General features: G+C 46.3%; 103 protein-coding genes, 1 tRNA gene and 1 pseudogene (1 of these 105 running past the window's edge). 62 read left to right on the top strand and 43 right to left on the bottom strand.

What is annotated here, in order from left to right; all coding sequences use genetic code 11:
- The 10 genes from IT233_09080 to IT233_09035 all read left to right on the top strand — a co-directional run.
- Window positions 1–295 carry the 3' portion of a hypothetical protein gene (locus IT233_09080; GenBank protein MCC7302782.1) on the top strand. It extends 587 nt beyond the left edge of the window, so the window shows 295 of its 882 coding nt (coding positions 588–882); its start codon lies off the left edge, out of view; its stop codon occupies window positions 293–295.
- Window positions 292–726: an N-acetylmuramoyl-L-alanine amidase gene (locus IT233_09075; GenBank protein ID MCC7302781.1), complete on the top strand. Its 435-nt coding sequence runs from the start codon at window positions 292–294 to the stop codon at window positions 724–726. Before IT233_09080 ends, IT233_09075 begins: the two co-directional genes overlap by 4 nt.
- Window positions 726–1,394: a hypothetical protein gene (locus IT233_09070; GenBank protein MCC7302780.1), complete on the top strand. Its 669-nt coding sequence runs from the start codon at window positions 726–728 to the stop codon at window positions 1,392–1,394. Before IT233_09075 ends, IT233_09070 begins: the two co-directional genes overlap by 1 nt.
- Before the next feature lie 16 nt (window positions 1,395–1,410).
- Window positions 1,411–1,629 carry a hypothetical protein gene (locus IT233_09065; protein ID MCC7302779.1) on the top strand — a complete coding sequence of 73 codons (219 nt, stop codon included), beginning with the start codon at window positions 1,411–1,413 and terminating at the stop codon, window positions 1,627–1,629.
- Complete coding sequence (locus IT233_09060) at window positions 1,626–2,324, top strand: hypothetical protein (GenBank protein MCC7302778.1); 699 nt, start codon at window positions 1,626–1,628, stop codon at window positions 2,322–2,324. The genes IT233_09065 and IT233_09060 overlap by 4 nt, the downstream gene beginning before the upstream one ends.
- A complete protein-coding gene (locus tag IT233_09055; protein MCC7302777.1) occupies window positions 2,321–2,527 on the top strand; it encodes a hypothetical protein in 207 nt (68 codons plus the stop codon). The genes IT233_09060 and IT233_09055 overlap by 4 nt, the downstream gene beginning before the upstream one ends.
- A gap of 1 nt (window position 2,528) precedes the next feature.
- Window positions 2,529–3,059, top strand: a complete 531-nt coding sequence (locus IT233_09050; GenBank protein ID MCC7302776.1) for a hypothetical protein — start codon at window positions 2,529–2,531, stop codon at window positions 3,057–3,059.
- A 41-nt stretch (window positions 3,060–3,100) separates the two neighbouring features.
- A complete protein-coding gene (locus IT233_09045; protein MCC7302775.1) occupies window positions 3,101–9,460 on the top strand; it encodes a strawberry notch family protein in 6,360 nt (2,119 codons plus the stop codon).
- 14 nt (window positions 9,461–9,474) lie between these two features.
- Window positions 9,475–11,235, top strand: coding sequence for a hypothetical protein (locus tag IT233_09040; GenBank protein ID MCC7302774.1), 1,761 nt, complete (start codon window positions 9,475–9,477; stop codon window positions 11,233–11,235).
- Window positions 11,236–11,347: 112 nt separating this feature from the next.
- Entirely contained in the window at window positions 11,348–11,587 is a 240-nt protein-coding gene (locus IT233_09035) for a hypothetical protein (GenBank protein MCC7302773.1), read from the top strand.
- A gap of 347 nt (window positions 11,588–11,934) precedes the next feature.
- Here the strand turns inward: IT233_09035 and IT233_09030 are convergent, their stop codons facing one another.
- A complete protein-coding gene (locus IT233_09030; protein MCC7302772.1) occupies window positions 11,935–12,087 on the bottom strand; it encodes a hypothetical protein in 153 nt (50 codons plus the stop codon).
- Here IT233_09030 and IT233_09025 point away from each other — a divergent pair.
- Window positions 12,034–12,429, top strand: a pseudogene (locus IT233_09025) (recombinase family protein). The gene IT233_09030 and the pseudogene IT233_09025 sit on opposite strands and share 54 nt — an antisense overlap.
- 736 nt (window positions 12,430–13,165) lie before the next feature.
- Here the strand turns inward: IT233_09025 and IT233_09020 are convergent.
- Window positions 13,166–13,254, bottom strand: a tRNA-Ser gene (locus IT233_09020).
- Window positions 13,255–13,569: 315 nt separating this feature from the next.
- Between IT233_09020 and IT233_09015 the strand changes: the two genes are divergently transcribed.
- Window positions 13,570–15,837, top strand: a complete 2,268-nt coding sequence (locus IT233_09015; GenBank protein ID MCC7302771.1) for an MMPL family transporter — start codon at window positions 13,570–13,572, stop codon at window positions 15,835–15,837.
- Here IT233_09015 and aroE read toward each other — a convergent pair.
- Genes aroE through IT233_08990 form a run of 5 tightly spaced genes read right to left on the bottom strand, consistent with a single transcriptional unit; the run spans window position 15,834 to window position 19,814 of the window.
- Window positions 15,834–16,601 (bottom strand): shikimate dehydrogenase, encoded by a 768-nt coding sequence (aroE, locus tag IT233_09010; GenBank protein ID MCC7302770.1) that lies wholly within the window; start codon window positions 16,599–16,601, stop codon window positions 15,834–15,836. The two genes, IT233_09015 and aroE, sit on opposite strands and share 4 nt — an antisense overlap.
- On the bottom strand, window positions 16,598–17,245 hold the full coding sequence (locus IT233_09005; GenBank protein ID MCC7302769.1) for a DedA family protein: 648 nt from the start codon (window positions 17,243–17,245) through the stop codon (window positions 16,598–16,600). The genes aroE and IT233_09005 overlap by 4 nt, the downstream gene beginning before the upstream one ends.
- Before the next feature lie 11 nt (window positions 17,246–17,256).
- The gene (locus IT233_09000) at window positions 17,257–17,574 is read right to left on the bottom strand and encodes a rhodanese-like domain-containing protein (protein MCC7302768.1); all 318 of its coding nucleotides are present in this window, start codon (window positions 17,572–17,574) and stop codon (window positions 17,257–17,259) included.
- A 52-nt stretch (window positions 17,575–17,626) separates the two neighbouring features.
- Window positions 17,627–18,406 carry a phosphosulfolactate synthase gene (locus tag IT233_08995; protein MCC7302767.1) on the bottom strand — a complete coding sequence of 260 codons (780 nt, stop codon included), beginning with the start codon at window positions 18,404–18,406 and terminating at the stop codon, window positions 17,627–17,629.
- A gap of 4 nt (window positions 18,407–18,410) precedes the next feature.
- Entirely contained in the window at window positions 18,411–19,814 is a 1,404-nt protein-coding gene (locus tag IT233_08990) for a tetratricopeptide repeat protein (protein ID MCC7302766.1), read from the bottom strand.
- Between the two features lie 143 nt (window positions 19,815–19,957).
- On the opposite strand from IT233_08990, the gene glmM reads away from it, so the two are divergent.
- Both glmM and IT233_08980 read left to right on the top strand, forming a co-directional pair.
- The gene (gene glmM / locus IT233_08985; protein MCC7302765.1) at window positions 19,958–21,367 is read left to right on the top strand and encodes a phosphoglucosamine mutase; all 1,410 of its coding nucleotides are present in this window, start codon (window positions 19,958–19,960) and stop codon (window positions 21,365–21,367) included.
- A gap of 39 nt (window positions 21,368–21,406) precedes the next feature.
- Window positions 21,407–22,195, top strand: a complete 789-nt coding sequence (locus IT233_08980) for a diaminopimelate epimerase (protein MCC7302764.1) — start codon at window positions 21,407–21,409, stop codon at window positions 22,193–22,195.
- 5 nt (window positions 22,196–22,200) lie between these two features.
- Here IT233_08980 and IT233_08975 read toward each other — a convergent pair whose 3' ends face one another.
- Genes IT233_08975 through IT233_08950 form a run of 6 tightly spaced genes read right to left on the bottom strand, consistent with a single transcriptional unit; the run spans window position 22,201 to window position 30,332 of the window.
- The gene (locus IT233_08975; protein ID MCC7302763.1) at window positions 22,201–22,647 is read right to left on the bottom strand and encodes a hypothetical protein; all 447 of its coding nucleotides are present in this window, start codon (window positions 22,645–22,647) and stop codon (window positions 22,201–22,203) included.
- A complete protein-coding gene (locus tag IT233_08970) occupies window positions 22,648–24,207 on the bottom strand; it encodes a peptide MFS transporter (GenBank protein MCC7302762.1) in 1,560 nt (519 codons plus the stop codon). It abuts the gene before it with no gap.
- 31 nt (window positions 24,208–24,238) lie between these two features.
- Window positions 24,239–27,136 (bottom strand): glycosyl hydrolase, encoded by a 2,898-nt coding sequence (locus IT233_08965; protein ID MCC7302761.1) that lies wholly within the window; start codon window positions 27,134–27,136, stop codon window positions 24,239–24,241.
- A gap of 10 nt (window positions 27,137–27,146) precedes the next feature.
- Window positions 27,147–28,016, bottom strand: coding sequence for a diacylglycerol kinase family lipid kinase (locus IT233_08960; protein MCC7302760.1), 870 nt, complete (start codon window positions 28,014–28,016; stop codon window positions 27,147–27,149).
- Window positions 28,013–29,896, bottom strand: a complete 1,884-nt coding sequence (locus IT233_08955; protein MCC7302759.1) for a sulfatase-like hydrolase/transferase — start codon at window positions 29,894–29,896, stop codon at window positions 28,013–28,015. The genes IT233_08960 and IT233_08955 overlap by 4 nt, the downstream gene beginning before the upstream one ends.
- Before the next feature lie 28 nt (window positions 29,897–29,924).
- Entirely contained in the window at window positions 29,925–30,332 is a 408-nt protein-coding gene (locus IT233_08950) for a hypothetical protein (GenBank protein ID MCC7302758.1), read from the bottom strand.
- A gap of 109 nt (window positions 30,333–30,441) precedes the next feature.
- Between IT233_08950 and fahA the strand changes: the two genes are divergently transcribed.
- Entirely contained in the window at window positions 30,442–31,722 is a 1,281-nt protein-coding gene (fahA, locus tag IT233_08945) for a fumarylacetoacetase (protein MCC7302757.1), read from the top strand.
- Here fahA and IT233_08940 read toward each other — a convergent pair whose 3' ends face one another.
- Entirely contained in the window at window positions 31,723–33,342 is a 1,620-nt protein-coding gene (locus tag IT233_08940; GenBank protein MCC7302756.1) for a hypothetical protein, read from the bottom strand.
- A complete protein-coding gene (locus IT233_08935) occupies window positions 33,339–33,761 on the bottom strand; it encodes a hypothetical protein (protein ID MCC7302755.1) in 423 nt (140 codons plus the stop codon). The genes IT233_08940 and IT233_08935 overlap by 4 nt, the downstream gene beginning before the upstream one ends.
- A 205-nt stretch (window positions 33,762–33,966) precedes the next feature.
- Here IT233_08935 and IT233_08930 point away from each other — a divergent pair, with 205 nt between their 5' ends.
- The 9 genes from IT233_08930 (at window position 33,967) to ftsY (ending at window position 41,820) form a co-directional block, all read left to right on the top strand.
- Window positions 33,967–34,590 carry an RNA polymerase sigma factor gene (locus IT233_08930; GenBank protein ID MCC7302754.1) on the top strand — a complete coding sequence of 208 codons (624 nt, stop codon included), beginning with the start codon at window positions 33,967–33,969 and terminating at the stop codon, window positions 34,588–34,590.
- The gene (locus IT233_08925; protein ID MCC7302753.1) at window positions 34,587–36,335 is read left to right on the top strand and encodes a hypothetical protein; all 1,749 of its coding nucleotides are present in this window, start codon (window positions 34,587–34,589) and stop codon (window positions 36,333–36,335) included. Before IT233_08930 ends, IT233_08925 begins: the two co-directional genes overlap by 4 nt.
- A complete protein-coding gene (locus IT233_08920) occupies window positions 36,328–36,999 on the top strand; it encodes a hypothetical protein (GenBank protein MCC7302752.1) in 672 nt (223 codons plus the stop codon). Before IT233_08925 ends, IT233_08920 begins: the two co-directional genes overlap by 8 nt.
- 28 nt (window positions 37,000–37,027) lie before the next feature.
- The gene (locus tag IT233_08915) at window positions 37,028–38,557 is read left to right on the top strand and encodes a fused MFS/spermidine synthase (protein MCC7302751.1); all 1,530 of its coding nucleotides are present in this window, start codon (window positions 37,028–37,030) and stop codon (window positions 38,555–38,557) included.
- Window positions 38,558–38,637: 80 nt separating this feature from the next.
- Window positions 38,638–38,883 (top strand): 50S ribosomal protein L28, encoded by a 246-nt coding sequence (locus IT233_08910; protein ID MCC7302750.1) that lies wholly within the window; start codon window positions 38,638–38,640, stop codon window positions 38,881–38,883.
- Window positions 38,884–38,946: 63 nt separating this feature from the next.
- On the top strand, window positions 38,947–40,359 hold the full coding sequence (locus tag IT233_08905) for an aminopeptidase P N-terminal domain-containing protein (GenBank protein MCC7302749.1): 1,413 nt from the start codon (window positions 38,947–38,949) through the stop codon (window positions 40,357–40,359).
- 97 nt (window positions 40,360–40,456) lie between these two features.
- On the top strand, window positions 40,457–40,639 hold the full coding sequence (rpmG, locus tag IT233_08900; GenBank protein ID MCC7302748.1) for a 50S ribosomal protein L33: 183 nt from the start codon (window positions 40,457–40,459) through the stop codon (window positions 40,637–40,639).
- A gap of 8 nt (window positions 40,640–40,647) precedes the next feature.
- The gene (locus IT233_08895) at window positions 40,648–40,803 is read left to right on the top strand and encodes a DUF4295 domain-containing protein (GenBank protein MCC7302747.1); all 156 of its coding nucleotides are present in this window, start codon (window positions 40,648–40,650) and stop codon (window positions 40,801–40,803) included.
- 60 nt (window positions 40,804–40,863) lie between these two features.
- On the top strand, window positions 40,864–41,820 hold the full coding sequence (gene ftsY / locus IT233_08890; protein ID MCC7302746.1) for a signal recognition particle-docking protein FtsY: 957 nt from the start codon (window positions 40,864–40,866) through the stop codon (window positions 41,818–41,820).
- Here ftsY and IT233_08885 read toward each other — a convergent pair.
- Window positions 41,817–42,077: a hypothetical protein gene (locus tag IT233_08885; protein ID MCC7302745.1), complete on the bottom strand. Its 261-nt coding sequence runs from the start codon at window positions 42,075–42,077 to the stop codon at window positions 41,817–41,819. The genes ftsY and IT233_08885 overlap by 4 nt on opposite strands.
- A gap of 152 nt (window positions 42,078–42,229) precedes the next feature.
- Here IT233_08885 and eno point away from each other — a divergent pair, with 152 nt between their 5' ends.
- Together eno and IT233_08875 are read left to right on the top strand one after the other, a co-directional pair.
- Window positions 42,230–43,516, top strand: a complete 1,287-nt coding sequence (gene eno / locus IT233_08880) for a phosphopyruvate hydratase (GenBank protein ID MCC7302744.1) — start codon at window positions 42,230–42,232, stop codon at window positions 43,514–43,516.
- A 64-nt stretch (window positions 43,517–43,580) separates the two neighbouring features.
- Window positions 43,581–44,912, top strand: coding sequence for a citrate (Si)-synthase (locus tag IT233_08875; GenBank protein ID MCC7302743.1), 1,332 nt, complete (start codon window positions 43,581–43,583; stop codon window positions 44,910–44,912).
- A gap of 69 nt (window positions 44,913–44,981) precedes the next feature.
- Here the strand turns inward: IT233_08875 and IT233_08870 are convergent, their stop codons facing one another.
- Entirely contained in the window at window positions 44,982–45,509 is a 528-nt protein-coding gene (locus IT233_08870) for a DinB family protein (GenBank protein ID MCC7302742.1), read from the bottom strand.
- Window positions 45,510–45,619: 110 nt separating this feature from the next.
- Here IT233_08870 and bshA point away from each other — a divergent pair, with 110 nt between their 5' ends.
- Window positions 45,620–46,747: an N-acetyl-alpha-D-glucosaminyl L-malate synthase BshA gene (gene bshA / locus IT233_08865; GenBank protein ID MCC7302741.1), complete on the top strand. Its 1,128-nt coding sequence runs from the start codon at window positions 45,620–45,622 to the stop codon at window positions 46,745–46,747.
- Between the two features lie 13 nt (window positions 46,748–46,760).
- Here bshA and IT233_08860 read toward each other — a convergent pair whose 3' ends face one another.
- The 4 genes from IT233_08860 to IT233_08845 are packed head-to-tail and all read right to left on the bottom strand — an operon-like array spanning window position 46,761 to window position 52,875.
- Entirely contained in the window at window positions 46,761–47,138 is a 378-nt protein-coding gene (locus IT233_08860) for a RidA family protein (GenBank protein MCC7302740.1), read from the bottom strand.
- Window positions 47,135–49,030, bottom strand: a complete 1,896-nt coding sequence (locus IT233_08855; GenBank protein MCC7302739.1) for a hypothetical protein — start codon at window positions 49,028–49,030, stop codon at window positions 47,135–47,137. Before IT233_08855 ends, IT233_08860 begins: the two co-directional genes overlap by 4 nt.
- The gene (locus tag IT233_08850) at window positions 49,020–50,390 is read right to left on the bottom strand and encodes a M20/M25/M40 family metallo-hydrolase (protein MCC7302738.1); all 1,371 of its coding nucleotides are present in this window, start codon (window positions 50,388–50,390) and stop codon (window positions 49,020–49,022) included. Before IT233_08850 ends, IT233_08855 begins: the two co-directional genes overlap by 11 nt.
- 34 nt (window positions 50,391–50,424) lie before the next feature.
- Window positions 50,425–52,875 (bottom strand): LPS-assembly protein LptD, encoded by a 2,451-nt coding sequence (locus tag IT233_08845; GenBank protein MCC7302737.1) that lies wholly within the window; start codon window positions 52,873–52,875, stop codon window positions 50,425–50,427.
- Between the two features lie 152 nt (window positions 52,876–53,027).
- Between IT233_08845 and IT233_08840 the strand changes: the two genes are divergently transcribed.
- From IT233_08840 to IT233_08815, 6 genes are read left to right on the top strand one after another with little or no spacing between them, the layout of a single operon-like run.
- A complete protein-coding gene (locus IT233_08840; protein MCC7302736.1) occupies window positions 53,028–54,284 on the top strand; it encodes an N-acetylmuramoyl-L-alanine amidase in 1,257 nt (418 codons plus the stop codon).
- 13 nt (window positions 54,285–54,297) lie between these two features.
- The gene (locus tag IT233_08835) at window positions 54,298–55,275 is read left to right on the top strand and encodes an MCE family protein (GenBank protein ID MCC7302735.1); all 978 of its coding nucleotides are present in this window, start codon (window positions 54,298–54,300) and stop codon (window positions 55,273–55,275) included.
- Window positions 55,276–55,334: 59 nt separating this feature from the next.
- Complete coding sequence (locus tag IT233_08830) at window positions 55,335–56,648, top strand: (Fe-S)-binding protein (protein MCC7302734.1); 1,314 nt, start codon at window positions 55,335–55,337, stop codon at window positions 56,646–56,648.
- A gap of 27 nt (window positions 56,649–56,675) precedes the next feature.
- Entirely contained in the window at window positions 56,676–57,095 is a 420-nt protein-coding gene (locus IT233_08825) for a phosphoheptose isomerase (GenBank protein MCC7302733.1), read from the top strand.
- Window positions 57,096–57,118: 23 nt separating this feature from the next.
- On the top strand, window positions 57,119–57,898 hold the full coding sequence (locus IT233_08820; protein ID MCC7302732.1) for a (Fe-S)-binding protein: 780 nt from the start codon (window positions 57,119–57,121) through the stop codon (window positions 57,896–57,898).
- A 54-nt stretch (window positions 57,899–57,952) separates the two neighbouring features.
- On the top strand, window positions 57,953–58,420 hold the full coding sequence (locus tag IT233_08815) for an ABC transporter ATPase (protein MCC7302731.1): 468 nt from the start codon (window positions 57,953–57,955) through the stop codon (window positions 58,418–58,420).
- Here IT233_08815 and IT233_08810 read toward each other — a convergent pair.
- Window positions 58,410–59,942 carry an FAD-binding protein gene (locus IT233_08810; protein ID MCC7302730.1) on the bottom strand — a complete coding sequence of 511 codons (1,533 nt, stop codon included), beginning with the start codon at window positions 59,940–59,942 and terminating at the stop codon, window positions 58,410–58,412. The two genes, IT233_08815 and IT233_08810, sit on opposite strands and share 11 nt — an antisense overlap.
- A 100-nt stretch (window positions 59,943–60,042) precedes the next feature.
- Between IT233_08810 and IT233_08805 the strand changes: the two genes are divergently transcribed.
- The 4 genes from IT233_08805 to IT233_08790 all read left to right on the top strand — a co-directional run bounded on the left by IT233_08805 (window position 60,043) and on the right by IT233_08790 (window position 62,644).
- Window positions 60,043–60,645, top strand: a complete 603-nt coding sequence (locus IT233_08805) for a DUF2238 domain-containing protein (protein MCC7302729.1) — start codon at window positions 60,043–60,045, stop codon at window positions 60,643–60,645.
- Window positions 60,646–60,751: 106 nt separating this feature from the next.
- The gene (locus IT233_08800; protein MCC7302728.1) at window positions 60,752–61,084 is read left to right on the top strand and encodes a winged helix-turn-helix transcriptional regulator; all 333 of its coding nucleotides are present in this window, start codon (window positions 60,752–60,754) and stop codon (window positions 61,082–61,084) included.
- Window positions 61,085–61,124: 40 nt separating this feature from the next.
- The gene (locus IT233_08795; GenBank protein ID MCC7302727.1) at window positions 61,125–61,961 is read left to right on the top strand and encodes an arsenite methyltransferase; all 837 of its coding nucleotides are present in this window, start codon (window positions 61,125–61,127) and stop codon (window positions 61,959–61,961) included.
- Between the two features lie 20 nt (window positions 61,962–61,981).
- A complete protein-coding gene (locus IT233_08790; GenBank protein MCC7302726.1) occupies window positions 61,982–62,644 on the top strand; it encodes an aquaporin in 663 nt (220 codons plus the stop codon).
- 2 nt (window positions 62,645–62,646) lie between these two features.
- On the opposite strand, the gene IT233_08785 is transcribed toward IT233_08790, so the two are convergent.
- From IT233_08785 to trmD, 12 genes are all read right to left on the bottom strand, one after another.
- Window positions 62,647–63,369 (bottom strand): PorT family protein, encoded by a 723-nt coding sequence (locus tag IT233_08785; protein ID MCC7302725.1) that lies wholly within the window; start codon window positions 63,367–63,369, stop codon window positions 62,647–62,649.
- Between the two features lie 27 nt (window positions 63,370–63,396).
- Window positions 63,397–64,116, bottom strand: a complete 720-nt coding sequence (gene ubiE, locus IT233_08780) for a bifunctional demethylmenaquinone methyltransferase/2-methoxy-6-polyprenyl-1,4-benzoquinol methylase UbiE (protein ID MCC7302724.1) — start codon at window positions 64,114–64,116, stop codon at window positions 63,397–63,399.
- A 1-nt stretch (window position 64,117) separates the two neighbouring features.
- Entirely contained in the window at window positions 64,118–66,982 is a 2,865-nt protein-coding gene (gene uvrA / locus IT233_08775; protein ID MCC7302723.1) for an excinuclease ABC subunit UvrA, read from the bottom strand.
- Window positions 66,975–68,030 (bottom strand): lytic transglycosylase domain-containing protein, encoded by a 1,056-nt coding sequence (locus IT233_08770; GenBank protein MCC7302722.1) that lies wholly within the window; start codon window positions 68,028–68,030, stop codon window positions 66,975–66,977. Before IT233_08770 ends, uvrA begins: the two co-directional genes overlap by 8 nt.
- Window positions 68,027–69,118, bottom strand: coding sequence for an undecaprenyl/decaprenyl-phosphate alpha-N-acetylglucosaminyl 1-phosphate transferase (locus tag IT233_08765; protein MCC7302721.1), 1,092 nt, complete (start codon window positions 69,116–69,118; stop codon window positions 68,027–68,029). The genes IT233_08770 and IT233_08765 overlap by 4 nt, the downstream gene beginning before the upstream one ends.
- Before the next feature lie 7 nt (window positions 69,119–69,125).
- On the bottom strand, window positions 69,126–69,656 hold the full coding sequence (rfbC, locus tag IT233_08760) for a dTDP-4-dehydrorhamnose 3,5-epimerase (GenBank protein MCC7302720.1): 531 nt from the start codon (window positions 69,654–69,656) through the stop codon (window positions 69,126–69,128).
- Entirely contained in the window at window positions 69,637–72,069 is a 2,433-nt protein-coding gene (locus IT233_08755) for a polysaccharide biosynthesis tyrosine autokinase (GenBank protein MCC7302719.1), read from the bottom strand. The genes rfbC and IT233_08755 overlap by 20 nt, the downstream gene beginning before the upstream one ends.
- Before the next feature lie 8 nt (window positions 72,070–72,077).
- Entirely contained in the window at window positions 72,078–72,830 is a 753-nt protein-coding gene (locus IT233_08750) for a polysaccharide biosynthesis/export family protein (GenBank protein ID MCC7302718.1), read from the bottom strand.
- A 44-nt stretch (window positions 72,831–72,874) separates the two neighbouring features.
- Window positions 72,875–74,038: a glycosyltransferase gene (locus tag IT233_08745; protein MCC7302717.1), complete on the bottom strand. Its 1,164-nt coding sequence runs from the start codon at window positions 74,036–74,038 to the stop codon at window positions 72,875–72,877.
- Window positions 74,038–75,891, bottom strand: a complete 1,854-nt coding sequence (gene asnB, locus IT233_08740; protein MCC7302716.1) for an asparagine synthase (glutamine-hydrolyzing) — start codon at window positions 75,889–75,891, stop codon at window positions 74,038–74,040. Before asnB ends, IT233_08745 begins: the two co-directional genes overlap by 1 nt.
- A 70-nt stretch (window positions 75,892–75,961) precedes the next feature.
- Window positions 75,962–76,351 (bottom strand): 50S ribosomal protein L19, encoded by a 390-nt coding sequence (rplS, locus tag IT233_08735; GenBank protein MCC7302715.1) that lies wholly within the window; start codon window positions 76,349–76,351, stop codon window positions 75,962–75,964.
- A gap of 101 nt (window positions 76,352–76,452) precedes the next feature.
- Entirely contained in the window at window positions 76,453–77,091 is a 639-nt protein-coding gene (gene trmD / locus IT233_08730; protein MCC7302714.1) for a tRNA (guanosine(37)-N1)-methyltransferase TrmD, read from the bottom strand.
- Between the two features lie 364 nt (window positions 77,092–77,455).
- On the opposite strand from trmD, the gene IT233_08725 reads away from it, so the two are divergent.
- From IT233_08725 to IT233_08705, 5 genes are all read left to right on the top strand, one after another.
- Entirely contained in the window at window positions 77,456–78,076 is a 621-nt protein-coding gene (locus IT233_08725) for a sigma-70 family RNA polymerase sigma factor (GenBank protein MCC7302713.1), read from the top strand.
- Window positions 78,077–78,140: 64 nt separating this feature from the next.
- On the top strand, window positions 78,141–78,332 hold the full coding sequence (locus IT233_08720; protein MCC7302712.1) for a hypothetical protein: 192 nt from the start codon (window positions 78,141–78,143) through the stop codon (window positions 78,330–78,332).
- Window positions 78,333–78,366: 34 nt separating this feature from the next.
- Window positions 78,367–79,011: an endonuclease III gene (nth, locus tag IT233_08715; GenBank protein MCC7302711.1), complete on the top strand. Its 645-nt coding sequence runs from the start codon at window positions 78,367–78,369 to the stop codon at window positions 79,009–79,011.
- A 196-nt stretch (window positions 79,012–79,207) separates the two neighbouring features.
- Window positions 79,208–80,266 carry a recombinase RecA gene (gene recA, locus IT233_08710; protein ID MCC7302710.1) on the top strand — a complete coding sequence of 353 codons (1,059 nt, stop codon included), beginning with the start codon at window positions 79,208–79,210 and terminating at the stop codon, window positions 80,264–80,266.
- Window positions 80,267–80,415: 149 nt separating this feature from the next.
- On the top strand, window positions 80,416–81,120 hold the full coding sequence (locus tag IT233_08705) for a hypothetical protein (protein ID MCC7302709.1): 705 nt from the start codon (window positions 80,416–80,418) through the stop codon (window positions 81,118–81,120).
- Here IT233_08705 and IT233_08700 read toward each other — a convergent pair whose 3' ends face one another.
- On the bottom strand, window positions 81,121–81,639 hold the full coding sequence (locus tag IT233_08700; protein MCC7302708.1) for a heme-binding domain-containing protein: 519 nt from the start codon (window positions 81,637–81,639) through the stop codon (window positions 81,121–81,123). It lies immediately after the preceding gene.
- Window positions 81,640–81,652: 13 nt separating this feature from the next.
- On the opposite strand from IT233_08700, the gene IT233_08695 reads away from it, so the two are divergent.
- The gene (locus IT233_08695; GenBank protein ID MCC7302707.1) at window positions 81,653–82,648 is read left to right on the top strand and encodes a tetratricopeptide repeat protein; all 996 of its coding nucleotides are present in this window, start codon (window positions 81,653–81,655) and stop codon (window positions 82,646–82,648) included.
- Here IT233_08695 and IT233_08690 read toward each other — a convergent pair whose 3' ends face one another.
- Together IT233_08690 and IT233_08685 are read right to left on the bottom strand one after the other, a co-directional pair.
- Window positions 82,649–83,815: a hypothetical protein gene (locus IT233_08690; GenBank protein ID MCC7302706.1), complete on the bottom strand. Its 1,167-nt coding sequence runs from the start codon at window positions 83,813–83,815 to the stop codon at window positions 82,649–82,651.
- Between the two features lie 64 nt (window positions 83,816–83,879).
- Window positions 83,880–84,782, bottom strand: coding sequence for a prolyl oligopeptidase family serine peptidase (locus tag IT233_08685; protein MCC7302705.1), 903 nt, complete (start codon window positions 84,780–84,782; stop codon window positions 83,880–83,882).
- Between the two features lie 122 nt (window positions 84,783–84,904).
- Between IT233_08685 and IT233_08680 the strand changes: the two genes are divergently transcribed.
- The gene (locus IT233_08680) at window positions 84,905–85,663 is read left to right on the top strand and encodes a hypothetical protein (protein MCC7302704.1); all 759 of its coding nucleotides are present in this window, start codon (window positions 84,905–84,907) and stop codon (window positions 85,661–85,663) included.
- Window positions 85,664–85,717: 54 nt separating this feature from the next.
- On the opposite strand, the gene IT233_08675 is transcribed toward IT233_08680, so the two are convergent.
- Window positions 85,718–86,674 (bottom strand): hypothetical protein, encoded by a 957-nt coding sequence (locus IT233_08675; GenBank protein ID MCC7302703.1) that lies wholly within the window; start codon window positions 86,672–86,674, stop codon window positions 85,718–85,720.
- 282 nt (window positions 86,675–86,956) lie between these two features.
- Between IT233_08675 and IT233_08670 the strand changes: the two genes are divergently transcribed.
- Genes IT233_08670 through IT233_08585 form a run of 18 tightly spaced genes read left to right on the top strand, consistent with a single transcriptional unit; the run spans window position 86,957 to window position 110,000 of the window.
- On the top strand, window positions 86,957–89,068 hold the full coding sequence (locus IT233_08670) for a hydantoinase/oxoprolinase family protein (protein MCC7302702.1): 2,112 nt from the start codon (window positions 86,957–86,959) through the stop codon (window positions 89,066–89,068).
- A gap of 2 nt (window positions 89,069–89,070) precedes the next feature.
- Complete coding sequence (locus IT233_08665; protein MCC7302701.1) at window positions 89,071–90,747, top strand: hydantoinase B/oxoprolinase family protein; 1,677 nt, start codon at window positions 89,071–89,073, stop codon at window positions 90,745–90,747.
- Between the two features lie 2 nt (window positions 90,748–90,749).
- Window positions 90,750–91,148, top strand: a complete 399-nt coding sequence (locus tag IT233_08660) for a RidA family protein (protein ID MCC7302700.1) — start codon at window positions 90,750–90,752, stop codon at window positions 91,146–91,148.
- 20 nt (window positions 91,149–91,168) lie between these two features.
- Complete coding sequence (locus tag IT233_08655) at window positions 91,169–92,296, top strand: acyl-CoA dehydrogenase family protein (protein ID MCC7302699.1); 1,128 nt, start codon at window positions 91,169–91,171, stop codon at window positions 92,294–92,296.
- Window positions 92,297–92,298: 2 nt separating this feature from the next.
- A complete protein-coding gene (locus IT233_08650) occupies window positions 92,299–92,682 on the top strand; it encodes a cobalamin B12-binding domain-containing protein (GenBank protein MCC7302698.1) in 384 nt (127 codons plus the stop codon).
- Window positions 92,679–93,872: a thiolase family protein gene (locus IT233_08645; protein MCC7302697.1), complete on the top strand. Its 1,194-nt coding sequence runs from the start codon at window positions 92,679–92,681 to the stop codon at window positions 93,870–93,872. Before IT233_08650 ends, IT233_08645 begins: the two co-directional genes overlap by 4 nt.
- Window positions 93,873–93,884: 12 nt before the next feature.
- Entirely contained in the window at window positions 93,885–95,969 is a 2,085-nt protein-coding gene (locus IT233_08640) for a hypothetical protein (GenBank protein ID MCC7302696.1), read from the top strand.
- A gap of 10 nt (window positions 95,970–95,979) precedes the next feature.
- On the top strand, window positions 95,980–97,602 hold the full coding sequence (locus tag IT233_08635; GenBank protein MCC7302695.1) for a methylmalonyl-CoA mutase: 1,623 nt from the start codon (window positions 95,980–95,982) through the stop codon (window positions 97,600–97,602).
- A 2-nt stretch (window positions 97,603–97,604) separates the two neighbouring features.
- Window positions 97,605–98,822, top strand: coding sequence for a CoA transferase (locus tag IT233_08630; protein ID MCC7302694.1), 1,218 nt, complete (start codon window positions 97,605–97,607; stop codon window positions 98,820–98,822).
- Complete coding sequence (locus tag IT233_08625; protein ID MCC7302693.1) at window positions 98,822–102,235, top strand: FAD-dependent oxidoreductase; 3,414 nt, start codon at window positions 98,822–98,824, stop codon at window positions 102,233–102,235. The genes IT233_08630 and IT233_08625 overlap by 1 nt, the downstream gene beginning before the upstream one ends.
- On the top strand, window positions 102,213–102,626 hold the full coding sequence (locus tag IT233_08620) for a hypothetical protein (protein MCC7302692.1): 414 nt from the start codon (window positions 102,213–102,215) through the stop codon (window positions 102,624–102,626). Before IT233_08625 ends, IT233_08620 begins: the two co-directional genes overlap by 23 nt.
- Window positions 102,623–103,243, top strand: a complete 621-nt coding sequence (locus IT233_08615) for a 2-oxoacid:acceptor oxidoreductase family protein (GenBank protein ID MCC7302691.1) — start codon at window positions 102,623–102,625, stop codon at window positions 103,241–103,243. Before IT233_08620 ends, IT233_08615 begins: the two co-directional genes overlap by 4 nt.
- Complete coding sequence (locus IT233_08610; protein MCC7302690.1) at window positions 103,243–103,782, top strand: (2Fe-2S)-binding protein; 540 nt, start codon at window positions 103,243–103,245, stop codon at window positions 103,780–103,782. Before IT233_08615 ends, IT233_08610 begins: the two co-directional genes overlap by 1 nt.
- Window positions 103,779–106,079, top strand: coding sequence for a xanthine dehydrogenase family protein (locus IT233_08605; protein MCC7302689.1), 2,301 nt, complete (start codon window positions 103,779–103,781; stop codon window positions 106,077–106,079). The genes IT233_08610 and IT233_08605 overlap by 4 nt, the downstream gene beginning before the upstream one ends.
- 32 nt (window positions 106,080–106,111) lie before the next feature.
- Window positions 106,112–106,990 carry an FAD binding domain-containing protein gene (locus IT233_08600; GenBank protein MCC7302688.1) on the top strand — a complete coding sequence of 293 codons (879 nt, stop codon included), beginning with the start codon at window positions 106,112–106,114 and terminating at the stop codon, window positions 106,988–106,990.
- Complete coding sequence (gene hisC / locus IT233_08595; GenBank protein MCC7302687.1) at window positions 106,987–107,988, top strand: histidinol-phosphate transaminase; 1,002 nt, start codon at window positions 106,987–106,989, stop codon at window positions 107,986–107,988. Before IT233_08600 ends, hisC begins: the two co-directional genes overlap by 4 nt.
- 36 nt (window positions 107,989–108,024) lie before the next feature.
- Entirely contained in the window at window positions 108,025–109,266 is a 1,242-nt protein-coding gene (locus IT233_08590; GenBank protein MCC7302686.1) for a peptidase C1, read from the top strand.
- A 14-nt stretch (window positions 109,267–109,280) separates the two neighbouring features.
- Entirely contained in the window at window positions 109,281–110,000 is a 720-nt protein-coding gene (locus tag IT233_08585; GenBank protein MCC7302685.1) for a molecular chaperone DjiA, read from the top strand.
- Here the strand turns inward: IT233_08585 and IT233_08580 are convergent.
- The 5 genes from IT233_08580 to IT233_08560 all read right to left on the bottom strand — a co-directional run.
- Window positions 109,993–110,703, bottom strand: coding sequence for a macrocin O-methyltransferase (locus IT233_08580; protein MCC7302684.1), 711 nt, complete (start codon window positions 110,701–110,703; stop codon window positions 109,993–109,995). The two genes, IT233_08585 and IT233_08580, sit on opposite strands and share 8 nt — an antisense overlap.
- Window positions 110,704–110,828: 125 nt before the next feature.
- Entirely contained in the window at window positions 110,829–110,972 is a 144-nt protein-coding gene (locus IT233_08575) for a hypothetical protein (GenBank protein MCC7302683.1), read from the bottom strand.
- A 92-nt stretch (window positions 110,973–111,064) separates the two neighbouring features.
- On the bottom strand, window positions 111,065–113,701 hold the full coding sequence (gene clpB / locus IT233_08570) for an ATP-dependent chaperone ClpB (GenBank protein MCC7302682.1): 2,637 nt from the start codon (window positions 113,699–113,701) through the stop codon (window positions 111,065–111,067).
- A gap of 174 nt (window positions 113,702–113,875) precedes the next feature.
- Window positions 113,876–114,841, bottom strand: coding sequence for a T9SS type A sorting domain-containing protein (locus IT233_08565; protein MCC7302681.1), 966 nt, complete (start codon window positions 114,839–114,841; stop codon window positions 113,876–113,878).
- Window positions 114,842–114,904: 63 nt separating this feature from the next.
- A partial coding sequence (locus IT233_08560) for a GTP cyclohydrolase II (GenBank protein MCC7302680.1) occupies window positions 114,905–115,343 on the bottom strand: 439 nt, incomplete at its 5' end.

Below are 115,343 nucleotides of genomic sequence, written 5' to 3'. Positions count from 1 at the left end.
TGTGAACGGATTGCTCGGCAGTTTTTCAGAAGAAAGTCAGAAGCAACAGATACGCCTTGAGTTCTCCCGAATGGGATTGAAATACGATGGAACTAAATGGTCATTATCAGGAGTGGATGGCTTCAAAGTAATGACTACAACGCCCACAACTGTTTGGAGGACCCCGAGTGAAGGAGCAAAAGTCCCTGCGAACATGATTCTCGGAACTGAAATAGCCACCAATAACGGGTTTACCCTTTTTGAAAGCAACGGAAGAAAATTCATAGTTAAAACATCAACAATTAAATATTTATGAGAAAGATAAAATACATCGTGGTGCATTGCACCGCAACAGAGCCAACCGCCACAGTTGAGGCTATAAAAAAATACTGGAAGGAAATACGCAAATGGGACAAGCCCGGTTATCACTACCTGATACTGCGCGATGGAGAAATTGTTCTGCTACTTGATGAGAAGGAAGTTTCTTATGGAGCTTACGGACACAATCAGGATTCCCTGCACATCTCTTACATCGGAGGCATTGACAAGGAAGGAAAGCCGATTGATAACCGCTCAACGCTTCAGAAGCACGCCATGTTCGACAAGCTGATTGAACTGAGCGAAAAATATCCGCAGGCTCAGATACTCGGACACCGTGATTTCCCCGGAGTGAAAAAAGCCTGCCCTTCATTCGATGTAAAGGAATGGCTTCGCAATTACGAACCTGATTTCAAAAAAGCAGCGTAATGATTCTGCCGAGAGTAAAATCCATACTGCGGAGCAAAGGATATGTACTTCATACGCGCCCCTACGAGTTGAACATCGTAGGTGTGCGTACCCGAAGCACCGTTCCGAATCGTTTTGACGATGAGATTCATGTATTCTACAAATCCAAACCATTGAAATGGGAATACCACATCTTCAAAGCCACGACAGATCCCGGAACCTACTGGCTTCAAAATCCTATGCAACCGCAGGGAACAGCCATACTCTCTCAGGGACAGTATGTAAATGCCTATCAAATAGGGATGCACTTGGGAAAGTACAAGGCACTTGTTCAGATTGCACCTGTTACCATACTGCGCGACTATGACCGAAATGCAAAGCTCGATTTCTTCAATGGACGAAAAGACACAGGGTTGTTTGGAATAAACATTCACCGCGCCATGTCCAAAGGGACTACCAAGTTCATTGATAAGTTTTCGGCAGGATGCCAGGTCTTTCAACGAGCAGAGGACTTTCAGCATTTCATGGAACTCTGCGAGAAGCACCGCTCGCTTTACGGAAACCGATTCACATATACGCTCTTGGATTTCCGTGCCATGCGAAGGGAATCCATCAAACGGATAGTAGTCGGCACTCTCACTCTCGGAATAGGATTAATCGGATATATCAACTACGACACCAATGAATGATTTCTTGAAACAACTGATGAAAGACAAGGAAGGAAATTACAGCCTTCGGGAAGCAGTAACACTCGTGTTCGTTGCAGCCACGCTTATTAGCTGGATTGCACAACAATTTTTTCATATAGCCATTCCTGAATTTATGTTTTACTCTTTTGTAAGTATTGTCGGTGCAGGATGTTTCGGGTACTCATTGGAGAAAAAAAGCAAATCAACCATTAACGACAAAAACCAAGAACAATGAAAAACGAAGTATTCGCAAATACCATAAATCAGATAAACAGGGCGATGAGCAAAAGAGCAATTATCATAACATTTTTATTGGGCATACTGTCAGCCCTCTCCACTTACCTGCTTTTCGATTCAATGGAAGGATTCAAAAAAGAGATAAAGGAATCCAAAATTGTTATTAAGGAAATGAAAGCACAGGTGAGCCTGATTGAATCCAATTACCAGTCAGAAGTCCGTTACTGGGTAAACAAAAACATTGCGTTGCAGAGCCGTATTCAGGAAACCGATTACGCTCTTGAAAAATCAAGGATGAAAGAAAAATCCATGCAGGGAAAAATACTTTCATTGATTTCAGAAAGCAAAACCATTACGGACACTTCAGAATTTATTTCCAACTGTGATTCGATTAAAGAAAGAGTAACGGAGTTTATTGCAGAGACAAACATTAAAGACAGCTTATGCAATTCGGAAATAACCGACCTGAAGGAAGTGATACAAAATCAGGATTCGGCAATGACGGTTTGCCAAAACAGTTTCTCCATGCTAAAGCAGGTAACAGATTCATCCTTTGCATTTCAAAATAAGCTCGCGGATGAACTGAGCTTGGCAAACAAAAAACTGAAACGAGAAAGGATTAAATCCAAATTCCTATCCGCAGGGGTTATGATTCTGTCCGGAGCAACTACTTTCTTTCTATTACAAAAATGAACGAAGCAATGAAGGAGAAAGCGATAGTATCATCTTTTACGCTGATTACTTCCCTCACAGGGTACTTCTATGCAAAGAGCGCGGATAAGGATGTAGTGCCTTACATGATGGTAACAGGCTTCATCGGGGCGATACTCGGTGAAGCTATTGCCCACACTTTTTGCAAGGATAACAACGATAAAAACAAACCTAAAAAGAAATAATATGTCAGCAACTACACAAATCATCAATAACGGAGCATCGCTGAAAATAATCACAGTTGATGGAACGAGAAATATTCTCAAGCAGCAAATCCGCGAAGTAAGCCCCTTAGCAGATGGGGTAATAAAAATTGACATCGGCTTAGGCTCACTCAGTAATATTTTCATCACACACGCTGATGTGTGCAATCCTGTTACGGCTTCGCCCGAAGCATTGGTTGAAGCAATCAACGCGATGCTCCTGAACACACCGAACCTGGCTGGGGTTTCAACAGAAGCGAAGCAGGATGCAGAAATTACCGAGTTGCAGAACATCAAAACAAACCAACTCCTTTCCGAACCTGTAATCTGTGATGAAAAAACTCCCAACACAGTTTACAAGGGGTATGCAGCTCCCGGCTCCTTAACCTCTGATGCAGTTTGGGCAATTCAGAAAATCACAAGCAGTAACGATGTGATTACAACCCTGTGGGCAGGTGGAAACAAAAACTTCGACAAAATCTGGAACAACAGAAAAACGCTACAATACTCCTAAGCTAAATGGCGAAGCACAAATCATACTATCAAAAACCTGAAATGATTTTCACTTTGGGCGCATTGCGTGAAGGCGATGTGCCTGAAGTGAAACTTCGCCTTAACAGGTCTTCAAGAAGGAAACACTTTGGAAAAATTGGAGATTCAAAAGATGTTGCAGAATTTATCCGTAAAGTTTACAAACGCGGAGAGATTGAATTGCAGGAACAGTTTGTTGTTCTATACCTGAACAGAGCCAACGACATTATCGGTTACTATCGTCATGCGGTGGGAGGCATCACCGGAACAGTTGCCGATGTACGGATAATACTTGCTGCTGCATTGAAAAGTGCAAGCACATCAATAATTATTGCCCATAACCATCCAAGCGGAAATCTGAGACCGAGCGAGCAGGATATTTTGCTCACAAGGAAGATAAAAGAAAGTGCCGCAACGATGGATATTTCAGTTCTTGACCATATCATTATTACCAAAGACGGTTATTATTCATTTGCAGACGAGGGATTACTCGGTATTGAAGAAATATTTTCGGATGCCGAACTTGGATTTGTTGTAAAGGATAAATTAAAACCTCACTTGAATAAAGTAATTCAGGGGAACGCACTTGATACACTAAAAGACTTCCCTGATAACAGTATTGATTGTGTTATCACTTCACCTCCCTATTGGCAACTGCGCGATTATGGTTGGAAGGGACAATGGGGATTGGAAAAAACATTTGAGGAGTACCTTCAAAATCTTTGGGCGTTGATGGATGAGATTCAACGGGTATTAAAGCCCAAAGGAACAGTTTGGATAAATCTTGGCGACACCTACGGAACTCAATCGGGAACAGGTCGGGGAACGCAATATGTGAGTAAAAGCACCAAGCATCATGTAGAAAATGGTGCAACGCTGATAAAAGGAAACGCACCGCATAAAAGTCAGCTCCTTATTCCTCATCGTTTCGCCATCGGTTGCATGGAGCGCGGATGGATTGTTCGCAACGATATTATTTTGGCAAAGAAAAACTCCATGCCTGAAAGCGTGAAAGACCGTTTTTCCAAAAAACATGAATTTGTTTTTCTCATGGTAAAGAGCAAAGAGTATTTCTTTGACCTTGACAGCGTGCGTGAACCGCACAAAGCAGCATCCCTTGAAAGAACCACACGCGGTTGGAACGGACACAGAGAAAAAGGAAGTTCTTATGAAAACATGGACATCAAAAAGATGTGCCATGAGGACGGAAAAAACCCCGGAGACATCGCAGATTTTTGGGTTGTAAATAATAAAGGAGGAAAGGATAAGCACTATGCCAAGTACAGTTCGGATATGCTTACTAAACCCATCCTTGCAGGTTGCCCCAAAGGAGGAGTGGTACTGGACCCGTTCTGTGGAACAGGAAGCACAGGTGTACGCGCCATAGAGCTTGGAAGAAAATTTATCGGGATTGATGGCAAGAAAGAGTATTGCGGAATCGCGGAAAAGAAATTGAAAGATATTTCTCTGAACGGAACAGGACCCTTAACCACAATTCCAAAATGGAAATTTGTGGGCAGGATTGAAGATGATTTGCAGAAGAAAATTTCTCATACAAAACGCTCTATTGAAAAACTTGCGACCACCTTCGGTATTCACGACAAGAACTTGGTTAAGGAGCTTACGGAACTTGCTATTGTTCGCAGGGCAAGAGTTCTTGCTCATGCACAAGGAGCAGTACGCGAGAGGTACGCTTCCATAGTGGAGTTATACAAGAACCAGGTCAATCTATCTCATAGAACAAGTCAGAGTATTCTATTACAGCAATACTCAACACCTGCGCCCATAGGATTTCTTGCAGGAATATTTGTTGGAGCGGACAAAGGCATTTCCGTATTTGAGCCAAGCGCAGGAAACGGACTTTTGACTATTGCAGGTATTCAACAAAACATTATTGTAAACGAACTTGATAATACACGCAGAGAAAATTTGCAAACGCAGGGATTCAAACAAGTGTTGAGCCGGGATGCAACTAAACCATTTCCTGAGTTCTATCAAAAAATGAATGCGGTCATCACCAACCCTCCTTTCGGAACATTAGATACGGAGATTATGTTTGATACTTTCCCTATCAAAACGCTTGATCATCTGATGGCGTTGCGTGCGCTTGATTGCATGAAGCACAACGGAAAAGCAGCTATCATCATTGGCGGGCATACGCAATGGGACGAGAAAGGAAGGATTCAGGCAGGAAAGAACAGGATATTTTTCAATTACCTGTATAGCCGATACAATGTAGTTGATGTAATAAACATTGACGGCAGTTTGTATTCCCGTCAGGGAACTTCTTTTGATGTCAGATTGATTCTAATTGACGGAAGAAAACAAAATCCGCAGGGAGCCGCACCCATAAAGAATAGGGAACTGTCAAATGCCGTAAAAACATTTGACGCATTATACGAAAGAGTGATTGACGCTATTGACAATAGCGGAAAAGCAGAACTCCAAAGATTCAATTCGCTTAAACAAAAATATACTGATGTAATTCTTTTGCTAAGTACCGGGAGCTTCTATGAAACCTTTGGAGAGGATGCGATTAAAACATCAAAAATTCTCGGAACAATATTAGCACATCGCAAAGGAGTACCTGTAACTGGTTTTCCAATCCATTCACTTGACACTTATCTGCCACGATTGGTGCGGAGCGGAAACAAGGTTGCCGTTGCCGATGAACTACCTAATCCAAAAGAAATGAAACAAAATATCTCTCAATTAGAAAAGGAAGCTATGGAATTACAAAGACAACTTGGCTTTTTTGAGCTTGGTTCACCCTACATTCCTGCTTCAGCAGCGTGTGTTGTACTCAATACCCAGGTTCCCGATTCAATGAGCTTTGAAACGCAAAAAGCACTTGACCTGATTCGGGATGAAGTGGGCGGAGACATTGACGAGTTTGTTCGCCACCGCCTGAACTTCCGTAGCAAAACGGAACTGTGCAAATCTCTTTCGGCAGAACAGATTGATGCAGTCGCTATGGCTATTTACAATATTGAAGCTCGTGGACAGGGAATGATTATAGGCGACCAAACAGGTATCGGAAAAGGACGAGTTGCTGCTTCCATGATTCGCTATGGAGTTCAACAGGGATTGAAACCTATTTTCATAACTGAGAAAGCCAACCTCTTTTCGGATATATACAGGGATTTAGCTGCTATTGGTTCAGCCCATCTTGTACCCTTCATTGTAAATGGGCGCGAATCAAAGACCGACATAAAAGACGAGGACGGCAATATTGTTTATCAGGCTTTGCCTGCTAACGAACAGCAGAGAATTTTTGAAGGAAGAAAAGTTCCTGCGAAATTTCATTTCGTAGTTGGAACTTATTCGCAATTCAATTCTCCTGAGAAGAAACCTGAAAAGCCAAATTTCCTTCGTGAAATCGCACAGGGGAACATTATCATTATGGATGAGGCACACAACTCAAGCGGTTCATCCAACACGGGCGAATTCATGCAGTCCGTTGTTGCTGATACAAAGGGTGTGGTTTTCCTTTCTGCAACCTTCGCCAAACGCCCGGACAATATGCCAATCTATGCTATGAAAACGGCTATCTCAGATGCGAACATGACTAAGGATGAATTGGTCGAAGCCATTATTCGTGGAGGGGTTGCTTTGCAGGAAGTTTTATCGAGCCAGCTCGTAGCCGAAGGGCAAATGCTCAGGCGCGAGCGTTCATTTGAGGGTGTTGAAGTAAACTATATCACGCTCGACCAAAAAGAACAGGAACATAAAGCAGTTGCAGATAATATCACCGAAATTCTCAGAGACATTATCGGCTTTCAGAAAAACTTCGTGGACAAGCAGGTGGAAGACCTTGATAAGATAGCAGCAGCAGAGGGAAAAGAAGTTGAACTGCGCGAAGGTACATCACAGGCAGGTGTAGATAATCAACCGTACTTCTCAAAGGTGTTTAATGTGATTAACCAAATGCTTTTCTCCATAAAGGCTGAGGCGGTTGCAGAACGAGCCATAGCAAGATTGAAGGAAGGCAAGAAACCTGTAATCGCTTTCGCTTCCACGATGGGAAGTTTTATAGAGCAAATGGAAAATGACAAAGGTGTTCTTGTTGCAGATGGTGATGTTATCAATGCCGACTTTACCGAAGTCCTGAAGCGTGGACTGGAAGGAATTCTGCGCTATACCGAGAAGGATGTGGACGGCAATTCTATTTCAAAGAAATTTGAGATTTCGGATTTGTCCGTTGAAGCACAGGCAGAATACAGGCGCATCATGGAAAAAGTAAAAACTGCTTCAACAGGAATAACTATTTCTCCTATTGACATTGTGATAAAGAAAATTCAGGACGCGGGATATTCCGTTGCAGAGGTAACAGGAAGAAAATATGAATTGCAAATCAACCCGAAAACAAACAAGGGATTGATATTGCAGAGAAAGCGCATCAATACCAATGATGCATTTCGCCAATTCAACAATAACGAAGTGGATGTATTGATGATAAATCAATCAGGAAGCACAGGAGCATCTGCTCACGCCATTCCTACTGCAAAAGTTCCTGCCTCACAGGTAAAACAAAGAGCGATGATTGTATTGCAGGCAGAACTTGACATCAATACTGAGGTTCAGAAAAGAGGCAGAATAAATCGCACAGGGCAAATATTAAAACCTATTTACGATTATGTGAATTCGGCAATACCGGCAGAGAAGCGTTTGATGATGATGCTTCAGAAAAAACTGAAGTCCCTCGATGCAAACACGACCTCCAATCAAAAACAAAGCACCAAGATTTTAGATGTACCCGATTTTCTCAACAAGTACGGAGATAAAATCGTGAAAGAATATTTGATTGAAAATCCCGAAGTGAACGAACTGCTTAACGACCCCCTCCATTTGAAAACTACAAAGGGAGACGACAAAGAAACGGTGGAGGATGCCGCACATAAGGTTTCGGGCCGTGTGGCAGTTCTCTCAACCAAAATGCAACAGGACTTCTACAATGAGATTTCCGAGCGGTATAATGATTTCACGGAATACCTCAAGCAAATCGGTGATTATGACTTGGAGGTGGAAGCAATGGACTTACAGGCAGAGCGCATTAACTGGAACATTATCAAAATGGGCAAAGGCGGGGACAGCACATTCGGGGACGACAGCATATTGGAAGCCGTGAAAGCGAATGTTCTCAAGAAACCTTTCTCTAAGAATGAACTTGACAATCTTTTGAAGGAATCTCTCTCAGGGAAGGATGCTATTGCTTTGCAAGCAGGACTGCAAAGCGAATATGAACTTTTTGTTGCAAAGCGATTAGAGGAGGAAACCAAAGAGGTCAATGAGAAATACGATGAGCTGATTAAGGAAGTTCCAAATGAAAAGAAAATCCTTAAACTGAAAAGCGAGAAAGAAAAACTGAATGCAATTAAGGAGCGTGAACAGGAATTAGATACTGCAAGGCACGCTCAGTTGGAACAGACACAAACTTCTTTTAATAATCGCTCTCAATACCTGAAAAGGATTTTCAAGTATTTCCATATTGGAAAACGACTGAACTATCCTGTGCAATCATACAGCGAAGGGCAGGAATTGGTATTAGCTACCTTCTTGGGATTCATCATTGACAAGAAAAAGAAAAATCCGTATGCGCCAAGCGCAATGAAACTACGCTTCGCTATTGCTAACAGCAATAAATACATTGCTATTCCTGCAAGCTATTCCGATGACATCACCGCAATAATGGGAGCAAGTACGGGCTTACCTGAAACAGAAAGAGTAGAATTACTGAATGAATGGGAATCAGCAATTAAGTCAAATATTATTGATAGGAAAACGCGGCATATTATCACCGGGAATCTGTTACAGGCTTTCAGCGACTTCAAAGGGAAGCTCGTTAGTTACACAACGCTTGACGGAGAAACCAAAAAAGGAATCCTCATGCCTGACAACTGGATTCCTGCTGAACACATCGGAGATAAAGTGGTTGTTCCCATCGGCAAGGCAATCACTATCGTAAAATCGCTTGCCAACGGAGCAGCAATCTATACGAACAATGACATAGGCATTTTTCGTCAGGGTGAAGGTTACAAAGTGATTGTGCCATCATCAAGAGCAAAAGGCGGTGAGATATATCTCGACAAGGACATCCTTGAATTAGTGGATGGAAAGAATTTTGAAAAGGTGTCGGATAAAATGGTTGCCACATTTCCATTCAAACAGATTGAACCTTTCGTGGAGATACTTCAAAGCAAATTCAGCTCTGCCGTTACATTAACCAACTTCCAGTTTGATATGATTAAAGATGAAAAGCACAAACGCAGTTCGTCAAGAAAGAAAATCGAATTACCTCCCAAGCAGGATGAAAGCGAGCTTCTGAAAATATATGAACTGGAAGCGGAGGCATTGGCACTTGAACTCGAATTATTAGCAGCATAAATAAAACACTTACCATGATAAACGCAGACAACTATTTCAGCAAAGTAAGCTCACTTGATTTTTCATCCCTTCCTGCACCCTTGCAGAAGGGGCATGAATTTGTGAACAAGGTTACACAGAATGGCTCCGACTGGAACTCTTACCATTCCAGTCCCACTATTCAGAAAGTGGTTAACGAATACTTTCAAAAAATATCAGAACATATCCCTTCCAAAACGGAAAAAACTGAAAAGGAAGAAAAGGTAGTTCCGCCCAAGAAAGAAAAACACGAAACTCCAAAAAAGGAACCCGCCCACAAAGAGCATAAAGCCCCTGCGGAAACGCAGAAAGAAGCAGAGGACGATGTAGAGCTTGTTGAGCGCATCCCGGAGGAACTGCGGTTTATGAGGCGTTACATCAATCTCAATGGGAAAAAGAAAACGAAAGAGGAACTGCTTCGCTTTATCAACGGACTGCAAAGAGCCATCCTTGAGCGCAGGATAAGAAAGGATTCATCCTGGGCGAAGCAAATTGTCTATATGCAGGATAATTTGTTGAAGGTTTACAATGGAATGAAAGGGCGCTCAGTTGAAGTTGAAGTATCTCCTAAAACTTTGCGTGAGTTCAAAAAGGAAATTGATAGTGAGAAAATCTATATGTCGGTTCAGTTGATTAAGCGATATGTGAACCTGCATGGTAAAATCGGTGTCAAGGAAAAAGCGGAGAAGCTCTTTAACCAAATGACAAAAGCAGTAAAGAAAAATAAAATCAATAAGGATGATAAATACGCAAAGAAACTGAATGAGGTTTGGCTTTCACTCCGCGCTTTTATTGATGATAAGAAAGTGAAAACGCTTCCCATGAATACTGCCGAGTTGAATGGGCTACTTGGTTTCTTGGGAGAGCACGGAAAGAATAAAAAGCTATATGATACACGCGAAAAGAAATTGAAAACCATAAAAAGGAAAGGCAACATCATAACCTTCAAAAAGAAATTCTATCCGAAAGGCACGGCAAATCAGGGTTACACTCAAATCTTGGTAGCAGGAATAAGAAGGGAGAAGTCAGGAGCCATCAAAATTGAAGGGCAATGGTATGATTCGGATTGGTACAAGAGCGAAAATGAATTGATTGATGCAATAAATTGGGAATGGATGGAAAGTGTACATACTGGTGATGACCTTATGGATGGATGTAACTGCGAACTAAGCGGAACAGATGAAACATCGCAGAACGAAAATAAAATTATGAGCAGCCTTGAATTTGCGGACATGACTTTTAATTCAATCGGTTTCACAGGGAAATGGCGCGACCTAATCGGGGATCCTGCACCGGGCTTTACAGCAATGGTTTTCGGTAAGCCCAAAATGGGCAAGTCCTACCTCTGCGTGGAGTTTGCCGGATATCTTGCCCGTAGTCATGGTAAAGTATTGTATGTAGCCCGTGAAGAAGGATTAGACAAAACCTTGCAAATAAAATTGAACGATAAAAATGTGAAGCATGAAAATCTTTTTGTGAGCGATTACCTGCCTGAAGATTTGTCGGAATATGATTTTATTTTTCTTGACAGCGTGAACAAACTCGGTCTTGGACCAGGTGATTTGGACGCGCTTCGCAAAACATACAAGGGCAAATCATTCATCTTCGTTTTCCAAACGACTAAGGAAGGAAATTTCAGAGGCAAGAATGAATTTCAGCACGATGTTGATGTCGTAATTGAAATTCCTCAGAAGGGAAAAGCAGTCCAGTTCGGCAGGTACAATCAAGGCGGAGAGATGAACATTTTTGAGCAGTAAAAATCAAATTTTGCCAATTCAGAAAGGCTCCGTACATTTGTAATACATTGATAGTCAATGTAGTAAGTAAATGAAACGGAGCTTTTTGAATTGGCGACAAGAACCGGAGAACATGAAAGAAAAAGGGAAAATAATTCAGCTAAGAAAATCAGAAGGAATCAATCCTAAAAAAGAGCCGTTGACTGTATCAAAGTTGAAGGAGTTAATGGGCAACAAGGAAATGTCGGATGATGAAGCACAGGAAATAATATTTGCGATTGAAGCATTAGCGAACATCATCGTACAATTTCAGTTGGAACAGGAATTACTTGAAAAGGAAAATTCAGAACACAATATAAAGCAAGCAGCATGAACACAGAAGTACAATCAATCCTAAGCCATAAGTTTGGCAGGAAAAGTAAAACTGGAATGAAGAAGGTGGATTCACGAATGGTGATTAAATACACGCGGGTATCAGGAAAAAAACAATTTGACACCAACGAATCCATCGAGAACCAAAACAAAACAATCGAAGAATTCGCAAAGCGATTCGGATTACAAATCGTAGCAGGATTTGGCGCAACTTACGAGAGCGCGAAAACCGATGAACGAAAGGAGTTTCAGCGAATGATAGAATTTTGCAAACGAAGCAAAGGGAAAATCAGCACCATCCTCGTTTACAAAATGACGAGGTTCAGCAGAACAGGTGGTAAAGCCATTTCAATCGCTGATGACCTCAGAAATAAATACGGCATTCACATCATTGCTGTAACAGAGCCGATTGATACCTCCAACAGCAACGGAGTTTTGTTTCAGGAAATGCAACTCATCTTTGCTAAATGGGATAATGTACAACGCCAACAGGTAACGCATGATGGATTGAAAAGAAAATATGAGCAGGGGGAATGGTGTATTCCTGCTCCGATTGGTTACGATACAATCAAAGTAAATGGGGAGCGAAAAATTATCCTGAATGATTACGGAAAGAAATTAAGAAAGGCGTGGGAGTGGAAGTTGGAAGGATACAAGAACGAGGAAATAATTTTGATGCTTGAAAAGATTGGAATTAAAACCTACAAGCAACGCATTTACAAAATATTCAAGAATCCTTTTTATTGTGGACTGATTGCTCACGGAATTTTAGATGGAAAAGTTGTGGAGGGCAAACATGAGCCGATGGTGAGCAAAGAAGTCTTCTTCAAGATTAACGACATCCGAATCGCTTCCCCTAAATACGGAGTGCCCCACAAAAGAGAAAACGAAGGAGTGCCTTTGAAGGTATTCCTTAAATGTGCTGAATGTTCCGAGCCGCTAACTGGTTACATCGTAAAGAAAAAGAATCTCTTTTACTACAAGTGCAGGACTGTTGGATGTAAGTGTAACAAGAGCGCGAAAGAAATGCACAACTTGTTCTTGGAAGAACTTGGCAAGTATCAGGTAAATGAACCCGTTATAGAGCCGATTGTTTGGAAACTGGAGCATGACTATTACGAGACGAATAAAGACAACACGGAGAAGGAGGCGAGGTTTAAGAGCCTTTTAACTGAGCTTGACAACAACACGCATGGACTGGAAGAAAAATACTTTGTAAAAGAGGAAATGACGCGGGAAGTGTTTGACCGATTAATGAACAAATTGATTGGCGAGCGAGACCTAATAATGAAGGAACTGGCAAAAGTTGGGGTTACCATTTCGAACCTCACAGAAAAGCTCAAGCAAGCAGTAAACTTCTGCCTGAATCTCACCTCATTATGGGCAAAAAGTGGTATAAACTTAAGGGAAAAACTTCAGAAACTTGTCTTCCCTGAAGGGTTATCGTATGATAAGAATATACAGGCATTTCGAACCGCAAAAGTAAATTCCATATTCGCTGAAATCGCTCGATTATCAAGCAGTTTGGGGGAAGTAGAAAAGGGACTTCCCCCTTTTTTATGGGTGAAGTCCCTTTTTGCGGAGAGGGGGGGATTCGAACCCCCGGTACGCTTTTGGGCGTACGACGGTTTAGCAAACCGTTGGTTTCAGCCACTCACCCACCTCTCCGAAACAAAAATTCATCCCGAACACGGGTACCAATTCAGTTGGTTTCAGCCCTGTCTGACTATCGCCAGACAGGCAGGCACTCACCCACCTCTCCGAAACAAAAATTCATCCCGAACACGGGTACCAATTCAGTTGGTTTCAGCCCTGTCTGACTGTCGCCAGACAGGCAGGCACTCACCCACCTCCACCACATGCTAAAGCACTTCGCTACCAGCACAATACATCCTCACAGGGGTGTGCAAAATTAGCAATTAAGTGGCACCGGCAAAACAATTTTAATCACCGGAACATGTTAAGGTTGATACCTTTACAATGGTGGAGCGATTCCTCGATATCCTGCGCCGGCATTTTCGTACCTGGGCCATTGCCTGCTTGATTTTTTATGGCTTGTTTCTGGTCGTATCGGTAGGGTATATTATTACCCATCTCAAATTCAATTACGAAATGGAAAGCTTCTTTCCTGAAGGGGAAGAAGAGCTTGACTATTATCTGGAACACCTGGGTCTGTTTGAGTCTGATCATGATATTCTGTTGGTTGGGTTAACCAATAAAGGCGGCTTATATGACACCACTTTTCTCTCGAAGGTTAACTTCTTTCATGACCGGCTCAAAACCCGGACCGATGTCGTAAAGATTTTTTCCCCGGTCAGAACCGTTAAATACAGAATGCGCAATGGCGTTCCCTCCGCGATTCCTTTTTTTCATCCCGGGAACGTGACTAAACTACTGGAGGACAGTATCCGGATAGCGTCCACATCTCATCCGGTGAAAAACCTTCTGGATGTTGAAGGCGGCACACTTTGCATGGTCATCAAAACCCGGCCGCACATGGGACTCGACAGTACAAAGGTGTTGTGCAGCGAAGTGGAAGAGGAACTGAATAAAATCGGGTTCGATGAATACCGTTTGGCCGGACGTACCAGGGCCCAGGTATATATCATTACAAGTATGCAGAAGGAATTCTTCCTGCTTGCGGGCATCACCATCCTGGTGGTCGCCACTTTTCTTTTTCTGACATTCCGGAACAGGAATGGTATTGTTTTTCCTGTCATCACCGTGTTGCTGGGATTGGTGGGAACATTGGATTTTGCCCTGCTATTCTCTGACGGGATCGATATTTTCTCCATTATAATACCCACCGTATTGTTTGTGGTTGGCGTTTCGGACAGTGTGCATATTCTGAATAATTACTACGGGGAGATCGGAAAGGGTACAGAAAAGACGGAAGCGCTGATCCGAACGATCCGCGATATCAGTTTCTCTACACTGCTCACCGCTGTTACCAGTGCCGTTGGCTTTATCACACTGGTGACGATCACGATCAAGCCCATTGCGTGGTTCGGTATCAATGCGGCCTTTGGGATTATGCTTGTATATTTCATCTCGTTCACATTCCTGATTCCTGTTCTATACTTTTTGAAGCCGTTTGCCATACCTCCTTCGGATGAGCTTGTCAAGCCTTCCGTACTGAGCCGGCTATACAATTGGGTAGGAAGACGGGGGACACATCTTGCAGTGTTGTTTTTAATCACGCTGATACCCGTGGGGTATGGTGTTTCCCGTATTCAGGCCAATTCCTATTTTACTGAAGAACTGAGAGAAGGAGATCCGTATAAGGAAGATTTCGGCTACTTCGATAAACATCTTGGAGGAGTGAGGCCATTTGAGATGTCGGTAAAGATCACAAAACCGGGTGGGAGTGTTTTTGACGCAGATATACAAAAACAGATTGAGAAGGTATCATCCTACCTCCGTAAGGTATATGGGGTGGGAGGAATCAGTGATCCTTCCCAGCCCGTGAAAGCCGTGCATCAGATGTTACAAAATGGGGCAGAAGATGCTTTTTGTCTTCCCCCGGACTCTCTCTTCCCATCTGTACAGGCACATCTGATTTCTTTGCTTGATCGTCCTGAATTCCGTGCGCTCGTAACGGAGGATATGAAGAACGGAAGAATTGCAGGGAGGCTCTCCGACCTGGGAGCGATAGAGGTAAAAAAGCGAAATGAAGCGTTGTATGAATTTATAAGCCAGCATTGTGATCCATCTCAGGTCCGGTTTCGGGTCACCGGAATAAGTACGGTACTCGACAGTAATAATAACTTTCTGACAAGGAATCTGATGGAAGGGTTAATCTATGAACTGCTCACCATAGGACTGCTAATGGCTTTTTTGTTCCGCTCACTCCGCATGATGATCATTTCATTACTCCCGAATCTCTTCCCATTGGTTTTTATCGGAGGTTTACTGGGTTGGCTGGAGATCAATCTGAATCTCAGTAGTTCCATCATTTTTAATATTGCTTTTGGGATAACAGTTGATGATACGATACACCTGCTCAGCGGGTATAAACTCTACCTTCGGAAAGGCTTTGAAAAAAAAGAGGCCATCCGGTTATCCTTCCTGCACAGCGGAAAGGCGGTTACAATGACGAGTTTTATTCTGTTCGGAGGTTTTGCCGTGCTGCTGCTTTCCGGTTTCAACGGAATATTTCACACGGGCTTACTGGTAGGGGCTACCCTGATCGTTGCACTCTTATCCGATCTGCTGTTACTGCCGAATTTAGTCAAGTGGATGCACCGTTAACGGATGGGATAATTTTCAGAGAAAATTCTCCAGGTCTCCTCCGCCTGCTGTTGAAGCATACTAAGACCATTCATGGTAAGTGCCTTTTTTTCCCGGCCTCGTTTTAAGAATAATGTTTCGGGCGGATTATAGATCAGGTCATAAAGGAAATGATCTGACCCTACTGCATCGCTCCAGTTTTCAGGAAGCGGAGGTTCTTCGTTAACGTTGGGATACATTCCCGCCGGTGTGCAGTGAATGATCAGTTTACACATCCGGATTGTTTCGGGAGCGAGGGATTCGTAACTCAGGCAGCCGGGCATCGAGGAGCGGCTGACACATTTATAGGAAATACCCAGTTGCTTAAGTACGTACTGTACCGACTTAGAAGCCCCGCCTGTTCCCAGGATCAGTGCCGGCTGATGCCGGGATTCAAGAAATGGTTTCAGCGATTGCCGAAACCCGAAAACGTCTGTATTATATCCTGCCAGCCGGATTCCGTTCGACGAACGGATAACGCGCACGGTATTCACAGCTCCTGTTTCTTTTGCTTCTCCATGGATCTCGTCCAGCAGGGGAATAATTTTTTCCTTGTAGGGAATGGTCACGTTAAAGCCTTCCAGGGAACTTTCCTTAAGTAAAAGGGCGGGAAGATCAGCGATGTTTTGCAGGGGATAGGCCGTATACACGGTATTTTGAATACGTTCCCGTTTAAACTTTTCCGCGAAATACGATGGCGAGAAGGTGTGGGAGAGCGGAAAGCCTATGAGACCAAACGTTCTCATGCTTTTTTCATTCGGGAGCGAATCCAGGCAATGAAAATCGGCGCTACAGAAACCAGAATAATGCCGAGTACAACTTTTTCGAAGTGTTCTTTTACAAAGGGAATACTGCCGAGATAATATCCAGCCAGGGTAAGCCCGGTTACCCAAAGTACACCTCCCAGCAGACAGAAGATGATATAACGACTGTAATTCATCGTGCCCACGCCGGCCACAAAAGGGGCGAAAGTGCGTACAATGGGAACGAAGCGGGCCATAATAATGGTTTTACCGCCATGCTTCTCGTAGAATTTTTCAGTTTTATGCAGGTATTCCTTTTTCAGTATTTTCTTCAGTCCTCGCATTTCAAACAACCTGATCCCGATGAATTTCCCTATGAAATAATTGGTGTTATCGCCCGCGATGGCGGAGAGGATCAATAAAGGAATCAGGATCCATACGTTGAGTATATTATTTTGTGCCGTCAGCATACCTGCAGCGAACAGAAGGGAATCGCCCGGTAGGAATGGCGTAGCAACCAGTCCGGTTTCACAGAAAATGATCAAGCACAGGATGAAGTAGGTAGTGGTTTTATATTCCTGCATGATCAGATCCAGCTTCTGGTCGAGATGCAGAAAAAAATCCAGGAATTCTTTGAGGAGTTCCAAAAAGTATGGCTTCAGTATTTGGTAATGCTGCTATCGACCTGGTCAGCCCAGGCAATAATTCCACCCTTCAGATTATAGAGGTTGGTGTAACCATGTTGTGTTTCCAGCGCCTGTACTACTGCCCCCGAGCGTGCGCCGGAACGGCAGTGAATCACCACTTTTATGTTTTTCGGAATGCGATCCAGGTTGTTCATCACATCTCCCATCGGGATGTGTGTGCCGCCAATCTCGCAGATTTCCAGTTCGTGTGCTTCACGAACATCAATGAGGACGTGTTCCTCGTTTCCGTCTCGAATTGTTTTCAGCTCAGCTACTGTGATCTCTTTCATATCCTTGGGTCATGATCGGGATACGAAAATAGCAAATAATACGGTAAGCTGTTCAATCCTTAGGTTTCAGCTCCTTAGGCAGGAAATGAAAAAAGGTGTCGCCGCGAAGCCCAAGGCGGAGTGTTTCCACCGGAATAACGTCATCATAGGCAATATTACCCAGATTAACATTGCTTCCAAAGTGTTTAATGAACCAGATTTGCTGATTTTTCTGGGGTGTTTCCCAAATAATATTTTCCGCTTTAACCTTGGCGGTGATTTTGTTGATGAGAACCCAGTGCGTGGACCCATCGCGATGAAAGATTCCCACATTCCCGCCTTCCCTGGCTTCGGCAATTACCTTCCAGCTGCCTGCTTCCAGTTCGGTTTTCATCATCGTAGTCCATTTACCTGGGTGGATGATCATTCCCTCTTCTTTGGAGCCGACCTCCGAAAGTACCGTACGGTTTTTAGAAAGGATCCGGATGAACTCACACTTCTGCTCATGAGGAATATTGATAGATCCGTCGCTCACCTCAGCTGCTTCCAGTTTCAACCGGTCAAGCAACCGCTGATACTCATCGAACTGTCCTCGGATCACATACGCTTCAAATAAGGTGCCGCCAAGATAAACTTTCAGACCCGCGTCATGATAGAGTTTTATCTTTTCCGCGAGATTTTTGGTAAGGAAGGAAGTGCCGAATCCCAGTTTCACGAGATCCACAAGATCAGCTGAGCTCTCTATGAAACTTTCCGCCTGACGCAGGCTCGCTCCCTTGTCCATCACCATCGTAACACCCTCTTTACGGGGTTTAACGGATCGTTTGGGAATGTTCTTTAACTTAAAATCAATCATTTTATTTCCGATGCGATTCAATCACTTCAAGTACCGCGGAGTTTTCACGCAGTTGGGGAAAGTATTCAAAAAGTTCAGCGTGTTTATCGTAATCCAGGGACAAGCCGTTTTGCAGGAATTTCATTCCTTCCTGTCGCTCCCCCAGATTCATAAGGCAGGCCGCCATCCGGTACTGCAGTTCAGCATTATCGGGATGATGTTTAATTCCTTCAGACAGAATACCGATGGCATCTTCATCCATTTTTTGTTCAAACATCAGATCAGCATAATCCATCCACACCTCCGTGTTTTCAGGATCTAAATCTATCACCTTCTTGAATGCTCCTTCCGCTTCTTCCTGAAATCCAAGCCGCATTTGTACTTCCCCGAAAATGTGCCAGTAATCTCCCACTTGCGGAGAAAGATGGATGGCTTTTTTCATATAGTGAATCCCCTCCTGAAGCCGGCCTAACTGATCAAGTACAACGCCCATTCCCATCCAGGCGTCCGGCAGGTCCGGATCCAGTGTGGTTGCCTTTTTATAATGAATAAGGGCTTGCTGGTAGTCTTCTTTTTTCTCGTAGCACTCGCCCAGATAATAGTAGGTGAGTACTTCAGGATTCTCACGTTCCAGTACCTCTTTATAAACCCTGATCGCATCGTCGTAGTGACTCAGGTTGGCTAATGAATTGGCTTTGTTGAAATAGGCACTTGAAAAATTTTCATCAATAGCAATGGCATACTCGTATGCATCAATGGCCTTCTCAAAGAGACCGAGCCGCGCATAAGAAACACCCAGGCAAAACCATGCTACCTGACTATAGGGATGTTCGTCGGTAAATGCGATAAAGTACTTTACTGCATCTTCAGAGCGCTCTGACGTATCAAAGCAGTAGGATATCTCATAGAGAGCCGTATCGGATGAAGGCTCCCTGGTCAGGGATTTCTTCAGGTAGAAAATGGCATCGGCGTAGGAGCCGAGGGATTCAAACTCATAGGCGATATACAGGAATACTTCTGCGATATCATCGGAGGATATCTTGGCCGCTTCTTTATAGCATTGGATGGCCTGATCCGAAAGCCCCATCTGGCTGTAAATTCCGCCTTTGGTTAGGAGCAGTTCGTGAGAATGGCCTTCCATCATTTCCACCTTCCCAATCAGGTTCAGTGCCTCCTGAGTTCGGTTCTGCAGTGAGAGTAATTGGGCCTTCTTTATATTGAATGCCTGGGAGAACGGGAACTGTTTCAGCCCTAAGTCAATGGCTTTCATCGCCTTAGGGGGATCATTCTGCTCAAAATAATACTCTATGATTTCCTCGTAATCCTGTGATTCAAAGTAATATAGCACACCGGAGCCCAGCATCGCTTCAAAACGCTGAATAAGTTCCGGTTTATTATGATGAGGGGTCGCATTTCCTTCCTTCATGTGCACTCTTTTGCTTAACAAAGTTAACAATAAATGATACGGAACCCGGTCACACTCATTTTTTTAGGAACACTTTATTGTTAAAAAAACCGAACGCATTCCAACTTTCTACTCTCTATATTTGTCTCCCTCAAAAAGGAGCAGTGACACTTATTAAATCGATTTCGGGAATTCGTGGTACCATCGGAGGCAAAGCCGGAGAAGGCCTTTCCCCCGTTGATATTGTACGTTTTGCCGCGGCCTATGGTTCCTGGCTCAAAAAGAATACCAAAGCAAAAAAAATCAGGGTAGTGCTTGGAAGGGATGCCCGGATTTCAGGACCAATGGTTTCAGCCCTCGTCGTTCACACGCTCAGCGGGATGGGAATTGATGTCATAGACCTGGGGCTTTCTACCACTCCAACCGTAGAGCTGGCTGTGCCGGCTGAAAAGGCGGAGGGGGGGATTATTATTACCGCCTCTCACAATCCAAGACAGTGGAATGCCCTCAAACTACTTAATAAATCCGGGGAATTTATTTCGGAAAAGGAGGGGAATGACCTCCTGAAGATCGCGGAGAAGGGAGATTTCGACTTTGCGGAACTGCAGTCGCTGGGAAAGATCAGCAACGACAGTGAGTGGATAGACAAGCATATCGGCATGATCACTTCTCTGAAGCTGGTGGATATCAAGGCGATTAAGGAAAAAAAATTCAGAATTGTGGTGGACGCTGTGAATTCCACCGGCGGCATCGCGGTGCCCCGCCTGCTCAAAGCACTGGGAGTGGAGGATGTGCTGGTTCTGTTTGGTGAACCTACAGGTGATTTTGCTCATAACCCGGAACCCCTGCCTGAAAATCTCCGGGATATCAGCAAGGCAGTTGTAAAAAATAAGGCCCACCTAGGTATTGTGGTAGATCCTGACGTGGACCGGCTGGCGCTGGTCTGTGAGGATGGCGAGATGTTCGGCGAGGAGTACACCCTGGTGGCAGTAGCGGATTATGTTCTCACCAATTCCAAAAAGGCGGGGAATACGGTATCGAACCTGAGTTCCACACGTGCTCTCCGCGATGTTACCGAGAAGCACGGAGGCAGTTATTCAGCTTCTGCCGTAGGGGAGGTGAATGTAGTGGAGATGATGAAGGCTACGAATGCCGTGATCGGTGGAGAAGGCAACGGAGGAATCATTTACCCTGAACTGCATTATGGTCGTGATGCACTTGTCGGAATCGCCCTCTTTCTGTCCCAACTGGCGCGGTTCGGCAAAAGCATTTCCATGCTGCGTGCAACCTTTCCGGATTATCATATCTCCAAAAACAAGATCGAACTGACAAGTGATATTGATGTTGGAGAACTTGTAGAAGGGGTGAAGGAGAAGTACAAAAAGCAACCCATCAATACCGCTGATGGTGTAAAAATTGAGTTTGACAAGGAATGGGTTCATCTGCGACGAAGCAATACAGAACCTATTATCCGTATCTATTCCGAAAGCGCTTCGGAAACCACTGCCGATAATCTTGCCCGTAAAATAATGTCGGATATCCGGGAGCTGATCAAGCGGCAGAAAGTTGGCTGAGGGCCTAAAGTGTTTCTCAGCATAGTGTATCTTTAGGGCGTGAAACTCCCGTTTTATAAATACCAGGGCACCGGAAATGATTTTATCGTTATTGATAATCGGAAGGGATTATTTGATCCAAAGAATAAGGAGCTGGTAATAAGATTATGTGACCGTAAGTTCGGGATTGGCGCGGATGGACTGATGCTGTTGCAGGAAAAGCAGGGTTTTGATTTTGAGATGATTTATTTTAACAGCGATGGATCGCAGAGTCTCTGCGGTAACGGGAGCCGTTGCATCACAGCGTTCGCCTTAAAAATGGGAATCATACGCGGAGAGGCACTGTTTCTTACAACGGACGGCCCGCATAATGCACGAACGGACGGTGGCATTATCAGCCTCGACATGATGGACGTTCTGCATATGGAACAATCTGAGGGTGCGTGGATACTCAATACTGGTTCACCTCATTATGTGAAGCAAGTACATGGATTGCCGCAGTTTCCGGTGGTTGCCGAAGGACGTGCCATCCGGAACAGTGAACGGTTCATTAAGGACGGAATAAATGTGAATTTTATTGAAGCAGTTTCTGAAAATAGGCAGAATGTGTTGTATGTGCGTACGTACGAGCGGGGAGTGGAGAACGAAACACTTTCCTGCGGAACCGGTGTTACCGCATGTGCGCTGGTGGCTCACCGCCTTGGTCTTGCTTCTTCTTCCGGGCACTGCGTTGTTAAAACGCCCGGCGGAGAGCTAAAAGTTCGGTTCAAAAAAGACGAAGACGGCTACCGCGAGATCAGGCTGGAAGGTCCGGCCGAGATGGTATTCGAGGGCGTAATTGAGGTCTGAAATCCCTATTTTCTGTAATAATGCATGATTTTACTAAGCAATGACTGCACCATTTCCCCGTTTTTATTGCTCATCGCATAGTGCCAGCTGATCACCGCATGATTTTTTCCCGGATTTACTCTCAATTCTTCTATGCTGGCCTTACAGAAGATCTGATCTCCGGCGTACGTGGGTTTCAGAAATTTCCAGTGACTCACTTCCAGTCCGCAAAGAACAGTTTTGCCGAATAACGGCAGCCATTTTCTGGTGTGGAAATGATTAAAGGGATGCGGGCCGCTGCTGATCAGTCCCTTGAAGATACTCTCAGCTGCCGCTTCCTTGCTGGTATGAAAGGGGAGAGGATCAAATCGCCGTGCAAAGTCAATGATTTCCTCGTCTGTAAAAATATGAGAACCCAGATCAATGACTGACCCGCATTCGTATTTATTGGTGTCAAATGGATGATAAAGCATCTATTTGATGCCGTGCATTTTCTTGGAGAGCACACTATTCAGCATAATCATGACCAGTCCGGATCCGATCGGAATAACGGCGAAGATCATAAAGAAGACAGAAATGGAGTACGACTGTGATATTTTGTCAATCAGACTACCTGTTAATCCTGCCAGTGTATTGGCGATGAAGGTGGCAAGGAACCAAATGCCGAACATCATACCTACGAGCCGGGCGGGCGCTAGTTTGCTCACGTAGGAAAGGCCAACCGGAGAAACGCATAATTCTCCCAGTGTATGCAGAAAGTACGCTAGAATAAGCCAGATCATACTCACAGCTGCTGTGGGAGCACCCTGGGGAATCGATTTTCCTCCATAAGCCAGCACCGCAAATCCAAGACCAAGCAGTATCAGGCCCAGTCCGAATTTTACCGGGCCGGAAGGATTAATCCTGCTCTCCCATATTTTTGAAAAGAGTGGAGCACATGCGATGATAAAAAAGGAATTCAGGATCCCGTACCACGAAGCCTGGATGGAGGCAACATCCGCCTGGAATTCGCGCTTGAGCATCCAGATGGCGATACCCCATATGATAATGAAGCTGATCGTGATGCAGATTACGGCGATCGGGTAATCGCGCACAATGGATTTCGCCAGCATAATGAGTACCCAGGTGACAATTCCGAGGGGTACAATGGTGAGCAACGTGTTAATGATCTTAAAGGTGTCTGCCTGCGTTCCGGTGAGAACATTATCTGTGTAATCTTTGGCAAAGATGGTCATACTCCCGCCTGCCTGCTCAAATGCCATCCAGAAGAAGATGGTGAAAAAGGAAAACACTCCGATTACGATGAGGCGGTCTCTTTCCACATTTTTTGGGATGCTTTCGGCGGCGGCCGACTCTTTCGGTGCTTTTTTGGGTTCAAGTCCGATATTTCCGAAGATCTTCTGACCGAAATGAAACATCAGTAGACCAAGGAACATGAATATGCCGGCGAGTCCGAAACCGTAACTCCATCCGACCTTTTCTCCAATATAGCCGCACAGACCAATTCCAAGGAATGCGCCGGCATTGATGCCCATATAGAAGATGGTATACGCCGCATCCTTTTTTGCACTTTGAGGAGAATAAAGATTTCCCACAATAGAGGAAATGTTCGGTTTGAAAGCTCCGTTACCAAGGATCAGCAGAACCAGACCGAGATAAAAGAAGAGGGGTGTTTCGAGAGCCATGGAGCCGTGGCCCAGTGTCATTAGAATGGCACCCAGCAGAACCGCTTTGCGGTATCCAAGCAGTTTGTCTGCGAGCAAACCTCCGATAATGGGCGTAATATAAACCAGGCCTGTATAAAAGGCATAGAGCTGAAGCGCCTCCTCCCTTGTCCATGCCCAACCGCCACTGGCGGCTTCCGAAACGAGAAACAATACGAGCAGCGCACGCATTCCGTAGTAGCTGAAACGTTCCCACATCTCTGTAAAGAACAGCAGAAAGAGACCGGAAGGATGCCCTATAATATTGTGCTTCCAGGTGATTTCACCCCGGGGAGTGGGTTGAACATCCGGTTGATCTAGTACGCTCATAATGCTCTGTTTGGGTGGGTGAAGATACGATTTATTCTTTTTTCCGCACGTCGGTAATCTCAAAGATGCTGGTCGTGCTCTTGCCGCTCACTACATCAGTGATCACAAGCGTGTAACGCCCGGGACGGAGGTACCATTTTCCGTTTTCTGATTTTTCCGGTGCGGTTCCGTTTTTTGATTTTTTCATCAGCCAGGAAATATATATTTCTTTGGATGACTCGGGAAATGTGAGATCGTATGTAATGTAATTGATACCTCTCGCGCAGGTTTGTGTGCTGCCTGAAATGCGTGTAATGCTGTCTGCGAAGATTTCCCAGTTTACAGTGGTTTTTTCTTTACTCCAGAAGGGGATGTGTACCAGTGGTGTGTCCGGGGTGTCATAAACATTAGGAATTTTTCCCCATTGCGGGCGCCAGCGCGTGCCGGCTATGCTGAAAATCCGGAGCGGGAGAGCCATGAGGGAATCGTTCAGTTGCTGAAGGATGCTTACATCTGCGGTATAGAGTGAGCGCCCGTGGGTTGCGAGGATCACCTCCTTCGCTACAGGATGGATTGCGAGGTCATGAACTGCCACATGAGGAAGGCCGTTCATCATGCTCATGAAAACATTGCCACCGTCGAGAGATACATAGAAGCCGTTATCGGTGCCGATATAAATGATTTTTTCATTCGCCGGATCGTCTTTTACCACGTTTACCGGCTCCGCGGGTAAACCGGCGCCCAGTCGCTTCCATGTTGTTCCGTAGTCCTCCGAAACATATACATATGGTACGAAATGATCCCACCGGTAACCGCTCAGCGAGCAATAAACACGTGATTCCTTGTGAGACGAAGCCCATACCTGGCTTACCCACATATTGGCAGGCAAACCGTTAACTATTCTTGTCCAGGTATATCCTCCGTCTTTGCTCACATGCACAAGTCCGTCATCACTGCCGGTGTAGATCAGACCAAATCTGAGCGGCGACTCATGCAAGGTGGTGAGTGTACCGAAACTCACATCTCCTTTTTTTCCTCCTGCCGTGAGGTCAGGGCTTAGCGTCTGAAAGTCCTTTCCCTGGTTAAAAGAGCGGTGAAAACGGTTAGAGCCCATATAAAGGATATCCGGATTATGCACACTCAGCCAGATGGGCGATTCCCAGTTCCATCTGTATGGTCGCTCACCCAGTTCATGTACGGGAGTTATGTATACGGCATCGCGGGTTGTTTTATCAATGCGGAAATAATTACCGAACTGGTATCCGGTGTACACTGTATTGTTGTTGCGGGGATCTGTCATCACCTGCATTCCATCTCCTCCCATCAGCGATTTGTAAGGATATTCACCTTCCTGATGCCATGCAGGACTGTATTTGTAAGTGGAAGGGCCGTACCACACCCCGTTGTCCTGCAGTCCGCCATACACATTATAAGGTGTATTAAAGTCGTAATTGACGGAGTAAAACTGGCCAACAGCCGGCGAATTGCATTTAATCCAGGTTTCTCCGTTATCATATGAAATATTTACCCCTCCATCGTTGCCGCAGATCAGGTGCCCTGTTTTTTTCGGGTCCAGTTCAAGTGCATGATAATCCACATGGGTATTGTCGCGGTTCAGCGAGGTAAAGGTCTTTCCCCCGTCCTTTGAATACAGGATCACAAAGCCCACGAGATACACTTTTTCAGGATCAGTGTCTGCTACGCGGATGTTACCGAAATAATAGCCGTACGTATAGTACATTCCATCCAGAGCACCGTTATGTGTTTTTTTCCAGCTTTGCCCACCGTCATCCGACCGGTAAAGTTCCGCGCCGGTGATTTTCGTATTGAATAAAAGGGAATTCGCATCTTCCAGGTATTCCACAAGGGCAATAGGTTTCAGTTTCCCGTTACGAACGGATTCTTTTACGCTTTTTGCTTTGTGTTTCTCGGGAAAATCGTTTTCACGAAGGAACTTCTCCAGATCATCGTTACTTAGTTTTTCGAAATCCGCCGCTGTAATCGTGCGGAGGAGATCACGGGTTATTTTTTCTTCTTTACCTTTTTCCTTCGGAGGACTCTGGAACTGGTTATCCAGAAAAGCATATACGATGCCGCCGGAGGTGGCCGCCAGCCCGATCCTTCCAACACCATCTCCATCAGGGAATCCCGAATTCCCTCCGCTGACCTTTTTCCAGGTCTGTCCTCCGTCGGAGCTCCGCCAGATGCCAGAGCCTTTTCCGCTTTCCTCAAAATTCCAGGCCCGGCGCGTCCGCTGCCAGGAGGAGGCGTAGATAATTTTGGAATTGCCGGGTTGTAAAACAAGATCGATCGCGCCGGTATTATCATCAATATACAGGGTCTTTTTCCAGGTTTTTCCTCCATCGGTTGTTTTAAATACACCGCGTTCCGTGTTTGGGGAATACAGATGCCCGACCGCAGCAACATAAACGCTGTTGGGATCATCCGGGTCTGTAATTATTCTGCTGATGTGATGTGTTTCTTCCAGTCCGGCCGAAGTCCAGGTTTTCCCTTTGTCACGGCTTACAAAAACACCCATACCGGAATAAGACGAACGGGAGGAATTGCATTCTCCTGTTCCAACCCAGATTACTTCACCGTGCTTCCAGTCAACAGCTATATCTCCAATTGTGATCACCAATTCATGGTCGAAGACCGGATGAAATGAGGTGCCGTTATTTTCTGTCTTCCACAACCCACCGGAGGCGTACGCCACATAGAAATGAGTTGGATCATCGGGATTTACGTCAATATCTGTTACGCGTCCGCTCATAATCGTGGGGCCAATGTTTTTAAGCGGAATATTTCCCAGCAATGTATTTTCCGCCAGTTGTTTTTTTCTCAGCCAACCTTCCTGACGTTCTTTAGACGAAGTTGGAGAAACAGGATTCTGTGCAGGCAAATGAATCGTAATGAGGAAGCTGGTTATGATAAGGATAATGTGTTTCATAGATAGAGGATTAACAGATCACATTCAGACTCGAAGGTACAATTTTGAAAAGAAGGTGCTGGCCTGCTTCCAATGGCTCTCCGTCAATGTGGGCGGTGCGGTCCTTTTGAAGGATACGTATTTCCCGGCCCCGGATGATTTCAAGGTATTTGCTTTTGTTCAGGCTTTTGTTGAAAAGCCGGTAGGCAAGCAGTGGTGCCGTATACACAGGAAACGAGCGAAGTATGCACACATCCAGCTGACCATCGGTGATATCAGCTGACGGAGCGATGCTCGCGTTATTTCCGTATTGAGATCCGTTGGCAACACTGATAAGCAGCGCCGTCCTGTGATACGATTTTCCGTCTACAATGATCTCGTATGTTCTCGCCTGGTATTTTGGAAACTCCCGGAGAAAGACTTTGATGTAGGAGGAAAACCCCCGTTTTCCGAAGCGGGCGAATTCCCATCCGATGTGCGCGTCAAAACCCACACCTGCCATTCCCAGGTAGATTTTTTCGTTCAGGGTGGCAGTGTCAATACGTTTTACAATACCTGACTGAATACGGGCAAGAGCTTTTTCAATATCCATTGGAATTCCCAGATGCCTTGCGAGTCCGTTTCCTGATCCGGCGGGCAGTATTGCCAGCGTACTTGCACTGCCAATAAGCGACTGCCCGGTTTCATTTACAGATCCGTCACCTCCCACCGCCACTACTAAAGAAACTTTTCTTTCTGCGGCTTCCCTTGCGATCTGGGTGGCATGCCCCCGGTGTTCCGTATACTTAACTGTGGCTTCAAAACGGGTACGGTCGAGACAGCTTTCAATGAGCTTCTCCACCTTTTTTTGTCTTCCCACCCCTGACACCGGGTTGATGATAAAGAGTATTTCGCGCTTCATCCGGGGCGAAGTTTGTTCCGGATCATATCCCGGTTATAGCGCTGAATCAGTGCTTTCAGAAGGGTTAGTTCCTTCCGGTACATGCTTTCATGGGATACCAGGTTGCCCTGAAGCAGGGAGTCGCGCCGGTAATTGTGAACGGTGGTTACCTGCTCGCCGTTAAAGGAAAGGATCAGTGAATCGCTGACCAGGTAATATTCATTGCTGATGTGAAAGACCGCATATCCGCTTACAGGCTTCAGGAGAGATTGACCATAGCCGTAATAAGAGTCGGGAATGTTGAGCAGGTCAAGCAGGGTCGGCATAATATCTGCCTGCTGCGAAATACGGGTAACCTTTGCCTTCAGTGTATCGGAAGGAGAGTAAAATAATATTGGAATGGAATGTTGGCCTAATCTATGCATATAGTACGGATCGTCGCTGACACCGGTATGATCAGCAACAAAAACAAACACGCTGTTTCTGAACCAGTTCTTTTCTTTGTTTTCAGTAAAAAATCTCCGCAACTGATCATCTGTGTAACGGATCGTACGGAGAATAGGATATTTCCCTTCCGGATAAGAATGCTCCATTCCTTCAGGCACCCGGTAAGGGTGATGAGAGCTGAGAGTAAACAAGGTAGAAAGGAATGGCTCTTTTTGTTTATCCAGTTCCTCTGCAAAGCGCCGGAGGAAGGGACCATCCCAGATGCCCCAGTGTCCGTCGGCATCCTGTTCACCGGCATATTCTGTACGCCCGTAGTATCGGTCGAAGCCTGCCATGGCAGCATAACTGTCAAAACCCATGCTTCCGTTAGTGGCACCATGAAAGAAGGAAGTGGTATATCCGTATTTTTTCAGAATTACCGGAAGCCCCTCCACTGCATTCGTTCCATAAACAGACGTAATGAATGGTTCATTCATAAGCGTCGGGATGGAGGCGGTGACAGCGGGTAGTGCCTCGATGGAGCGTTTACCGTTAGCGAAACCGTTTAAGCAGTAAAGGCCTTGCTCCGACAGAGAATCAAGGAACGGGGTGAAAGAAGTTCGGCCTCCGGCCCGGGTATATTCTTTTGAAAAACTCTCCAGTATAAAAATGATCACATTTCTGCGCAGGATAGCACCCGTATCACCCGGATGAACCGGGTTAAAATGTTTGCGTTCTTCTTCCCCGCTCATATAATTCACCTCTGCCAGGCTCCCGGTTTCTGCACTTTTGATCATATTAAAAGGAGTGTTCAATACAAGAACGGAGTAACGTGCGTCGGAGAAGGCCGCTGCATCTACCATATGTAGCGGACGAAGACGAAAACCTCCCCGGTAGGCAAGCAGTGCCATGGAGGAAAAAACGATAAATAGTGCGAAATGGATCAGCCGGTATCGTGATGATGGAAGCGAAGCGGAGGGAAGAAAAATAATTTTCCGGTCGGTGAATGACAGCACCCAGACCATCAGGATCCAGAGGAGAGGAAGGAACCAGTATCCGGCAATTAAAGAGGGCAGAAGTGTCAGGAAATCTACCTTGCCGGTAGCGAAGGTAATAATCTCCATCGTACTACGGTGAAGCGTAAAAGGGTAATAACCGGCATCCATCACATTGAAGAGAAGAAAAAAACTATTGGGAAGAATGTACAGCCACCGCAGGATTTTTTTATACGTTTTATTGGTTCTTATTGGAGAAGGCAAAAGTACTCCTGCCAGGTAAAGGCTGTTGATCATCACGATGGCCGAAAGGTCAAAAAGAAAGCCGGCTCCGAAAACGGAAAAGTAGTCAGAAGCGGAGATGCCTCTGAAGAAGGAGTAATTGACCAGCAGGAACAATAAACGACAGAGGGAGTAAAGCAAAATCAGCACTCCGAGCCGCTTCAGGGCTCCGTACAGCCAGGTGAGGTGGACTTTCACAGGGTAAAGTTAATCATTGCCGGGGACCTTAATGCCCCGTGCGCTTTTCAAAAGTGATGGGCATGGTAAAGAAACAACTTACCTTTTTCCCCAGGTGGGAAGCGGGCTTCCACAGAGGCATGATTCCCAGCACACGGGCAGCCTCATCACTGTATCTTTGGTCGGTGCTGTTCTCAATGTGGATCGAACGGATCTTTCCGTGACTATCAATGATAAAAACCGCTGTTACAGTGGCCCCCACAGTCCCCGGAGGGATAACAAGATGCCGGTCAAGAAATGCAAGCAGGGAATCCATACCACCGGGATATTCAGGTTTAAACTGAACGCGCTTGTATACCTTTTCTCCGTTGATGATGGTATAGGTGGAATCACGGAGTGATGCGAATGCGAGGGTATTAAAAAGCAAAAAGCAGAGGACAAGAATCCGGCCGGCCATGCTCAAATGTACTTATTTGTTCACAGATTCTGCTCCGCGTTTTCAACAGTTTGTGAGCAATCTATGGGATAATGTAAATTGTTTTGAGGGTTTTCCTACTTTTATCATTATGAGCGAGATAAGTAAAGCAAATAATCCTTCCTTAAAATCATGGATCGAAGTAAAGGCAGGCTCCGATTTTCCCATCCAGAATATTCCGTTCGGCGTTTACCGGCGCGACAATTCCTTGCCTCTGGTAGCAACAATTATAGGAGAGCATGTGATCGATCTTTCCTCTATGTACGAAAACGGTTTTCTTCGGGACTGTGGTTTGAAGGAAAATGTTTTTCGCCGGAAGTCCCTTAATGCTTTCATCTCTTTGGGAAAAAGCACAACCCGTAAAGTGCGTGAGAAGTTGTCAGAGTTATTTCGCCATGATAATCCTTTACTGCGTGACGACATCATGAATAGAAACCGGGTGATGCACCGTGTGTCTGAGGTAGAATTGCTTCTGCCGGTAGAAATCGGGGACTATACGGATTTTTATTCCAGCATACATCACGCTACGAATGTGGGAATGATGTTCAGGGATCCGGAAAAGGCATTGCTCCCAAACTGGAAGCATCTCCCTGTAGGGTATCACGGGAGAGTGAGTACTATTTATGCCAGCGGACATAGTTTTTACAGACCCAAGGGGCAAACGCATCCAAAAGAAAACGAGCCTCCTGTTTTTGGTCCGACTCTGATGCTGGATTTTGAGCTGGAAACGGCTTTTGTGGTCGGAAAGGAAACAGCACAGGGCGAGTGCATTACTACAGCATCTGCGGAGGAGTATATTTTCGGAATGATGCTTTTTAACGACTGGAGCGCAAGAGATATTCAAACCTGGGAGTATGTTCCGCTGGGACCCTTTCTGGCGAAAAATTTTGCCAGCACAATATCTCCATGGGTTGTGACGCTGGACGCGCTGGAGAGTTTTCGCTGTACCGGATTTAAACAGGAGCCTGAAGTTCTCCCTTACCTTCGATACGAAGGGGATAAGAATATTGACATTAATCTGGAAGTGTGTATAAAACCCGAAAAGCAGAAGGAAACCCGGGTCTGTCTGAGTAATTATAAATATCTTTACTGGACGATGGAGCAGCAATTGGCGCATCACACGGTGAATGGCTGCAGCGTAAGGGTAGGAGATATTATGGCTTCAGGCACCATCTCCGGTCCGGCTTCCGGTTCATTCGGGTCAATGCTGGAGATCACCTGGCGGGGAACCAGGCCGGTGACAATGAGCGATGGAAGCGAAAGAAAGTTTATCCTGGATCAGGACACTGTGATCATGCGCGGGTGGTCAGAAAAGGAAGGGGTTCGCATTGGATTCGGTGAGTGCAGGGCCAAAGTACTGCCTGCAAAATGATCACACATTCACAAAATCATTAAGAATGTTGGGACGATATTCCGGTTGCCGGATCTTTTCGGCGATAATGTCCTGAAATCTGCGACCGGAGATCTTGCTTTCCAGCCAGGAAATCAGGTCAAAATATTCCAGCGCACGTTTTTCAAAAGCATCATCCTTTGTAGTGCAGATCAGCTGATCCTTTAATTCGCTGAAAGCGTCCAGTTTTTTCTTCTCTGAATCCATATGGGGCGCTTTTTTCCGGATGAAATCCAGGATATGATTTTCCACCTTATACAGCCTGTTTCGTTTTAAAAGATAGCGATAGGTGCTTACCACTGAATATTCCAGCAGATCCATTTTGCCCATTTCATAATGGATAAGGAGACTCATGATTTTGGAAAAGCAGTAAATGTCCGTTCGCTGCACCTTCCCGGAATTGATGATCCGGTTCAGATTCTCATTTGCTTTGGGAAAATTACCGGCAGTAAAATAAATGCGCGCGAAAGAGAAGTAAAAGTTGTATTCAATAATCGGCTCGGTTTTCTCCTGCAGATTCTTCATTTCTTCCGCGATGCGCGGTATTAAAAGCAGCCCTTCTTCTATTTTTCCTGTAGCGATAATATATGAAAGCTTGATGGTATTGATGGCATTGAAGTGCATTTGCTGTAGAAAGTTATTGTTCTGTGGTGATCCGGCGTATTCCACCGGTAGCTGCTCCAGTTTTTGCATCACTTCTCCGAAAACACCGTCAAGGCGGTTCAGACTGAGTGAAATTCCCAGAAAGTTGTAAAGAAGAGACAGGTAGCTTCGCAAGCGCTCGCGAATGAAAAAGCTGTGCTCTTCGTACCACCTGAGATGCTTCAAGGCATATTCATACGCTTTTGCCTCGTTGCCGGCCAACCGGTAATACATTCCATAATTGAAATAATAATAATTGCAGGCCTCAAAAGATTTTACGTTGCATAGTTCCGGTTTGTTCTCCTCAAACGCAGATTCAATCGTACGCAATTCTTCCTTGCTGCGGGCCGGACCCTGCGCGTTAAGAAACAGCATCAGCCGCATCGCCCGAAGCCAGTTGTTGTTGATCTCGGTAAGTACATCCAGGCTTTCACGATACGCAGCGTGCATCTTTTCAAGATCTGCCTCCGATTTCCCTGCATAAAACTGGGAATTCAGAATTTTGCGTTCCAGATCCCGCAGTTCAGGCACGTATTGGTATTGCTCATACACATCCGCGAGCTCAAAGGTGGTCTGTAACAGCTTATGTGCATGTGAAATCAGCCCTTTGGCATAGAGAATCTCGATCATCTCCAGTTTCTGCCGCACTTCAGAACTGATACTCTTCGCCTTGTGAAATTCACAAAGGCTCTTCATCACCAGGTCATAGAGATAGTTTTTGATCCGGTGAAGCTGTTTGGCAAACTTCTCTTTCCTGAATTTCTCAAGCAGATCATCCTCATCGTAGATGTCCTGCGCTTCAATGGCATCAAATAATCGCAGATAGTTGTTTTCGCTTCCTATCACATGCCGCTGCGCAAATATTTTGAAATAACGTTTCTCTGAACCTGTAAGGGATTTGATCAGATCAAAGACCGCGGTACTCTTCTCCTTGGGTTTACGTGTATTCTCCTGGCTCATGTCCCTTTTCTTTTTTGGAATGCTTTCTGCCTGTAATCATCCCGCGTAAGACCGTTCTCATCATGACCGCAGGCCTCGCAAAACGAGGCCCTCTGCCGCGACTTGAATCCACACCAGCGGCATTCATAAAACCCGGTATCATTCTTCAACCGGTTCCCTCCCTTCGCTTGTGGTGTTCCGCGTACTTCAAGAAGGATTGCAATCACACAGCCCGCAAAAGCCATGAATAGGGCTGTCCCAACTATTTTCGGCTTTAGGAACAAAACAGAATTAAGGATGCCGTCATGCACCTGGTCGCCGAAAAAAATCTGCTCCAATGGTATCATATCATCTCCGTAGCGGCCAAACAACATGTAGCCGCCCACAAAACCGAGGGTACCTGAAACAAGGGTAAGAAGGGATATACGAAGTACTTTCATGTTCAGACTTGTACGAAGTTAGAGATTGCATTCGGAATATGCAAATAATTTAAAATCAGTATATTGTAAAACGGTTTTGAACAAATTTAGCCTCATGAAGGGAGACTATTTTATCACAGAGGCCGATATTTCCTGAAATTTCTACCAGGATGTAACTTTCGGCGATTTCCGGGTTATAAAGGCAAACACCCATAAACCGGCAATAATGATTAATACAGCCGTTAAAGCGTACGGAATGGAAGTCCACTCTAAGTATCATGTCAGTAATGAACAGATGGCAGAAGAATTAGCCATTATTGAGGCTGCCAAATTGGATGCTGGCAGATTCGAGCCTTTGTATAATCGATACCACGAGCAGATCTTCCGTTACGCATACCAACGGCTGGATGACAAGGATCTCTGCTTTGATATTGTACAGCAGGTGTTCTTAAAAGCCATCACGAATCTCAGGAAGTATGAATACCGCGGACTGCCGTTCGTCTCCTGGCTTTACAGGATTGCGCAAAGTGAGGTTTATCAGACTTTGCGCGACCGGCAGGCGCAGCGATGCGTGAGTCTCAATGAGGAGGTACTGGAGGATATAGCAGACGAATCGGTGGGTGAAAAAGTGCTCAACGAGGCCCGTTACGGGCAAATCGCAGAGGTGATAGCTGACCTCAACGAAGAGGATCTGCAGCTTGTTGAGATGCGCTTTTGCGAAAAGCGTTCGTTTAAAGAGGCGGCGGAAATTTTGGGGATCACTGAAAATGCAGCCAAGGTTCGAATGTACCGTGCCCTGGAAAGGATCAGAAAAATGCTGAATGATAAATCAGAAAGAAGCAAGTCATGAAAAGAAAGGTAAAACTGGACCGTCCGGAAATCAGCAGCGAGGAGATTAGGAAGGGCAGAGATTTTAAGTCGGTACTCAACAAGGTCAAAGCAGCGCCGGCGGCCAAACCCTTCTATAAAACGTGGGGATTTTTGGCAGGAACGGCGGCGCTTGTAACAACGGCGGCGATCTGGCTGATGATTAATTATTTTTCGTCCGTTGAGCATACCAGGGGAGAAATCACAGTTGTAGCGGGAGCCGGTCTGCAAGAGACTACGAAGGATATTTCCCTTCACCGCCGCCCTGGCAGCCCTTTCATCGCTCCGCCTTTTGACGGCTTGGACATGCCTTTTGAAAAATTCAAATTGTCGGCGGAGAAGGGTGGGAGGATCAGAACGTCCAAAGGATCCTTTCTTACGTTCCCTGAAAGTTCGTTGCAGAATGATGAAGGAAAGCAGGTGAAAGGTGACGTAGAGGTGAAGGTCAGAGAGTTTCACGATCCGGTAGATTTTTTTCTCAGCGGAATACCTATGACCTATGATTCATCAGGAGTACATTATGATTTTGAAAGCGCTGGAATGATAGAGGTTTATGCTTTTCAGGGAGGAAAGGTGTTGAAAATAGATCCGGAAAAACCAGTGAAAGTGGAAATGGTCAGTAATGATCCGGACGGCAGCTACAATGTGTATTCCCTCGATACCGCAATTAAAAACTGGATCTACCGGGGAAGAGACGAGTTGCAGAAGTTCCCGGATCAGAAATCACCGGTTGCAGTATCCGATACGGCGGATAGGTTGCCTGTGTTGACCAGGGCAGATAACCTGAGCCGGGAGATCACGGAGGTTCGCAAGGATATCAATCAGATGGAGAATACCAAACCGATGCAACCCAAACAGCACACCAAAGGACGCTATACGTTTAATATTGATGTTGACAAAAAGGAGTTCCCTGAACTTACTATTTATAAAGATGTGCTGTGGGAGGTAGATCCTTCCAATACAGATTTCACGGACGACATGTATAAGATAACGTGGGAAGATGCAGTGATAAAGGAAGGAGAAGTACGGGGTACGTACCAGATCATCCTGAAGTCTCGTACACTGAAAAAGGTTTTTTCTGTAAGCCCTGTTTTTGAGGGAGTGGACTTCGAAAAAGCGAAAAAGTTGTTCGATGACAGGTTTTCTCAGTTCCAGCAACAATTGAACCTTAAAAAAGAGACAGAAAAGAAATTACAGTCGGAGTATAATGAGGTGCTGAGCCAAATCAAAAAGAACAACAGCCTGAACGGGCAAGTACAGACTGAAATGAAAAAGCGCCAGGCGGAGAGCGATCTTCAGACGCAGCTATTTGGTCTGAATGCGAATGTTCTCAGGACTTTCAGCATCGCCGGCTTCGGGATATGGAATTGCGACAACCCTCATCTGCATTACGCGAATCCTTTCAGCGCCGTTACCTATTTAAAGAACGGTCAACCACTGGACGCGGTAGACATCTGTTTGGTAAACCTTAAATTAAACGGAATGGTCACAACATGGGTTCCCCGGCAATCGGTATTCACGACGCGGCTCGCATCGGGTAAAAATATGGCCTGGACCATTTCCCAGGACATGAAGCTTCTGGTATGCATGGAAAAGGAATTTACCTATGCTCAAAGCCATCCCGGTGCAGAGGGATTGGTAAGTTTAGTTTTCACCGAAGCGCCGGTAGATGTAGGATCTCCGGATGCGATAAAAAAATACCTGTTTGGAACCCTGTCGCTTGAGTAGCTTTTTTGTTTGGTTGGGGTTATTCAGCCTGGCGCCGTTTTGGGGGATGGCCCAGGCTGATTCCCTTTTCTCCGCTCCGGGAGATACTTACGGGGTTATCAAGGTGCAACGACCCGGGATTGTGCCTGTGGTGGAAGTGCTGCTGAAGTACCGTCCCGCTCAATCTCACCGGAAAAAAAAGCTGAAAGACGGAGCTGCATTTCTGAATGATCAGAAAAACATGATACCTAACGGACTTATCGGTCCTGAGCCGTTTTACATTGCTAACCAGGACAGGGAAAAGTACCTGCGGTTATCGGAAACCGCCAATACCCTTTATTTTGATTTGGACTCTTTTTTTTCTGAGAACATTGCCTATAAGTATGCATGGCTTCGCACTCCTTGTACTGATACCATCAGGCTTGTAGCCCGGATCAACAGGAGCGGCGAAGCGGAGTACTCCTACCTAAATGAAAATGGGCAGAAAAGTCAGGTAGAAAAAAAGTGTTTCGAAGCACTTTCACTGATCCTGAAATGGACTCCGGCCAGAGAGGTCCGGTATACCGGGCAAGGCACAAGGATCCGGAGGAGCAGGAGGGTTCACTGTTCTGTGGAACTGATCATTGTACTTAGCGCTGGGTCTCCAGACTTTTTTTTAGTAGAGGATTCCGTAGTACCCCAATAACTCCGCGCTTCCTTGCTATCTTTGCCGGGTGAATACACGTCTGCTTTATTTTCTCTGCTTTCTGGAAGGGGCTGCTGTTATGGCAGCGGAGTTACTCGGTGCTAAGATGCTTGCGCCACATTTTGGTTCTTCTCTTCATGTGTGGGCCACGGTGATGGCGGTTACTCTGGGAGGACTGGCGGGCGGATATTTTGCCGGCGGACTATTATCTGCCAGGAAGAATGACACCCAACCCTTGATGGTTGTATTACTGATTGGCAGTGCTTTCATTTCCCTCATGCCTTTTCTGAGCACTACAATGACGTATATTTTCGGAAACTTGCCGCTTACCCCAGCCATCCTGATATGTACGTTGACATTCCTTTTCCCGCCCGTTTTTATGATGGGAATGGTTTCACCACTCCTGGTCGGTTTACTTAGCAAGGAATCATCATCCCCAGGAAAAGTGGCTGGTACAGTTTACGCTACCAGCACGGTTGGAGGAATATTGGCAACATTTCTGACCGGCTTCATTATCATTCCTCATTTCGGCTTAACGGGGCCTGCTGTTGTCACAGGAATTATTCTTGGACTGATTCCTCTTCTTTTCCTGATACGTTCATTCACCGGAGGTGTAATCATCTGGGTTGGCATTGCCGGCTGGTGCATTTATAAGATGATTGCCCCACCCCTGCAGCCGGGGATACCGGTTCCTTTCTTTTCGGAAGGTTTGATGGGACAGATTATGGTTGTGGATTATCCGATGTCAGATTCGGGGGGCAGATTTCTGGGATTTAACCGTACACTCTATGTGAACAGGATGACCCAGGCGCAGTTGTCACCCCTGGAAGACGAGCACTATTACGCCTATGTTCCTCTGGTGGTTTCCCTGCTGGAATCCCGAAAGCCGGGATCGTCGGTGCTGGTCTGCGGAATGGGCGGAGGCGGACTGGCCAATGAACTGACTAAGAACGGATATGATGTGGAAGTCTGTGAGATTGATCCAAGAATTACGCAGGTCGCACAAAAGTATTTTCAGCTGGATGCCGGTGTAAACGTTGTAATAGATGATGCCAGGCATCACATCCGGACATCGGGGAAGAAATATGACGCGATCATACTGGATATTTTCAAGGGGGAGGAAATTCCAGGACATTGCTTTACCGCAGAAGCCTTCCGGGAGATATACAATGCGCTGGAGGATCTTGGGGTTTTGATCATCAACGGAAATGGATATTACAAAGGGGAGGGCGGCAGAGGAAACCGTTCGATTTACCGCACATTGCTTGCATCAGGATATGATGTCCGGCTTTTTCCCACCGCTCTGGAGGAAGATTGGAGTAATATTGAATTTTTCGCTGTTAAACATGGAAACGCCTCCATCAGCATCCAGCATGAATGGCAATCAATGGAGATATTCCCTTCCTTTAGTGAAATAAAAGATGCCGTTTTGCTTACGGATAACCGGCCCATATTGGATATTCTTAATAGGGAAGCTTACAGGAAATGGAGGTATTTAAGCATAGGTTACTTTAATGGAGAGATGCAAAGGGGAAGATATTTCCCTGTTTTTCAATAATATAGATTTAATTGCCTTAGGCTTTCTTTGGCTATTTCGTAAAAAATTAGTTTCTTTGCATCCCTTTAAAAATCAAGGTCATGTCGAAGATTTGTCAGATTACAGGAAAGAAAGTGATGGTGGGGAATAATGTGTCTCATGCCAACAACAAGACGAAACGGACCTTTCTTCCGAACCTCCAGATCAAGCGGTTTTATCATCCGGAGGAAAAAAAGTGGATTACGCTGAAAGTATCCGCCGCAGGAATGCGCACGATCAATAAGAAAGGCCTTAGCATAGCACTGAAAGAGGCTGCGGAGAAAGGTTTTTATAAAAAGAAGAAGTAACCGGCGTTTGCCAAATGGCACAATTTCTGACCTTGCTATCTTTATAGCAAGGTTTTTTGTTTCATGCGAATTCATCCAAATATCCTTTTTACTGCCATCGTCCTCTGCGCGTTCACAGCCGCCGGACAAAAGCAAGTGAGTCTGTACGATACGGATTGGCCAGGAAAGGAATTTCATCAGGGCAGACGTGAAGCCCTGCGATCCCGCATGCCTGAGAATAGTGTCGCATTCCTTTTTTCTGCCCCAGAACAGCGGCGCTCAAATGATGTCTACTTCCATTATCATCAGGACCCTGATTTTTTCTATCTCACGGGTCTAATCGAGCCGAATGCCGTTGTGATTATCTTTAAAGAACTGCAGGATGTAGGAGGGGAAATGGTCAATGAAGTTTTGTTCATGCAGGACAGAAATCCTTTCATGGAAAGATGGACCGGCCGCAGAATGGGGCTGGATTCTGCTCGTGTAAAGCTGGGTTTCAAAAAAGTTTTTTCAGGGTGGGATTTTTCTGAATTCAAAATAGATCTTTCCCGGTTTTCCATGGTCATATGGAATAATAAATTTCCTGCGGTGGAGGACGACTCTTTCGATCGCGGAGATCTTGCCAGTCTGATAAGACATTTCAGAATCAAAGTAGAGGTAACAGGAGCAAAATTGGATTCCCTCCAGTTGAAAAACTCTATGTCGGCACTTCGTGAGATCAAAACACCGGAGGAAATGATCCTGATCCGGAAGGCTGTTAAGATAACAGTGGATGCGCATACTGAGCTGATGAAGGCGCTGGAGGGAGGTATGACCGAATATCAGGCACAGGCTATCATTGAATTTATGTTCCGGAAGTCCGGTGCTGAGTATACCGGTTATCCCAGTATCGTGGGAGGCGGAGAAAATAGTTGTATCCTGCATTATAACACGAACCGGAAAATGTTGGTGAAGAATGACCTGCTGGTTGTGGATGCGGGAGCCGAGTACCACGGGTATACAGCAGATGTAACCCGTACACTTCCTGTGAACGGAAAATTTACCCCCGCACAGAAAATTATTTACAATATTGTTCTGGAGGCGCAGCTCGCGGGAATCAAAGCCTGTGTTACAGGCAACGATTTTCGGGATCCGCATAAAGCGGCCATGGAAGTGATCGAAAACCGGCTGCTCGAATTGGGAATTATTAAAGAGCGCAAAGAAGCTATTAAGTATTTTTTTCATGGAACATCTCACTACCTGGGCCTTGACGTACACGACCCGGGTCTCTACGGAAAGCTGACCCCCGGTCAGGTGATTACAGTTGAGCCCGGTATCTATATCGCAGCCGGAAGCGATTGTGATCCGAAGTGGTGGAACATCGGAGTGCGAATTGAGGACGATATTCTTATTACCACCGGTGGTCCTGAAAACTTAAGTACAGGCGTCGTAAAAACGGCCGAGGATGTAGAGGCTTTGATGAAAAAAGAGAGCATCTTGAACCACATGAAATACTGATAATCAGATATTTACAATCTTTGCTTCATTGAGATATTGTGTATTCCTTTGAGAATTTCTACATTTGCACCCCTTAATTCATTAAAATTCAAGCAAAATGGCGAAGAAAGGCAACAGGATCCAGGTGATTCTTGAGTGTACCGAGCACAAGGCGAGTGGTAAGCCGGGAACTTCCCGATATATCACCACAAAGAACAAAAAGAATACACCCGATCGTATCGAACTGAAGAAGTACAACCCGATCCTCAGGAAAGTAACTGTACATAAAGAGATCAAATAATCTGAATCATGGCAAAGAAAGTAGTAGCTACACTCAAGTCCGGAAAAGGAAAGGATTTTACTAAAGTGATAAAGATGGTGAAGTCTGAAAAAACCGGCGCGTATGTTTTTCGTGAAGAGATCGTACATAACGATCACATCAAGGAATTCCTCGCCGCAAAATAATTTTTACTTCTCACTGAACTGAGCTTCTTTCGAAACCGGGAGAAGCTTTTTTTTTGATGTATGGGAATATTCAGCTTTTTTAGCAAGGAAAAGAAAGAGACTCTTCAGAAAGGACTTTTTGTGAGCAGACAGGGATTTTTCTCCCGTCTGAAGAGCGCCGTCATGGGTAAAGCGGTGGTTGATGATGAGGTGCTGGAGAATCTGGAAGAGGTACTGATATCATCCGATGTAGGTGTGGGAACCACCTTAAAGGTGATCGATCGGATCCGGCAAAGGATTTCAAAAGAGAGCCGGGGGCTTCCCACAGAAAAACTGAACGAAATCCTCCGGGATGAGATCGCAGAGATGCTGGTGAGCCGGAATCAGGAAGTACAGGATGAATTTTCAGTTTCACACACCCGGCGGCCATACGTGATCATGGTGGTGGGCGTGAACGGAGTTGGCAAAACCACAACCATCGGCAAACTCGCATACCAATTCCGTAAGGCGGGAAAAAGTGTGATGCTTGGTGCAGCGGATACGTTTCGAGCGGCTGCTGTGGATCAGCTCAGGATATGGGGCGAGCGTGTGAATGTGCCGGTGGTATCGCAGGGAATGAATGCCGATCCGGCTTCCGTTGCCTTCGATACTCTTTCCTCCGCAGTTGCAAAAAACACAGAAATAGTAATCATTGATACCGCCGGTCGGCTCCATAATAAGATTAACCTTATGAATGAATTAACCAAGATCCGGAATGTGATGCAGAAGGTAGTACCCGATGCACCACATGAGGTGCTTCTGGTGTTGGATGGATCTACCGGACAAAACGCACTGAATCAGTGCAGGGAATTCAGCCAGGCCACCAGTGTAACTTCGCTGGCCATCACCAAACTCGATGGTACAGCCAAAGGAGGCGTGGTGATTGGTATCTCGGATCAGTTTAAAATTCCGGTAAAGTATATCGGGGTGGGAGAAGGCCTTGAGGATCTCCAGGTCTTTCATCGCCGGGAATTCGTGGATTCCCTCTTTGGTTCCTAGTCGGGCGGCTGCAACCATACTGCGGCGCTGTCCCTGGCTTCGGAGAAAAAATCATTGCATTTCCCATCACCGGTACCGGTAAATCCGCCCTTCGGCGAGCAAACCAGATTGCACTGCTCATCCCAGACCTCTGCCTGCTGGTCGCAACACCGGTCAGGAAAATAGAAGACTCTTTTTCCCTTGTAGGTATAGGAAGTCACGTAAGCTGGCTGATATTTTTTATTCAGCTTGATAAAAGCATCTATTTTTTCCCTGATACAGACCGGAATCTCCTTCGCCGCATTACCCGTGCCGGTTTTACTGTGTCGGCAGGCCTGGATCCACATCAGGGTAAATAGTGCAAAAAGGGTTAAAAACCTCATCCACTAAAAGTAAGAAAATCCTACTTTTAGAGTTCAAAATCGAATACATGGGACACATTGCAAGGATCATCGCCCGCCAGATTCTGGATTCCCGCGGAAACCCCACGGTAGAGGTAGACATTATCACGGATGAAGGAACGTTGGGACGGGCTGCTGTTCCATCCGGAGCCTCCACAGGAGCTCATGAAGCAGTTGAACTGCGCGACGGTGATAAGAAAACTTACCTGGGAAAGGGTGTGCTGAAGGCCGTGCAGAATATTAATACCTCCCTCAATGAGGAACTGCGGGGAATGCATGTATTGGATCAGTCGGGCATAGACCGGCGGATGATTGCACTTGACGGCACGGAAAATAAGGCGAACCTGGGTGCCAATGCTATTTTGGGGGTTTCACTGGCCGTAGCAAAAGCAGCTGCTGATGAAAGCGGACTACCGCTCTACCGATACGTGGGAGGTGTGAATGCCAATACCCTGCCCGTACCGATGATGAATATTCTGAACGGAGGGGCTCATGCGGATAACGGAATAGATTTTCAGGAATTCATGGTAATGCCCGTGGGAGCGGAGAGTTTTTCAGAGGGGCTGCGAATGGGTGCAGAAATTTTTCATCACCTTAAGACAGTGCTGAAAGCCAAGGGACTTTCTACCAATGTGGGTGATGAAGGCGGGTTTGCTCCTAATCTTAAGTCGAACGAAGAGGCCATTAAGTTTGTACTTAAAGCCATCGAATCGGCCGGATATCGTCCGGGCCACGACATATTCATTGCCATGGACGCCGCAAGTACCGAGTTTTACGATGAGAAATCAAAAAAGTATGTGCTGAAGAAATCCACAGGTGATAAGCTGAGTTCTGAGGATATGGTTTCCTACTGGGCTGATTGGTGTAAGAAATATCCTATAATATCCATTGAAGACGGCCTGGCGGAGGATGACTGGAACGGTTGGCATAAACTTACCGAGGTCATAGGCGACAAGGTGCAGTTGGTAGGGGATGATCTGTTTGTAACCAATGTGAAACGATTGCAGAAGGGCATTGAAAATGGCATTGCGAACAGCATCCTGGTAAAGGTGAACCAGATCGGTACGTTAACGGAAACCATCAGTGCCGTGCAGATGGCCCATACCCACGCTTATACATCCGTCATGAGCCACCGTTCAGGTGAAACCGAAGACACTACCATTGCAGACCTGTCCGTGGCCCTTGGAACCGGCCAGATTAAGACCGGTTCGGCTTCCCGGTCCGACAGAATTGCCAAATACAACCAGCTTTTGAGGATAGAGGAAAGCCTTGGAGAGGCTGCCTTGTACCCGGGCAGGGGGTTCCGGTCCGTTTAATCATACCTTTTCACTTTGATATCAGCCTATTCCGCCGTATTTTTAGGGCGTATATCATATTCCTATGGATAGTTTAAAAGAGAAATTTATTGAAAAGGCCCGGCCGATGGCGGCCGAGGTAAAGGCGCTGATAAAAGAACACGGTGATGTGAAACTGGGTGAATATACCGTTGCACAGGTATATCAGGGCATGAAAGGCATGATCGGACTTGTCACCGAAACATCCAAGCTGGATCCGGAGGAAGGAATCCGTTTCAGGGGATATTCCATCCCTGAGATCCGGGAGAAACTTCCCAAGTCACCCAATATGGGAACGGAACCACTTCCGGAGGGAATTTTTTATCTCATGCTCACCGGCGATCTTCCCAACTACGATGAAGTACATAATGTGAGCAACAACTGGGCACGACGAAGCATTGTTCCCAAACATGTTTTTGACGCACTGGATAAACTTCCGACTACAACGCATCCTATGACCATGTTCAGCATTGCCATTATGGCCATGCAGACAGAATCCGTATTTGCCAAGGCGTATCGTGATGGTCTTGCGAAAAAGGATTACTGGGATGCAGTTTATGAGGATTCGATGAATTTGATCGCCCGCCTGCCCCGCGTTGCCGCATATATCTACCGGAAGAAATATAAAGGGGATCAGCACATAGAACCGGATCCAAAATTGGATTGGGCGGCTAATCTGGCGCATATGATGGGGTATGAGGATTTTAATGTGATGCGGCTGATGCGAATGTATATGACCATCCATGCTGATCATGAAGGAGGAAATGTGTCGGCCCATACCACCCATTTGGTGGGTAGCGCACTGAGTGATCCGTATCTCGCTTTTGCGGCATCCATGAACGGACTGGCAGGGCCACTGCACGGGCTGGCAAATCAGGAAGTTATTATTTGGATATTGAAAATGCAGGAGGAGCTGGGAGGTGGCATTCCTAATAAGCAGCAGATCGCCGATTATATCAAAAGAACCCTTGAAGCGGGGCGTGTTGTGCCCGGATATGGCCATGCCGTATTGAGAAAAACGGATCCCAGGTTTTCTGCGCAGCAAGACTTTTATTTGAAGTACATTAAACCCGGTGGCACTTCGGATCTCTGCGAGATCGTTGGAATGGTTTACGAGGTGGCGCCACCAATACTGGAGAGCACAGGAAAAATAAAAAATCCGTGGCCAAACGTGGACGCCCACAGCGGGGCTTTGCTCATGCATTACGGAATCACCGAGTTTGATTTCTATACAGTGCTGTTTGGGGTATCACGTTCACTTGGTGTGCTGGCCTCCCTGATCTGGGATCGCGCACTGGGTCACCCCATCGAGCGCCCGGGGTCCGTAACCACTGACGGAATCAGAAAGAAAATCAACGCAGCGCTGAAAAAATCTTAACGTCACGCCGACACATGCAATAATAATGGTGGAATTCCATTCAGGAAAACTGCCAGATATGGTTGCCGGCTAGTGTTTTTTTAAATTCCCGGGTGCCGAACGGAGTATTTCCCTGATCAATGCCAGGTGATAATCATCGTGCTCTGCAACAAAAACAACCATGTCAATCACACGCATAGGTTTTCCCAGCCGGGGATGTAGTGAAGCCTGCCCCCAGAAATTGGGTTCTATGGAATAAAGGCGTTCAATGAAAATGTTTCTCTGAAACCGGAAGTCGGATAACAGCTCCTCGATACTTTTTTTGTTGTGGTTAGCAGCGTTGGTTTTATTATTCTCCATATCAGCTGCCCGGAGGGTTTTTACTCCTTCGAGAAAATCATCAATTCTTCCTTCATGCAATTCTTCCAGATCGGTCAAATGACCAATGTGCTCCTTGATCGACCATTCACCAAGGGGTTTGTATTCCAGCAATTCATGGGGCTTGTTTTGTACCATTTCCTGTATTCGGGCAGAAGTACCACGAATGCGTTCCAGAACTACCGGATGCATTTCCGGCGGAAGGTCGAAGCTGAAACGACGATTTTCCCACTTTAACATAAAAGCAAAATTAATGAGCGAAAGAGGGGTGTGGGACGGATCTCACCGGAAGATATTAACCGGCAAATAATAACTGCTTAAAATTCAACAGATTAAGTATCTTTGACGGGATGAAGAATATCGGTATCGTCTGTTATCCAACCTTTGGAGGAAGTGGCGTTGTAGCAACGGAACTGGGCATTGCGCTGGCGGAAAAAGGTTACCAGGTACATTTCATTTCCTATTCTCAGCCGGTACGCCTGGAGCGCATCATGCCAAACATACATTATCATGAAGTCAATGTGTCGGATTATCCTCTCTTTGATTATCAACCCTATGAACTGGTGCTAGCCAGTAAGCTGGTGGATGTTACGGCACATTACAAACTCGACCTTCTTCATGTACATTATGCCATACCACACGCATCGGCTGCATTTATGGCTCAGCAGATTCTTGCAACGCGCGGAATCCGTGTGCCCTTCATAACCACGCTTCATGGAACAGATATTACCCTGGTTGGGAAGGATCCTTCCTTTGAACCGGTGATTACTTTCGCCATGAACCGGAGCAGCGTGGTAACGGCGGTTTCTGAAAGCCTGAAAAACGATACACTGAAATTTTTTAAAGTGGAGAACGAAATCAATGTGATCCCGAATTTTATTAAACTGGAACATTATAAGAAGCATGATGGCGAATGCAACCGGGCATCCTACGCTCCTGCCGGAGAAAAAATCCTTATACATGTTTCGAATTTCCGGAAAGTAAAACGGGTGGAAGATGTGTTACGTGTGTTTGATAAAGTGCGGAGAAAGATTCCTGCGCGGCTGATACTCGTAGGAGATGGCCCCGAGCGCGCGGCGATTGAACGCCTGTGCCGGGAACTGGATACCTGCAATGATATTATTTCTACGGGAAAAGTGGTGGATCCTACTCAGTTGTTATGCATTTCCGATCTTTTTATTCTGCCTTCCGAGACTGAAAGCTTCGGTTTGGCAGCGTTGGAAGCTATGGCCTGTGGAGTACCTGTGATCTCGAGCAATACCGGAGGAATTCCGGAGGTGAATATTCATAGCCGTACTGGTTTTTTGTCGGAGGTTGGCAATATAGAAGAAATGGCAGAGAATGCCGTTAGGCTTCTGTCGGACCATGTCATGTTAGAGCAATTCAGGAAAAATTGTCTGGAACAGTCCGCCCGCTTCGACGTAAGTATGATTTTGCCGCAATACGAAAAGATTTACCGCAAAGTGCTGCAACAATAAAGCATCTTTTCACTTATACCGCTGCAATCATGGAAATTTCCACATTCACATTCAGTGGCAATTTGCTTACCTGAACCGTTTCTCTTGCCGGGTAATTTCCTGTAAAATAGCTCCCGTAGACCTCATTCATTCGTCCGAAACTGTTCATGTCGGACAAGAAGATGGTGCTTTTTACAACGTGAGAAAAATCCATTCCCGCTTCAAGAAGGATCGCTTTGAGGTTTTCCATGACCTGACGGGTTTCAGATTCGATGTCTGCGATAACCAGTTCGCCGCTAACCGGATGTTTCGCTACCTGTCCGGATATATACAGAAATCCGTTTGCAAGATTGGCATGACTATAGGGGCCGATAGGGGCTGGAGCATTCCCGGATGTGATAACCTTTTTCATTTTTCGTTGAGTTGTATCGTTAATAATTCCTGATCCTTGATCCGGGAAATGTTATTGTCATAGGTTTCAGTTCTGCGGATTAAAGTTACAGCCCGAACTTTTTTTACCAATCTGCAACTGACCGGGTCATATGACCAGTCTTCCACGAACTTGAGTACATTCGCCAATTGAAAGTAAGGCGGCAGATCGCCCTTTCGGATGGTGCTATCCATGAATGTGTTGAGGTAGGGAATGAGTTTTGGCTTACTTATGGGTGCATTAAGTAAGGGGTCTATGGCTTTTCCCTTTCCATTTATACAAATTTCCAGCAGTGCCTGAATCAACTTACATCGGTTTAAGGTGTGAAGGCTATTTATTCCTGCATCATCTACATAGGCCAGCATAACGGTGTCTTCATTTGGGCGTTCTCCGTTCATGTTCAGGGAAGCGAAGTAGACTACATTTTTCGAAAGTTCTATTAGGTCACCGGTAGTTCCTGTTGTTACCAGATAGGAAGGAATTACCAGGCGCATGCTTGTTCCAAAGCCGAATTCACCATTCCCGTACATAACTCCGATTCCATTAACCAACTTATTGAATTTTCCCGTTAAAGGGTCAATGCTCCAGCTTTCAAAGAAGCTCAGTCCTTCTGCCGGCCGGTTCAACAGCGAATGCTCCCTGATCACCGTATCCAGTTGGTTGATTTCCACACTTTCTACCAACAAAATATCTCGATAGATATATAAACTATCAAGTTCAGCTTTTTCAAGCGCTTTCATTTTGTGGTTCAAAGGATCGAAGTAAACGTAGTTCTTCCCAAAGAGTTTATAGGAAGGCAGATCCATCTTCAATGATTTTTCCGAGATCGTTTTCGTATATGTATCCATCTTAACGGAATCTTCATTTTCAAGATGCGATTGATAAGGAGAACTCTCTTCAGGAGGTAATTTCGGAAAAGTAAGTTGTTGCTGATATTGCATTATGGGCAGTACCTGGTTAGTATTCCACAAGGGTTGTGGTTTCAGATTGTTTAATGCCACATAGGCCAGGTCAGCACCCCTGTTCTGTTTTTTTGAGGAAAAGAGAATTCCCTTAAGAGTGCTCGTCAAAGTAAATGTTAGCGGATCAAAATGGATGACCTCATTGAAATAGTAGGAATAAACCATGCTCCTGTTGGCGAGCACATTTTTTCGGGCAGATCCTTTGAGTGGATGATGGTAAGGGTACAAGGTATCGTACAGTACTCCGGCATTTTTCAAAAATGGATCCAGCAGGCTGAATGCTTTTTCATAACTGAAGCCGTTATTGTAAGCAGGGTCAATGTCCAGAAGCTGTTCGGTATCGTAGTGCAGGCGGATTTCAGAATCCTTCACCTGTTCAATACTTTTCACTGAACTCATTTGGAAGGCGATGTAACAAAGAGGTTTTTTCCCAACGTACTCACCGTCATTTGAAATGATCTTTTTCTCCAAAATCATTCCGGCAATGGTTTTGCTGAACGTACCGGTAGCCGGGTCCAGTACCCACTTTTCGCGCAGGATTACTGATGGGATGTCTTCCCAGGAAACACCAAACTTTATTACCTGTGTTAGAGGTTCTGATGTAATGGGATCAAAAACGTAGATAGAATCATATCTGTGTAAAATTCCGGATACTTCCTTTTTTGAAAAGGGCAGGTTAAAAGGAGACTCGGGCCGGTAGATCTGTATGGCACCGGAATCTGCTAACGCCAAAAGCTCACCGATAAAGCCTCCCTTCTGCTCTGTAGAAATAGTACCCCTCCAGGGTTCAGTGTAATAGTTGTTCAGGGGAACGAGGTGTTGCAGTTCAATTCTTCTCCACACTTCAGTTAGCTGCGCGGTGGTACTCCCACAAGCAAGGATCAAAACAGCAAGTAAAAAGTTATATCCCATATTCAGATATTAGCCATACCATCATTGCCATACAGGCAGCACCCATTTCCAGTTCTCTTTTATGAACATGTTCAAATGTATCCCGTTCAGTATGGTGAAAGTCAAAGTATCTCTGTGGGTCAGGGTAATACCCCATCGTGAATGCTCCGTAATCTTTCAAATGCCGCACATCCACTCCTGAGAAGCCCGACTCCATTCGTTCCATGAGATAAGGGTGGAAGAGGGGTGCCCATTGTTTAATTTGATTAAATCGGGCATCAAGGGTGTCGAACGAGAATCCCCTGGCAGTGAAACCGCCCCGGTCACTTTCCATTGCGGCGATATGCTTTTCTTTTTTTCTAAGGACCTCTTCATTGTATTTCTGTGCCCCCCTTGTGCCGTTCTCTTCATTCATATACAGAACGCATCTCAGGGTACGTTTGGGTTTGATTCCCATAGCCTTGAATAAGCGCAGAACTTCAATACTCTGTACAACACCGGCACCATCATCATGCGCTCCTTGTCCAACATCCCAGGAGTCGAGATGTCCTCCAACAAGTATGAACTCATTTTTTTTCTCTGATCCCCAGATCTCACCGATTACATTATAGGATTTTTCATCCGGAAGGGTTTGGCACCAGGTATGCAGCGATACCTGAAGTTTTGGATCTTGTTTTAATTTCTTACTGAGATACTCCGCCGCTTCAGTCGAAATGGCTACAGCCGGTATTTTCGGAAAGGAGTCGTTGTACCCCATACTCCCGGTATGCGGGTAATTGTCGATGGCATTGGTCATGCTGCGTACTAATACACCAATGGCTCCGTATTTTGAGGCACGTGATGCGCCTGCCCATCGCTGGTCAACGCAGTGCCCGTAAGCCTCAAACGTTTTGGCAAGTGCGTTATCGAAGGGCCGGTTAAAAAAAGCGATCTTTCCTTTGAGTCCTTTTACTCCAAGAAACTCAAGTTCATCCCAGGATTTTATTTCCACAACTTCTGCAGAAATACCTTTTTCTCCTGTACCAACGGACCCGCCGAGTGCGAGGCAGTTCAGCGGCATGGGTGCCTTGAGGGTTTTTGAATAGATTTCGCAAACCTCCTTTTTTCCCCGTACCCAGTGGGGTACCAGGCATTCCTGGAGATAAACCGTATCAAAGCCGTAACTTTTCATGAGATGAAATCCCCAGTCTACCGCTTTTTGTGCGGAGGGTGATCCGGAGAGGCGGTGACCGACATTTTTGCAAAGAGATTCCAGATTCCGGTAGGATTCACCCCGGAGCATTTCTTCAGCGAATATCTTGCTGAGCATAATGGAATCCTGTTTTTGTGCAGAGCAGAACGATAGGATAAGGATAAGTGCCGGAAGGAAGATTTGCCGCATGCCCAAATGTACGAAATTGCTGTCAGCGGCCTGCTTAATTATAGTCATACCATTCCCGTTTACGACTCAGTTTCAGGTCCTGCAATACCGATGCTTTCACCCGAATATCAATGGTATAACTCTTCCGGAATCCAAAGGGAATCCAGTTGAACTGCATTTCCCAGCAATGAAGATCACGGTAGATGCTCACATTGGTATAGGTAAAATCCTCCATGATGAAATCATATCCTGAATTGAACCCGATTTTCCATTTACGTGTAAGGTTAAAGTCACCGCTGAATGTAACAGATTGTGTGATGGTTTCACTAAGTGCCGGACGAGAATAAACCAGGTTGTAGTATACGCGTAAGGTCCACGGAATATTGAAATCCACATAATAATCCGGATGTTCCTCCACATATTTCAGCTGTTCTGCCTCCTTCGTTTTAATTTTCTCACCAGCTTTTGGCTTGTTTTTCCCGCCGCTCAGGCCGGTACCAACAGAAACGGAACCACTTGTAAGACGTCCGAGTTTACCCTCGTTCCAGAGGAACCGGTTCACTTTTGTGCCATTGCTCCCCAGCGCATACGGATCTACCAGTCCCAGAAGGTTTACATCCAGTTTCTTAAAAAGTTTGGTGCGGAGGTAGAGGTTTACGGGCGACAACTGAACGGAATCTGCCGCGTAATTCCAGGCCGAGGAAAAGCCAAAACTTTCTATCATGGTTATTTTCCGTTCTTTTTTGGTTGTATCGGATGCGGAAGCACGTAATTTCATTTCCAGGTTGTTGTTCATCGCAAAACTTAATAGTGAACTTTCACCTGAGGGAGGAACTCCAAAGATGCCGTTCTCATAAATGCTGTAAACTACGGGCACTCCCAACCCGGTGGAATAAGATCCATAGTAGGCGTATTTCGGATCCGCATAATTCGGGCGAACGCTGTATGCGATGGTAGGCGTTACAACATGACGAATCGCTTTTACCGCACTACGCCTGAATACATATGTCATAAATAACTTTGTGGTGGCTGCTACGGAGGCACTGAACGTATTGGCCATGGATAGTCCGCGCTTTTTAAGGATAATAATGCTGTCGCCCGGAAGGTCATAGGATTTTTCCACCGTTTCAAAATACCAGATGGAGGAGAGGGAGGCGGAGGGGGTAAGGGTGATCGGGAATTTCCTGAACGAGAAATTGGCAGACCAGGGCATGGTATGCTTAAATGCATATTTCATGGAATCGGCAATCGTAGGGATGAAGAGATTGGAATCTGTAACGGAGATCCGGTTCTCAAAATCAGAACTCAGGCTGAATCCGATCTTATCAATAGCACGGTTTCTGTGTGCACCCCGGTTAAACCATTGTGCGGGATACTGACGGTTGAGCGAAAACCCGGTTCGCGGCAAACCCACGTCCACTTTCCGGCTTAAGGTGTTCTGATTGTGCGAAAGGGTGCTTACCAGATTAGCTTCCTTCCATGAGCGCCGGTAGCTTATATTGGAAGAAAATGTGTTCGCTAAATAATCTCCGGAGGTATTCGAGTTGAACTTATAATAATTGCTGGAAAGAATATTTACGTTCGCGGAAAAACCGGTTCCCGGATTTTTTTTTGCATCTTGAGTATGCGTCCAGCGGACAAAGAAATCTTTCTGATTGGAAAAGTCGGGAAATTCGGGATAGGAATTACGGAAGTTGGAATATCCTGCGGCTATGTTTCCTGAAAAGGAATACCTTTTAGAATAGTTCGTAAATGTTTTAAGTCCGAAGCTTCCTTTGGAATAGATATCTCCTTTTACAGCCAGGTCAATATAATCGCTGATGCCAAAGTAAACCCCTCCATCCTTCAGGAAAAATCCAAGCGCGGGAGATTCACCATAGGCAGGCAGCAGTACCCCGTTCTTGCGTCCGCGCTGATTGGGAAAGAAACCGAACGGGATCGCCAGAGGAGTTGGGATGCCTGCGATCACGAGGTAAGCCGGTCCTGTAACGATCTTGTTGTCCGGAATCACCTTGCCCTTGGTTACATGAATGTGAAAATGGGGCTGGTCTGCATCGCAGGTGGTATACTTCCCGTCCTTGATGTAATACACGTCGTTTGAATCTTTTTTCCCGGCCTGCGCATACATGTAACCCTCCCCCTCGGATGTGCGCACCCGGTACATCCAGCCTTTTTTTGTTTCTACATTGTACCGGATCGTGTCGGCCACCGTTTCTTTATCCTGTTCCGAAAGGGTAGGACGATCCACCAGATTCCCGGCACTGTCTACCCCTGAAGCCAGCATCACGTTGCTTCCCAGGTCTATGCGGATGTATCCAGCCTTCAACACAATATCTTCATAGCTTACCTCCGCCTTCCCGTAAAGATGGATGATCTTGTGCTCCAGATCTACTTCGATGCTATCTCTTGAATGATAGTTTATTTTATCCTTAAGTAGCTCTTTTTCAGCTGTTTTTGTAGAATCCTGAGTTTGTTTTGGTACAGCCTTTGATGCATGTGACAGCATGCCTGTAATTAACAGGAGGATGAGGATAACTGCACACCTGATTACTGTATATGCCTTCGAAACCACCTAATTTTGTGTAACTTATGAGTTTCCGGGAGGGTTCAAAACTACGAAATTATATCCTACGGGTCCGGGCTCCGTATAACGTCGGAATGTTCCGGGCATTGTATCTTAGGGTAGCCCTGATTGCCGTAATTATAAGCGGCCTTTCGGGAGCATCCTTTTCACCAAAAATCACGCCAGCGCCGTTATATGGCATACGAACGGTTTGCATTGACGCGGGGCATGGCGGAAAGGATCCCGGTTGCCACGGTTCAGCCTATAAGGAGAAGGAGGTTTCTCTCGCCATTGCCCTGAAACTCGGTAAACTCATCGAACAACACCTGAAGGATGTGAAGGTGGTTTACACAAGAAAAACGGATGTTTTCGTGGAGCTGAATGACAGAGCCGGGATCGCTAATAAGGCAAAAGCCGATCTTTTTATTTGTATTCATTGCAATTCAGCCTGTGTGCGCGATAAGAAGACAAAGAAAGATATCTGCAAGCAGGAAGTGCACGGTGCTGAAACTTATGTTATGGGATTGCATAAAACCAATGCAAACCTCGATGTTGCAAAAAGAGAGAATGCGGCAATCCTTCTTGAAGATGATTATAAAAAGAAATATGACGGGTTTGATCCGGATTCTGATGAAGGGTACATTCTGATGAACCTCACGCAGAACGCCTATCTGGAAAATTCGCTCAGTTTTGCGGCAAAAGCCCAGAAACAATTTAAAACACTTGCCGGCAGACACGACAAAGGAGTAAAACAGGCCGGTTTTCTCGTTCTCTGGAAAACGGCAATGCCTTCGGTGCTGATTGAATCCGGGTATCTTACCAATGGAGTGGAACACGACTTCCTCGGATCGGAGGAAGGTCAGACCTATATGGCCACCAGTATCTTCAGAGCTTTACGCGAATATAAAGATGAAATCGAAGGAAGGCAAGTGACATACAACGATGAGCCGGAGAAAATGAAGGCGTATATCCCGGTCATAAAGCCCGATGTGAAGCCGGACAGCGTACTCAAGAATCCCCCGGTAGACACCCTGGTGGTTAAGAAAGATACCGTGCGCCCCGTGGAACCCGCTCCACAGGTCAAACCAAACGTGATCTTCAAAGTCCAGTTCCATACATCCGCTACTAAACTGCCTGATGATGCACCAAAACTGAAAGGAGTGAAGGAATGGTCGGGCGTAGAGGAGAAAGGTATTTGGAAATATATGTCGGGAGAATTCATTAAACCTGAGGATGCTGTTAAACGGCAGAAGGAACTGAAGGACCTGGGATTTAAGGACGCATTTCTGGTCGCTTACAAGGATGGAATGAAGATCCCGTACGGAGAAGCTGTGAAATTGATAAAAGACTAACTTTACCCCTTCCATGAAGATAAGCAAGGAACTGAAAACCGGCATCCTGGTAACCATCACCATCGGATTGGGTATTTGGGGATTTAATCTGCTGAAAGGCCGTAATTTGTTTTCCAATGAGATTGAACTTTACTCAGTTTATTCCAATGTCAACGGCCTCATGGGAAGTAACCCCGTTCTGCTGAACGGGTATCAGATCGGAATGGTTCGTGACGTGTACCTTCATCCGGACCACAGCGGCAAATTGGTTGTTAAATTCGTGATTACAGAGACTGACTTTCCTATTCAGGATAGTGCATCAGCGGAAATTATCAGTTCAGATATTCTTGGATCCAAGGCGATTAATATTGTCATGAGAAAGGGTGCACGGAATGTGGTGAACGGGGATACGCTTGCCGGAACAATCGAAAAGGGACTGGGGGAACAGGTGAACGAACAGATTTTACCCCTAAAGAAAAAGGCAGAAGGTTTGATTTCTTCTATCGATTCTATTATGCTCATCGTGCAGGCCATTCTTAATCAGGATGCGCGTGCCAGTCTAACCTCCAGTTTTGAATCGATAAAAAAGGCACTGGCAACATTTGAAAAAACGGCTATTAAAATAGATGACATGGTGGAGTCGGAACGGTCTAAGCTTTCCATGATCCTTTCCAAAGTCGAGAATATTACCTCCACCATATCAAAAAATGACGACCAGATTACCAAGGCAATGAACAACCTGAGCAATATATCGGATTCGATCGCGAAGTCTAACCTGATCGGAACCATTAATAACACAAATAAAACCCTGGAGGAAACATCTAAGCTGCTTGAAAAGGTGAACAAAGGCGAAGGAAGCCTTGGTATGTTGCTGCATGATAAAAAACTGTATAATGACCTGGATTCCGCCTCTGTTAGCCTGAATCGTCTCCTGGAAGATATGCAAAAGCACCCGGGCGATTACTTCAGTGTGTTCGGAAAAAAACGTAAGGCAAAGAAAAAGAAAAATTAACCGGTTCCTCGTTAATAATTCCCTTCCTGACTACCCTCTGATTTTGTTACATTTGCCGCATGGGAATAACCAATGCGGTTTTTATTATTCTTTTTCTTGGAGCAGTTATTCTTTTCTGGCGTAATGCAGGAAAGATCGCAAGAAATATCCGGCTGGGTAAGCCTGCGGATCGCAGTGACCGGATGGGTGCGCGATGGAATTTGATGTTTTTAGTTGCGATGGGACAGAAAAAAATGTTTTCCCGTCCCCTCCCGGCCTTGTTACATTTTTTTGTTTACGCCGGATTTATTCTCATCAACGTTGAAGTAGTGGAAATGATAGTGGATGGTGCCACCGGTTCGCACCGCTTTCTTTCCGTTCTTGGAGGAATGTACCCTTTTATGCTGTCATTTTTCGAAATACTGGCCGGTTTGGTAACGCTGGGATGTATCCTCTTTCTGGTACGCAGAAACCTGGGACGTATTCACCGGTTCACTATGAAGGAACTGGACGGCTGGCCAAGAACGGATGCGAATCTGATCCTTTGTACCGAAATTGTATTAATGACCGCTTATTACTTTATGAATGCGGCCGACCGGAGCTTGTACCTGATGGGCAACCCGCATTACAGTGTTGATACCGGGAATCTGCCACTGAGTGGCTTACTGGCTCCGCTGCTTTCGGGCTTTTCAGAGCAGTCCCTGATCATTGTAGAGCGAAGTGGATGGTGGATTCACATGGTGGGCATCCTCTTTTTCCTTAACTATATTGTTATTTCCAAGCATCTGCATATTGTTATCTCTTTTCCAAACGTTTTCTATTCCAGCCTGCATCCAAAAGGGAAGTTTACAAACCCGGTTAATGTAACGAACGAAGTTAGAGCCATATTGGATCCGTCCTTTACGCCACCTCCTGCAGACCCTCAGGCCGCCGGTCGGTTCGGAGCGAAGGATGTAATGGATCTTAGCTGGAAGCAACTGATGGATGCCTACAGCTGCACCGAGTGCGGAAGGTGTACATCAGCATGTCCGGCCAATCTTACCGGTAAAATGCTATCTCCCCGGAAGATCATGATGAGCACGCGCGACCGGCTGGAGGAAGTAGGAAAGAATGTAGATAAGAACGGAAAATTTACAGATGATGGGAAAAGTCTGCTTCATGATTATATCACTCCCGAAGAGTTATGGGCCTGTACTTCCTGCAATGCCTGTACGCAGGAGTGTCCTGTAACGATTGACCCGCTTGGAATTATTGTCGAAATGCGCAGGTTCCTGGTGATGGAGCAAAGTGCTGCTCCGCAGGAACTGAATATGATGTTTACAAACATTGAGAATAACGGTGCACCATGGCAATTTGCACAGGCTGACCGCGGTAACTGGAAGAATACTGAATAAAAGACGATTGAAATAGCACAGGCACAGATGAAGTTGTTTGAAAAATTTGAAAACGGCAAGAAGATATCTCCCACGCTGCCTGCGCATGTAAAGAATTTTCTGATTGATATTGATGGCACGGTGGGAGATGATATTCCCAATGAGGAGCCCTGGCGAATGGGGGAGGCCGCACATTATCCGGATGCACTGGAGCAATGCAACAGATGGCATGAAGAAGGACATATAATTACCTTTTTTACCTCCCGCACAGAAGAGCACAGGGAGGTTACTGAGCGCTGGCTGAACAAATGCGGATTTAAGTTTCACGGATTGCTGATGGGGAAACCCCGGGGAGGGAATTATCACTGGATTGATAATCACATAGTGAGGGCAACACGCTTCACAGGAAAGTTTACCGGGCTGGTAGAGAAGGAAGTAACGATCCAGGTTTTTGAAAATAAGGAATGAACAAAGAATATTAAATTCGTCCCATGAATGTGCGTACATATGCTGAATTCGTAGCCTCCGGAGAAACTCCCGAAATTCTCTTTTGGGTGGGATGCTCAGGGAGTTTTGATGAACGCGCAAAAAAGATCACCCGGGCCATTGCCCGGATATTAGAGCATTGCCAGATTAAATTTGCGATTTTAGGTTCTGAGGAAGGATGTACAGGCGATCCGGCAAAACGGGCGGGCAATGAATTCCTGTTTCAGATGCAGGCCATGGCGAACATTCAGACAATGAACGCCTATGGGGTAAAGAAGATTGTTACCGGCTGCCCGCATTGCTTTAACACACTGAAGAATGAATACCCTGAACTGGGTGGCGTTTATGAGGTACTTCATCACACACAGCTGGTTCAGCAATTGCTGGATGACGGAAGGCTGAAGGCCGAGGGTGGTGCATTCAAGGGAAAGAAGATCGTCTATCATGATCCCTGTTACCTGGGCAGAGCCAATGAAGTGTATGAGGCTCCGAGAGAAGTGCTGAAGCGACTGGATGCAGACCTGGAAGAAATGAAACGTTCAAAGGAAAAAGGATTCTGCTGCGGCGCAGGCGGTGCACAAATGTTTAAGGAAGCAGAGAAGGGAAGCAAGGAGGTGAATATTGAACGCAGCGAAGAGGCACTTTCCCATCAGCCGGATGTAATCGCTGTTGGGTGCCCGTTCTGTATGACTATGATAACCGATGGTGTGAAACATTTTAATAAGGAAGGAACGACCCGGGTGCTTGATATTGCAGAGATTATTTCCCCCGATCACCCTGCCTGAGAACTTTTGATTGTCTCTTTTTTAGCTTTACCTCTTTATTTACCTGTCTTACCTATGTCACTTCAGTCGCTGCCAGCCCACGCCCGTATATGGATCTATCAAAGCCCACGCCCGCTTACAGACGGAGAGATCCGTTTTATCAATGAAGTTTCTTTGCCTTTTCTGAAGGAATGGACTTCCCACAAAATGTCTATGGATGCTGCGCTGGAAGTGCGGCATGAACGTTTCGTTATACTGGCAGTAGATGAGCAGACCGCACCGGCAAGTGGTTGCGGAATAGATGACTCCATTCGTTTTATAAAGGCAGTTTCTGATAAAATGGGGCTTGATCTTCTGGACCGCAGTCTGGTTTATTTTCGAAAGGGAGATGCAATAGCTTCTGTTTCTCTCTCTGATTTAGGCAATGGTGAGGTGAAACCGGACACAATCGTTTTCAACAATCTCATAGAGAGACTTGGAGCTATTCATAATGCCTGGGAAGTAAAGGCGAAGGATTGCTGGGTAGGAAATTTTATTTCCTGAGAATACATCCAGCAACGCGAACTCCGTCCATGGCGGCAGAAATGATGCCTCCGGCGTATCCGGCCCCTTCTCCGCAGGGATAAAGGCCTTCTGCCTGCGGATGTTGCAGAGTATCGGGATTGCGGGGAATACGCACAGGAGAAGATGTTCGCGATTCTACGGCATGCAGCACAGCCTCATTCGTAAGGTAACCTTTCCATTTTTTTCCGAATTCCCTGAACCCGTTACGTAAAGCTTTCGTAACAAACGGAGGTAATATAGCTGCCAGGTCCGTGGAATTGACGCCGGGGGTATACGATGTTTTGGGAAGGCTGGCAGAAATTTTTCCTGAAAGGAAGTCCATGAGCTTTTGAGCAGGGGCCGCCTGTGACCTTCCTCCCGCATCCCAGGCTTTTTGCTCTATGTTTTTTTGAAAAATCATGGCTGCAAGCGGATGAGCTTTTCCAAAGTCCTGTTCCCGGATCTCAACCACAATACCTGAATTGGCAAACGGGTTATTTCTTCCGGAAGGTGACCACCCGTTGGTTACGATCTCGCCCGGCGAAGTTGCGCAGGGGGCGATGATTCCACCCGGACACATGCAAAATGAAAAAACACCCCTGTGCTCTGACTGTGCAACCAGTGAGTAGGAGGCAGGAGGCAAATAGGGTCCCCTGGTATCGCAATGGTATTGCATCTGGTCAATCATTTCCTGTGGATGTTCTACCCGCACACCAAGCGCGAACGGTTTAGCCTCCACGGTCAGCCCTTTTTCATGTACGAGTTCAAAAATATCTCTGGCGGAATGACCTGTGGCAAGAATCACTTCAGAGGCCGTAAATTCTTTACCATTCAGGCACCGCACGCCACGGATTTTTCCATCACGGAGAAGGAAATCATTGACGCGTGTACCGAAATGATATTCCGCACCTGCAGTGGTGAGACCCACGCGTATATTTTCAATGATTTCGGGTAACTTATCTGTTCCGATATGCGGATGTGCATCGCTGAGAATGTTTCCATTTGCCCCGAAATGCACCAGATCTTCCAAAATGTTCTGAACAGAACCGCGCTTCACAGAACGTGTATAGAGTTTTCCGTCTGAATAGGTACCTGCGCCTCCTTCCCCAAAACAGTAATTTGAGTCGGGATCTACCGTGTGGTTACGTGTTATTTCAACCAGGCTTCGTCGTCGGTCACGTACAGTTTTTCCGCGTTCCAGAATCACTGGTTTCCGGCCGTTACGGGCAAGGGTTAGTGCGGCAAAGAGTCCCGCCGGCCCGCTTCCGATTATTATAACCGGTTCTTTTCCGTGTACATCCTGTAGGGGAAGAAAGATGGATACGGGAAGCGGCTCCCCCGGGGAATAGATCTCCACCCTGATCTGGTACCTCGGGGTACGGCTACGGGCATCGAGGGAGCGTTTGATGACTCGGATACGGTAACCGGTCGACTTAACACCGGCGGCAGCACAGGCCAGTCTCAGCAGCAGTTCTTCATTTTCATGTTCTCCGGGCAAAACCCTGAGATCCAGAGTAAGCATAGAGCGAAAGTAACGAATTCCATATCTTTACCGCATACTCTTGATCATGTTCACTGTAGCCATTTCATCCACCCGTACTCCTTTTCTCAAAAATCCAACGATGCTGCTCTCTGCAGGGGCTTTCCTTGCGATTTGGATTTCCACGCTGGCCGGAACCAGCGATTATGCGAACTGGATACTCGAGAATACCCTTGTGATCCTGTTTGCAGGATTTCTCATTCTAACCTACCGGAGATACCAGTTCAGTGATTTATCCTATCTCTTGTTCTGTATCTATCTTGCCGGGCATGTTTATGGCTCAAAATATACGTATGCTGAAAATCCTTTGGGCTATTGGCTCAAAGATCAGATGGGTTTGGAGCGAAACCATTACGACCGTATTATCCACTTCAGTTTCGGGTTCCTGCTGGCCTACCCCTTGCGTGAGCTTTTTCTCACATGGTTAAAATTTCCATCCTGGGTAGCCTGGACCCTTCCGATTGAGATTACTCTTTCTGTAAGTGGTATTTATGAGCTGATCGAATGGGCTGTTGCAGATGTTTTTTTTCCGGAACAGGGAATGGCCTATCTCGGAACCCAGGGAGATATTTGGGATGCTCAGAAGGACATGGCGCTGGCAACCGGCGGAGCGCTGCTTGCTACTACAATTGTTTCGCTGATGAAACGATTTTTCTGGAACACACAGAGCAAGGGTAAAGGCTGATTTCCATTGCCTTAGATTCAATTGAACCGGGGATGAAGAAAAAAATACGGTTTTTATTTTGCGAAGTCCTATATATATCGTAATATTGCGATATATATTTATAGCAATGGGAACTTCAAAGGCGGATGAGTTTACAGTCAGGGATAACCGGATCGCGAGGTATGCGAAAGCACTGGCACATCCGGCACGGGTTGCCATCTTACAGTTACTTATTAAAAAGCAACATTGTGTATGCGGAGATATTGTAGATGAATTACCACTTTCCCAGAGTACAGTATCACAGCATTTGAAAGAACTTAAAGAAGCTGGACTCATCAAGGGCGATATTGAAGGAGTTAAAGTATGCTATTGCATAGACGGAACAGAGTGGGAAGCAGCGGGGAAACACCTGCAAGGCTTTTTCGAAGCAGGTGTAAGTAAGGACAAATGCTGTTCCTGAAAATTTAGACAGAATCGGTAAATTACGATAAAACACTTTTATGGAGACCAATGATCAGATTAAACAAATGGTAAAGGAGAAGTACAGCCGGATAGCGCTGCAGGATAAGGAAACGAATAGTAGTTCTTGCTGCGGTGCTACTGCCTGTTGCGACAGTGTTTATAACATCATGGCGGATGATTATGAAAAACTGAAGGGATACAATCCGGAAGCTGATTTGGGTCTGGGTTGTGGCTTACCCACGCAATTCGCTCAGATAAAACACGGCGATGTTGTAATTGATTTGGGAAGCGGCGCCGGTAACGATTGTTTTGTGGCCCGGCATGAGTGCGGTGCGGAGGGCAATGTAATTGGAATAGACTTCACGGAAGCGATGATCGGTAAGGCCAGGATGAACGCTGAAAAGCTGGGTTTTCATAATGTGGAATTCCGTCAGGGTGACATTGAAAAAATGCCTGTAACCTCAGGAGTGGCAGATGTGGTTATCAGTAACTGTGTGTTGAATCTTGTGCCGGAAAAAAGAAAGGTTTTTAATGAAATATTTCGCGTATTAAAACCGGGAGGACATTTTAGTATTTCCGATGTGGTATTGGTTGGAGAACTTCCGGAAGCTCTGAAAAACGAGGCGGAAATGTACGCGGGATGTGTTGCCGGAGCAATTCAGAAGCCGGATTACCTCCGGATGATCAGCGAAGCCGGATTTACTTCCGTAAGTCTGCAAAAGGAAAAAGCGATTGATATACCTGAAAACATACTCCGGCAGTATCTTAATGAAAGGGGAATGGAGGAGTGGAGAAGCTCGGGTTTGGGTATATTCAGTATCACGGTTTTTGGAAAAAAAGAATCCTGCTGCAAGCCAGGCGGCGAATGTTGTTGATAATATACGATTTTACTTAAATGGTACTTACGCAGGATATCAGGGCTGCTCTTGCTGAATTTATTGGCACCTTTGGTTTGGTATTTTGCGGTACCGGAGCCATTGTGATTAATGAGCAAACGGGTGGCGCAATCGGACATATTGGGATTGCAGTTACGTTCGGACTGATCGTTCTGGCAATGATCTATGCGTTCGGAGAAATATCGGGTGCACATTTGAACCCTGCCGTTACCATCGCCTTTTCATTGGCCGGACTTTTCAGGCCGGGACAAGTTCTATCTTATATTCTTTCACAAACTGCAGGGGCTTTGTCTGCATCTGCTGTTCTGAGTCTCCTTTTTCCCGCAACTGATAACCTTGGCGCTACACTTCCGGCGGGTACGGATATGCAGTCCTTTATTTTGGAATTCATACTTACGTATTTTCTGATGATTGTGATCCTGAATGTTTCACAGGGATCAAAGGAGACAGGTGTGTTGGCAGGTATTGCAATTGGAGCAATGGTAGGTTTGGAAGCGATGTTTGCCGGTCCTATCTGCGGCGCCTCTATGAATCCGGTACGCAGTCTGGCCCCCGCACTGATCTCAGGCAATATATCTTCTCTCTGGATCTATTTGATCGCTCCGGTGGCAGGTGCTGCAGGTGCTACCTACACCTGGAAATGGATGCGGAGAAAATCCTGAAATTATCCTTCAAAATGTAAACTCAGCAGCAGCAGCCGGGAGTTTAACTTTTCAATAGCGGACGAAAATGCGTCACCTTCATGTACAAGCAGGTCGCGTAATCCCCAGGCGCCTTTGATCTCTGTGGAGAATTTGAAATAAGGGAAATAATAATCAATCCCGAAGCCCGCTTCCAGTGCCCAGTCGTGCCGGCGCAGTTTGATAATCACATCTTTTGGATTTGTAGAATTTTTAACATCCTCCTGTGAGGCAAGATCAAATCCGTATTTGCCGCCACCCACTATATACGCTGAAATATTGTTGAGACGGGAAGAGCGTATTTTAAGATTTAGCGGAAATTCGATCCGCGTGGATTCAATGTTCTTTTTGAATTCCGTTACTACAGGACTTCCATTCTGGTCTACTTCAATGGTAAAGAATAAGTTCCGGTCCTGAAATGAAAGAGTAGGGATAAAACGCAGGGTTGCAAACTGGTGAATCCTCAGGTCAGAAATAATGGTAAGATTAAATCCCCAGACTTTTCCCGGCGAAACGGACAATAGGGTATCCCGCAATTGCCAGTCCTTCACCATGGTTACATCAAACCAGGCCTGATTTACAGCCAGGGAAAACCCGAAATGCAGGCGTTCATCATCATAGTCGTGAAGGTTCTTAACCCTTTGTTTTTGAGCAACTAAGGATAAGGAAAGCACTAAGAGGAGGAATATGCCGGAGAGCCGTTGCACGATCAATTTAACGCACAAATCTAACAATTATTTACGGGCTTCGTAAAGGGTAGCGGTGCCGAAGGAATAGGGGGTGGCCCTTGGCTCGCGGAAACCGGTGTTGCGCAGGATACTCAGTAATGCCTCACCATGCGGAAATGCCTCAACAGACTCAGGAAGATAACGGTAGGCGCGTGTATCACGGGTAAAGATTCTTGCAACAGCCGGTGTGATTCCCCGGAAATAGAATCCGAAAAGAGAGCGAAGGAAAGCGTTTTCAATCCGGGAGAATTCAAGAATATAAAGGCACTTGCCCGGTTTAAGTACACGGCGCATTTCGGTTAGGCCCTGCGTAAGATTTCCAAAATTACGCACTCCGAATGCCACTGTTACTGCATCAAAGGTATTGCCGCTGAAAGGAAGCGACTCTGCATCGCCTTTCCCCAAAACGATCCTGTTTTCCAAACCGGCAATCTTAACTTTCTTTCTTCCGATCTCCAGCATTTTTTCAGATAAGTCTATCCCGGTGATTGTTGCTCGGGTCCGTCGTGCGGCTTCCAGTGCTACATCGGCTGTGCCGGTAGCTACGTCAAGTATAGTTTCAGGGCTCCCTGCGGTTACGGAACGAATCATTTTCCTTCGCCAGATTCTGTGGATACCAAGGGAGAGGATGGAATTTAAAAGATCATATTCTTCCGAAATGGAATCAAACATTTCCTCCACCTGTGCTTTCTTCGGCTGTTGGCTGTTATATGGTGTGACCTCCATTTTATACAAGTTCAGGCTTGAGATATTTAGCAGTGTAGCTTTCTTTATTCCGGATGATATCCTCCGGTGTTCCCTGACAGACAATCCTGCCTCCCTTCTCACCGCCTTCAGGACCAATGTCAATTACCCGGTCGGCCACTTTGATCATGTCCATATTGTGTTCAATGATTACCACCGTATTACCTTTTTCCACCAGACGGTTCAGTACGTGGAGAAGGATACGGATATCTTCGAAATGAAGACCCGTTGTCGGTTCATCCAGGATGTAGAGGGTGTTGCCGGTATCTCTCTTGCTCAGTTCGGTTGCGAGCTTGATGCGCTGAGCCTCCCCGCCGGAAAGTGTGGTGCTGGGTTGTCCAAGGGTAATGTAACCAAGTCCAACATCTGAAAGTGTATTGATGCGCTGGGCGATAAAGGGAATGGACTCAAAGAAAGAAACGGCCTGCTCTATGGTCATATTCAGAACATCGCTGATCGATTTTCCTTTATATCTGACCTCCAGTGTTTCACGATTGTACCTTTTTCCCTGACATTCTTCACAATGGACATAAACATCGGGCAGGAAATTCATCTCTATGGTTTTCAGTCCGGCTCCCTGACAGGCTTCGCAGCGTCCGCCTTTCACATTAAAGGAGAAGCGCCCTGGTTTATATCCGCGGATTTTCGCTTCTGGTAATAGTGTAAAAAGATTTCGAATGTCTGAAAAAACATTGGTATAGGTGGCTGGATTGGATCTGGGCGTACGGCCGATGGGACTTTGATCAATTTCAATTACTTTATCAATGTATTCAAGTCCCCTGATGGAAGAGTAGGGAAGAGGTCTTTTTTCTGCGCGGTTGAAATGTTTGTTCAGGATGGGAAACAGTGTTTCTCCGACAAGGGATGATTTGCCGCTACCGGACACACCGGTTATACAGGTGAGTGTGCCGAGTTCTATCTCCAGCATAACACTTTTAAGATTATGTCCGCGCGCGCCTTCCAGTCTCAGTTTTTTCCCATTTCCTTTTCTTCTTTTTTGCGGGACATCTATTTTCTTTTTACCGTTCAGATACTGGGCCGTCAGCGAATCGGATGCGCGAATTTGCGCGGGTGACCCCTGGGCAACGATTGCTCCTCCGTGTATTCCGGCCATCGGCCCGATATCCAGGATGTGGTCTGCACTCAGGATCATCTCTTTGTCGTGCTCCACCACCAGCACAGAGTTCCCAATATCCCTCAATTCTTTCAACGCGTGAATAAGCCGGGTATTATCGCGTTGATGCAGTCCGATACTGGGTTCATCCAGAATGTATAATACTCCTACCAGCTGAGATCCAATCTGTGTGGCAAGACGTATCCGCTGGGCTTCGCCTCCCGACAAAGTACGTGAGCTGCGATTAAGCGTAATGTAATCAAGTCCTACATCCAGAAGAAAACGGATCCGGTTGTTGATCTCCTTCAGTATTTCCGTCGCGATCATTCGTTTTTTTGTGTCCAATTTTTTTTCAAGGCCCAGAAACCACTCCGAGAGATGCAACAGGTTCATATCCGCCAGTTCTGCAATGTTCTTGTCGAGCACCCGGAAATGATGGGCTTCTTTTTTAATTCTGCTCCCCAGGCAGGTAGGACAGGGGATCTCATTCATAAATCCCTGCACCCAGCGAAGAATACTTTCAGAGCCGCTTTCCTCCTCCTGACGGGAGAGAATATTTACAATCCCTTCAAATGTAACGGTGTAGGATCCCGTGCCGTCCGGTCCTCCTTTTACCTTGAAAATGCGATCGGATCCGTACAGGAGGGTTTGCAGCGCCTCCTCCGGTATATCATCCACAGGTCCGTTCAGTTTAAACTTGAAAGAATCAGCGATGGCTTCCACCTGACGCCAGATCCAGTTGTTTTTATATTCTCCCAATGGAGTGATTCCCCCCTGCTTCAGGCTTTTCTTTCGGTCCGGAATAATCTTATGAATGTCAATTTCCAGAATGTTTCCAAGTCCGTTGCATTGCGTACAGGCACCGTATGGTGAATTAAAGGAGAAGAGGTTAGGGGCGGGTTCATCATATGAAATGCCGGAAGTAGGACACATAAGAAACTTACTGAAATGTCTTACGGTCATATCCTTGTAAATGTCCGAACCGGGGGCTTTCTCCGATAATTCTCCGATCATCATACTGCCTTTTCCGTGTTTCATGGCCAGGTTTACGGATTCCACGATCCGTTGCCGGCCGATGTCTTCAACTGGCAACCGGTCTATAACTATCTCAATGTCGTGGATCTTATAGCGATCAACTTGCATGCGCACCGTCATGTCTTTCATTTCCCCGTCTACCCGCACCCTGGTGAAGCCGTATTTTCGTATCTGATCAAACAACTCCCTGTAATGTCCTTTTCTTCCTTTCACTACCGGAGCAAGCACCACAATCTTTTTTCCTCTATAATGTTCTGCGATCAGATCAATGATCTGATCCGTGGAGTACCGTACCATCTTTTCACCGGTAACATACGAATACGCATCAGCGGCCCGTGCGAAAAGCAGGCGCATGAAATCATACACTTCGGTGATGGTTCCTACGGTTGATCGAGGATTCCGGTTAACCGTTTTCTGTTCAATGGAAATCACCGGAGAAAGGCCATTGATCTTATCCACGTCCGGCCGTTCCATGCCGCCCAGGAACTGCCGCGCGTAGGAAGAAAATGTTTCGATGTACCGGCGCTGCCCTTCTGCAAAAATGGTGTCGAAGGCTAAGGAGGATTTTCCGCTACCGCTCAGTCCGGTGATTACAACGAGTTTTCCGCGGGGAATGGTCACATGAAGATTTCTCAGGTTATGCACCCGGGCGCCTTCGATCTCCAGGATCTCATCGGAAAGTGTGTCTTTTTTACTCAATTTTCCCCGTTGTGTCGGGGTGCGCGAAATTACTCAACTTTGAGGAATCTTCCGAGGGTGAGATAGGGTCTGGTTTAAACAATTCTTTCAGTTTTTCCTCAGAATAGCGGCCGTCGGGGACGCGGATGCGATAGGTGTTCCCTTCGTGATTCGGCAGTTGGTTACGCATCAGCCAGGGGTTAAGGTGGTAAATCACTTCCGGCGATGTACCCTGTTCCCTGGCCCATAATTCCAGATCCTCAATTGATTGGTCAACCTTTTTCTCCTTGTATGGGATAGAGATTCTTTGCGCCCCTGATCGTTTGAGTATTCCATAGAACCGGGGGCGGGAGATCACTTCCTTTACGGAGAGCAGTTTGTAAATATAAATCGAGGTTTCCTTGTTTAGTTTTAACTCATACAGACTTCGCCCGGGCTGATTCCTGATCTGCCGCAGAATGCCGCCTTCCCCCAGATTATACGCTGCGGCCGCCAGTGTCCAGCTATGAAATGTATTGTATAGTTCTTTCAGATAACGACAGGCTGCCGCCGTGGACTTTTCAACATGATACCGCTCGTCTACATATTCGTTGACCTCCAGTCCCATCCGTTCCCCTGATTCAGGAATAAACTGCCAGAATCCGGCGGCCCCTTTGGGAGAAATCACATTACTCAGGTTGCTTTCTACCAATGCAACATATTTCATGTCGTCAGGAATGCCATGCTGCCGGAGTATCGGTTCAATCACCGGGAACCAGGTTGCACATCGGATCAGGAAAAGATTGTACTGAGGAATATGCAGACTCTTTTTTCCAAGTTCTCTTGCCAGGCGGTTTACAATTACCGAATCATCTTTCGGAAACGGCTCCCCGCAAAAATTAATGTCGGAAGGAAGCCGTACACCGAAATGGATGGCGCTGGTCCGGTGGTTTGAATCCTGCTCAATGGCTGTATCACGCGGATGAAACCATCGTTCCAGAAGAAGGCACAAGGTCATCACTCCGGGAAGGGTCAACGCAAGGATAAGGTTGCGCCGACGAAATACCGCTCGTCTGCGGGAAAACTTCATCGTATGGTTATACGATTCAGGAAGAATAAAGTCAGAAAAAGAATGCCAAAGCAGACGATAATCAAAAGCGGCAGAGCGTAACCTTCTGCCAATGTGTGCAGTAAAACATATGCACCGCCGGCTCCTGCCATCGAAAGGATAGTAAATAACAGTGCAATGCGACGCTCCGTTAATCCCCGGAAAAAGAGACTGTGAGTGGTGTGATCCTTCCCTCCAATAAAGGGAGAACGGCCACGTAGTATCCTGTTAATAATAACCGTAGCAGTATCGGTAATGGGGATGCAGAAAAGCAGGCATACGGCTGCTAACTTTATCCATACCGGCAATTCGGAAATCTCCGCAGATGACCCCAGGCAGGTATGAATTCCTCCCGCCGACAGGAATACCCCCAGCAGCTGACTTCCTGTGTCGCCCATAAACATACGGGAAGGATACCAGTTAAAATAGAGAAAGGAGGCAAGTGACGCGGCGATTCCGGTCAGAACAAAGACATAAATGCCTTCATCGCTGCGGTGAAGGGATGATAGAATACAAAAGAGCAATATCACCAGCGAAACCAGCGTGCTTACCGCATCCATATTGTCAAGCATATTGATGGAATTCATAGTTCCCACCACCCACACTATAGTCAGTGCATGATCCAGATAGGGCGAGCCTGTGATCTCTGCTCCGGTACCGGTCAGGCTCATAATAAGCCCGCACATGATCTGTACAAAAAGTTTGAGCCATGGCCGGGTGTCGTACGCATCGTCTGCAAGTCCCATAAGAAAAGCAAGCGTGGCTGCGGCAATAAGTCCGATATCCTGCTTCCCGATGAAAGCGGCGGACTCGCGAAAAAAGACAGGATAAAAAGCGATCGAAAAAAGAAACACAATGTAAAAAGCAATTCCTCCCAGTGCGGGTTTCTGGGTTTTCGCCCAGCGTACTGGCATCTCCTGGCTTTCCCGGATACCCAGTGTAGTAGCAAATCGTAACAAAATAGAATGGATGAGAAAGGAAAAGCCTCCGGCGAGCAGGAAATACAGCGCAGGAAGCAGTAATGGGTTTTCTGCCAGCAGATTCAGGAACGGTGAGATGAGGCTTGTCAACGAAAAGTCAGAGTTTGGACAGCGGCAGTCCGTACCGGTCTTTTTCGCTCAGCACAGGATCAGCGATGCCCCAGTTGATTCCGATTGCAGGATCGTTCCAAAGCAGACTTACTTCCGATTCTTTATTGTAAAAACCGGTGCACTTATAATGAAATACGGTATGGTCATGTAATGTCAGAAAGCCATGTGCGAAACCTTCGGGGATGTAAACCATTTTTTTATTCTCTTCGCTGAGTTCAGTTAAAAAATACTTGCTGAAGGTGGGACTGTTACGCCGAATGTCAACCGCCACATCCAGCACTGCGCCCTGAAGTACCCGTACGAGTTTTCCCTGACCATGCGGAGCCTTTTGAAAATGAAGTCCGCGCAAGACACCTTTGGAGGATAACGATTGGTTGTCCTGAACAAACGAAGCGTGAATGCCTGCTTCTTCAAACACACGTTGGTTGTAGCTTTCGAAAAAGTAGCCGCGAGAATCTGTAAAAACGGAAGGTTCAATGACGAACAGGCCCGCGAATTCAGTTTTTTTCACTTTCATGCGCCCCCTTCGTTTTGTCTTCATAATACCCGTACCCATACCCGTAGCCATAGCCATAGCCGTAGCCGTAGTTGTAACCGTAACTTTTCCTTTCAATGTCAACACCATTGAGAACAACAGACAGGTTTTTGATGCCGCTTTCGTTGAACATTCTGTCAATGTTCTGTACAAAATTCCGGCGTGAATAATCCGCCCGGAGAATGTAGAGAGGATAATCCGCCTTCTGAATCATGGTCATGCCGTCTGTAACTAGTCCCACCGGAGGGTTGTCGATCACAACCAGGTCATACATGGATTTCAATTTTTCAAGAATATTGTCCATAGCGGCGCTGATGATCAGCTCGGAAGGGTTGGGAGGAATCGGTCCTGCGGTGATAAAATGAAGATTTTCCAGCGAACTGTGCTGAATACATTTCTCCAATGGATCTTTGCCGATCAGGATCGTACTCATCCCGCAGGTATTCGGAGCCTGAAATCCGGTGTGGATTTTTGGTTTTCGCATGTCCAGATCCAGGATCACCACCTTCTTGCCCGAATAGGCAATGATGCCGGCAAGGTTGATCGCAACAAATGTTTTTCCTTCACCCGATATGGTAGATGTGATGGCCATGACCTTCGCATTTTCTCCTGCGCTGATGAACTGAAGATTGGTACGGATGGAACGGAATGCCTCGGCAATAAGAGACTTTGGATTTTTATCTACCAGTAACTGGGAATTCGGGATTTCCTTTTTGTATTTTGGAACAATACCAAGAATTGAAATGGAGGCTTGAGTCGCTTTGATGATTTCATTGAGCGAATTGATCTTATCGTGGAAAATATACCGAATCAATACCAGGAGAAGACTGAGAAGAAAGGCGACGATGGAGGCAGAGATGTAAAAACTCTTCTTTTTCGGATATACCGGTGAAGTAGGGAGGGTGGAATATTCGAGAATTTCGTGCTGGGAAACGTTTCCCGCCTGCGAGATCTTATACTCTGTACGTTTCTCCAGCAGCATGGTATAAAACTTTTCGTTGATGCCGAACAGTCTCTGAATCCGCTGATATTCGAGTTCATCTTTTGGAATCTGCGTAAACTTCGATTCAAAATCACTTCGCTTTGCCTTCAGATTGTCCTTTTTCAAGGTTACCTTCTCCTTAATGGAACGAATGCTCTCCAGAACCACCTTTCGTTTGTTCAGGATGGCGGCCTCTGCCGATTTAAGACGTTCGTTATTCACCTGAAGATCCTGCTTGAGCATATCCCTTTCCCTGACCAGTCGGGAAAGATCATCAAGCAGTTTCGTGAGCGTGAGTTCGTATTCAGTACCTGCCAGCAAAGGCAGCATGCTAAAAGAATCTTCCTCTTTACTCTTCGATATGGTAGTCTCAATCTCTTTTAAGACATTTTCCTCCAGTTCCAGTTCCATCATGTCATTCTCAATCGCATTCAGTCTGGAAATATTTATTTCTGTGTACGCATCTGAGGTGGTAAGTTTGTTGTCACGTTTGAAATTGAGAATACTTGCTTCGGATAGTTTGAGGTCACCTTCAACTTTATAGATCTGTTCGTCAATGAAATCAAGTATCTTTCTGGCGCTTTCCCCCTTTTTCTCACGGTCGTACGCTTTGAACTCGTTGGCAATAATATTTACAATGTCTCTTGCCTTCGCCGGATTGCCGTCTTTACACGATATCTCTACTGTTCGGGCTGCATCGTTCAGCAGGTGAACGGTGATGGCATTTGTATAAGAATTGATCACATGTTCTTCTGTGTTTATGACGAAGAACAGTGAATTGGATTTGAGTCCTTCCCGCAGGGCTTTATATCCTTCATGATCATGCAGGGTGATCATCAGAGAAAAGCCTCCAAAATTGAACCACTTGCCAGAAGTAAAGGCAACGGGTTCGCCGGCTGTTTCTCCACCCAGGGAAAGACGACCGCTGCCGTTTTCTGTCAGTTCAACGTAAAAACGCGTGCCGAAGCGGGGCGCCTTCACGGTATCGAATACAACCGTGTAAGGTGTTCCGGTATAGTGCTCGAATTCCAGGAAAGTACCTTCGGAATAGTAGGAGACATGCAGGGGGAGTTTCAAAAGTGTACGCTTGAGAAATTCCTTTGAACGCAGCAGTTCAATGGCCTGAAGCACCGCGTCTTCCTGGGTAGGGTCGTTACTTACGTTAAGAATCCGGGAAGCTGTATTCGAGTTCTGCACCTGAATCACGGAAGAGGCCTGAAATTCAAGTGGGGTATATCGGAGTACCAGAAAGGTGATTCCGTACGCAAGTACAAAAAAGGCGATGATCCATAAGAACGAACGCCTGGCGAGGAAAATAAAAAGACCAAGTTCGAATTCCTTCGAAAAATTGGAGATCCGTTCCTTATAACGGTTAATGCTCTCCTGAGAGTTCTCTGTGTGCTGCGTAATCATCGGGCCGTCTAGCGGGTCCTTAAAAATTCGTAGAAGATGACCGCACTGGTAATAAACGTGATGTACGGAGTGATCTCGTTGATTACCGTTCTGCCAATTTGCAGACGGGGCTCCACATAAATTATATCGTTGGCCTGAAGCACGAGTTCTGCGGATTTAATACCATCAATAGTGGAAAGATCAATCAGGTAAACTTCAGGATTTTTTAAATCGCCGCGTATGAGCTTTATGCGGTACGCTTTCCCGGTAATAGAAAGTCCGCCCGCCAGCGCCAGCGCCTCTATCAATGTTGTTTGCTCGTTTGCAAGGGGTACCACCTTCGCTGAACCCTCCGAACCCGGAAAAACAATCACGCGCCGGTTTGTAACGGATATCAGCACGTAGGGCTTCTGGAAAAATTCCGCATACTTTTGCTCCAGCATTAACTCTGCTTCGCGAATGGTAAGGCCCTTCAGTGGTACGCGCCCCAGTAAAGGAAGTTTAGATGTGCCGTCGTATTCAATAATGTAATTGAACGTAGCAGATATTTTCTGGTAGTTCTCGTTTGTCAGACTGGAAATATCTACGCGGCGGAAACCGTCATTTGTATACATGCTGAAGCTGATCTCATCATTTACAGCCAGTTTGTATTCTACCAAAGGCTTTTCCGGGGGTGTGGCGTATTTATATCCCTTTGGCGTTTTCATCATTACGCTGGGTTTCAGCATCTTACAGCTTGTAAGCGCAGAAATGGCAATAAAAAAGATGATGATATTTCTCATAACTCCCTGAGAATAAACCACAAATATAAGGAAAAGGAATGAGTTTAGCGGGAGGTATTAAGCAATTTCCTGTATAGTTCGGATGTGTCTGAGGCAAGCCGGATGTGGCTGAATTTGTCTTTGACTTTTTCCCGTCCTGCTATTCCTAGATTTTCACGCTCAAGGGTGTGTATGACCAGACGATCCAGAGCCGTTGTTAATTCTTGCAGATTGTTATCCGCGGTCAGAATTCCGCAACTTTCGTTTACCACTTCCTGAACACCTCCCACACGTGTACTCACTACGGCCTTTCCAGAAGCAAGTGCTTCAATAAGGCTTACCGGTGTTCCCTCGTTATGCGAGGTAAGCGCAACAATGTCACTGGCCGCATACAGCTTTTCCGTTTCTCTGATCCATGATGTAAAAATGAGTTCATCGTCGCGGAGTCCGCATATTTTCTTTTCCGTTTCGAGCGCTTCACGTTCACTTCCGTCACCGGCTATAACTGCGGTGATCCGGCGAGGGTAGCGAATGCATAACTGCTGAATGGAGCGAATGAAGAGGCGATGATTTTTTACCGGAACCAGCCTGCCTACAATGCTGATGACGGTGCGGTCTGCAGGGATATTATAAGCGGATCTGAAAAGCGCCCCCTCAGTACTTGCCACATTCAGAAAACGGTCCAGATCGAAACCCAGCGGTATGACATGGATCTTTTCAGGCAAACAAATCCGGTGCTCTTCCGATAACTCTCTTTTCTGCTCTTCCGATAAGGCGATAATGGCATCGGTATGCTTTGCCAGGGTGCGTTCTATGTTTTTATATATTCCTGTTTTGAGCTTCCCGAAGTAGGAATGAAAAACATGTCCGTGGAACGTGTGCACAATCACCGGCACTTTTTCTTTCCGTGCCGCATGCCTTCCCAAGGCACCCGCCTTTGCGGCATGTGTGTGAACAATGTCCGGCTGAAAATCCCGAATGATGCTGCGTATCCGGTTCACCGCCTTCCAGTCGTTTACCGGATCTATTTCTCTTGACATTTCCGGAAGAATTACGGGCGATAATCCCATGCTTTCCGGAATAAATAAGGAAGATTCTTCATGTGGCAGATGTTTACCGCCAATCAGCATAGTTTCAAATTCAGGTGAGAGGTCTTTACTGAGATTGCTCACATTGAAAGTGATTCCTCCAAGATTAAAACGATTGATGATTCGGAGAATACGCGGCATCAGTTCAGAAAATAATTTCGGTACCAGTTCTGAAATACCAGGAAAGCCCAAAGGGTGGCAGGGCTGTCATCGGGCGCACCGGAAAGCATTTTTAAAAATAATTGACGCAGCGCTTCCGGGTTGAAGATGTTTTGCTGTTTCAGGAAAGTAATGTCCCCAATCTCTTTTTCCAGCATTGGCTTTAGTTCGCCCTTAAACCATTCCAGCAGAGGCACCTCAAATCCTTTTTTTGAGCGGGCGAGAATCAGATCCGGAACCAGGTCCGGGAAAGCATTCCGTAACAGGAGTTTTCTTCCGCCAGATGAGATTTTTCGGGAGGCAGGGAGTGAGCGCACAAAAGAACTGACATCATGGGCAAGATAAGGAACCCGTACTTCTAATGAATGCGCCATGCTCATACGGTCCACTTTTACCAGCATGTCGTTTTCAAGTACCAGCCGGATGTCGGCTTCCAGTACATCATTCAGGTCGTTTCCCTCCTCGCAGGTAAATTGTTTTTTAGCCGCCCCGTACAGCCTGTTGTGAATAGAATGGGCTGTTAAGATATTTCTTCCGTCCGGAAATCCGGCCATGTTCCAGTATCGGTCTGGACGGGACAGCAAGGAGGAAGAGAGAAATTTTCTTGCTTTACGGAGTGTATTTCCTGTTTTGCCTGATCGCGAAACCGGAGCTCCGGACAGCATACTCAGTCCGGCTTTTGCCAGCAAGGCAGGCATTGGACGGGATGCAATTCTGCGTTCGGCTTCGTGTTTGTTGTATCCCCCGAATAGCTCATCCGCTCCGTCGCCTGATAGAACTACCTTCACATATTCTGCGGTTGATTTGCAGAGCAGTTGAACCGGCAGGGAGGAAGAATCGGCGAAAGGTTCGTCCAGGTGGGAAAAAAGAAAATGCATGGATTCTGACAATTCCCGGTTTTTTACTTCAAACACCGTATGCGTGGTTCCAAATTTCTTCGCTGCGATCCCTGCATAGCCCGTTTCATCAAAAAACGGCTGATCGGGAAATCCAATGGAAAAACTCGGAAGGCCGGGTTTAATTCCGGCAGCAATACCTGTGATCACTGTAGAATCAAGACCTCCGCTCAGAAAGCAACCTACCGGTACATCCGCATATAACCGTTTTTCGACTGCGTGTTGCAACCGGCTTCTCAAGGCGCGCTCATGGTTTTCTTCCGCAACGTCAGATGGCGGTTTAACATAGTATTTTACCTGATTACTGACTACGGAAAGAAAAGTGCCCTTTTCCTGTTTTTTTACACCCTGAATAATGCTGTAAGGTGAGGGAATATAATTCAGATGAAAATACAGCTGCAGAGCCGTTTGGTCCAGCACCCTTGGTACCCCGTACTTCAGGATTCCGCGCAGTTCTGAACTGAACAGGAAGACGTGTTCATCCCGGTAAAAATACAGGGGTTTAATCCCGAACCGGTCACGTGCCAGAATCAGTTCGTTTTTTTTCTCATTGAAAATTGCCAGCGCAAACTCACCGTCCAGTTTATCAAAAACATCAGTGCCCCATTCCTGGTAGCCCAGGAGAATCACTTCCGTATCGCTTCGGCTTTGAAAAACATGTCCCTTTCGTTCCAGTGCTCGGCGGAGCAAATCAAAATTGAATATTTCACCGTTAAACGCAAGGATTACATCCTTACTGTCACTGAGCATAGGCTGATGTGCCTGAGGGGAAAGGTCTAAGATCTTCAGTCGGCGGTGTCCAACCGAGAAATTATCCCGGTACAGCAATCCTTCATCATCCGGCCCGCGATGGCGAAGAGAATAAATTGCTGAAGAAGTAAGTGCGTGGAATTTTTTTCCAACGTCGTCAAATGAAAAGGCCCCTGCAAATCCGCACATGGTGATGATTAAAAGTAACAAAAAACCCGGAAGACTTTCGTCGTTCCGGGTCTCGGGTTATCAGGTAAAATTAGGCGTTTGCTGTAGTAGTCTCTGCAGTATCTGCTTCGGTGGCATATTTGCGCTCCTGGATACGTGCTTTCTTTCCGGTAAGGTTACGGAGATAGAACAGACGGGCACGGCGAACATCACCGCGCTTGCTTACTTCCACTTTTTCTACATACGGAGAGTTCAGTGGGAAAATACGCTCCACACCCACACCGTTTGAAATTTTTCTTACAGTAAAGGTACGGCTCGATCCATGCCCTTTGATCTGTATGACCACTCCGGAAAATTGCTGGATCCTCTCCTTGTCTCCTTCTTTGATCTTGTAATGTACATTGACCGTGTCTCCGGCCTTGAATTCAGCCTTCCCGATCTTCGGAAAGTTTTGTTGCTGAATGAATTGAATTGCGTCCATCGCAGTGGTGGTTTTCTAAAATCGGGAGGCAAAGGTAGGGATTAGGACAGAGGAATAAAAAATTAATTGCGTATTTTGTTAATTGCCTGAAAATAAAACATTTACAAAATATCAGGTCTTCTCTGTCTTGTTCTCTCGAGTGCTTTTTCGTGCCTCCATTTTTCTATTTCCGCCTCGTGGCCGGATAAGAGCACTTCTGGCACTTTCCATCCTTTATAGTCCGCCGGCCGGGTGTAAACCGGAGGCGCAATCAGCCCGTCCTGAAAGGAATCACTCAGCGCTGAGGTTTCGTCGGAGATGGCGCCCGGCAGCAAACGGATCACCGAGTCACAAAGTACGGCCGCAGCCAGCTCTCCACCTGAGAGCACATAATTCCCAATCGAAATCTCCCGGGTGACCAGGTGTTCCCGCACCCGTTCATCAATCCCTTTATAATGTCCGCAAAGTAAAATGAGGTTTCCTTTCAGGGAAAGCCGGTTACTGAGCGTTTGTTCCAGCATTTCTCCGTCCGGGCTCAGATAGATCACCTCGTCGTAGGTTCGCTCTTTTTTCAGAGCGAGAATACAGTTCTCGATGGGTTCGATCATCATCACCATTCCCGCCCCTCCGCCAAAAGCATAGTCATCTACCTTTCCGTGTTTGTCGGTACTGTAGTCTCGCAGATTAACTAATTGAATGTTCGCCAGTTTTTTCTGAATGGCACGTTTAATGATGGAATGTTCGAACGGGCCACTCAGCATTTCGGGAAACAGGGTGATGATATCGATTCGTAACACCCCGCGAAGTTAACCAAATCTATGGTCTTAGAATTCATTAACATTTGTATTTATTTGATTAACAAGCACTTATAGAATAAGAGCATGCCGAACGGACTGTTGAGTAATCGTTTTTTTACCTTTGGGAAGCAACCCCGGAAACAAAAGTTTGTCTTACAGATAAGAAACAAAGCCACCACCTGATCGAAGGATTTCTACGCGGTTGATTTATTAGTATTCAGATTTACGAATTATTACCCCAGGGTGGATAAATTTTTTTCATCGTTACTTAAACTCGTGCTCGCATAAGGCTACTCTCTACCCATTTTTTTATTTAAAACGAGTAGCTATGGAGCTCACACAACTGGCCGACGATAAGCTGATTCAGCTTTACGTTAATGGAAATGAGAAATGCCTGGAGGTTCTATTGAACCGGTATCAGGAAAAGATATTTACATATATCCGCATGATGGTGAAGGACAGGGCCCGTGCGGAGGATGTTTTTCAGGAAGCATTTTTCAAGGTAATCACGAGCCTGAAATCGGGAAAATATTCAGACGAGGGGCATTTTTGTGCATGGGTGAAATGCATTTGCAGAAACATCGTCATTGACGAGGTGCGCGTGGAGGAGAAGATGCCCACCATCAGCCATGTGAGGAGCAGAAAGGATGATGAGGATAAGGATATTTTTTCTGTATTGAAGCTTTATGAGGAAGAAACACCCACTGATCGCATGGACCGGCAGGAGTATCGCCAAAATCTTCGCAGGGAAATGAGGTTCCTGATCCGCCAGCTTCCGGAACAGCAAAGGGAGGTAGTAATGATGCGCTATTTCTTCAATATGAGTTTTAACGAAATTTCCAACTTATTGGAAATCAACCTGAATACTGCGCTCGGAAGGATGCACTATGCTGCCAACAATATGAGGAAGCTCGCAGGGAAGTACGGAAAATTAAAAATGGAGGTCTGAACAATATCAGATCAGGCAGGCCGTTCTGAGGGTATGTATTTCCCATCCCATCAAAAACCTGCCTATGCCGAAACTTTCTACACCTGAAAATTTTCCCACGCTGTCCGATACAGTTAAGGCGGACGATCCCAAACCTGAAATCCTTAACGAGAACTTCCCGAGGCCGCATGTGCTGAAAAACATTCTTAGTTATTCCGTTTCCCTGAATGTGAAGGAATCGGAATACATCGGACAGGTTCGCACAACGTCTAACTGAGGAGTTATTCCCTTGCCGAATTGTATTTTTGCGCATGCGTTTGAAGGAACGTTATGAGCAGGTGGTGCGCTATTTTGAACACCATATGCCTGATGCTGAAACGGAACTACACTACTCGGATCCGTTCACACTCTTGATGGCGGTGATTCTGAGTGCCCAGTGTACGGATAAGCGTGTGAATACTGTCACACCTGCTTTGTTCGCTGCATTTCCAACGGCAGAAGCAATGGCTGCTTCCACGCCAGCGGTGGTGTACAATTATATAAAGAGCATTTCTTACCCCAATAACAAGGCGAAGCATCTGGTAGGCATGGCAAAATTGCTGTTGGAACGGTTTCACGGGATCGTGCCTTCGGATGTAGACGAGCTCCAGACACTTCCCGGAGTAGGTAGAAAAACAGCCAACGTGATTGCTTCTGTTATCTATAATAAAGCAGCCCTGGCAGTGGATACACATGTGCACCGGGTTTCCGCACGGCTAGGGTTAACCACCAGGGCCAAAAGTCCTCTGGCGACTGAAAAGCAACTGGTAAAATATTTTCCGAAGGAGAAACTGGCCATTGCACACCACTGGCTTATACTTCACGGGCGTTACACCTGCCTGGCTCGTAAGCCTTTATGTGAAAAATGCGGATTACAGAGTATGTGTCTTTGGTATCGAAGGTCCGTTCTAAAATAGAGCCGCATGTTAATAACCTTTTCTTGCATGGTAAGTCGCTCAGACTGAACTTTGAAGGAGAGGGGGAAGCACCCCCGCTGCATATTATTCCACATTTTGTAAAAGTACCTTCCACAATCTGCACAATACCTTTGTTCTGTAATTCATGCTGTATAGCGAATTCGTTCAAGTAATTAACCATTAAAATCTAAATGTCATGAGCAAAGAAAAAGACTCGAAAGAAAAATCAAACGGACAAGAAAGGGAAGTCAACAAAGAAAAGATGAAGGCACTTCAGCTGACCATCGACAAACTGGAGAAAACCTACGGTAAGGGAGCCATCATGAAAATGACGGACGATGCAGTGGAGTCAGTTGAGGTAATTCCCACCGGATCGCTGGGACTGGATATTGGTCTTGGAGTGGGAGGTTATCCCAAGGGAAGAATCGTGGAGATCTACGGGCCGGAATCATCTGGTAAAACAACGCTTGCTATTCATGCGATCGCCAGTGTACAGAAGCAGGGTGGTATCGCTGCTATCATTGACGCGGAGCATGCCTTTGATCGTTTTTATGCACAGAAACTGGGTGTTGATCTGGAGACCCTGCTGATTTCCCAGCCCGACAACGGCGAACAGGCACTCGAGATCGCGGATAATCTCATCCGTTCAGGTGCTATAGATATGATCGTTATAGATTCCGTAGCCGCGCTCACGCCTAAGGCGGAGATCGAGGGAGAAATGGGTGAGTCGAAGATGGGATTACAGGCCCGATTGATGTCGCAGGCGCTTCGTAAACTCACGGCCAACATAAATAAGACCCGTTGCTGTTGCATTTTTATTAACCAGTTACGCGAAAAGATAGGGGTGATGTTCGGAAACCCCGAAACCACCACTGGCGGAAATGCACTGAAATTCTACGCCTCCGTCCGCCTTGATATCCGTCGTATCGGACAGATTAAGGAAGGCGAAACGGCTACAGGAAACCGTGCGCGCGTGAAGGTGGTGAAAAATAAAGTCGCACCACCTTTCCGCACAGCTGAATTCGACATCATTTTCGGCGGTGGGATTTCTAAAGTGGGAGAGATCATTGACCTGGGTGTAGAGCACGGTCTCATTCAGAAATCCGGATCATGGTTCGCCTATGAGGGAACGAAACTGGGTCAGGGACGCGACGCTGTGAAGCAGGTGTTTGATGATAACCCCGAACTGGCGGCAGATATCGAATACAGAATCAAGCAAAAATTGATGGCTGTTCCACAGGTGGTGGAAGCATAAAAACCAAAGCCATGGTTTTAACCGCTCCGGAATTCCGGAGCGGTTTTTTTTTGACTAATCAAATCTCATTAAATATTGTCAAAAGAGGCGTGGAAATGAAACTTACAGAACTTAATTAGATTTAGTACCGAAATGCTATCTTTGTTTTTATGAAAAAACTCATATTCCCTCTTCTTGGCTCGGCTCTGGCTTTCCTTCTTGTCGCTGCGAAAGACGTATGCGACAACATGCTCTTTTTTACCGAAGGGGTAACATCAACAATGACCTCGTACAATGAAAACGGAAAGCTTACCGGCAGTGTGAAATCAACATTCACCAAAGTCGGGAAAATTACCGGAGGTACCTCTGTTACTGTTCATTCGGAAAACTTTGATAAAAAGGGCAAATCCACACATACAGGTGACTATACTATTACATGCAAATCCGGCTTGCTTTATTTTGACATGAAGGCGATGATTCCCCAGCAAAACCAAAATGCCGGAACGGATATGGAAATGGTTTTGGATGGCGTGGATATGGAATATCCCGCTTCACTGGAAGTAGGAGCATCACTCAAAGACGCAAATATTAAAGTGACTTATAAAATGAAGTCGAACGGAAGCCCTGTTCCAATGATGAACATTGAGGTGCGGGTTTTCAACCGGAAAGTGGAAGCCAAGGAATCTATCACAACCCCTGCAGGAACATATGAGTGCTATAAAATTTCTGAAGACGTAGAGACGCAAACTATCTTCAAGATAAAAGCCAAATCGGTTAACTGGTTTTCTTACAAGGTGGGCACGGTGAGGACGGAAAGCTACAAGGACAACGGGAAGATGATGGGGTATTCTGAGCTTACCGAGTTTAAAAAGTAATCAGTCCCGATCTTCCTTTTCACCTTCATCCCCTTCTTCTTTCTGAAGTCCGGGATTTGAGATCAGGAGTTGGCGCATAGCGCCCTCCGCCCAGGTGATCAGCGCTTTTTTCTGTGATTCGTCCAGTACCGCGTCATGGTGCGTAAGGGTGTAAGAGGTCAGAGGCATTTCCCCTTCCCGGATCGTTTCAATAAGTTCTTCCATCGCTTCGAACTGGTCTTCCTGTGAATAGCTCTGAAAGTCGTCGAAATTGAGATGCTCTTTTCCTTCATTCACGTGGTCGGCCAGCCACCATCCAACAGGCTGCACCTCTGCATACCAGGGGTAGTTCGTATAATTCGAGTGGCAGTCGTTACAGGAAACTTTAAGAATGTTTAACACGTCTTCTGAAGGAGTGAACGATGCTAAAGCGTTGGCAGATCCAACGCTACTTCCCTGGTTCTTCTCCGGGCGGATAAACTGGATCACAACAAGTCCTGCCAGTAACAGGAGCGCAATGCGTTTCAGAATTTTTTTCATGTATCTTTATGTTATGAAGAGTTTGTCATTTTTACTGCTAGCCCTCCTTCTCATCCTTTTTTCCTGCTCCGGGGAGCAACCGGCCGATCAAACGAACATCCCTGCTGATCTGAAAGCACTGAATGAACGCATTGCAAAGGACTCCCTGAATGCGGAGTTTTACTATGACAGAAGTCAGTATTACTTCAAGAGTCAGGATGCGGTTAACGCTGTAATGGATATCCGGAAGGCCATACAACTTGATTCGGCAAAAACGAAATACCATCTTGCAATGGGTGATTATCATTTTGCGATGAACAAAACCGGAGTAACCATTCAGTGTTTAAGAAAGGCGGCTGTTCTTGAGCCCTCCAATAATGAGATACTGCTTAAACTGGGCGAGTTGTTTTACATTGTTATGAAGTATGACTCTGCAGTATTTTATGTTAACCGGAGTTTGGCCTTAGAAGAAACCAATCCAAAGGCACATTTTCAGAAAGGAATGATCCTAAAGGAATCCGGTGATACAACCAACGCACTGATAAGTTTTCAGACAGCTGTTGACCAGGATCAGAATTACTATGATGCGTTCATCCAACTTGGGATGCTGCATGAGCGTATGGGCAATAATATTTCCCTGGGATATTTCGATAACGCGGTGCGGATACTTCCCAACAGCACGGAAGCCCGCTATTTTAAAGCAATGTATTTTCAATCCAGGGGCAAAAGCAAAGAGGCGGGCGACATATACGACGAGATACTGAAACTGGATTCGGCCCATGTCAATTCTATTTATAACAAAGGCTTCCTTCTTCTGGAGGTGGAAAAGAACGCCGGTAAAGCGTTGAGGTGGTTCGACCGGGCTTATCAGTTAGATCCCCATTACGCGGATGCCATTTATATGCGCGGACTGTGCCATGAAAAAACCGGGGATAACCAACTGGCAGCAAAAGATTATAATGCTGCGTTAATTCTGCAACCCGAACACCCGCAGGCACTGGAAGGATTGAAGCGCTTGAAAGTGAAATAATCAGTTCTGGTGCAAAACCCTGTGGCGCTGAATATTGCTATTCTGGTCTGTCTCAATAATAAAGAGGCCTGAGGGTAAATCGCGGAGAGTGATTGTTTTTCCGTATCCGATCAGCAAAAGCCGGCCACTCATGTCAAATATCCTGTACCCGGATTCTTCGGAAAGAAACACAAACTCTCCGGCAGGATTTGGAGACAGAGAAAGTCCCATGCCCTCGTGTTCCGCTACGGAAGTATTCTGGCACCAGGTGATCTGGGATGAAATCACACCCAGGTTTATATCTACATAGGGTGGAGCCATTGGAGGTGTCAGGTCACAAAAGTCGAAGGTTTGATTCATCCGCCCGGAATTATAGGACGTGTCAGCCACAATAAAGCTCCCAGCCACACCCTTGATGGTATCAAAATTGTACCAGCTGTCAAGCACATTCATTCTTCCTTCATTTGCGATCACAGCGGATCCGTTGAGGAGATTCCGGTTAAGAAAACTATTATTCACCAGAAAGTAACTGGGTGATATAAGAACGAGACTCCCCTGATTCCATCCGCTGTTTAATGCAATCATGGTGTCCGAATTCATCAGTAAGCCGTTATTGGTGATATCCGTAAATGTGAGATTATTGGCGTTACTGAAGGTTCCGTTATTTGTGAATTGATTGAAAACAGCCGTGCCATTATTGTTGAATGAACCTGTAGTGGCGTTCGTGATACTGTCAATATTCAGAAAACTTCCGTTGTTGTTGATTGTCCCTGTGGTATACAGGCTGTCCACATTCTGAATAATCCCCGTGTTTGTGAAGTTGATGTTATTGAGCATGGATCGGGCAGAAAAAGTTCCGGTATTGGAAAAAGTACCGGTCTGGGTCCAAATATATTTTACATCCACCGTACCGTTGTTTGTCAGTGAACCTCCGTTCATCAGGATGTTTCTTCCCGTGACGTCATCCAGCAGAGAACCGGAGCTGTTTACCGTAATAGAGCCGCTGTTCAGCAAAAAATCTGTATTCAATGTTACGGCGTGATTAATAACAACAGTGTATCCGGGGGTAGGTACACACGTACAACTCCAGATCATGGGATTGGTCCAGTTACCCGCGGCTATGGAGGTGGCGGTTTGGGCAACTCCTGTGCAGGAAATAATCATGAGAAAAGAGAACAGAACACGCATCTTGTTTTTTTTGTGAAAGTACACCAAAAGAGGGAGATCGGCTAATGACCGGGCTCATAGCAACTCAGTTCCCGCTGGTTTTCCATATTGAATCTCCGGGAAGCTTGCTGTTGGTATGAAACATATTGAAAACAAATTTGCTCTCATAATTCCAATATCCGTAGTTGTGTCCTCCGGTATCATTGGGAGATATACCTCCTATCTTTTGATTGTCATGCAGCGCGTCGAACATAAGCTTAGATTGCTCAAAAGAGACCACCTTATCCATCTTTCCATGACAAAGAAAGACCGGAAAATCAACCTTGCGGACATTTCTCATCGGGTTATCCTCTCCTTCCCATCGCTCCCTGAATAGCTTATAATCTCCGTAGTATCCCTTCATAAGATTATCGCCCGGCATGCGCGTTTGGTCAAAATCGCCGGAGAGTGCACACCCGGCACGGAAGATCCCCGTGGTATGGGTGGCAATCTGTAAGACACCGCGGCCTCCGGTACTAATGCCATACACAAAGTTGTTCTCACCGGGCAGCAGTATCATAAATTCTTTTTGCATGTGGGGTATAAGGGTATCGGTCAACCAAAGGATGCCCGGAAATTTTCTCCATTCGGACCTGGTCTCAGGATACACCCGGGATTGATAAACGCTCTTCCCCATTTCCGGCAGGATCAGAATATAGCCACTATCCCGGGCGATCGTGCACACATTGCCACGAATGCAGAGATCCTTCCTGGAAAAATCCCAGCCCGGCAGACATAAAATGGTGCCTCTGGCAGTGGTATTGGGATAAAGAATATCCACCTCTATTCCGCCAACCAGAATAGTAGTGTCCTGTGATCTGAAACGGATGACCTGTGGCTCCGGCGCCCTGTTTATAGTTTGTTCATTTGTTGATTCCTTACAGGAAATGAACAGACTGATGAGTAACATTGAACAGGCATAAATACCGTTTATATTGTTGAAAATCATAGAATTATCGAGTTTAGACACCTGAATATTAACAATGGTCGGTTGAAAGTTCTCTACATGTTATTAACAATCTCAGGCCGGGTTGCAAGAACTTTGTAGTCCGACTCTTAAAAAAAAACGTCATGAAAAGAGCATTATTAATCGTCCTTTTGTCAGGTTCATTTCTGGCCGTTCGTTCCGGTGATACACGCCTGGTGAACGAAGATATAGGTAAGCGCACGAATGAGCAAATTCAGTCTAGCGGCATTATGAGCATCACTGGGTATACCTTTCGCTTTGAGAATGGGTTGCTTGGGAAAGAAAGCTATAAAAGCTCGGTGGAAATGTTTGACCGTTCGGGCAGAAAAACCGAAGATGCGGTCTATTTGCCCGATGGGGAATCTGACTTTTCCTATATATACTCTTACAATGAGGAAGGTATTCAATTGAAATCCGTTGGAATCATCCGTCATAAACCGGTCTATAATTTCTGGACCTATGAGTTGATTGATTCTCTTTCTGCTGTAAGGAAGTCCCATGCGGACACGAAGAAGAAGGAATCCTGGATTTTCAGGTTTGATGAAAAAGGACGCAAGGTGCGGGAAGATTATATTAACGCAGATGGTTATATGGAATCCGTTAAGGAATTTGTATATGATGCTTCCGGGAGGCTTACTGAAAGGAAGTTGACCGATGGCTACGGTAATGTGTATTCACGTATTGTATTTAAATATGATGAAAGCGGAAATAACACAGAGAGAATTCACTTTGCTACCAACGATATACTCTTCTGCACATATATCCTCTCGTATGATGAAAAGAGAAACATTAAAACACTGACAGAAAGGGATCACGAAGGGAAGGAACTCTCCATGACTGTTTATTCTTACTCTTACTTCTGACCCTGCGAACCCGCAGGGGCCTTTCTCGAGACTGGGAAGGGAAATGCCGGCTCTTTAGGAGACCGGCATTTTTATTCTGTTCCGGAAGTATATGCCGGATGTAAAGAAGAAAATTAGCAGCAGAACTACTCCGGGTCCCAGCACCCGGTCCGGTGGCAGATCCCGGAATACGAGCAGGGGCGGAAGAAATAACAAAACGATAAATGCTGCATCTGATCTACGATCTTTCAGTCCCCAACCCAGCTTCAATGGATTTATCCCCGCTAGCCATCCAGCTGCAAACGCGGGCAGTGCTCCCCACAGCATAGACTGGGTGATTTCCCAGAGCATCAAAATGCCTCCTTTTACCAGCGTTGGTATTCCTCCCGTTTCCGAGCTGAGCTGGGAATAACGCTGTAGCGAGCCGGGGCTCAGTACGTTCATAGACAGGAATAGAATGAAAACGGCGAAAGGAACCAGCTCTGATCTTTTCTTTCCCGGCCACGAATGAAAAAGATAAGCAAATCCCAGCAGCTCGGAAGTCCCGGAAAAAAAAAGACATAACAGGCACTTCCATATGATACCCTGTTTTGAACGATCTGCCGACAAAAGCAGAAGCAGGAACGATAAACCGGTAAGGTGAATTACTGAAGAAGAAACCCAGTAAACGGATTCCTCAGTGCCGGGAATACTTACTAAAAACACAGCGGCGAGCAAGGTGCCGGTAAAAAGTATCCGGGCGTTGGATCCATCACACCGTGACCGCAAAAACTTGAAAAAACAAAATAAAAAGAACAGATGAATAACAAATAAAAGGAGCGATAGTCCGAACCGGCTTCCGGCGATCTGTATAAAAACGCACTCGGCCCCGTAACTGAACCACCGGCCTCCGTATTCCATGTACCAGTCTGCCGTAGTGGTTAGTGCTCCCTTCTCTGCAACCTGAGCAATAAAAATCAAATCGTCTCCACGGGGAATATAGCTGAAGCAAAAGAGGCCGGAGACTGATATTAAAAGCGAAAGAGGCAACATAGAAACGAAGAATTGAACGCCTGGGTTGCGCATGGAGATTAATGACGGCCGTCAGAGATTGGTCCTCCAAAGGTATTTTTTTCGTAGCTTGAGGGCTTCATGAAGGGCTTTCCGTGTCATGTCTGCCCTGATTGCGCATGATATATATCATTCCAGGAGGGTTTTTTCCAGTTGCTTATGTTCCTACTGCCCTGATTTCTAACTTATTCAGGAATAATATATGAGGATTCTCATATTATTACCACACTTAAATTCTGAGATTGTACAGCGTATTTTTTGAATATGAGATATAAGGTTGGCATTGATATCGGAGGAACATTTACGGACCTCATCGCTGTGTCGGATACTGGTGATACAATGGTACACAAAACACTTTCAACGCCCGTTGATCCTTCGCTCGGATTTATTAACGGTTTGCGAGAAGTAGCAGAGATGAAAGGTCAGTCGTTTGAATCATTTATTGCAAGCATCGACACAATTGTTCACGGAACTACAGTGGCCACCAACGCATTGTTGACGTTGCGGGGAGCCAAAACCGCGCTCGTTACAACGGATGGCTTCCGGGATGCGCTGGAGATGCGCCGGGGGATTCGCGAAGAGCAATTCAATAATCATTACAGAAATGTTGAGCCGCTCGCACCCCGTCATTTGCGTTTTACCGTGAAAGAGCGGGTGGACTCTGAAGGAAAGATTCTGCAGAAGCTGCGTGAAAACGATTTAAAGGATATTGTACGTAAGCTAAAGGACGAGGCAGTGGAGTCAGTTGCAGTGTGCTTTATGAATTCTTACAAGAACGCACGGCATGAAGAACAGACAGTGCGTTATCTCCGCAAACATCTCTCCGGAGTCTTTATCACAGCATCGTTCGAGGTGCTTCCTTCCATTCGGTTTTATGAGCGCGTGAGCACCACTGCGGTTAGTGCATTCGTTGGTCCCATTGTCTCCCGGTATATAGATAATTTACAGGAAAAGCTTACAGGCATTGCCTTCAAGGGCTCGTTACTGATCATGCAGTCAAATGGCGGCGTGGTTTCTCCGCAGGAAGTGAAGAAAAATCCGGCCGTTACAGTGCTTTCCGGCCCTGCGGCTGCACCTACCGCCGGCGCATTTTATTCCGCTTTATTCGGATATGGGAATTGTATTACGGTGGATATGGGCGGCACGAGTTTCGATGCTGCGTTGGTTATCGACAATAACTGCGTTACCGGTACGCAGGGGTCCATCAATCGTTACCGCATCGCTTTACCCTCTCTGGATATTATTACCATTGGTGCGGGTGGAGGAAGCATAGGATGGTTGAACGAAGGGGGCTTGTTACAGATGGGTCCTCAGAGCGCAGGGGCAATGCCAGGGCCGGCCTGTTATGAAAGGGGAGGAACAGTGCCCGCATGTACAGATGCAGACCTGGTACTTGGATATCTGAACCCTGATTTCTTCGCCGGCGGAAAGCTGAAGCTCAACAAAAGCAAAGCGGAGGAGGCGATTAGAAAACACCTTGCTGACAAACTGAAATTGTCTGTATTGGATACCGCGGCTGGTATGTTCCGGATTATCAATAGCAATATGGCTCAGGGGGTGCGGCAGATCTCTCTGGAAAGAGGATTCGATCCCCGTGAGTTTCTGTTCATCGTGGCAGGAGGCGCAGGCTCAATCCATGCATCTGAAATATGCAAGGAGCTTGAAATTCCAATGTTCCTTGTTCCCAATGTTTCTTCTATCTTTTGTGCGGCAGGTATGTTGCTGGGAGACCTGAAGCACGATTATATTCGCTCTTGTTATTCTTCATTCGATGCACTCGAGCGCCGAACCTTTCTCGCGTTGTTTGAAGAAATGAGAAAGGAGGGAGAAGCTACATTGAAAGCGGAAGGTATCACCGCTGACAAATGTTCCTTTCTTCCAACAATCGATATGCGCTATTTCGGACAGTATCATGAGGTTCAGCTGGATTGCGAATGGGAGGACATTACCGGATTCAGACTGAATGAAATTTTTGATAAGTTCCACAAAGAGCATAACCGACAGTTCGGATACTCCCTGCGCGATGAAGGAACCCCGATGGAACTTATCAATCTTCGGCTTAGGGTAGTGGGACATAACGAAAGGCCCCGCTTCCAGAGCGATAAGAGCGGATCTCAGGGAAAGACTGCCGTGCTTAAGGAGCATCGTGAAGCATACATTCCCGAAACAAAAAGAATGAGTAAGGTGCCGGTCTACGATGGAGACGCTCCCGTTCCGGGGGTAGTAATTAAAGGACCCTGTATCATCGAAAAAGTTACAACTTCTGTTTTCGTCAGCATGAGTTACGATTGCATCACAGATCAGTTCGGCTCCTTTCTGGTATATGATAACAAGAAGTTTTCAGGCGATATTTCATTACAAACATTTACGCGCTAGCTATGGCCGTTGACGCAATCCTTGTATCGATTTTTCAGCGAGCTTTCAAGTCCATTACGGATGAAATGAGCATTTCACTGACAAAGACTACCCGCTCTCCCATCCTGTGCGAGGCGAAGGACTTCGTTACCGGGCTTTATGATGCTTCCGGACAAATGCTGGAACAGACAGAAAACCTTCCTATTCTTTCTTTCTCGCTGGGTCCCGTATGCAAGGAAATTATTAAACAATACGGAGACGATATTCATGAAGGAGATGTCATTATTCATAATGACGTTTTCTCGATGGGGAATCAGAATAATGATGTAGCTATTTTTAAACCTATTTTCTTCCGAAATACCCTCGTTGGCTGGAGTGCGGCGAAAGGCCACCAGGCCGATATCGGCGGAGCGGTTCAGGGAGGCTACAATCCGGGCGCAACCGAGGTATGGCAGGAAGCGTTACGCATCCCTGCTGTGAAAATCTATGAAAAAGGGAAACTCAGAAAAGATGTTTGGACGTTGATTTTTGCGAACATACGCCTTCAGATAGTACAAGAGGACATCAAAGCCCAGATTGGCGCCTGTACACTCGGGGAACGCAGGCTTTCTGCTTTTGTTGAAAAATATGGTCTGGATGTTTTCCATGCGCATACCAATGCCTTGTTTGATAGCACAGAAAAAATGATGCGCGCTGAGATCAGAAAAATTCCCGGTGGGGTGTATGAAGGGAAAAGCATGGTTTACTATGACGGCAAACACAAAGGCTCCCGCTTTCCCATCCGCGTAAAAATAATTGTGAAAGGTGATGATATTACGTTTGATTTTTCTAAATCCTCTCCACAGACCAAGGGCTTTGTGAACGGAACGTATACTTCTACCTGTTCCGCTATTACGCTTACATTCCTTCAGATTGTTAATCCGAACCTCCCGCATAATGAGGGCATGATTAAGCCCCTGCATTATATCGTTCCTGAAGGAACTATTCTGAATGCTTCGTATCCTGCGGCTACTACTTTCGGAAATCACCTCTGCCCTCAGGTGGCAGATTCAATTTTTAAAGCGCTGGGTCCTGCCGCGCCGGATCGTATAACTGCCGGCTGGAATCATCTTCTTTGCTCCCTTTTTACCGGAATTCATCCGCGTAACGGCATGAAGTATGTAGACATTTGCTTCCTCGGAATGAAGGGTGGAAGCGGGGCGCTGCAGGGAAACGACGGGTATGATCACATCGGGATGATTGATGCTTCCGGTGGTGTGCTGGATCAGGATTATGAGATGTATGAGCAGCAAACTCCTCACCTTATCCAGCAGCACGAATACCTTTGTGATTCCGGAGGTGTTGGTACCTGGCGTGGTGGATTAGGAACCATTACGAGAATTCTTCTTCGTGGAGGTAATACCACGATGGTGGTCTTCGGAGACGGAGATGTAGAACCAAATTATGGTTTATTCGGTGGGAAAGGCAGCCTGTTAAATAAAATTGAACTCAAATATCCCTCCGGGAAGAAAATTGTCCCAATGAGTAAAGACATTATTAACGGGATACCGGATAAAACACTCTATGTGCAGGTGGCCGGAGGTGGAGGTGGGTTTGGAAATCCGAAACGCAGAGACAGAGAACAGGTTCGAAAGGATGTGAAGAATGATGTAGTGAGCAAGAAGGCAGCCAGGAATCTTTATGGGCTGAAAAATATATAACCATGAAACATGAAATTATTCTTCCCGAAGGATGGCCTAAACCCAAAGGTTATAGTAACGGCGTTTTAGCTGCAGGGCAGAAAATATTGTTTATCGCAGGTCAGGTGGGATGGTCGCCGGAGGAGAAATTTCATAGCGAGAAGCTCGTCCCCCAATTCGAACAGGCACTAAAAAATATTCTTGCTGTTATAAATAAGGCGGGAGGTAAGCCGGAACACATCTGCCGGATGACTTGTTTCTGCAAGGACAGAGACCAGTACCTCGCTTCACGCAGGGAGTTGGGTGCGATCTGGAAACAATTGATCGGAAATCATTATCCCGCAATGAGTATGATCTTTGTGGTTGATTTGCTTGATCATCCGGCAGTAATAGAAATCGAAGCAACAGTAGTCATTCCGTAAATACCAAATGAAAAGCGTTCATGCTGCAGCTGAATGAGATACAACGAACAATCAGAGATACTTTCCGGGATTTTACAGACCGGAAGGTAAAGCCTGCGGCAGCACTGATGGACGAAAGAAAGGAGTTTCCCCGCGAATTGTTTCGCGAAGCCGGGAATCTTGGTTTCTTCGGAATGCGCTACCCGGAAAATGAAGGCGGATCCGGAGCGGATGTGGTATCCTATTGCCTGGCGGTGATGGAACTGGCCCGCGGATCGGTATCCCTTGCGGCCGCCTGTACAATGCAATCACTGATGGGAACCTATTTTCTTTACCGTTTTGGAATTAAGGAGATCCGGGAGCAGTATTTTAAACCTGCACTCCGTGGGGAGCTCATCGGCGGGATTTGCATGACGGAACCTGACTCCGGAAGTGATCTGATGTCGCTGAAAACTTCTGCGGTTACCTGTGAGAAGGGTTTTCGCCTGAACGGCACAAAAACCTGGGTGACCTCAGCCCCTGTAGCTGATTTTTTCACGGTTTTCGCCAAAATTGATCAGTCCGATCAGCTATCCGTTTTTTTTGTTCCCCGCAATACAAAAGGTGTTACTATTGGGAAGTCTATTGAAAAAATGGGAGTAAAGGCCTCGCTTACGTCAGAGGTTTCTTTCATGAACGCGGAGATACCGGCGGAGTATCTGATGGGAGAACCGGGTGGTGGAACGGCTTGTCTCAGACAAATTCTTGCAGAGATCCGGATTATGACCGCTGCGATAGCTGTGGGCGTGGCAGATGCCGCGTTCACAGAGGCACTTGCCTACGCAAAAACACGTGTCCAGTTCGGAAAACCCATTGGAAAGTTCCAGGCGATGCAAATGAAACTCGCCGAAATGTTTGTCCGGCTTGATTCTGCCAGAAACTATGTGCTGTATGCCGCCGCCATGAGTGATAAGGACTTGCCCCGGCAAAAAGAAGCCATGGTCGCCAAATATCTTGCATCCGAGAACGCCGTGAGCATATGCGATGAAGCTTGCCGGGTCCTCGCGTCCTATGGTTATGCCATGGAATATAATCTGGAGCGTTATTACCGCGATGCACGTTTTACACTCATAGGAGGAGGCACGTCAGAAATACTGAAAATCAATATTGCAAAGGAATTAGGATTATAACTATGGGAAAGAAAGTTTTACTTGCCAAACCCGGACTTGACGGCCACGATGTAGGCGTTAAGGTACTTGCGCATGCCCTCAAGCAGGAAGGCTTCGAAGTAGTGTATACCGGCCTTCGTAAGTCTGTGGAAGAAATAGTGGACCGAGCGATGAAAGAGAAGGCGGATGTAATCGGCCTTTCTATTCTCTCCGGTACACATGCGATACTTTGTGAACAAATGGCCACGGAGATGAACCGGAAGCAGCTGAAAACGCCCTGGATCGTGGGCGGAAATATTCCTTCAGGGGATGTTCCCCTGCTCGAAAATTCGGGAGCATCGCGCGCCTTTGCAACCGGAACTCAGATAAATACCGTTGTTGGATATATTAAATCAATGCTAAAATGAAAAAACCAGTTATGTTTCCCAATGCCAGAATTCCTTACGGAACGTGGGGTAGCAGTTATTTCCCCGCATGGCAAAGCTCGCCTCTCGCAGAGGTGAATATCGGTCAGTTTGCCGGTGAGGCTGCGGCACGGATTTACGGCAGCCGGAAAATGCCCCTCTCTGAACTCGATTACCTCATCATCGGCTCAACGGTTCCCTGGCACTGGAAATTCTGGAATGCTACGGTGGTGGCCAGCTGCATGGGACGCAGGGTGCCGGGCTTTCAGATGGAACAGGCGTGTGCTACCGGATTACAGGCCATCGTACTGGCGGGTGCTCAAGTGCAAAGCGGAGCAAGTGAAGCGGTAGGGGTGCTCACATTCGACCGGACCAGTGATTCACCCGTCGGGGTTTTTCCTGAGCGCCGGGCCTACCGGAGAACGGAAGTGATCAGCGATGTATGGGATAATTTTGGCTTTGATCCAGCTACAGGCAGAGCAATGATCACCTCTGCGGGTAATGTGGCCAGAAAGTACGGAATTACGAAAAAAGAAGTGGATGAGCTGACCGCGTTCCGGTACGAACAGTATTTCAAGGGAAAGGAAAGCGGATTTCTGGACAGGGTAACTTTCCCGCTCGAGGTCCTGAATATGCAGGGTAAATCAATGGGAAAAATATCGGAGGATCTGGGAGTGAAGAAGATTTCCCTTGACACCTTGCGCGGCATGCGTGAACTTGATTCCTGTGTAACCGGTGGAACTCAAACCCACGCAGCCGACGGAATGGCTACCCTGATTGTATGTTCTCCCGAAAAAGCAAAATCGCTTAGCCGGAAGCCGGAGGTGGAAATAACATTCGTAGGTAAGGCAGAGGTGAGAGCAGGGGCGTCCTGCATGCCTGAGGCACCGGCGCTGGCTGTTCAGAAGGTACTTGAGCTTACAGGACTCAAATTGAAAGATATGGCCGTGATTAAAGACCACAACCCATTTGCGATCAATGACGCCGTATTTGCAAAAGTGATGAATTATGATTGGCGAAAAATGAATAATAACGGTTGCCCTCTCGTGTTTGGTCACCCCCAGGGTCCAACCCTTACACGCGTAACCATTGAAGCACTTGAGGAGGCTGTAGATATTGGAGGCGGGTATGTGCTCATCTTCGGCTGCGCTGCCGGAGACGTTGGAATTGCATCGGTTTTTAAAGTTGATTAAAAGAAGATAAACATGAAACAATCGCTCAGAAAATCTACCCTCGAATCGCTCGGACTCGGAAGCGTGATGGATATTTTTCAAAATGGACAGCTTCCGGTAAGTACCGGAGAAATGGTCACTAAAGTATTCGGACCTGAAGGCAAACGTGGTGCCATGATCATATCCGGTGCCAATGGTATTGTAGGTGCCGGAAAGGTAATGCAGTTCGCGTCACGTCTGCTGGACTATGGTGTGCCGATTATCGCGCTGGATCTTCCCGGTTCACCGGACGGAATTTCCAAGCAATATTCCGGACTCGTAAAGGCTTTTGGTAAAGCAGGCGCTGATAATATTATGAAAAATATTATTCGGCTGAGTTACGATGGGAAATCATTGCCCGCGGATTTGAAGCGTTACCAGCCTAAGTTCCTGCTGGAAGCCATCCCCGAAAAGCTGGAACTTAAAAAAGATCATTATAAGCTGTTCAGGAAGGAGTTTCCCGGCATCCATATCTGGTCCGTTACATCCGGATTTCCTGCTTCCCAATTGGGTGTTGGTATTGCCCATCCGGCTTTCCCTCACGAAATCAATAAAATATTTGAAATCGTGGAAGGAAAGGTTTCTGATCAAACCCGGCTCTTATGGTCAATGGGACTGATTCCCATGCAGGTAAGCGACGACTGGTCCTTTGTACTTGATGTATTCTTCTGCGGTTTGATGAACGCCGGTGTGCGTTTTGCAGAAAAGACTAATATGCCGTATTGGAAACTGGATAAATATATCCGGCAGTTGGTAGGCCCCAACCCTTTCCGTGCGCATGATGCAATTGGTGCTAAAGGCTCCAACTTTCTTACCTGGTCCTGCCTCCATCATCTTAGTCTGGAATACGGCCCGCTGTTCGCTCCGGCGGCCAATCTGGTAGAACATAAAGACAGCGGAATGAACTGGTATCCCTTGGATCATTTCCGGCCGCTGGTGAACTGGACGATGAATGAGGAAGAAAAGGAAATGCTGAGGGTGATGATTCAGGGTGCTTTATTTCAGATGACCACCATCATGATCCACGAACAGCGCAGCGATCTGACTACTATGAATTCCATCGGAGAACTGTGCGCTCAGTTTACTCGCGGCATGCTGGCACTGATACGTCGTATGGGTGAGTCAAAAGTGCTTCAGACCATTAAGGCCTACCACAAATATCATCCGGAGGCCGCAAAAACAAAATGGTACCCCGAGGTATTAAAAAAGATTAACAGCCCGGAATGGCAGCAGTTGTATGTCAATGCTGAACACAATGGAAAAACCGGTGTGATTACACTTTCACGTGAAAGCTACAACAGCGATGTGAATGAAGAATTGAACAGGGCGATCGATTGGCTCAAGAAGAATAAAATCCGCAGAGTTATTGTTACCGGCGACTTCCACTTCTCCACTCAAATGGTGGGTGCAGACACCACAGAGTTCTTCCCGGCTATAACCGATGAGAAAGCAGGACAGGACGTGGCCTATTCATGGTCAAAAACAGCCCGGAGGCTGCATTCTGAATTCGACATTTCCGTTGGATTTATCAGCGGAAAGCGATGCATGGGAGGCATGCTGGAACTTATGATGCATTGCCATTATTTATTTGCAACAAAAGATACCGTACTTTCTATGCCGGAGGTAACGTTGCCTGTGGTGCCTGGAATGGAGGGTTGCCACTGGGCTATCCGAAAGGCACGCCCTGCTGACCGTCAGAAACTGATCGACATGCTTCTGGTTGGTAAGCAGGTGAAGGCCGGTGAAACCGTAGGTTGGTTCGCCGATTATTCTGATTCGCTGGAGAAAAATTTGGCTATGGCCTGGAAAATCATGGAGAAGGGAGAATCGGCCCTGCCCATGCGCAAAGTGGAGGAAGGCCCTGTAACCAAGTTGGTGATCAGTGATAAATACATCGCCGGTGCAAACGGAAATTCCGAGTCGGTGCGTGCAATTGCCAAATGTATCGAAGACTCCTGTAAAGCAGATCTTAAAGATGCGATCACTGTTCAGGCAAAGATCTCCGCTAAGTTTATGGTGTCTCCCCAGTGCAGAAAGGGACGGGTAGGAAGTGAATATGACAAAGTAATGGGAAACTGAACTGAACAACATGCAGAAAGAAAGCATAAAACCCAAAGCAACTGAGTTGAATCAGGTGATCCTGGAATCAGGTGTCGAGGTAAAACCCCTTTATACACGGGAAGATGTGATCCGTACTAACCCTGAAGGCGAGCAGGAAAAACCGGGAGCGTTCCCGTTTACAAGGGGAATTCATCCCCTGATGTACCGGAAACGACCCTTTACCATCCGTCAGTATGCAGGGTTCGCTTCACCTGAGGAGTCCAATGAAAGGTTCAAATTCCTTATCCGGAATGGTCAGAACGGACTCAATGTGGCTTTCGATCTCCCAACACAGTGCGGACTGGATTCCGATGATCCGAGAGCGAAAGGGGAAGTAGGAAGAGTTGGCATGTCGGTTGATACGCTGGAAGATTTTGAAATTGCGTTCAGAGATATCGATCTGGAAAAGATCACCGTTTCCATGACCATTAACGGTTCTGCTTTGGTGATAATGGCGATGTACTTTGCTCTGGCGGAAAAAAGAGGATACAACCTGAGCGAACTCAGGGGTACCGCGCAAAATGATATTCTTAAGGAATTCATCGGACGGGGAACCTGGATATTTCCCGTTAATCACTCCGTGAAACTGGTGGTTGATACCATCGAATATTGTGCGAAAAATATTCCCCGGTATTCGCCCGTGAGTGTTTGCGGTTATCATATTCGTGAAAGTGGGGCAAATCCGGTGCAGGAGATGGCCTATGCCTTCTGCATTGCGAAAGCTTACTCAGATGAAACGATCAGAAGAGGGATTAATATAGACGAATTCGCTTCCCGCCTCTCATATAACTTTGATATTTACGGCAATCTGTTCGAACAGATCGCGAAATTCAGAGGGGGCCGCAGGTTGTGGGCAAAAATCATGAAGGAGGAGTACCAGGCAAAAAAAGAGGAGTCGGGCTGGATGCGTATGATTGCCGGCGGCGGCGGTGCCGGGCTCACTAAAGAGCAGCCGGAAAACAATATTGTGCGTACAGCATATTACGCACTGATTTCTGCTTTGTCAGGCACTCAAACCATGGCGCTTTGCACATACGACGAAGCGTTTACTATACCAACAGAAAAATCTGCAGAGATTGCGTTACGAACTATGCAGATTATGATTCATGAGATGGGGGTATGTGATACCGTGGATCCTCTGGGCGGGTCGTACTATGTGGAAACACTTACAAATCAGTTTGAAGTATTGATCCGTTCCGAAATGAAGAAGGTGGATGAGTGGGGAGGCATCATCAAAGCCGTTACAGAAGGTAAGATACAGAAAGCTGTTTCGGAACAGGCTTATTTACGTGAAAAAGCGATGCAAGACGGAAATATTCTTAAAGTGGGGGTCAATTGTTTCCGGAAGGAAGAGGAAGCAAAAACAGTAGAGTTTCACCCGTACAATACGAAAGCCGCCGAAGACCAGATAAGCAAGTTGAAGAAGATTCGTACAATCAGAGATGCAGCAAAAGTTAATGCGGCACTCGAAAAATTGCGTATAGATGCAAAGGAAAATAAGAATCTGATGCCTGCAACAATTAATGCAGTGAAGAATTATGCCAGCGTGGGAGAGATTGTCGGTGTGCTGAAGGAAGTTTACGGGGAATATAAAGAACCTGTTTTCTTCTGATTATGTCAAAACAAGTCACCATACTTTCTCTTGAACAGGCGCTTGCACTCCCGTATGCTACGCAGCGGCTGGTACAACAGGGTTACCGCGTGATACGAATCGAGACGCCTCAGGAAGGCAGCGAAAATGCAGGTGATCCAAACCGGTATATCGGCGCCGATCTGGGTTATCGGGATGCACGCTCGTATTATGTTGCACCAAATGTAGGAAAGGAAGCCATTACCCTAAACCTGAGAACACCGGAGGGGCGGGCGTTGCTTTTAACCTTGATAAGTGAATTGAAGGTGGACGTATTCATGTGCAATACGCTCCCCCGGCGTTACAAACAACTGGGTATTGATTTTGAAACTCTTCGAAGCGCCAATAAAGACCTGATCTGGTGTGGTATCTCCGCAATGGGTCCTGAATATCCGGATCGTGCCGGATACGATCCGGCATTACAGGCATTGCTCGGGTTCACCTACCTTACCGGGGAATCGAATGGCACTCCTGTGCCCTGTGGTATACCTGTTATCGACCTGAAGGCGGGTGACGAAGCGTTTACGCAGGTGGTGCTGGCCATGCTGGGTAAAGCGAATGGAAAGAGCGGCTCCGGTACCAACGGAAAACAAATTCATATTTCAATGGCTCAGTGCGCTGCAAGCTGGCTGATAACCGCCCTGCCGCAGCTTAACTTCGTAAAAAGTGACGATGAACTTTTTAAGCGAAGTGGCAATGAGCACCGAAGCTTTATTCCCTGTAATGCTTATCCAACAAGTGATGGCTTTGTTTATCTGGCCATTGGGAATGATATACAGTGGCAGCGACTGGTCTCCGCAAAGGGTTTTGAATCGCTGGCTTCGGAAACAAGAACCACAAATGCAGGGCGCTTAAAGGAAAAGGAGACGATCTACAAGGAAATCGGCCAAATTTCACGGCAGCATACCACGCAGAGTTTTTATGAATTATGTCTTTCCATGGATCTTTCTGTGTCTCCGATCAATTCTGTGCGGGAAGTCTCTGCTCTCGAATTTGTAAAGAAAACTTCGGTAAAAACACATTTGCCGGATGGCAAAGAGGCGGTTTTGTCACCTCCTTCCTATACTACAGAATTTTTATCTGCTTCGGATTTCACGTTGTCGTTCCCCCCTCGGCTGGGGGAGAATACAAGAGCGGTCCTCAAGGAATCCGGACTAACAGACACCGCCATTCAAACCCTGTTTGACAAAAAAGTCGTGTGATGCTGAGGCCAACTATAAATATCCTGAGCACGTTCTCCACGCCAAAAAAATTCGTGGTAATGGGAAATGTGGCGGTGGCGCGGGGAGCTGTTGAGTTCGGAGTGGATGGAGTTTTTTCATATCCCGGCACACCTTCAACAGAGATTTCTGAGGTATTTAATCATATCTGGCAATTTCAGTCGTCAAACGAAAATCAAAAAAAACACCCCTCACAATGCCTTCACAGGATTTATTTTGAATACAGCATAAACGAAAAAATTGCATTAGAGAAAGCCATCGCCTTCTCTATCGGGAACCGCAGCGCAATGTGTGTAATGAAGAACGTGGGAATGAATGTTGCCAGCGATGCATTGATGAGCATTCCTTATCAATCTATTATTGCACCGCTGGTGGTAGTTGTTTGTGACGACCCCGGATGCCATTCCAGTTCAAATGAACAGGATTCACGCCACTGGGGACCATTGGCCAATGTACCGGTTTTTAATCCGGCCAATCCTGCCGAAGCTCTGGAAATGACCCGGGAGGCTTTTCTGCTTTCAGCAGAACTAAAACTTCCGGTGATTATCCGGACTACTACACGGGTTTCACATTCACGAGGGGTTGTGAATTATGGTTCTTTGCAAAAGAACGAACGCCCAGCACATTTTGATCGTCTGCCGGAACATATCAATATTCCGGCGCGTACCTCGGCGGCACATGCCCGCCTTTTAAACAAACTTACGGGCCGCCCTGTCACTAAACGGCAAAAAACGTTCAGCCATTTGCAATACCGCTCGGCAGGGACTAAAACCGGGATTATCAGCAGTGGTGTTGCACTTGAATATGTTAAGGAACTGATCACTGATCCAAAACTTGTTTCGGTGCTGAATCTGGGAATGATTCATCCCTTTCCGGAGCGCGAGGTCCTGAAATTTTTAAAAAGACGTTTTTCAAAGATTCTTGTCCTTGAAGAATTGGATCCTTTTATTGAAGACAGGGTGAGAGTGCTTGCCCAGAAGAACGAAATCAGAACAAAAATATTCGGCAAAGGATTCGCAGGCTTGTCACCCTGCGGTGAGTTCAGTGTTGATCTTATCGCCGACGTCTTAAGACTATTTATCGGTAAAGGAGCCGGCCGGAAACAGGGGCACCTAAATCCGGGTGCCTTGAATTCCCAACTGCCAACACGGCCACCGGCCCTGTGTGCCGGATGTCCTCACCGGGCTACCTTTTATCTGTTGAAACTTGCCATACCCAGAGAACAATCAGATCTTATCCTCTGCGGAGATATTGGATGCTTCGGATTGGGAGCACTTCCTCCATTGCGAATGATCGACACCATCAATCACATGGGAATGAGCGTTTCAATGGCTCAGGGGCTTGGTGAAGCGTTTCGTTCTGCCGGAGATGAGCGTAAATTGGTAGCACTGGTGGGAGATGGAACTTTCTTTCATTCTGGGCTTGCAGCGCTGGTGAATGCGGTTTATACCCGGGCAAATATACTCGTCGTTATTTTTGATAACCGGACAATCGGAATGACCGGGCACCAGTCGCACCCCGGTGCTTCAAAGAAGGAATCCAAATACCAGGAGATCGATATCCCACCGCTGTTGCGCGGACTTGGTATTGAGGTGGTTGAAAGCATTAATCCTTTCGAATTAAAAGAGAGCTTCACAGCATTTAGCCGTGCGATGGAACACCGGGGAGTTTCGGTTGTGGTTGCGAAATCACCTTGTATTTTCCTTCCGGAGTTTGTGAAGGGGAGTGAGGGCCGAGTCAGAATACAGGTAGACCCGCAACGGTGTAATACCTGCGCAAACCATGAAGATATTGCACTGGCATGTTCAAGAATATATTCACCGGTTGCTAATCTTTCCAGAGCCCGGCAAAAACTTTTATCCGAAGTATCCGTTCCTGGAGATGAGCAGCTCTGCCCTGCTAACATATGTAATCACGGGTTCTTCCATTCGATACTGGAAGGTGATTATCGGGCGGCAGTTGAAATGGTACGTGATAAAATGTTGTTTGCCCGCACCTGTGGCGATATCTGTCACCGTCCTTGTGAATTGTTTTCAGGCAATCAAAATCCGGTACCTATCAGGGCACTCAAAAAATTTGTTGCTTCAAAGGAAGAATGGTTCAGCGATTTTTCACGGCCGGTGTCCCGGTCCGGAAATGCCAGAAAGATGAATAAAACGGTGGCGGTTATTGGCGCCGGCCCTGCTGGGCTCAGCGCAGCGTATGATCTTGTGCAGAATGGGTATAAAGTAGAGATATTTGAAAAAATGGAGAAGGCGGGCGGGATGGTTTCCTCCGTAATTCCCGTTTTTAGAATGGATAAAAAAGGGTATGAAACAGAAGCGATGGCGCTTCGGAAAATGGGAGTGGATTTTCATTTTGGGCAGTCGCTGGGACAACATTTCACCCTGGGCAGTCTGTCTGAAAAGTTTGATGCCGTGATTCTCGCCATCGGAATGTGGAAGCCCCGGATATTACCGCTTGTTGAACACCTGATGTCTTCTGAACGGTGCTTAGATGCCCTTTCTTTTCTGAAAAAATACAATTCTGACGAACTTCCGGCCGTAGCGGGTGAGCAGGTGGTGCTGGTCATCGGAGGCGGCAACAGTGCCATGGACGCTGCAAGATCTGCACGTAAAAGATTCCCCGAAGGGAAGGTAATTGTTTCCTGTTTGGAAAAACGGAATCAAATGCCGGCACTGGAAGAGGAAGTCTGTCATGCGGAGAGCGAAGGAGCGGAGATCCTTCCGGAAACGGTTCTGGTGAAAATTGAGAAATCAAAAAGGGGAGGCTGGAATGCGGTGTTGGAGAGCAATGCAGGAAAAGATATCCGGACTAACCTGGAGTGTGATTATGTGATCACGGCGATCGGCCAGGAGAGTGATACACGGGCGCTGAGCGAGATCGGAGCTAAGGATTTTGATGAAGAAAACCGGCTGCGCGACGGCACCATGGATAAATTTCCTAATGTCTTTTCCGCCGGGGATATAAGTTCGGGAAACAATATGAGTGTGATAGGTGCTATCTCATCCGGCAAACGTGCTGCAGTAGGTGTCAGGAAGTTACTGGAGAATTACCGATTCAGCTATGAAGGGGAACAGGCGCTCAGTAAGCTGAACCGGAGTACGAAGGAGGCCGTCAGGACAAGCGGTGTATCCCTCTCCGGGTTTTCAGAAAATGGTGCTGCAGCCGTTAAACAGCAACTGGAAAAATTTGATCTTTTCCAGGCGTGTATGAAATGTAATCATTGTATTGATAATTTCGGGTGCCCCGCCATGGTGAAAGTAGACGGGAAAATCGTTATTGATGATGCAAGATGTACGCTGTGTGGATTGTGCATTGATGTTTGTCCGAATAACGCCATTAGCTGGATAACCGAAAAAATAGAGAAACATGAAGGGATCATGGAAGTTTAAAACGAAACAGGGAGAGGTCGTTTCTTCTTCTGTTGCTGATATGTGGTTCAACGAGGATGAGATTCTTATTGTAAAGTATTATCACGACGTCGAGTTCACTTTATCGAAAGCTAAAGAATTAATAGCAAAATGCGAGGAAATGTGTGGTGGGGAAAAGGTTCGTACGATGATTCTGACCGGAGTTTTCGGGGAAATGCATGAAGATACCCGTAAATACCTGTATGGCCCGGATCCTGCCCGTCACCGCCTGGCCGCCGGAGTGGTGGTAAATAACCTTCCCCACCGGATGTATGCAAACCTGATCTCTAAATTCAGGAAGCATTTGTATCCGACGGCCGTTTTTTCTAAGGAAACAGATGCCTTAAATTGGCTAAGATCCCTGAGCGTATGAAGAATAAGCGCGCTAAAATATTAATATCCGGTGTGGGCGGACAGGGAATTGTCTTTTTGACAAATATTCTTACGGAAGCTGCGCTCATTTCCGGTGTACCGGTTTGTGCCAGTGAGATACACGGTTTATCACAAAGGGGAGGAGTAGTTACAGCAGGAATTGGCATCGGAAGAAATTGTACGGGGTTCATCGGCGAATCCAATGTGGATATTCTGATTGGGCTTGAGTTTCTCGAAACGCAGCGCTGCCTGAGGCATCTGCACAGTGAGAGCAGAGTAATTTTCGGGAAAACCAGGATAGAGCCATTCTCAGTGAAAGACGGGACATTTTTATATCCGGAGGCGGAACCGCTGCTAGCATGGATGAGGAACAATATTTTGGATCATATCTATGTGGATGAATTTCCTGAGGGTATCAGCCAGTCTCAATCGAATGTGTTTCTTTTGGGTGCTGCTCTTTCCCTGGACAACTTTCCTTTTACTGAGGAGACAATGATTCAAGCGATGAGAAACACAATTACTGAAGGATTATTGAACCGATCCCTGGTCGTCTTCAGTCAGGGGAGAGCTTGGGCAAGAAATCATAAAAAAGAACTTACCCTTAATATGAAATCATAATGAAAAAGACAGTTAAACGGGTAAAAGTGAAACAGGAAGAGAGTGTATCCTTATCTCTGACTGTGAACGGAAACCGGCATGTCTTGAAAGTACGTCCGGCTGCATTGTTGCTGGATGTGCTGAGAGATGTGCTAAAACTAAAGGGCACAAAACCGGGTTGCCATGAGGGTGAATGCGGAGCCTGTACGGTTCTTGTGAACGACATTCCTGTTAATTCATGCCTCTATCTGGCCGTGCGGGCAGAAGGAAAGAAAATTACCACGGTAGAGGGATTAACCGGCCCGGGAGGTGCTCTGAGCGCTGTTCAGAATGCACTCGTAGAGGAAGGCGCGGTGCAATGCGGCTTCTGTACTCCGGGAATGGCTATTTCTATGCAGGCCTTGCTGAACACACACAAAAGCAGGAAGAAATCAGGAAGGGGAACTAAATCTCTTTCCAGGGATGATATAAAAAAGCATTTCGAAGGTAATCTTTGCCGTTGCACGGGCTATGTTAAGATCATAGATGCAGCGGAGAAACTTCTTGCACAGTCAGAATGAAAAAGGAATATACAATTATTGGGAAACCGGTTCCGAAACAGGATGCAAAGATCCGCGTAACAGGGCGTGCTGTATACGGGCATGATATCGAGATTCCGGGAATGTTGCATGGTGCGATTTTGCGGACAGCGCATCCTAGAGCGGAGTTTGAACTGGACACCTCTGCTGCACGAAAGTTACCCGGAGTTGTATGCGTAATCACAGGAGACGATGTGGATACAAATAATATCAGCTACAAGCGGGATCATCCGATCCTGAAGAAGGGTGTAACAGGATGTATCCGGGATGAAATTGCTGCGGTAGCTGCGGAAAGCAAAGAGATTGCGGAGGAAGCGATCCGGCTGATTAAAGTGAAGTATAAGATTAAAAAAGGCGTTTTTTGTCCCGAAGAAGCACTCAGAGAAAATGCACCGCGTATTAATCCTTATTCGTCAGGAAAGTTTTCTCATCCCAATATCGCAGAAGTGTTTCACTATGAACATGGGGATGTGGAGGAGCAGCGGAAGCGCAGCAAGGTGATTCTCTCCAGAAGATTTACACTTCCCCGGATGACGCATGCCTGTATGGCAACGAGCAATATTACCGCTTCCTTTTCGCCGGTTGACGGAAAACTGCTGCTTTACAGTTCCACGCAGGTCCCTTTTCTCTATCAGCGGGATATGGCACATGCTCTTAAAATGAACCCATCGGATATCCGTATCATTCAACCGGTGATCGGTGGAGGATTCGGAAGTAAGCTGGATATGTATCCTTTTGAACCGATCTGCGCACTCTTGTCAATCAAAACCGGCAGACCCGTGCAGCTATTGTATTCAAGGGAAGAAGAATTTATTGCATCTCCTACGCGGCAACCTATGATTATTGACCTCACTGCCGGTATAGACGAGAAAGGGCGTTTCACTTTCAGGGAAGTAAATATTTTAAAAGATAACGGCGCCTACACGTCGTGGGGGGCAACCACTCCGTTTGTGATCATGCAGGCCTTTTCTTCGCTGTACAAAGTGCCCGCCTGCCGTTTTGATGCGAAAGCGGTGTATACGAATAATGTGTTTGCCGGCTCGTTCAGAGGGTACGGAAATCCACAGGCAACTTTTGCACTGGAAAGAATGATTGACCTGCTGGCGGATGAGATCGGAATAAGTAAAACGGAAATACGAAGGATCAATGCAAATGAAAAAGGAGAAGTGACCGGGCAGGGGCTCCACTATGAGACGTGCGGGCACAGGGAATGCCTGGATACCGTTATCACGGCCTCTGAGAACAAGAGGACTATTTCACCTTCTGAGAATAAACAACGTTTCCTGAAGGGCATCGGTTATGCATCCATGCTGCATGTGGGCGGAGGGGCAAAGATCTATCGCTCCGACGGATGCGGAACTACCCTCAAAATTGATCCGTATGGATTTTGTACGGTGATTACAGGATCTAATGAAATCGGGCAGGGTTCGGAAACCGTGCTGGCGATGATTGCGTGTGAGGAGATGGGAATAGATCTCAGCAGAATCAAAGTGATCAATACGGATACGGATGTAAAACCCTGGGATGTGGGTGTGCATGCTTCTCGGACCAGTTTTGTGGCCGGTAATTCCTTGCTTGGAGCGATCCGGTTGCTTAAGGAAAAACTCAGTAAGAAGGCCGCACAGTTGCTTGGAGAGTCGGATGCGACAATGAATTATACAAAAGGGCAAATTGTTTCGGCCGTATCCGGTGCATCCATCGCTCTGGATAAAGTGGTCCGGGAGATGCATTTTTCTGAACCGGGCGAACTGGCCATTGCCAGTTATTTTTATGAACCATCCAGCCGCTTTCAGGATAAGGCATTTAAAGGCAATGTGTCCGGAACCTATGCTTTTGCATCACAGGCCATTGAGGTGGAAGTAGATACGTACACCGGAAACATACGGGTGAAAGATATCTGGGTGGCGCAGGACGTGGGTAAGGTGCTTAATCCGCTGCTTCTGGACGGACAAATTCAAGGTGGAGTGGTTCAGGGAATCGGCTATGCGCTAAGTGAAGAGTTGTTAATGAAGGATGGAAAGATTCTGAATCCAAACTTTCATAATTATAAATTGCTGACGGCGTCTGATATTCCGGAAATTCACTTTTACCCTGTGGAAACGCTGGACAAACAAGGACCCTACGGCGCAAAAGGAGTGGGGGAGGCTCCCCTGATACCAACGGCGGCTGCTATCGCTAATGCAGTGGCGGATGCGCTACAGGCGGAAATACTGGATCTTCCCATCACCCCTGAAAAGGTTCTTCGGATTATTGCAGGCAAAAAAGCAGAAAAAAATTAACAAAAAGAAAAGACTAATAATAACTGCTGTATATGGCAATTCAGGTACTAAGACCGTCTAACCTTCCGGAGCTGAAAAAAGTGCTGCGCACCGGAGCAGGTAAGAATTTTCGGTTTATTGCCGGTGGAACAGATGTGCTGCCGCAAATAGCGAAGGATGATATCAGGGATCTGACACTGATTGATATTACCGGAATCAATAGCGCCGGTTTTTTTGCAGTAAAAAGATATTCCGGCGGATATAAGGCCGGCGCGGGTGTGAAAGTGGATGACCTGATCACAAACAAAGAAATAGGACTGCACTATCCGGTGCTCAAAGAAGCGGCATTGAGCCTTGCGTCGAACCAGATACGACAGGTGGCTACTATTGGAGGAAATTTATGTACTGCGTCGCCTTCAGGAGATGTGGCTTGTGCATTGATGGCACTTGAAGCGGGATGCGGCATCAGTCTGCCAGCCGGGAAAAAGCAGGTGAGTATTCTGAAGTTTTTTACAGGAGTAAGGAAAACCGTTCTGGGAAAGACCGGGTTACTCCTTTCGGTAGACATTCCTCAGAATCATAATAAATCACGACAGCTTGTTTCAGGATTTATCAAAGTAGGCAGCAGGAGGTCCATGGAATGCTCTGTTGTTTCACTCGCTTTTCATTTGCAATGTGATGCAAAGGGTACTATTCTCAGGGCCGGTATTGCTATTGGTGCTGTAGCTCCAACGATTCGTTTTGCACGAAGCGCTGCCATGTATCTTGAAGGAAAGAACATCCATGAAATCAGGGAAATGGAAAAGTTGGAATTCGCAGAGAAAGTTCTGGGTTACGCATCTCCCATTTCTGATCTCAGAGCATCCGACTGGTACCGAAAAGAAGTGCTGCGCAACATCTGTTTTGAATTATTTGACCGTGCAGGAAAATGAGTGAAAAAAATGCCCCTATACGGCTTCATTCCAACGAAAACTTTTACGGGTGTTCCCCGGAAGTGCTCACCGCCATCCGGAACAGCCCGCTGAGAGTACATGAATATCCTGCTCCTCCTGTCCGGCTGGAAGCAGCGTTGGCGCGAAAATTATCTGTTGATGCCTCCAATATAGTTGTTGGTGCAGGTTCGGTACGCCTGATAGACGGGATCATTCAAACCTTCAGTGAGCCGGGAGAAGAAATCATGGGTTTCGACTGCAGTTTTGTAGCCTACCGGCAACTGAGCGTTGCCCATCGCCGAAACTACGTAGCGGTTCCACACGAAAATTATTCCTTCAATACCCATCATCTGCTCAATAAGATAACTCCGGGCACTCGAATTGTTTTTATCGCAAATCCGAATAATCCTACCGGAACAGTAATGCATCATTCTACAATTGAGCAGTTCATACAGAAGGTGCCGGCACATATTCTGGTGGTCCTGGATGAGGCATATATAGAGTATGCATCAAAAGCGGACTTCCCTGACGGAATATCGCTCTTCAGGCGCTTTCCAAATGTGATTCTCTTGCGAACTTTTTCAAAGATTTACGGACTGGCCGGCCTAAGGGTGGGATATGCGGTAACCACGAAGGATAAAGCGGAGAAGTTGCAGCAAAGCAGGATACCATTTTTTCTTAATGCCCTGGCGGAAGAGGCGGCCTTGAGCGCACTACAGGACCAGAAATTTATTGATACATGCGCATCAACTAATGCCATTGCCAGGGATGCGCTCTTCCAGGGGCTCTGTAAAGCAGGCCTAAATGCTCTTCCCTCTAATGCTAATTTTATTTACGTACATTTTAAAGATGAAAAGGCGAAGGATGCGGTATTTTCCCGGTTAACGGATAATGGCCTGATGGTGTGTAACCTGGCGGTTTTCGGGCAGCCGCTCAGCCTCCGCATTGGTGTCGGAAATAATGAAGTGGTGGCACGCTGTCTGGCCTGCATTTCCTGAACACCTTTCTTATCTTTGTCTCATAAAATTCAAACTATGAAAAAAGCTTTTCTTGTTTGTGCTATTGCTGCACTTTCACCCTTAATGGCACAGGTTCTGCCAATGGATAAGGCCGTTTTTCAGGAAGCTAAACCCGGTTTCTTTCAAACAGACATCCTAACCGGTATAGAGCGTTTTCAAAAGGAGGATACGCCTCCCGCACCTGCACCGAAAAAATTTAAGATGGATATGTCAGTACTTGATATTCCGAAAGAGCTGAACCTTTATAAGAGACAGTGGTATAACGACCCTGTTTCTCAGGGAGCAACAAATACCTGCTGGGGATTTTCCACCATCTCATTTTTGGAATCGGAGGCGTTTCGTCTGAGCGGCAAAAAAGTTAAATTGTCGGAGATGTATATCGTTTATTACGAATACCTCGCCAAAGCGCAGCGCTTTGTGAAGGAGCGCGGAATGTCTGCCTTTGCAGAAGGATCTGAATCTAACGCGGTAACCCGCATGATGAATGAATATGGAATTGTGCCGTTATCTGTATACGACGGACTCAATGAAAAGCAGCCTTATCATACGCATGTTCTGTTGTATAAGGAATTGAACGCATTTATGAATCAGGTGAAGGCCAATGGAGCCTGGAGCGAAACCTTTGTCTCCCAGACCGTACGTTCAATTTTAAATCATCACATCGGAGAAGTGCCTTTGCAAATAAAACACGAAGGAAAAAATATTACCCCAAAAGAATTTATGACCAATGTACTGAAGTTGAATCCGGATGACTACGTAGATTTTATGTCGCTGATGGAGGCCCCCTATTTTAAAAAGGCTGAATATAATGTTCCGGACAACTGGTGGCATAGCACAGATTATTATAATGTACCGCTGGAAGAATATATGAAGGCCATTAAAACAGCGATACGAAATGGTTACACCATCGCTATCGGTGGTGATGTTTCCGAACCCGGCCTGGATCCTACCTACCAGGCGGCGGTAGTTCCCGACTTTGACATTCCCGGACCTTATATTAATGAGTATTCACGGCAGATGCGTTTCACCAATGGCACTTCTACTGATGATCATGGAGTGCATCTGGTGGGATATTATGAGAAGGATGGGGTAGACTGGTACCTGATTAAGGACTCCGGTTCGGGATCAAGGAATTGCGGCAAGGAAAGTGCTTGTTTCGGATACTATTTCTTTAGAGAAGATTTTGTAAAGCTTAAGATGCTCAGTTTTACAGTACACAAGGATGCCGTGAAGACACTTCTCGCTAAATGTAACTAATCACCTGTTTCAATATGAAATTTGCGAAATGGCTGGGAGGTAGTATCGGATGGGCCTTCGGCGGACCACTGGGCGCTGTATTGGGCTTTGTGCTCGGAAGTGCAGTTGACAATCTTTCAGGTACCGGTAATGCCACCGCCCGGGGAACTACCGGTGAAGGAGACTTCAATGTATCTCTTTTGGTTCTTTCCGCTGCGGTGATGAAGGCCGACGGAAAGCTGATGCGATCCGAACTGGATTATATCCGTTCTTTTTTTCGTCAGAATTTTGGTGAAATAAAGACGAATGAAATGATGTCGGTGCTGAAGCGACTCATGGAGCAGGAAATCAGGGTGGAAGATGTGTGTATGCAGATCCGGGCACACATGCCTCAGGCCGGACGCCTGCAGTTGCTGCATTTTCTGTATGGCGTTTCCAGAGCGGACGGCGAGGTCCATCCTAAGGAAGTTGAAATGATCAACCTGATTTCTGGTTTCCTCGGTGTAAATGAAGCTGACGCGGACAGTATCCGGGCTACCTATTATCAGGATTTGAAGCACGACTACCTGACCCTTGAAATACCGGAAACCGCTTCCGATGAGGAATTAAAAAAAGCGTACCGGCGGATGGCTGTTAAATTCCATCCGGATAAAGTGGAAGGGATGGGAGAGGACGTAAAACGGGGGGCGAAGGAAAAGTTCCAGCGGCTGCAGGAGGCGTATGACCGCATTCGAAAAAGCCGGAATATCAGTTGATCCGGATGGCTACCTGAAGAAAGTTATTTACTGCTCCCAGCACTTCATGCTTAACATAATAGGATTCAACGTAGTCGCACCATGCTTTGAATTCATGAACAGGCACATTGAATTCATCGAACAAAAGGATATCTCCCTTTTTAAGATAAGGATGCAAGGTGGTAAGTACATAAAGTGTAGAGGAGTAGAGGTCTGCGTCTATATGCACCACCAGCCTGCGCCGGAACGCATGATTCGCTAAAAAACCGGGCAGGGTCTGCTGAAACAATCCCTGTATAAAAATACAGCGGGCATCGCCCTCCACATCCGGAAAACTATTCCCTGAAGACATATCCCCTTTCTTATAAGGACCCCAGTCCTCCGGCAACCCGGTAAACGTATCGAATCCATAGAACATGCATGAGGCGTCGGTTATACGCTTCCTCCACCATTGAAAGGAGTGACCCTTGGATACTCCGAATTCCAGGTAGTCGAAACCAGAGAGTTTCTCCGTTTCAATCACATGCTCAAACAAGCGGAGCCGGTGGTTGTATACCCTTTTGAAAACATAAAAGTCGTTGAATTTTAGGTGAGAATGGCGAGCGATCCAGCGGGAGGCACGTGAGGAATAACCCAGAAAAATCAAAAGGCCGGAGCACCATCCAAAGAACCAGTGCATACGGAAGAAATAAAACAGTCCTTTGAAAAATCCTCTCACTTTCACGGGGCTGAAATTACGAATTTCTCTATGCTCTGTATAAAAAAGAAGGGCTCCGGAGGAACCCGGAGCCCCAACCAAACCAGATCATCCCTAACCCCATTTTGACCTGATCGGTATATATCGGAGAATCAAATCACCTTTGCATTCGGATAGCGGGTCAGCCAGCTTTGCAGCGCCGATTTACTCTTCACATAAATGATGGTTCTGTGGTCGAGCTGAACCTTGATTACCTCTCCGGACGGGTCTTTGACCGCCTTTTTTGATTTCTTCATTTTAGTTTCATTTTTCATTCTTCCCTCCTAATCTTTCTACTGGTATAACGCAAAAACCGCACCGACATTCAGGGGCTTAACACAATTTAACATCAGGCTACCTTTTGGGGCATTTTCCCGTTTTTTTCTTTCGCCAGAGGATTCCGGAAAACTACTTCGTTTTCAAACACATCCATTATAATTTCACTATCTTTTTTCACCTTTCCGGCCAGGATTTGACGACTGAGTTCATTTAGTATATGCTTCTGAATCACCCTTTTAACGGGTCTGGCACCAAATACCGGGTCGTATCCCTGATTGGCCACCCAATCCAGGGCGAATTCAGTGGCACCCAGGCGAATTCCTTGTTCTGCCAGTTTTTCCTTCACACTGCCAAACTGAAGCACTACAATGGACATCACCTCTTTTCGGCTAAGTGGAGTGAAGAGAATGGTTTCGTCTATCCGGTTTAGAAATTCCGGCCGGATCGTTTTCCGGAGAAGATCAAATACCTCTGCACGGGTGCTTTCTATTATTTCTTCCCTGTTGTTCTCGTTCAGGCGTTCAAAATTGCCCTGAATGATATGAGAACCCAGATTAGAGGTCATTATGATTATTGTATTCTTAAAGTTCACCACGCGACCCTTGTTATCTGTCAGGCGGCCGTCGTCGAGCACCTGAAGCAGAATATTGAATACATCCGGATGTGCTTTTTCGATCTCATCCAGTAATACTACGGAGTATGGTTTACGGCGTACGGCTTCTGTGAGTTGTCCACCTTCATCATAACCCACATAACCCGGAGGAGCTCCCACGAGTCTTGAAACGGAATGCCGTTCCTGGTATTCACTCATGTCAATGCGGGTCATGGCGTTTTCATTATTGAAAAGATATTCCGCCAGGGCTTTTGCAAGTTCCGTTTTTCCCACCCCTGTTGTGCCGAGGAAGATGAAGGAACCAATGGGCCTCCTTACATCCTGCAATCCGGCTCTGCTTCGGCGCACCGCATCGGAAAGTGCAATGATTGCCTCTTCCTGTCCGATCACACGCTTGTGCAATTCGGTCTCAAGAGAGAGAAGTTTTTCACGTTCACTTTGCATCATCCGGCTCACCGGTATGCCTGTCCATCTGGAAACCACACCGGCAATATCCTCCGCATCTACCTCTTCTTTGATTAGCGGAGATCCCTTTTCTTTCATCTCGCTCATCGCTTTCATGTGCGCTTCCAGCAGCTGTTCCTGCTCTTTTACCTTTCCGTATCTTATCTCCGCTACTTTACCATAATCTCCTGCTCGTTCGGCCTGCTCTGCTTCCAGACGCAGTTGTTCGATTTTCTCTTTCACCTTCTGGATTCCTTCTACCATCTCTTTTTCCTGCTGCCATTTTCCTTTGAGGGCATTTCGCTGATCAGATATTTCTGCGATCTCCTTGTTCAGGCCTTCCAGTTTTCCGGTATCATTCTCCCGTTTGATGGCCTCGCGTTCGATTTCGAGCTGGCGGATTTTACGTTCAACCTCGTCGAGTTCTACGGGCATGGAATTCATCTCCATCCGTAACTTGGCTGCTGCTTCATCCACCAGATCAATAGCTTTGTCTGGTAAAAAGCGATCCGTGATATACCTCTGGGAAAGCTCTACAGCCGATATAATGGCTTCGTCGCGGATTCTGACTTTATGGTGATTCTCGTATTTTTCCTTAATTCCTCGCAGAATGGAGATGGCATCCTCCGAGGAGGGTTCCTCTACCAGCACTTTCTGGAAACGGCGTTCCAGGGCCTTGTCCTTCTCGAAATATTTTTGGTATTCGTTCAGCGTTGTAGCGCCAATTGCACGCAAATCACCGCGTGCGAGAGCCGGCTTGAGAATGTTCGCTGCGTCCATTGCGCCTTCGCCTCCTCCCGCTCCTACCAGGGTATGAATCTCGTCAATGAAGAGTACGATCTCTCCATCGGAACTGATCACTTCCTTTATCACCGATTTTAAGCGCTCTTCGAATTCTCCTTTATATTTCGCGCCGGCAATCAGTGCCCCCATATCCAGGGAAAATATTTTTTTACTCCGAAGGTTTTCTGGTACATCCCCACTGATAATGCGGTGTGCCAGTCCTTCTGCAATCGCTGTTTTTCCTACACCTGGTTCTCCTACCAGTATGGGATTGTTCTTGGTACGCCGCGTGAGGATCTGCAATACCCGGCGAATCTCCTCGTCCCGTCCGATCACCGGGTCCAGCTTTCCGCTTTCGGCCCGCTCATTCAGATTAATGGCATATTTCGACAATGCATTATAGGTGTCTTCCTGCGTCTGACTTGTTACTTTCTGTCCTTTCCTCAATTCCTGAATGGCAGCCTTTAAAGTGGTTGAAGTAATCCCCGCGTCTTTCATTATCCGGCTAACCGCATCCTCACCGTGTAACATGCCGAGCAATAAATGTTCGATGGATACGAACTCGTCTCCGAATTCTTTCAGAATGGATGTCGCTTTGCCGATTACTTTATTGGATGCGGCGGAAAGGTAGGGTTGCGCACCGCTCACTTTCGGATAGCCTTCGACCGTTTTATCAATCGTGATCGAAAATGTTTTCGGATTCACGTTCAGTTTTTTAAGCAGGAAGGGCGTAACGCTTCCGTCATCTTCCAGTATCGCCTTGAGGATGTGGCCGGGTTCTATAGATTGCTGTTCGTTCCCCAACGCGATCTGAAGGGCCCTCTGAATGGCCTCCTGCGATTTAATCGTGAAGTTTGAGAAGTTCATAGCTTTCGTTTTCTAAGAACCCGCAAGAAGTAATCCAAGCCCGCGAACCTGCTCTTTCGGCAGAGAATGGGCAGTGACGTAGACGATTTGTCCGCTCCGGACACGAAATACTGACGTACGGACATAAAAAAACCCCGGGGAACCCCGGGGTCTTTTCTATAGAAAGCAAAGAAATTACTTGACTACATTGATCTTACCGCTCTTCACAGTACCGTTTGCATCCGTAAGGCGATACATGTAAACGCCTGCGGGAAACTCAGTACAATTAATCTGAAGATTTCCGGAAGTAAGATTGGCCACGTTGTAAACTTCCTTACCAAGCACATCCACCAGGCTGAAAGAATAATCAGTCAGGTTTGCGCCATTGGCAAGCAGGATACCTACATTGGCAACTTCAGTTACCGGATTCGGCCATACATTCATGTTGAGAACAACAGAATTCTCATCAATTCCTGCAGCAGAAACGGTTCCTTTCAACTGGAAAGGAAGCGCTACAGTGCTGTTGAGTTTTGCGTCGGCAAGTGCTGCGAAAGCTCCCGCACCTATCTTTTGCTGTGCATTACCCATATTAACCTGTGAAGGAATAGTTACAGGATTTGCCCAGGGGCCGGAAGCAAGTGTTCCGCCGCAACGCCAGTCAACCCAATAAGTGCCGGGACCAAGCATCAGCTGAGGGCTGAACTTGTGAACAGTACGCATGATCGGACGGGTATTAGCTGTTGCCAGATCGAAGGTACGTGTCCGGTAGCAGTTGCTGAATGTTGACCCGTCGAACAGGTTGCTGGCAGTATCTCCATACAACACAGTACCTGTTCCGAGGTTCGCATCCCAAATGAAAAAGTCAATATGCGTCATTGTGGATGTGGTGGAGGAACCGGTCTGATAACCGTAAACGATCAGGGAGTCAATGAACCAGTAGGTGTTAGCCGGGATGGTGAAATCGTCAGCAACACGATTGAAGTTCGCAAGCTGGTGACCGAATCCGTAAGTGGAGTGCGTGGCTGTATCAAGGGCGGAAGCATCAGCACCTCCGGGACCTTGTCCGGGGTGAGATACGAAAGGTCCGTTATTGATCAGAACCTGTGCACTCATGGTCATCCCCGCAACTAAAGCAGCAATAAACAGAGTAGATTTTTTCATGTGTTTGGTTTTGTTTGTTTGTGAGTGTAAAATTAATAAAAGCAGGGGGCTTGGCCTCGCACCTTAGGGTCTTTTTTCCAAAAGTTGCAAGCTATGACCAAGCTTTTCCTTTTTTGTAGTTAAGTACTTGATATTAAACTGGTTAGGCTGAATTTCTATTGGTACGTTTTCAACAATTTCCAGCATATATCCGATGAGCCCGGCCCTTTTTTTCGGGTTGTTGGTCATGAGACGGATTTTACTGACTCCAAGACTGCGGAGTATTTGCGCCCCTACACCGTAATCTCTTTCGTCGGGCGCGAACCCCAGCTGAACATTCGCTTCCACCGTATCCAGCCCGTTTTCCTGCAAGCGGTAAGCCTGCAGTTTATTGAGCAGCCCAATGCCTCTTCCTTCCTGATTCATATAAACGATCACGCCTTTTCCTTCCTTGTCTATCATCCGCATGGCTTCATGTAACTGCGGACCACAGTCGCACCGGCAGGAACCAAAAACATCGCCG

Source organism: Bacteroidia bacterium (assembly GCA_020852255.1).
Taxonomy (GTDB): domain Bacteria; phylum Bacteroidota; class Bacteroidia; order JADZBD01; family JADZBD01; genus JADZBD01.
This window is presented reverse-complemented; position numbering and strand designations above follow the sequence as displayed.

Excerpts from the sequence above, each read along its gene's own strand:
- IT233_09075 (MCC7302781.1), top strand. The coding sequence starts at position 292 with ATGAGAAAGATAAAATACATCGTGGTGCATTGCACCGCAACAGAGCCA.
- IT233_09070 (MCC7302780.1), top strand. The coding sequence starts at position 726 with ATGATTCTGCCGAGAGTAAAATCCATACTGCGGAGCAAAGGATATGTA.
- IT233_09065 (MCC7302779.1), top strand. The coding sequence starts at position 1,411 with ATGAAAGACAAGGAAGGAAATTACAGCCTTCGGGAAGCAGTAACACTC.
- IT233_09060 (MCC7302778.1), top strand. The coding sequence starts at position 1,626 with ATGAAAAACGAAGTATTCGCAAATACCATAAATCAGATAAACAGGGCG.
- IT233_09055 (MCC7302777.1), top strand. The coding sequence starts at position 2,321 with ATGAACGAAGCAATGAAGGAGAAAGCGATAGTATCATCTTTTACGCTG.
- IT233_09050 (MCC7302776.1), top strand. The coding sequence starts at position 2,529 with ATGTCAGCAACTACACAAATCATCAATAACGGAGCATCGCTGAAAATA.
- IT233_09045 (MCC7302775.1), top strand. The coding sequence starts at position 3,101 with ATGATTTTCACTTTGGGCGCATTGCGTGAAGGCGATGTGCCTGAAGTG.
- IT233_09040 (MCC7302774.1), top strand. The coding sequence starts at position 9,475 with ATGATAAACGCAGACAACTATTTCAGCAAAGTAAGCTCACTTGATTTT.
- IT233_09035 (MCC7302773.1), top strand. The coding sequence starts at position 11,348 with ATGAAAGAAAAAGGGAAAATAATTCAGCTAAGAAAATCAGAAGGAATC.
- IT233_09030 (MCC7302772.1), bottom strand. The coding sequence starts at position 12,087 with ATGCGTTACCTGTTGGCGTTGTACATTATCCCATTTAGCAAAGATGAG.
- aroE (MCC7302770.1), bottom strand. The coding sequence starts at position 16,601 with ATGAGAACGTTTGGTCTCATAGGCTTTCCGCTCTCCCACACCTTCTCG.
- IT233_09000 (MCC7302768.1), bottom strand. The coding sequence starts at position 17,574 with ATGAAAGAGATCACAGTAGCTGAGCTGAAAACAATTCGAGACGGAAAC.
- IT233_08990 (MCC7302766.1), bottom strand. The coding sequence starts at position 19,814 with ATGAAGGAAGGAAATGCGACCCCTCATCATAATAAACCGGAACTTATT.
- IT233_08975 (MCC7302763.1), bottom strand. The coding sequence starts at position 22,647 with ATGCTTTATCATCCATTTGACACCAATAAATACGAATGCGGGTCAGTC.
- IT233_08970 (MCC7302762.1), bottom strand. The coding sequence starts at position 24,207 with ATGAGCGTACTAGATCAACCGGATGTTCAACCCACTCCCCGGGGTGAA.
- IT233_08965 (MCC7302761.1), bottom strand. The coding sequence starts at position 27,136 with ATGAAACACATTATCCTTATCATAACCAGCTTCCTCATTACGATTCAT.
- IT233_08960 (MCC7302760.1), bottom strand. The coding sequence starts at position 28,016 with ATGAAGCGCGAAATACTCTTTATCATCAACCCGGTGTCAGGGGTGGGA.
- IT233_08950 (MCC7302758.1), bottom strand. The coding sequence starts at position 30,332 with ATGGCCGGCCGGATTCTTGTCCTCTGCTTTTTGCTTTTTAATACCCTC.
- fahA (MCC7302757.1), top strand. The coding sequence starts at position 30,442 with ATGAGCGAGATAAGTAAAGCAAATAATCCTTCCTTAAAATCATGGATC.
- IT233_08940 (MCC7302756.1), bottom strand. The coding sequence starts at position 33,342 with ATGAGCCAGGAGAATACACGTAAACCCAAGGAGAAGAGTACCGCGGTC.
- IT233_08935 (MCC7302755.1), bottom strand. The coding sequence starts at position 33,761 with ATGAAAGTACTTCGTATATCCCTTCTTACCCTTGTTTCAGGTACCCTC.
- IT233_08930 (MCC7302754.1), top strand. The coding sequence starts at position 33,967 with ATGATTAATACAGCCGTTAAAGCGTACGGAATGGAAGTCCACTCTAAG.
- IT233_08925 (MCC7302753.1), top strand. The coding sequence starts at position 34,587 with ATGAAAAGAAAGGTAAAACTGGACCGTCCGGAAATCAGCAGCGAGGAG.
- IT233_08910 (MCC7302750.1), top strand. The coding sequence starts at position 38,638 with ATGTCGAAGATTTGTCAGATTACAGGAAAGAAAGTGATGGTGGGGAAT.
- IT233_08905 (MCC7302749.1), top strand. The coding sequence starts at position 38,947 with ATGCGAATTCATCCAAATATCCTTTTTACTGCCATCGTCCTCTGCGCG.
- rpmG (MCC7302748.1), top strand. The coding sequence starts at position 40,457 with ATGGCGAAGAAAGGCAACAGGATCCAGGTGATTCTTGAGTGTACCGAG.
- IT233_08895 (MCC7302747.1), top strand. The coding sequence starts at position 40,648 with ATGGCAAAGAAAGTAGTAGCTACACTCAAGTCCGGAAAAGGAAAGGAT.
- ftsY (MCC7302746.1), top strand. The coding sequence starts at position 40,864 with ATGGGAATATTCAGCTTTTTTAGCAAGGAAAAGAAAGAGACTCTTCAG.
- eno (MCC7302744.1), top strand. The coding sequence starts at position 42,230 with ATGGGACACATTGCAAGGATCATCGCCCGCCAGATTCTGGATTCCCGC.
- IT233_08875 (MCC7302743.1), top strand. The coding sequence starts at position 43,581 with ATGGATAGTTTAAAAGAGAAATTTATTGAAAAGGCCCGGCCGATGGCG.
- IT233_08870 (MCC7302742.1), bottom strand. The coding sequence starts at position 45,509 with ATGTTAAAGTGGGAAAATCGTCGTTTCAGCTTCGACCTTCCGCCGGAA.
- bshA (MCC7302741.1), top strand. The coding sequence starts at position 45,620 with ATGAAGAATATCGGTATCGTCTGTTATCCAACCTTTGGAGGAAGTGGC.
- IT233_08860 (MCC7302740.1), bottom strand. The coding sequence starts at position 47,138 with ATGAAAAAGGTTATCACATCCGGGAATGCTCCAGCCCCTATCGGCCCC.
- IT233_08855 (MCC7302739.1), bottom strand. The coding sequence starts at position 49,030 with ATGGGATATAACTTTTTACTTGCTGTTTTGATCCTTGCTTGTGGGAGT.
- IT233_08850 (MCC7302738.1), bottom strand. The coding sequence starts at position 50,390 with ATGCGGCAAATCTTCCTTCCGGCACTTATCCTTATCCTATCGTTCTGC.
- IT233_08845 (MCC7302737.1), bottom strand. The coding sequence starts at position 52,875 with ATGCTGTCACATGCATCAAAGGCTGTACCAAAACAAACTCAGGATTCT.
- IT233_08840 (MCC7302736.1), top strand. The coding sequence starts at position 53,028 with ATGTTCCGGGCATTGTATCTTAGGGTAGCCCTGATTGCCGTAATTATA.
- IT233_08835 (MCC7302735.1), top strand. The coding sequence starts at position 54,298 with ATGAAGATAAGCAAGGAACTGAAAACCGGCATCCTGGTAACCATCACC.
- IT233_08830 (MCC7302734.1), top strand. The coding sequence starts at position 55,335 with ATGGGAATAACCAATGCGGTTTTTATTATTCTTTTTCTTGGAGCAGTT.
- IT233_08825 (MCC7302733.1), top strand. The coding sequence starts at position 56,676 with ATGAAGTTGTTTGAAAAATTTGAAAACGGCAAGAAGATATCTCCCACG.
- IT233_08820 (MCC7302732.1), top strand. The coding sequence starts at position 57,119 with ATGAATGTGCGTACATATGCTGAATTCGTAGCCTCCGGAGAAACTCCC.
- IT233_08815 (MCC7302731.1), top strand. The coding sequence starts at position 57,953 with ATGTCACTTCAGTCGCTGCCAGCCCACGCCCGTATATGGATCTATCAA.
- IT233_08810 (MCC7302730.1), bottom strand. The coding sequence starts at position 59,942 with ATGCTTACTCTGGATCTCAGGGTTTTGCCCGGAGAACATGAAAATGAA.
- IT233_08805 (MCC7302729.1), top strand. The coding sequence starts at position 60,043 with ATGCTGCTCTCTGCAGGGGCTTTCCTTGCGATTTGGATTTCCACGCTG.
- IT233_08800 (MCC7302728.1), top strand. The coding sequence starts at position 60,752 with ATGGGAACTTCAAAGGCGGATGAGTTTACAGTCAGGGATAACCGGATC.
- IT233_08795 (MCC7302727.1), top strand. The coding sequence starts at position 61,125 with ATGGAGACCAATGATCAGATTAAACAAATGGTAAAGGAGAAGTACAGC.
- IT233_08790 (MCC7302726.1), top strand. The coding sequence starts at position 61,982 with ATGGTACTTACGCAGGATATCAGGGCTGCTCTTGCTGAATTTATTGGC.
- ubiE (MCC7302724.1), bottom strand. The coding sequence starts at position 64,116 with ATGGAGGTCACACCATATAACAGCCAACAGCCGAAGAAAGCACAGGTG.
- IT233_08770 (MCC7302722.1), bottom strand. The coding sequence starts at position 68,030 with ATGAAGTTTTCCCGCAGACGAGCGGTATTTCGTCGGCGCAACCTTATC.
- rfbC (MCC7302720.1), bottom strand. The coding sequence starts at position 69,656 with ATGAAAGTGAAAAAAACTGAATTCGCGGGCCTGTTCGTCATTGAACCT.
- IT233_08755 (MCC7302719.1), bottom strand. The coding sequence starts at position 72,069 with ATGATTACGCAGCACACAGAGAACTCTCAGGAGAGCATTAACCGTTAT.
- IT233_08750 (MCC7302718.1), bottom strand. The coding sequence starts at position 72,830 with ATGAGAAATATCATCATCTTTTTTATTGCCATTTCTGCGCTTACAAGC.
- IT233_08745 (MCC7302717.1), bottom strand. The coding sequence starts at position 74,038 with ATGCCGCGTATTCTCCGAATCATCAATCGTTTTAATCTTGGAGGAATC.
- asnB (MCC7302716.1), bottom strand. The coding sequence starts at position 75,891 with ATGTGCGGATTTGCAGGGGCCTTTTCATTTGACGACGTTGGAAAAAAA.
- rplS (MCC7302715.1), bottom strand. The coding sequence starts at position 76,351 with ATGGACGCAATTCAATTCATTCAGCAACAAAACTTTCCGAAGATCGGG.
- trmD (MCC7302714.1), bottom strand. The coding sequence starts at position 77,091 with ATGCTGAGTGGCCCGTTCGAACATTCCATCATTAAACGTGCCATTCAG.
- IT233_08725 (MCC7302713.1), top strand. The coding sequence starts at position 77,456 with ATGGAGCTCACACAACTGGCCGACGATAAGCTGATTCAGCTTTACGTT.
- IT233_08720 (MCC7302712.1), top strand. The coding sequence starts at position 78,141 with ATGCCGAAACTTTCTACACCTGAAAATTTTCCCACGCTGTCCGATACA.
- nth (MCC7302711.1), top strand. The coding sequence starts at position 78,367 with ATGCGTTTGAAGGAACGTTATGAGCAGGTGGTGCGCTATTTTGAACAC.
- recA (MCC7302710.1), top strand. The coding sequence starts at position 79,208 with ATGAGCAAAGAAAAAGACTCGAAAGAAAAATCAAACGGACAAGAAAGG.
- IT233_08705 (MCC7302709.1), top strand. The coding sequence starts at position 80,416 with ATGAAAAAACTCATATTCCCTCTTCTTGGCTCGGCTCTGGCTTTCCTT.
- IT233_08700 (MCC7302708.1), bottom strand. The coding sequence starts at position 81,639 with ATGAAAAAAATTCTGAAACGCATTGCGCTCCTGTTACTGGCAGGACTT.
- IT233_08695 (MCC7302707.1), top strand. The coding sequence starts at position 81,653 with ATGAAGAGTTTGTCATTTTTACTGCTAGCCCTCCTTCTCATCCTTTTT.
- IT233_08690 (MCC7302706.1), bottom strand. The coding sequence starts at position 83,815 with ATGCGTGTTCTGTTCTCTTTTCTCATGATTATTTCCTGCACAGGAGTT.
- IT233_08685 (MCC7302705.1), bottom strand. The coding sequence starts at position 84,782 with ATGATTTTCAACAATATAAACGGTATTTATGCCTGTTCAATGTTACTC.
- IT233_08680 (MCC7302704.1), top strand. The coding sequence starts at position 84,905 with ATGAAAAGAGCATTATTAATCGTCCTTTTGTCAGGTTCATTTCTGGCC.
- IT233_08675 (MCC7302703.1), bottom strand. The coding sequence starts at position 86,674 with ATGTTGCCTCTTTCGCTTTTAATATCAGTCTCCGGCCTCTTTTGCTTC.
- IT233_08670 (MCC7302702.1), top strand. The coding sequence starts at position 86,957 with ATGAGATATAAGGTTGGCATTGATATCGGAGGAACATTTACGGACCTC.
- IT233_08665 (MCC7302701.1), top strand. The coding sequence starts at position 89,071 with ATGGCCGTTGACGCAATCCTTGTATCGATTTTTCAGCGAGCTTTCAAG.
- IT233_08660 (MCC7302700.1), top strand. The coding sequence starts at position 90,750 with ATGAAACATGAAATTATTCTTCCCGAAGGATGGCCTAAACCCAAAGGT.
- IT233_08655 (MCC7302699.1), top strand. The coding sequence starts at position 91,169 with ATGCTGCAGCTGAATGAGATACAACGAACAATCAGAGATACTTTCCGG.
- IT233_08650 (MCC7302698.1), top strand. The coding sequence starts at position 92,299 with ATGGGAAAGAAAGTTTTACTTGCCAAACCCGGACTTGACGGCCACGAT.
- IT233_08645 (MCC7302697.1), top strand. The coding sequence starts at position 92,679 with ATGAAAAAACCAGTTATGTTTCCCAATGCCAGAATTCCTTACGGAACG.
- IT233_08640 (MCC7302696.1), top strand. The coding sequence starts at position 93,885 with ATGAAACAATCGCTCAGAAAATCTACCCTCGAATCGCTCGGACTCGGA.
- IT233_08635 (MCC7302695.1), top strand. The coding sequence starts at position 95,980 with ATGCAGAAAGAAAGCATAAAACCCAAAGCAACTGAGTTGAATCAGGTG.
- IT233_08630 (MCC7302694.1), top strand. The coding sequence starts at position 97,605 with ATGTCAAAACAAGTCACCATACTTTCTCTTGAACAGGCGCTTGCACTC.
- IT233_08625 (MCC7302693.1), top strand. The coding sequence starts at position 98,822 with ATGCTGAGGCCAACTATAAATATCCTGAGCACGTTCTCCACGCCAAAA.
- IT233_08620 (MCC7302692.1), top strand. The coding sequence starts at position 102,213 with ATGAAGGGATCATGGAAGTTTAAAACGAAACAGGGAGAGGTCGTTTCT.
- IT233_08615 (MCC7302691.1), top strand. The coding sequence starts at position 102,623 with ATGAAGAATAAGCGCGCTAAAATATTAATATCCGGTGTGGGCGGACAG.
- IT233_08610 (MCC7302690.1), top strand. The coding sequence starts at position 103,243 with ATGAAAAAGACAGTTAAACGGGTAAAAGTGAAACAGGAAGAGAGTGTA.
- IT233_08605 (MCC7302689.1), top strand. The coding sequence starts at position 103,779 with ATGAAAAAGGAATATACAATTATTGGGAAACCGGTTCCGAAACAGGAT.
- IT233_08600 (MCC7302688.1), top strand. The coding sequence starts at position 106,112 with ATGGCAATTCAGGTACTAAGACCGTCTAACCTTCCGGAGCTGAAAAAA.
- hisC (MCC7302687.1), top strand. The coding sequence starts at position 106,987 with ATGAGTGAAAAAAATGCCCCTATACGGCTTCATTCCAACGAAAACTTT.
- IT233_08590 (MCC7302686.1), top strand. The coding sequence starts at position 108,025 with ATGAAAAAAGCTTTTCTTGTTTGTGCTATTGCTGCACTTTCACCCTTA.
- IT233_08585 (MCC7302685.1), top strand. The coding sequence starts at position 109,281 with ATGAAATTTGCGAAATGGCTGGGAGGTAGTATCGGATGGGCCTTCGGC.
- IT233_08575 (MCC7302683.1), bottom strand. The coding sequence starts at position 110,972 with ATGAAGAAATCAAAAAAGGCGGTCAAAGACCCGTCCGGAGAGGTAATC.
- clpB (MCC7302682.1), bottom strand. The coding sequence starts at position 113,701 with ATGAACTTCTCAAACTTCACGATTAAATCGCAGGAGGCCATTCAGAGG.
- IT233_08565 (MCC7302681.1), bottom strand. The coding sequence starts at position 114,841 with ATGAAAAAATCTACTCTGTTTATTGCTGCTTTAGTTGCGGGGATGACC.